This is a genomic window from Bifidobacterium favimelis (assembly GCF_037963085.1).
GTDB classification, from domain to species: Bacteria; Actinomycetota; Actinomycetes; order Actinomycetales; family Bifidobacteriaceae; genus Bombiscardovia; species Bombiscardovia favimelis.
Genome location: NZ_JBANDZ010000001.1, coordinates 1270812 through 1386154 on the forward strand (window position 1 = coordinate 1270812; position 115343 = coordinate 1386154).

Here is a 115343-nt window from a genome sequence, read left to right on the forward strand (position 1 = left end):
GGGGGCCGTCTGCCGGATGATCTGACGGAGGGTCTGGACTCCGTAACGCAGCCCCTCACCATCGCCGCCGACGATCCTCACCGACTCCGGCGAGGCTTCGATGTCCAGACGGTACTCCTGGTCGCCGAGTTCTGGGTCGAGGCCGAGCTCGATGACGGAGGGCCACAGATCGCCCCGTGAAACATCGGGCACCAGACCCGTGGCCGCCGCCAGGTCATCGGAAATCTGCCGGCTCAGCAATCCCCCCAGGTCCGGATCCACGCCACTGCTGGAAATCCTCGTCCTGAGCGGGAGCAGGATCCGTCCGGGGCCCACCTCCATGGAAACGGGCTTGGGCACCAGGGCGAAGCCTGCCGTCCCCCCATTCATCCGGCCTGCCTGCTTTTCTGAAACGTCGTTCATTGGATCGGTCCTTCCGATGGCATCCATACCATTTCCTCGGTTTGTCTTCACTTCATCGTGTGACCCGGCCTGACCCGGGCCTGCGCCGACCGCGGCCACGCTCTGTCCGCGTGGCCGGACGGCACCCATCAGGTTAGCAGCATGCGGGGGCAGTGGGGAGGGTATGCCCCAAGGCGTGTTCCATTCCGCATGGTTCCATCCGCCACCCGGCGGCCTCTCACAGGACCCCGAGCTCGTGGCGGAGCACGCAGGCCACTGCTCCCAAAGCCGCTGCCTGCCTGCCCAGCCGGGCCGGATGAACGTCCACCCTGTTGATGAAGCGCGAATGGACCCTGTCGTTTATCGTGTTCTCGACGGCCTCGAGCATGATCGTGCCCACCAGATCGGATGGGCCGGAAATGGTCAGGTCCTTGATGTTGGTCAAGGCCACCGGCATCGACAGGGCCACGCCCAGGACCTCCCCGGCCTGGGTGAGGATGTCGTCCCGGTTTTCGGGCCTTTCGGCTATCCGCTTTTCAAGCACGGGGGCGGCTATCAGGGTCTCCAGACAGCCCCGCTTACCGCACACGCAGGCCGGCCCGTCCTGGTCGACGACCACGTGTCCTATTTCGCCGGCCACATAATCGCTGCCCCTGACTATATGGTCGGCGATGAGCACGCCGGCGCCGACCCCCCTGGCGATGGCCACGAGGATCATGTTGTCCGTCCCGCCGGCGAAGCACCGCTCCCCGAAAACGGCCGCGTCGGCATCGTTGCTGACCGTGACGGCCACCCCGAGCTGGCCATGCAGGAGGGCGGCCAGGTCCATGTCCGTCCATCCCAGATTCGGTGCGGCCAAGACCCTTCCCCCCCTGTCGACCGTCCCGGGGGTGGCGACCCCCAGACCCAGGACCGGGACGGGCGAGAGCTCCAGCAGACGGCGTGAGAGCTTGACCAGGACGGTCGGCTGGAGGGTGCCCGGTGAGATGGGTTCCTCCTCGGTGGCCGTCACATGGCCCGCCAGATCCGTCACAATGCCCCGCACCAAGCCCGCCTCCGACAGGTCCAAGGCCATGACGGCGCTCCCCTTGACGTTGATGCCCACCAGGACGGCGGGCTTGCCGGGCCTGGACGAACTCTTGTAGCCACCCTCCACCAGGAGGCCGTCGTCGATCAGGTCAGCCACGACGTCCGAAACGGACACCTTGGACAGGCCGGTCAGTTTGGCCAGGTCGGCGCGCGACAACCAGCGGTCTGGATAGAGGGACTTGAGGACCGTCTGCCGGTTCCTTCTGCGGATGTCCGAGGGCAGGGCGCTGCGGAGGCCGCCGGTCCCCCTCGCGGCCCTGCCACGCCTGCCCGGACCCGGTCCTGCTGTCGTCCGCCTGTCCATGCTATTCACACTCCCCATTATCCTGGCCCCGCCCACCCAACGGAAGGCTTCCGCCTCCGGGTCGGCATCCGTTCACTTGACCGAACCGGTGGTGATGCCCTTGGCTATGTTCTTCTGCACCAGCATGAAGAAGATGACGACGGGCAGCGAGAAGATGACCGAAGCCGCCATCTGTCCGCCGAAATCGGTGCCGGCCGGCGTGGTGAAGCTGGCCAGCCAGACCGGCAGGGTGTACTTGGTGTCGTCCTTCATGAAAGTGTAAGCGGTCAGGTAGTCGTTCCACGCGGTGATGAAGGCGAAGACCGAGGTGGAGACGACGCCGGGCGCCACCAGGGGGAAGGTTATCTTCCTCAGTATCTGCCACTCGCTGGCCCCCTCCACCCTGGCTGATTCGAAGATCGATGTCGGCACCGCCAGGAAGAACCCCCGCATGTTCCAGATGGAGAAGGGCAGGACCAGGGCGATGTAGGCCAGGATCAGCCCGGAATACTTGTTGAGCAGCCCGAACTGGTTGAAGACGATGAACTGCGGGATCAGCATGGCCGTCCCGGGGATCATCTGCATGGCCAGGATCATGACCATGATGGTCCTCCTCCCCCTGAACCTGTACAGGGTCAGGGCCGCACAGGCCAGGAAGGCCAGGACGACCGAGACGATGACGGCCACGAAGGTCACGATCACCGAATTCTTGAGGTTGGTGAAGAAATGCCCGCTCTGGAAGATGGCCGAATGGAAGTTCTCCAGGGACCAGTGGGTGGGTATGAAGGCCGGCTTGGTGGTCATCACCTCGTTGCGCGGCTTGAAGGCCGTGATGGTCATCCAGTAGACGGGGAAGAACCAGACGATGCTGAAGACCACGGCGATGACGTTTGTACCGAACCTTCGCCAGTTGAAATGTCTGCGGGCCTTGACCCTGCCGGCCGAGGCCGAGGCCGCCGCCCGGGCCGCGCCCACGCTGGAAGAAGCTTGTCCTGTCATGACGGCACTCATAGATCCTCACCCGATTTCAGGAGGTTACGTACGTAGACACTGGTCAGCAGGAGGAGGATGATCACGGTGATGACCGAAATCCCCGCTCCCTGGCCGATGTCGAAGTTGATGAAGGCCTTCTTGTAGGTGAAGACCCCGATGGTCGATGTGGATCCGGAAGGTCCACCCTGGGAGACCAGCCAGATCTGGTTGAACACGTTGAAGTCCCAGATGATGGAGAGCATCCCGATCACCATGATGCTGGGTGCGATCAGGGGCACCACGATCTGCCAGTACGTGCGGATGGGCCCCGCCCCGTCGATCTGGGCAGCCTCCAGGCTGGAGGGGTCCAGCTGGGTGGTGGCCGCGTAGAGGGTGATGGCTATGTAAGGAACGGCCTGCCAGACCACCAGGAGCCAGATGCAGACGAAGGCCAGGGTGGTGTTGTTGGACCAGGCCAGGTTGGAGAGGTCACCGAAGATGCGCAACCTGGTCAGGAGCCAGTTGATCACCCCGTAACCGGGTTGGAAGAGCCAGTTCCAGACCACGGAGGAGGCCACATTCGGCATGGCCCAGGCGAAGATGAGGACGAAGGTGACTATGTAACGCATGACCGTACCCAGCTTGGTCATCATCTGTGCCACGGCCATCCCGACCAGGAGGCTGCCCACCACCAGGGCCGCCGTGAAGAGGAAGGTCCTCAGTAGGGCGGCCCAGAACTCCTTGTCCTTGAGGACGGAAGAGTACTGGGACAGACCTGCCATGTTGAATTCGCCGGTGAACAGCGAGCGCTGGTTGAAGTCCGTGAAGGAGGTGAAGACGAGAAAGATGATGGGGACGATGACCAGAGCGATCAAGATGATGCCGGTGGGGGTCAGAAGGGCCGCGGCCATGCCCCCATGGCTGTCCGGCCTCCTGCCTCCCCTGCGGATTCCCGAATGACCGGCCGGGCCGCCACCCCCAGGCGACTTGGCGGGCGCTGAAAGAGCGCTGGTGTTTTGTGTCATGACAGCTTCCTTGATTACGGAGGAGGCCGGCCGACGCGAATGATCACGAGGGCCGACCCTTTTCCACTTGTTCAGTGGCCGGTGCCGGACACGTCCCCCCCCTGGGCGGCGCCCGGCACCGGCCGTCAGCCGATCTTCAGGCTCAGCCCTTCTTGGCCAGCACCTCGTCCAGGTGCTTGTCGAACTTCTGCGCGGCCTCCTTGGTGGACATGGAGCCCGTGGCGACGTTCTGGGTGAACTCGTTGATGGACTTGTCGCCTTCGACCGTGGCCCAGTTGGGTGACGCGGGTGTGGACTTGGAATCCTTGGCCGCATCGAAGAAGCCCTTCTGCACCTCAGGGAAGTCGGAGGACTTCATGGCCTGGTCCAGACCCTCCACGGAGTTGGGAAGCCAGCCGTCGTTCTTGAAGACCCAGTTCTGCTGGATCTCATCGCTGGCGGCGATCTTGACCCACTCCTGGGCGAGCTTGGCGTTCTGGCTCTTGGCGGCGATCGCCCAGTCGGAGCCGGCCACCATGGACTTCTGGTTCTTTCCGGACTGGCCGGGCATGGCGAAGGTGCCCAGGTCGGAATCCTTGAGTTCCTTGTTGGCTTCCTTGGCTGCGGGTATGGAGGCGCTGTTGCTCAGAATGGCCCCGGTCTTCCCGTCAGCCAGGAGCTGGTCCATGCTGGGGCTGACCGTGTCCACGGTTTGGGAGGCCTTGCTGGAGTACTTGTTCTGGAAGGCCTTCCACTGGTCCATGCCCTTGACGGATGCATCGCTGGAGGTGGTGGCCTTCCAGGTTCCGCCATTGTTCTCGGCCACGTCACCGCCGGCATCCCAGATGAACTGGAGGGCGGAGTACCAGTACTGGCCGGGCAGGTAGAAGGGGACGAAGTCTGCGTTGCCCTTGTTCTTCTCCTGGATCTTGTCCAGGTCGGCGGTGAATTCGTCCCAGTTCTTCGGCACCTCGGTGATGCCGGCGTCCGACCACACCTTCTTGTTGTAGATGACGGCGCGGGCGGCGGCGAAGGCCGGGATGCCATAGAGCTTGCCGTCGATCGTCGCCGGGTCTTCCAGGCCCTTGACCCAGGTCTTGCCGCCCGACATCTCGCCCTTCAGGCTGGTCAGGTCCATGAGGCCGCCGGAGGCGGCGAAGCCGGCCACCTGCGTGTTGCCCATGTCGATGATGTCGGGAGGGGTGGAGGAGGCCAGGGCCGTGGTCACCTTGGTGGTGATGTTGTCCCAGGGCTGGATCTGGAGCTTGACCTTGGCACCGGTCTTCTTGGTGAAGGCATCGTTGATGGCCGCCAGGGTCTTGTCGGTGTAATCGCCCTTCATGGCCCACACCGTGATGGACTTGTCCTTGTTGTCGCTTCCCGAACTATCACCGGACTTCTTGTTTGAACCTGCGCCCATTGAGCAGCCGCCCAGGGTCAAAGCGATGGCCGTGGCCACGGCCGCTCCGGCGATCAGTGTCTTCTTTCTCATCTCGAACCCTCCAAGGAGTTGACTTCCGTTTATGCTTCTTTGCAGTGGTCTTCCGTCGGAACCCCGCACCCACTGCGTACGGGACCCTGCGTGACGCCGATGGTCTGCGCCGACCAGCGTCAGTTGACAGTTGCCAGTCACTCCGGTGAAGGCAGTGGAAAGCGAGACCGTGTGTCTTCTTCGAACTCCGCTTCTTTATTTAGTTTGCTTTCCTTACTTTCACCAGAAAAACTATTAACAATATATGACACCCTCCTACCGGACGCAATTCGACACGCCCGGAGCCGGGTCAGAAGGTTCAGCAGGCCGTCCTCCGTGACCGATAAGCCCTGACCGCCCTGACGGCTGCCGCCACCGTGCCCGCATCAGTGACCTCCACACTGGCATCCTCGCCCCCGCCGCCGGGCCCAGCCGGAGCCGGCACCAGACGCTTGGCGGAAAGGTGGACGGCGGCCACCCCCAGATCCAGGACCTCGCCTATGGCATCGATCCGGACTCCCCCACCGGCCATGATCTGGATGCGGCCGGCAGCCTGAGAGACCAGGTCGCCGATGGAGTCCATCCCCTCCGGGACCGAGGGAGCTCCCCCGGAGGTCAGAACCCGGTCGAAACCCAGGTCGATCAGCTGGTCCAGGGCCCGTGACCGGTCGACGACCATGTCGAAAGCCCTGTGGAAGGTGACCTCCACCCTCCTGCCCTCCTGGTCGCCTGCGGACCTGGCGGCGGTGACCAGATCCCTGCAAAGGGCAAGGTCGACACGCCCATCGGCGTTCAGGGCGCCGACCACGACACCCCCCGCCCCGGCCTTGACGGCAGACCGGACATCTTCGACCTGCACCCTGCGCTCATCTTCGTTCTCGTATACGAAGGCACCCGCCCGGGGCCTGATCAGGACCTGTGCCCCCAGGGGAAGACCGACCCGGCTGCAACCCGCGATGACCGCCCAGCTTGGCGTCAGACCACCGTAAGCCCCCAGCCCGGCGCAGACCTCTATCCTGTCCGCCCCCGCCTCCAGCGCCGTCCGGGCTCCGGCGACATCCTGCACCGCTATCTCCACGCGGGGTCCATGCATGTCCTTCATACAATCTCCCTTGATCCGTACGCTTCACCTGTCAGATGGCCCCGCCCCTCCGCGGGCTTCGGGCCGACAGGACCAGTCTAGGGCATTTGCGGCCGGGCGGCGTCCACAACCGTGGACGGGCCTGGTCCGAAGGAACCACCAGGGACGAGACAGGGTCGATGGTATACTTAACGCTGTTAATATATAAACATCGTTATGAATGGTGTACGCCTCATCGGATGACGTCAGCACCGCCGGAGGAGACCTGGAGGGGAAGCATGAAGGGATACGGGAGTGCGAGCGCCCCGGCGGCCATGTCCGAGCTCAACCAGTCCCGGATCGTCCAATACCTTCACCGCAACGGGGTCTGCTCCCGGGCCCAGATAGCCAAGGGACTGGGATTGACGGCCCCCGCCATCACAAAACTTGTCGCCCGCCTGATCGAGCCCGGCATCATCAGCGAGACCGGAAACCTGGGGGGCAGGGGCCACCGCCGCTCCATCGGCCTCAGGCTCAACGCCTCCAGCCACCTGGTCATCGGCGTCAAATTCGCCCGCAGCCTGGTCCAGATCGGGGTCTTCGACCTCAGCGGGAACCTGATGGGCATGCAGGAGCTGCCCCCCGTCGGCGACGGAGACGTACAGCAGGCCGTCGAAACGGTGAAGAAAGACGTCAGAGGCCTGATAGATGAGGACCCCCGGATCACCGGGGTCGGCATGGCCGTACCCGGCCCCTACCTGCGCGAGGAGGGCAGCATAGCCCTGGTCACCGGCATGCAGGGTTGGCGGGGGGTCAACTTCAAGAGGGAATTCTCCCAGGCCTTCGAGGTCCCCACCTTCATAGAGCAGGACGCCCGGGCCGGGGCCCTGGCCCAGAGCCTCTTCGACCCCCGCATCGACAAGCCGGACATCGCATACTACCTGGTGGGCGAAGGGGTGGGTCTGGGGGTCCTCGAAGGGGGAAGCCTCCTGAACGGTTCGCAGGGGGCCGCCACCGAAATCGGCCACATCAGCATCAGCCAGGAGGGGCCAACCTGCGAATGCGGCAATGTAGGCTGCCTGGAATGCTACTGTTCGGCCGTGGCCCTCCACCATACCCTGGTCTCCCCAGCTCATGCCGGGCACTACCCGGGATTCCGGGGGCTCACCCACTCCCAGGCCTGTGAGCGCCTTTTCGCCATGGCGGAGGACGGCGACGGGGAATCACGGGCCCTGGTGGCCGACCTGGCCCGGTATGTGGGCTATGGATGCGTGACCATAGTGAACGCCTACAATCCCAGTCAGATAGTAATCGGCGACATCATGGCCCGGGCCGGCAGGCCCCTCCTCGATACCGTCCGGGCCCTGGTCGAGGCCAGGACCATACCCCAGGTGGGGGGCAGGACCCAGATACTCCTCTCCAGCCTCCCCGTGGACGCCACGCTGACAGGGGCCGCCGCCGTGGCCGCCAACCAGTTCCTCCTCCATCCGGCCGCCTTCGTCGGCCGGGCCAGGAGGGAACCGCCCGATACCGGGCGCAGGCCAGCCCCCGTCAGAGCAGACCAGGCCCGGCAGCGACGGGGGCAGGCCGGGGCAGGCCTGCGAACAGGCTTGCAGACGGCCAAAGTCGTCGGGCAGGTTACGGAAAACGACAGCAAACAGAAGGAAGGATAACCATGGCAGACAAGCCGATAGTCCTCAGCATAGGCGAGATTCTCTGGGACATGCTCCCTACGGGGAAACGGGCCGGCGGGGCCCCGGTCAACTTCAGCTACCATGCGGCCAAGAACGGTGCGGAAGGGTATGCCATCAGCGCCGTGGGCGAGGACCAACTGGGTCGGGAACTGGAGGAGGCCGTCCACCAGGCCGGTGTCAACGCCCTCCTCCAGCACAACCAATGGCCGACCAGCACCGTCGAGGTCCAGCTGACCGAGGGCATACCCGAATACATCTTCAAGGAGAACGTGGCCTGGGACCATGTGGAATTGACCGACCGTCTGACCGACCTGGCCTCCAGGGCCGACGCGGTCTGCTACGGCACACTGGGCATGCGCAGCGAACAGTCACGGGCCACCTTCGAGGAACTCCTCAGGCGCACCCGGCCGGACGCCATGCGCTTCTTCGACATCAACCTTCGTGGGGCCTACTATTCCAAGGCATTGATCGAGGAGCTCCTGGGCATGGCCACCATGTTCAAGCTCAACGACGAGGAACTGGTCATCCTGCGTGACATGTTCGACATCAGCGGGGACACCGACGCCGAGGTATGCGACTGGTTCATGAAGCGGTACCACCTGGACACCGTGGTCCTGACAGCCGGAAGCGCCTACAGCACCATCTATCTGTCCGATGGCGAGACCTCCCGCCTGCAGACCCCAAAGGTGACCGTCGCGGACACGGTCGGGGCCGGCGATGCCTTCTCCGGGACCTTCGCCATCAACAGGCTGATGGGGGCCTCGCTGAACCAGGCACATCGCGCCGCCGTCAACACGGCCGCCTTCGTCTGCACCCAGGAGGGGGCATGGCCCCAGTATCCAGCCAGGATGCATGACTATCTGGCCGACCAGGGGCGTTGAGAGGGGGCCTGGGCGGGCCCTCCGGGACGGGGCCGGCGCTCGCGTCGACGGAGGGCCGCTTAAGCCCTGGGAGGCATCATACGGCTTCCAGCCCCGTCAACCGAGGTAAAGTGCCTGCATATGGGGCCTGCAGGCTCCTGGTGCCATATGGCGTAGGATCGTGTCCGGCACAGACATATGAAGGGGATTCGTCATGAGTGCTTTCTACCAGCTCTTGGTGCTCGGCAACGGCTTCGATCTCGAGTGCGGCCTGGCATCCACCTTCAATGACTTCGAAATCCCCCGCCTGCAGGACCTCCCCTCCCGCCTGGGCAGCAAAGGTGTCACGGTGTGGGACCTCGTCCTCCAGGACAGCCGGCGCAACCGGTCCTGGTTCGATGTCGAATCCAGCATGGGCGAGTGGCTGGGACCCTCTTCCCCACACATCGACAAGATCATGACCGCCGCGGCCGGGTACCTGCGCTCCCGGGCGGAGGGGGAGAAGGTCCTGGACTCCCCCGCCGACCCGGACCGATTCCTCCACATGGATGCTGAGGGCCAGGTGGCGGCCATCATCGTGGACCGCTACGGGTGGACCGGAGGGGAGGACAAGCATACCCTCTATGACTGCTTCATGGACCAGCTCCACATCTTCGAACGCGAGTTCTCGGACTACCTGCGAGGCCAGGTGGCATCCGACCCCGAATACAGCCGGCGCTGCCACAAGCTGATCACCGCCCTGATCAACGACCGCCTGCCCGACCCCAACTCCCTGCGACCCTGGGAGGAGAAGCCCGAGCTGATCGAATATGACGGCAATGGAAAGCAGTTCAAGGGCCATCCCGAGAACGTCTCCCTCCTCGACTTCAACTACACGGACCCCTTCGCCGGCCTGCGGGATTGCCCATCCCTGGCCAACATCCACGGAAACCTGACCGATGGGGACATCGTCTTCGGCATCGACGGGTCGAATCTGTCGGCCTCGGACCCCGACTACGCAGACATCGTCAAGTTCACGAAGACCTTCCGCCTCATGGCGCTCCGTCGGGAGAGCAACATCACGGTCATCCATCCATACGTGATGGGCAGACCGGGCAACGAGACGGACATCATCAAGTTCTACGGCCACTCCCTGGGACCCGCGGACTACTCGTACTTCCAGTCCCTCTTCGACACCGTGGACCTGTATGAGAGCCAGACCCGACTGGTTTTCTACTACAACGAAAACCGCAGGAACGGCGGGCCGTCCGCAGGCGGGGGGTCGCCCTCGAACGGCGGCGCCGCCGGTGAGATGTACGAGAAGGTCAACCGTCTGATGACCAGGTACGGGGAGACCCTCGACAACGAAAGCCATGGGAGGAACCTCCTGCACAAGCTCCTTCTCGAGGGCAGGCTGAGCGTGGCCCCGTCACCCAGGTGACCTCCATCAGGCCCTCCCCCGGCGCGGGGCCGCCACCCGGCAGTAGAGGACCATCCCCGACCTCGGCAGGGTCCCTCCCCCGGCGCGGGGTCACCAGGTGGAGGAACCACCGCCTTACTCGGGAATATCGGCCGGTCTGCCTTGTTGTATACTGATGAAGCCGGTCACCAAGACCGGCGGAGCTTGATAATTCAAGATCGGGGCTGATCGGTTTCGACGGTGACCTGTTCGTCGCAGGGAAGCGTGCCGAGAACGCGGGGGTCCGCTCGTTAATGTCCTCCCGCAAAAAACAAGTGCTAAATCTAACCGCACTGAGTTTGCCCTCGCTGCCTGAGCTTCGCGCCAGGATTAAACAGTGAGCAGCAGCTCCGTCCGCTCCCCTTCGCCTTCGGGGGGAAGCCGGGCGTCATTCAGAAGGCTTGCCTGAATCACCGGGCCGCAGGGTGATTCGGGGACTTTTACTGTGACTATGCCCGCCACCGGTTGTCTGCGACACAGGTGGGGGCAGATAAATAGCCATACGGCCAGCAGACTACGCACGTAGAAGACTGAGGGTGCGGTCACCGGACCGGGGTTCAATTCCCCGCAGCTCCACTCGAACACAGCCGCCCGGGTTCGCCCGGGCGGCTTTTTTGTTGTAATTCCGCCATCCACCCGCCTTCCGTCATCCACCGGCCTTCCGTCATCCACCGGCCTTCCGTCATCCACCGGCCTTCCGTCATCCACCGACCTTCCGCCATCCACCGGCCTTCCTGCTGCACAGCGCCTGCCCGACCTCAAACGGTTTGATTTGGGTCCAGACGTTTCAACAGGACGACCCTGCAGGGCAGCGTATGGGAAGAAGCCGGCGGGTATCCCAGCCGTACGGAAGTCGTCCAGGCCCGGCATCGGCAAGAGCTACCCATCCCCAGAGATGGGGGGCGTCTCCATAGGAAGTCGGTTTGCCCGGCTCATGCGCATCATCGGGAGAGAAGGCCGGCCCGCCGGCCAATTGTGCACCTTGGTGTAGAGTCGCAGAAGGAAAAATGAAGGGGTCTTTGGGTGGGCAAGTCTTGCTGACATGATGGACGTGTCAAATGTCGAGCCTCCTGCCACGGGCCATACATATCGAAGAGGAGGTCATTTTATGGCTGTTTTCTATGCTTTCCACTACCGGGAAGATCATCGGCGCGTCCAACAGATCATGGACATCAGCGGCGTTGAAGGGCAACCGCTGCTCAGCACACAGGATTGGGAAAGCATCAAGAGCCGAGGGGATGCGGCGGTCGAGGACTGGATCAATGAAGAGATGAAGGATAAGACCGCTGTGATTGTCTTGAGCGGGCTTTACACGGCAAGCCGGCCCTGGGTGCAATATGAGATACGGCACGCATGGGATATCAGTAAGCCGCTCTTGTCGATTGATATCAGCGGGTTGGAGGACGATAACGGGCAGACGGACCCGATAGGGCCGGATCCGTTCACCTTCCTCGATAATTATGAGACAGTCTGCATCCCGCGTTATATCCCAAGCGGGCCAAGTGCTGATTTCTACAACGAAATCAAGGACAATCTCGCGCAGTGGGCCTCCCAGGGTTACGTGCAACGGTTGTTCTTAGGCAATCAAGAACAGCTAAGACGGCCCTCCGACTATCTTGAGGCGACGGAAGGAAAGGACGGACAGGTGCACACTGATTGATGGCCCTGTTCCAGCCCGTCATATTGCTTTTCACAGGCCTCATTTCTGGAGGTGTCTGCTTGACGGCCTTCTTGCGCGGTTGACTGAGGGCATGCCCAACAGTCGGATATTCCGCTTTCATGAAGCAGAAGATGAAGCAGAAGGCCGAACCAGCCCATGCCGGCCTGTTCTTGCGCACCTGTATGGCGAAACCGTAAGGCCATGCAGGAATCGGCATGAGCCTGGTTTTGAGGCCTGCGCAGGAAGATGCCACCCGATTGACTGCCCCCCCCCTGTAATCAAGGTCAGGTATCGCTGTTGTCCGCCAGGCTGACGGCTTTGCCCTGTCCCGTATACCATCCCTTTGCCGGATGGGCAAAGACCGGCCCGGCTCCTCGCCCGGGAGGGCACAGGCAGGGGCTTTCATACAGGTACCTTGGGCCGTCGGGCAACGTCCGACAGGGGCTTGCCGTCCACATGGGTGCGCCTTCAGGACGGTCCTTGCAGACCGACCGCCAGACCCGATCACGACGGCAACAGATCGGCCTCTCGCATGGCCTGGGCGGCCGGCACCGCCGCGTGGCCCCAGGCCCCGCATACTCATATGGGTCGGGGCGCGGACCCCCGGGGGGGCCGGGGGGCGAGCCCCCGCCCCGAGGGGAAAAGAGAGGGGGGGGGGGGGGGGGCCCCCGGGGGGGGGGGGCGGCCCCCCCCCCCCGGCCCATATGTATATCCTAAGGGGGCGGGAAGAGTCCGGCTGCCCTCAGTCGCTGCAGAGGGTCAGCGGCTGCCAGGGTTGGAGGACGACCGGGTCGGAGGCGAGTGCCTTCAGGGTCTCCTGGTCCAGGAACTCCTTGCGGACGATGGCCTCGGAGACGAACTGGTCGAACCATTCGGCCGAGGCGACATAGTAGCCGTCCACCCCGTTCGCCTTGCCCCAGGAGTTCTCCACCTTCCACCGGTCCGGCCTGCCCTCCTTGTCCAGGTTCACTCCGGTGATGGTCATGGCGTGATTGCTGGGGAAGTCGCCGTACTCCAGGCCGTCGCCCTTCTCGATGGAGAAGTCGGTGCCGAAGAGCTGATCCACCTGGACCGTCCCCCGGTCGAAGATGCCCGCCTTCCGCAGGGAGAACTGATCGCAGTCACAGGCGAACCAGGTGGGGTGCCCGGCGCTGATCTGGTCGGTAACGGCCTTGCGCAGGACCTCCAAGGGGACGTTGACGAAGTTGAGGTTGCCGTCTTCGGCCACGTTGTTCACATAGGCGATCTGGTAGTGGCGGTTGAAGGGGGTGGCCTCCATCGGGGAGTTGCACAGGGTCACATAGTCGTTGACATCCACCGGGACATACTTGCGGTAAAAATCCATGGGGGTGATGCCGAACTCACGGATCTGGACGCGCTCGTCCCTGCCAGACTCACCCTGGGTCTTCCCCGGGGCCGAATCGCCCTCTGCGGCCTTCTTGGAATCGGACCCCTTGGCCCCCTCGTCCTCGTCACCCTTGACACGGGCGGAAAAGTCGAAGGTGGCCGGAGGCTCGCCCAAGGCGATGGCGCAGATGCGGTATACGGTCTCCATGTCCCTTGTCTTGAGCTCCCTGAGCTCATCCATGCCAGCTCCTGCGGCTTTCTTCCTGCGCAGTTCGATGGCGTCCTGGCGGAGCTTCTTGTTCAGGTAGAGGTTGAAGTCACCGGAATCACGGGAGTTGGCGGACTCCGGGTAGGCGGACTTGGGTACCAGACCGTACTTGTTGACCAGGTTGGCGAACATCTCCCACCAGCCTCCGTCGTCGGCCGGGCTCTCATTGAGTATCTGGACCAGCCGGTCGTCCGAGGGCCTGTCCAGCGTGGCCAGGACGTTCTCCAGATAGGCGTTCGCCTTCTCCATCTTGTCCCAGAAGAAGAGATAGGTCTCGGAGAATTCGAAATCCTCCAGCTTCCACCGGTGGATGACCTCATAGCGCAGGACATTGAGAGAGGCGAACATCCAGCAGCGGCCGGAATGCTCCTGGTTGGTCACCGACCCCTGCTTGAGGTCCACGGAGAATTCCCTGAGCAGGGAACGGGCGCCCTCATAGCCGGTGGCCGCTTTCAGCACCCCCTCGGAGACGGCCGCATTGGCCGCCACCCTGTTGGCCCTGTCCGCGCGGAAGGCCTCCCCATAGCGTTGCAGGTCCTCTGCCTGTATGGCTCCAGATGTCGTGTCCTTGTTCAATACCCTTCCCTTTCTGATGGAAGATCGCCCGGATTGCTCATACCCGCCGGGCCCGATCACGGATGAAACCCATCGATGCAGCCGCCCCCCCCCCGAAGCCGGGGGCGGGACCTGCGGCGGACCCACCCGATTCACATGCGTTGTTGGCATTCTATACCCTCAGGGTGGCCGGTGCCCCCTCCGGGTGTTCAGGGGATGGACTTTGGTCAGCCGCCATCGGTGAGATTAGAATGATGACCCATGAGAATCGTCATACAGAGGGTCAGCCGGGCCGACATGGACGTGGTCGATGAGGAGGGGAACCCCGATGCCGGGTTCGCTCCGGTCAGGATGGGCCAGGGGATGGTCATCCTGGTCGGAATAAGTGATGCAGATGGGCCCGGACAGGTGGCCTATGCCGCCAGGAAGCTGTCAGGGATGCGCATCTTCGAAGACGGGGAGGGGAAGATGAACCTCTCCGTCCTCCAGGTCGGGGGCGGCATCATGTCGGTCCCCCAGTTCACCCTCTATGCCGGCCTCAAGCACGGCAACAGGCCCAACTTCCTGGCGGCCGGCAGGCCGGACCACGCGAAACGGATCTGGGAGGACCTCAACAGGGCCCTGGAAGATGAGGGCATCCCCGTGGTGACCGGCAGTTTCGGCGACCACATGCGGGTGGGACTGACCAACGACGGCCCTGTGACCATCCTCATGGACACGGATGAGCTCATGGACTGAAGCCAAGGGCCGGGACTCCACAACCTGCCGGCCCAGGGTGAAGGGCCGGAAGGGCGGCCAGGCCCTGCACGTCCCCCTACTTGATGATGGGGCGGGTCGGGGCCGAGACGTCGACCTGGTGCTTGTCGCCGATCACCTTGGGGTCATGGATGATCTTGTCGACGACCGCCTGCTTCAACTGGAGCTGCGACCCGTCCCCCCAGATGATGACCTGCTTGCCGCCCTCCAGGTCGGTCCTGACCGAGTCCTGGGTGTCGGCCGCCACCTTGGTGACGGAACGGCGCATGTCTTCGGGCATGGAGCGCAGGATCTTCAAGGCCTGGCGGACGGCCTTCCCACTGAGTCCGCTGTCCACCTGGTCCACGTCTATGACCGGAATCCCCTCCACCGGCCCGTCCACCACGTTGAGCACACGGGCGTCACCATCCACGGCGGTGAGCTTCTTCTTGGAATCCTTGAGTATGGCCGTGGGCTCTTCGGCCTTGAAGGTGACCTCCAGGCCGTGGGGGAAACTCTTGCGGACCTCGGCCCGTGTCACCCCGGCAAGGCCGCCCACCGCCGACTCTATCCTGGAGGTCGACACGAGCAGCAGGGACTTCCCCTGCTCTTTCCGGGCTATCGAGAGGACCTTTTCATCAGAGACCCAAGCATTGCCGCCCCTGACGGATATCTGCGCCGGATCCAGGCGGAGGACCGGGGACAGGAAGAGGAGCCAGACCAGGGAGGAGACCAGGATGACTGCGAGGGCCACCAGGGAGACCCTAACGATTACAGCCCGCAGGCCGACCCTTTTCTTCTCACGGACCCTGGCCTGGAAATCGATGACCTTGGGACGGACGAAGACGCCCGTTCCCCCGTCGGCCCCGATCCTTCCGGAGACCGATTGGTCGGGAGAGAGGGAACGGGCATCCACGAACCCCGAGGAGACGCTTCTTCTCTCCCCGCCTCTCCGCCCGGGCAGGCCGCCGCCCCGGACGGCCGCCGAAGCCGAACCGACGATCTCCCGACCTTGTGCCTGTTCCGGCCTGCCGGAGCGGGAGGAAGAGGGTGAGGGCTCCGACTTCACGGAGCGTGCCTGACGGGAGGGTGATTGCGGGTTAGAAGACCCAGGCGTGGGTGAAGCTCCCGTCTGCCCCGATGGAGACTGTTCGGACGGGGTCTTCCCCTCCTGCCGTCCACCTCTTCCCCGGCCCCTGCGATGCCAGGAGCTAACGATCCGTCGAGCGCTCATCAGCGGCCCCCAGTCCATCGGCCGTATCCCGGTTCTTGCCTTGGGCCAGCCTGTCGAGTATGACCTGGGCCATGGCCGTCACATCGCCCGCGCCGACGGTCAGGATCACATCGCCCGCCTGGGCCCTGTCAGCCAGGATCCGGGCCGCCTCCTCCATGTCGTCAACCTCCTGGAAGCGCCTTCGATCCGCGTCGTCCGCCGCCCGGATGATGGTCTGTGGGCCCACGTCCGGGAAGTCCTCCTGCTTCTCCCTGGCAGGGTATATCGCCGTGACCACGACATCGTCGGCACGTGAAAGGGCCTGGGCGAACTGGCGGGCGAAGAATCTTGTGCGCGAGAACAGGTGGGGCTGGAAGAGGATCCTCAGTCGCCGGCCGGGATAGCGGCGGCGGGCGGCATCGATCAGGGCCCGGATCTCAGTGGGATGGTGGGCATAATCATCCACCACGCTGACTGATCCCTGCACCCCCTTCAGGTCGAACCGGCGGGCGGCGCCCTGGAAGTCCTCGGCCGCGCAGGCCGCCCGGCCGGGCTCCATGCCCAGAATCACGGCTGCCGTTATGGCCGCCGCCGCATTGCGCGCGTTGTGCAGACCCGGTATGCTCAGGTGGACCGGCAGGCGGATCCCCTCCCCCTCCCTGCCGCCGGGACCTGAAGGCCGGTTCCCCACCAGACTTGCGGGCAGGCGGAGCACGAAACGCTCCTGCCCACTGCCGGCCGCCTCGGATTCCGACTCGATTCTGACGTAACCGGCTGCGGCCGGGAGGGGCCCGAAGTCCTCTTCCGCCTCGGTGGAATAGACCACCAGACCGGCCCGGCAGTCCTCCCCCAACCTGTCTATGACCTCCCGGGCCCCCGGATCGTCGCCGCAGATGATCACCGACCCCGTGACGTGGCGGGCATGTTCCACAAAGGCACGGCGGAAGGCATCCGGGCTGCCGTAATGGTCCAGGTGGTCGGCCTCCACATTTGTGATGATCCCGATCAGAGGATGATATTTTTCAAAACTCCCGTCGGACTCGTCAGCCTCTGCAACCAGGACATCGCCCCGCCCGAGGTGCCCCCCCTCGACCAGGCCTGATGCCATCCTCAGGGAGCCCCCGATGGCATAGCTGGGATCGGCCAATCCCCCCTGCCCTGATTTGGACAGGATATGTGCCAGAAGGGCGCTGGTGGTGGTCTTCCCATGGGCCCCGGCAACGGTCACGGCCCTGTGGGACGACATGAGGAGGGCCAGTATGTCGCTGCGGTGGACCAGACGGATCCCCCTGGCCCTGGCCTCCACGATCTCGGGGTTGTCCGGTTTGATGGCTGTGGACCAGACCACCGTATCGGCCCCGTCGACGTTGCCTGCTGCCTGCCCTATGCGGACGGGTATCCCCATGGCCTCCAGACGGGCCGTCCTGGCGCTGGCCTGCATGTCGGATCCGCAGACATCGGCCCCACCCTGCTTGAGCATTTCGGCCAGGACGCTCATTCCCGCCCCTCCGATGCCGATGAAGTGCACCCGCCCCAGGTCCCCAGGCGTCACATCCCGCCCCGAGAAGGGGTCCCGGGTCGGGTCCAGGACCTGAGGGTCCTGGACCAAGGCGGGCTTGGATGCAGCAGGCCGACCGGTTTCAGACCCTGCCCCGGCCGGGGTGCCCCCATGCCGGCTGCGGGCGGCCTGCAGCCCCCCTGCCCCCTCTCCGGTGGCCTGGGCGGCCGGGCGGCCGGTCGCGGACTCGATCCTGCTGTCATCACCTGTCAAGGTACATCTCCTCACCTTCAGGGTATCCAAGAAACTCTGCTGGAACCATGGTCTCACACCTGCGGACCGACGGGACAGACCGGGAGACCGCCCGACCGCCCCTGCGGACCCCTGCCCCCTGTGAACCCCGTCATGGTCCGCAGGTCCTGGGCGGACCGGATCCTCAACGGGCCGGGCCGCCGTCCCTGCCGGCCAGGTCGAGGACACGTCCGGCCATGACCTGGGCGGCATCCCGTATGCCGTATCCCCAGGCTGCCCTCCTCATGGATTCCAATTTCCCCTTGTCCGCCATCAGGGGCGGCAGGCTGGAACGGACCCAGTCGGCCGTCATCCGGGCATCCTCGACAAGGAGGCCGCCTCCGGCGTTGACGACGGGGAGGGCATTGTACCTCTGCTCGCCGTTGCCGATCGGGAGGGGGACGTAGATGGCCGGCAGCCCAAGGGCGGTCAGTTCGCTGACCGAGCCGGCCCCGGCCCTGCAGATGACCAGGTCGGCGCAGGCGAAGGCCAGGTCGATCCTCTCCAGATAGGGGACCACGTGGTAATCCCCCTGCCCGGCGTGCCCGGGATCCAGGTCGTTTATCTGATCCCGGCCAACCTGTCCGGCCACATCCTCCACGACCTCTCCATCCTTCCCCTTCCCCGTCAGATGCACCACCTGTGCCAGAGGAAGGACACTGGCCGCCGCCCGGGCCATGGCCCTGTTCAGGTTGAGCGCGCCCAGGGAGCCCCCCGTGACCAGAATGACGGGCCGGTCAGGGTCCAGACCCAGACGGCGGGCGGCCTCCCTCCTGGCCCGGGCGGGGTCCGATTCCATCTTTGTCGCCAGGTCGGCTATGGCCGGGCGCAGGGGCAGGCCCACCCGCTCGATCAGACAGGAGGGACCCACCTTGAGGCCGGTGGAATCATAGGCCGTCCCTACATAGTCGGCCCAGCGGGCACCCAACCTGTTGGCCATGCCGGCCCGGGCGTTCTGCTCATGCACGGCCAGGGGCAGACCCATGGCGTGCGCCGCCCGGTAGGCCGGAGCCGAGGCGTAGCCCCCGAAGCCAACGACGACATCCGCCTTCCTGTCAGCGAGTATGGCCCTGGTCCTGACCACCTCCCTGCGCCATCTGGCGGGGAATCTGACGGCGGCCGCATCCAGCCTTCGCGGGAAGGGGACCTTGTCTATGGTGTCAAGCTCGAATCCGGCCTGGGGGACCAGGTCACGCTCCAGACCGGCGGGGGTGCCGATCACGGTCACCTTGGCCTCAGGCCGCCTGTCCATGATGGCTGCGGCCACACTGAGCAGGGGGTTGACGTGGCCGGCGGTGCCGCCCCCGGCCAGGACGATGTGAGGACCTGCGGAACCGGCCCCCCTTCCACCCTCCTCGTCATGCACGGACTCCTTCGAAGCTCCCGCCGTCATCTTCCTGCTCCTTCCCTGGTCTTTCCACAAGTCTTTCTTCCTCCGGCCCGCCAGGTCCGTTCAGTCTCCTTCGACAGAGGCCCTGACATCGTCCTGGGTCCTCATCATGCGGACGGCCACACCAGCGGCCATCAGGCAGAGTATCAGCGCCGTGCCGCCAGCCGAGACGAAGGGCAGGGGCAGGCCCATGACCGGAAGGATGCCCAGGACCACACAGATGTTGACCAGGGCCTGGCCCACGATCCATACGGCCAGGCAGGTCAGGACCATGGCGGCATAGCGGTCACGGGTGGTCAGGGCCAGACGGACCATGCACCACCCCATGACCACGAAGGCCAGGACGACGAGGGCGGCCCCCAGGAAGCCCAGCTCCTCGCCGATGACGGCGAAGATGAAGTCGTTGTGTGCCTCGGGCAGGTAGTTCCACTTCTCCCGGGAGTTGCCCAGCCCCACCCCGGTCAAACCACCGGAGGCCATGGCGTACATGCCGTGGATGGACTGGTAGCACACGCTCTGCACGTCCTGGCCCGAGCACTGCCCGTAGGTGGCCATGATCCGCTTCATCCTGTTGCTGCTGCCCATGACGGCGAAGGCGATGATGCCGGCCAGGCCCAGCAGGGAGAGGCTGAGGAGCCACTTGAGGGAGAAGCCGCTGACCAGGAAGGCCGCGAAACCGATGATGACCACGATCATGGCCGTGCCCAGATCCTTGCCGGCCATGATGAGGATGAAGCTGATCATGAAACCAGCCACAGGAGTCACGTAAGCCAGCCAGGAGTGCTCCTCCAGCTTGTCATGCCGGCGGCGCGCGTCCATCAGGGCCTTGGGGAGCCAGATGCAGAGGGCCAATTTCAACATCTCGGCCGGCTGCATCGTGACCCCCCTGAAGGAGATCCACCCGGCGTTGCCGTTGGTCGACAGTCCCAGTCTGGTGAAGGTGAGGGCCTGTACGAACTGGCTGAAGATGAGGAAGGCCAGGGAGAACCTGGCATATGTGCCCACTCGTATGTGGGCGGCCACGACGGAGACGACCAGGCCGATCAGGCAGTATATGCCCTGGCGGAGCGCCTGGTTCCACGGGGACTGTCCACGGGCGACCAGATCCACCGAGGAACTGGAAAAGACCATGACCAGGCCGAACACCGTGGTGGCTGTCACCGTGGTCAGGAAACCGTTGTAGCACCACACCGGATTGAGCAGGGCCCGCCAACCCCGGTAGGCCTTGTCCTGCCCGGGCCGGGGGCCCTGCTGTGACCTGCTCCCCCGGCGGTCCGCGACCCGCCCGCCCTCAACCCTGCGACTCATGGCCATCCACCCACTGACGGGCCTGGTCCGCGAACTGCTCACCCCTGTCCGCGTAGGAGGCGAATTGGTCCATTGACGCGCAGGCGGGAGCCAGAAGGACCACCTGCCCGGGGCGGGCATACGAACCGGCGGCCTGGACCGCCCTGCGCATCACGCAATCCGCCGGGTCCGGGTCGATCACGGTGACCGGTATATCCGGTGCCTCCCGTCTCAGGGCCTCCAGCAGGGCCTGCCTGTCCCGGCCGATGACCACTGCTGCCGCGATGGTCTTGGCCTGTGAGGCGACCAGATCTTCGAACCTGCCCCCCTTGGCCAGTCCTCCGGCGATCCAGACCACCGACTTGGGCCCATATGTGGAGAGGGAGGCACGGGCGGCGTGGGCGTTGGTCGCCTTGGAGTCATCGACGAACCTGATGGACCCGCCGGGGCAGTCCAGGCTGGCCACCGTCTGGATCCTGTGGCCGCCGGGGGCGAAGGAGGCCAGGGCCCCGATGGCGTCATTCCTCCCCGCCCCAGCCCCCAGGGCCAGGGCCAGGGCGCACAGGCCATCCGCAAGGAGATGGGGGTATACCCTGCCATCGGGTTCACACAGATGGACCAGGCGGGAGAGCTCGACCAGGCGTTCGGCCTGGGCATGAGACCCCCCGGCCACCCCGCTCCGGTCGACGATCCACCCCTCCTGCACACCGATCTGCCCAGGGGCCGGAGCGCCGAGGGTGAAGCCCACCCTCCGGCAGCCGGGGGCCGGGTGGGCGGCCCCGGCCAGACGGCTGACCCTGGCATCGTCGGCGTTGTAGACCAGGGTGCCGGTGACCCCCTGATAGACCTTGGACTTGTCGGCCGCGTAGTTCTCGAAACCGCCGTGCCAGTCCAGGTGGTCAGCTGCAAGGTTGGTTATGGCGGCGCATTCCAGTTCCAGGGAGCTGGTGAAGTGGAGCTGGAAGGAGCTCAGCTCGACGCAGAGGAAGTCATCGGCCGGGTCCACGGCCGCCTGTGAAAGGGCCCTCCCGATGTTGCCGACGGCCGGTGCCCTGAACCCCGAGGCGGTCATCATGGCCGATGTCATCTCCGTGGTCGAGGTCTTGCCGTTTGTGCCCGTTATGCCTATCCAGGGGGCGGGGGCGCCCGTCCTGTTCGAACCGACCCGCAGACGCCAGGCGATCTCCACCTCGCTGACCACGGGGATCCCTCTCGCCTCGGCCTGCTGGATGAAGGGGGTACGTGGGTTGAAGACCGGGGAGGCCATGACCATGTCCACCCCGTTCCAGTCGATATCGGAGAAGTCGTGCAGGTCGGCCTGGGGGACCCGTTCGTCCACGGTGACCACATCGACCGACCGGTCGCGCAGGACCTGGGCCACGCTCCTGCCTGAAATCCCAAGGCCTGCCACCAGAACCCGCTTCATGCTCGCTCCCATCGAAGAAACCCCGTCTCGGTCCTGACCGGCGGTCCAACCTCTTTCACGGGGCCTCCCGCCGGTCGGCAGGGCCCCTCCAGGTCCGTCAGAAGGGCAGACCCGATCGGATGACCCAGTCCAGATAGAAGAGCATGAGGGCCAGGAGGACGAAGAGGAGGTCGATCATCCAGAAACGGACGACCACCTTGGACTCCTGCCACCCCATCAGTTCGAAGTGGTGATGTATCGGCGCCATCTTGAAGACCCTCTTGTGGGTCAGCTTGAAGGAACCCACCTGTATGACGTCTGAGAGGGTCTCGACCACGAAGAGGCCGCCCAGGATCACCGCCAGGAGCTCCGTGTGGGTGGCTATTGAGAGGGCTGCGAAGAGACCGCCCAAGGCCAGGGAACCCGTGTCGCCCATGAAGATGGAGGCCGGGTTGGTGTTGTACCAGAGGAAGGCGAAGCAGGCCACGGCCGCACAGGAGGCGATGATGGTCAGGTCCAGGGGGTCGGAGACCGCATAGGCGTGGCCGAAGTGGCCGGCCCCCTTCAGGTGGTAGCTCTCCCAGAAGGCGATGATCGAATACCCTGTGAAGGCGATCATGCAGCTGCCAGACGCCAGGCCGTCCAGGCCATCGGTCAGGTTGACCGCGTTGCTCCAGGCCGTCATCAGCAGGTTGACCCACAGGACGAAGAGGATGATGGCCAGGGTGCGTCCGGCGAACTCGAAGTTGATGATGGGCTTCTCCACGAAGGAAATGCCGGCCTGAGCGCTGGAGAAACCGGTCTTGGTGGGCAGTTGGAGGGCCAGGATGGCGTAGATGGTGGCCAGGATGAACTGGCCGGCGAACTTCCCCTTGACCGAGAGGCCGGTGTTCTGCTTCTTGCGTACCTTTGCGAAGTCGTCGATGAATCCCAAGGCCCCCATGGAGAGCATGGCGAAGAGGACCAGCATGGCGGAGAGGGAGAAGCTCTCCCCCCTGGACAGGTAGCGGTAGAGGGCCGAGGCCAGCCATCCCAGGAGGATGGCCAGGTTGATGACCAGGCCGCCCATGGTGGGGGTCCCCCTCTTGACCTGGTGCGACCTGGGGCCGTCCTGGCGGATGTACTGGCCGTAATGCAGCCTGTGGACCACATTGATCAGCAGTGGCGTTCCCGCCATGGTCACCACCAGGGAGACCAGTATTCCTATGATGAGTGCAATCACCGTGCGTACCCCGACTCTCGGTTCACCTGTGCCGACAAACTTCCGGACCGGACGGCCCCCTTGACATCCCTCTCACTCATGGGCAGACCCCAGCCAGGCATCGGCCAGCCCGCCAAGGCCGGATGCGTGCGATCCCTTGAGAAGGACCACGCTGCCGGGGTGGGAGCAGGCCTCACCCTCGACCAGGGACCGGGCCTGATCCACGTCATGGGCCAGGATGACCTTGATCCGGCCCTCTCCCGCATCCTGGTCACGGGCGCCCTGCGCCAGGGCTTCGGCCATCCGCTCGATCTCCCCATCCGTCCGGCTGCCGACAGCGACAAGGAGGTCCACCCCCTCCAGGCAACAGGTAGCACCCACCTGGGCATGGAGTTCCAGGGTCTGCGGACCCAGCTCAAGCATGGCGCCCAGCACGGCGATCCGGTGGGGGGCACGGCCCTCCTGCGGGCCCTTCCAAGCGGCCAGGGCCTTGAGCCCGGCCCGGGTCGAATCGGGGTTGGCGTTGAAGGAGTCGTCTATGAGGGTGAAGGAGGCATCAGGCAGGTCAACCCGGCGCACATCCATCCGGTGGGGGCTGATCCGCCTCGCCTCGCCCAGGACATCGGCGATGTCCCGGGATTCCAACCCGAGATGGCGGGCCACGGCCGAGGCAGCCAGTGCGTTCATGACATTGTGCCCACCGCTGATGGCCAGTCTGACCGGAACCGGGTCCTCCTGCCCGCAGCACAGGTTGAAGCGGGGGCGGTCATCGTCATCCAGGGTCACATCGGTGGCCCGGACATCGACGGGCAGACCGTCGGCCCCTCTCGCCCCCAGTCCGAAGCGGATCACCCTGCCCGGAGCCAACGCCGCCATGGCCTCCACCCTGTCGTCATCGGCATTCAAGACGCTCACCCCGCCGGGCACCAGTCCCCTGACGATCTCGCTCTTGGCCTGGGCCGTGCGCTCGATGGAGCCGAATTCTCCCAGGTGGGCCACCCCCACCTTGAGGACGACCGCCAGGTCGGGGGGGACGATCCGGGTCAGCCCGGCTATCTCCCCCATGTGGTTGGCCCCCATCTCCGCCACCAGGAAACGGGTGTCCCCGTTGACCTTGAGGGCGGTCAGGGGCAGTCCGATCTCGTTGTTGAAGGACCCTACGGGGGCTGCCACGGCCCCCAGGCGGGACAAAAGGAGGATCAGGAGGTCCTTGGTGGTGGTCTTGCCCACCGACCCGGTCACGCCTATCACGGTGAAGGGGGAATCCTGGGCCCGGCGGAGTTCCACATTGTACCTGGCAAGGTCTCCGAGCGCCCGGATGGTGTCGTCCACAAGAATCTGGGGGAGATCCGCCCCATCCACGGGGTGGTCGACGATGGCCGCCACAGCCCCCTTGGCCCCCATCCCGGGGACGAAGTCATGGCCGTCCACCCTCTGCCCCGGTATGGCGACGAAGACGCTGCCAGCCCCCACCTGGCGGGAGTCGCTGACTGTGCAGAGGCCCCTGGCCTCATCCGGTTCCACAGGGTCCGGTCCGGCCTGCAGCAAGCGTCCGGACACCGCCCGGGTGATGTCGGCCAGGGTCATGGGCATCATCCTGGTCTGTGCAGTTTGCGTCATCCTCACCTCTCAGGATATTTCGCGGGAGACGCGCAGGGCGCTCCTGATGTTGTTGCGTTTCACGCCGGCAGCCATGGTCATGGCGATGCAAAGCGAGAGTTCATCCACATTCTCTTCAGCCCCCGCGGGCAGGGACTGGCGGGCCATGCTATCAGATTCCTCGGTCCGCCTGGCCACATTCGTCTGCCCGCCAAGTGTGAAGCCGAAGTGGCGCGCCCTGCCTATCAGCTTGGAATGGCGGACGTTCCTCGTCCTGCCCTCCTCGGCGCCCAGGGCGACCACATCCATGTCGACGGACTGCATGGCATCGGCCTGGAGGGTACGGTCGGAGACGTCGATCACCACGGCGGCGGCCCCGTCCTCAAGGCTGATCGACAGGCACCGCTGCACGTCGAACATGCTCAGCGGGTAGTGGAGGTCCAGCTGACGGTCCAGTGAGTAAGAACCCTTGCAACTCAATATCCCCACGGGGTTGCCAAGGACATGGAGGAAATCGCCCAGCATGTCCACCGCGGACGTCTCGTCCTCCCCGACCAGGCCGAATACGGCCAGGGATCCTGAGGGGTCACCGGCCGCGTTTGAGAGGAGCTGCCCCATCTGCGAGGGGAGCATGGTGCCGAAGAGGACGGGGATACGGGCGTTCTTGACCGTCTTCCTGGCTGACAGGGGAAGGAGGGCTGCATAGGCCCCCCTCCACTCGGCATCGTCCACCATCCCCTCTTCGACCGGGGTCTGGGAGGGCACGTACAGGCAGCCGGGCCGGACCGATGGGAGGTCGTCCGCCAGGGAAGTGATGGTGACGGGTTCCGCGAAGGAGGGCACCAGGGTCAACCCGTACCGTCCTTTAAGATATCCCAGGGTCATCCGGCGGGATATGGACTCACTCAAGGCGCTCATGCCATCACCCCTCTTCCGACCGGGCCGCCGGTTGCGGCGGCATCACGGCTGCTGGTCCGGAAGAACCCCGTGCAACCGCCATTTTGACCCATGAATCTCACCACTCTACCGGGATAGCATCAGTGCGCTGCGGCGAGACCGGCACCTGGTATTTCTGCATAAGGAATTCACCGATTTGGGCGAAGATGGGGCCGGCCACCAGGCCCCCGTAAACACCTGCTCCGTTATGCGGGTTCTTGACCACAACGGTGACGACGAACCGGGGGTTGTCGGCGGGAAGGATGCCGGACCAGTCGCTGATGATCCCCCCCAGGCCGCCGGACCCGTCGGAGACCTCGGCGGTGCCGGTCTTTGCCGCCACACGGTAGCCCTCGACCTTGGCCGTCTTCTCGTACTTCTCGGCCACCGACTCCATGCTGTTCATGACCTCGGCCGCGACCTTCGCATCGACCACCCTGGACGGTTTGCGGTCCTGCCCCTCCCCGTCCTCGCCCAAAATGATGGTCTGGGGCTGATGGACCCCCTTGTTGCCGATTGTGGCTATGGCGTTTGTCAGCTGAAGGGCGTTGGTGGCGTAACCCTGTCCGAAAAGGACGGTGTTGCGGGTGCGCCGGTCCCAGTTTCCTGGCTGGCTGAGCAGACCTTGGGATTCCCCGGGCAGACCCAGTCCGGACTTCTGGCCGATGCCGAACTTTGTCAGGTACTCGTAGCGCTTCTGGTCCGGGTAGCCGTCACCCGCCATGACCATGCCCACATTCGAGGAGTTCTGCACGATCCCCGCCAGGGTCCACTGCTCGGGCTTGTGGTTGGTCGAGTCCTTGTACTGCTGCCTGTCCACCGTGATGTGGTCGGGGACCGTGAACCGGTCATCGATCTTGTGGACCCCCTCCTGGAGCATGCCGGAGACGGAGATCGTCTTGCCGATGGAGCCGGGCTCGAATGTCTGCGAAACCGCCTTCGAGGGGTGGATCTTGGCCTCATCGCTGCCGGCCCTGTAATCGTCCGTGTCGGCCAGGGCCAGGATGCGGGAGGTGCCGACCTCCTGGACCACGGCCACCGCCCAGTCGGCATGGTACTTGTCACGGGCATCGTCCAGGGCCTTCTTCACATACCACTGCACATCCTGGTCGATCGTCAGCTTGACGTCGGCCCCGTTGACGGGCTCCTGGGACTTGGTCTGGGTGCCGGGAATCTGCTGCCCCTGCCTGCCCTGCTGGTAGACCTCGTAGCCGTCTTTTCCGGTCAGCCGCTTGTTCTCCATCTGCTCGATCCCATTGACCCCATTGCCCTCCGCGTCCAGGCCGCCCAGGATAGCACCCATGAGATCCCCCCGGGGGTATGTCCGCTGGCTGCTCAGCTCACAGGATATGACCCCGGCCAGGCCCAGCTTTCCTATGGCCCGCTTGGCTTCGGGGGTCACATCCTTGGCCAGGACGGCATACCGGCCTGGAACGCTGAGCTTGCCCCCCAGCTCCATGGGGTTCATCTGCAGGATGGGGGCCAGGAGGTGTGCCACCCCGGCCGCCCCGCAGTCACCGGTGGACTTGGTCTTGCAGCCGCAGGTGTCCTTGCCGGTGGACTTGCTGATGCAGGAGTCCGGAAGATAGGCGGCTGCGGCCTGCGGGTCGGCGATGATCGTGTACCTTTCCAGGCTCTGCGCCAGGACCAGGCCGTTGGTGTCGACGATCTTCCCCCTCTGGGCCTTCAGCGTGTGGGGGACGGTCCGGCTGGCCGTGGCCGCCTGTGCCACCGTTCCCCCCTGGAAGAGCTGTATGTAGGCCAGTTTGCCCAGGGCGGCCAGTGCCACCAGGGCCAGGACGACGGATACGACAACCGTCCGCCTCACGAAGGAGCGTTGGAGGGAGGTCCTGCTGTCGTTTCCTGTCATCCTCATCACCTGCCGCCCTTCGCGTCACCCTGTGCCGGGGGCTGGTAGCCCTTGAGATCGATTGAGGTCAGGCCCTGCTGGGGGACCATCCCCATCTCCTGCGCCTTGTCGGGCAGGGAGGCCCTGAGTTGGTCCAGGGCGTTCTGGTCGTCCTGGACGTCCTGGGTGAGGTCGCTGATCGAAGTCTGCACCTGGGTCGCCTGGAAGGAGTTCTGGACCATCTCCGTACGCAGGAGGAGTGAGCCGATCAGGCAGACCGAGAGGAAGACGATGGCCACGACCACATGGATGAGGGGGGTTGACCGGGTCCTGGTCCAGGCAATGACCCGGCCCGCCCCCTGTGCGAGGGCGTTGCCCGGATGACGGCCCCCCTCGACCAGGGTGAGCTGGGGGCGTGTGGGCCGTTCCCGGGAATCAGGCCTCCGCCTGTCGGGGGTGGCTCCTGAGCGTGCCGTACGGAGTGGCGAAGCCATGGTTCACGACCTTTCCCTGAGTCTGCGGTGTCCATACCTGTCCCCCCGGGCCCGGCCGGCCAGACTGCGCCTGCGGGTGCCCGGGATCTCCCTGGTCAGCTCCACCGCCCTGAGCCTGACGGAGGCGGAACGGGGATTGGTCTCCTCCTCCGCCCGGTCGGCCTTGAGAGCGCCATGGGTCAGGTCCCGGAAGAAGGGTGCCGCCTCGACGGGGACCGTAGGCAGTCCGTGAGGAAGATGGGCGACCAGCCCTTCTGCCATGAAGCGCTTGACGGTCCTGTCTTCCAGTGAGTGATAGGACTCGACGACCAGGCGGCCTCCCACCCTGAGTTTCAGTGCGGCCTGAGGCAGGGTTCGGGCCAATCTGTCCAGTTCCCCGTTCACCTCGATGCGCAGGGCCTGGAAGACCCGCTTGGCCGGATTGCCCGGAGCCCGGTGGGAACGCGGCACACAGGATTCCACCAGGCTGACCAGTTGGCTGGAGGTGCGTATGGGCTGACGGTCCCTGGTCTCGATGACCGCCCTCGCTATGCGGGAGGCGAACCGCTCCTCGCCATAGTCACGGAAGATCCTGGTCAGGTCCTCCTGGCTGTATGAGGCGAGTATGTCGGCCGCCGTCAGCTCCTGCCCCGTGTCCATCCGCATGTCCAGGGGAGACTCATGGGAGTAGGAGAAACCCCGGTCAACCTCATCTATCTGCAGGCTGGAAAGGCCCAGGTCCATGAAGACCACGTCGGCCTCTTCCACGCCCTCCTGGTCCAACACCTCACCCAGCCTGTCGAAGGGGGCATGAACGGGGATGAACCGGTCGGACAGGCCCAGGCGGTCCATACGTCCGGTGGCCAGGTCCAAGGCCTCCTGGTCCCTGTCGATTCCGATCAGCCGGGCCCGGGGGCAGGCCTGGAGGAAGGCGGTTGCATGGCCGGCCAGGCCCAGGGTGCAGTCCACGACCACAGCCCCATTCCGTGACAGGGCGGGCGTCACCAGATCAAGACAGTCCTGAAGAAGGACCGGCCTGTGGACCCTGTTGCCGTCCACATCGTCTTCTCGCATCGTCTCCGCGGCCCTCATCAGACGTCCACCGCCGGAAGGACGTCGTCGGCGATGTCGGAGTAACCCTCTTCCTTGTCCGCCAGGTATTCCTGCCAGGTCTTGGCATCCCATATCTCGGCCCTGGTGCCCACGCCGATGACGGCCACGTCGCCGTCCAGATGGGCGTACTCCCTGAGCATCGGCGGTATGAGGATGCGACCCTGGCGGTCCGGTTCCTGGTCCACGGCCCCGGAGAGGAAGACCCTCAGGTACTCCCTGGCCGACCGGTCGCCCATGGAGGTGTGCTGGATCTGCACGGCCAGACGACGGAACTCGTTGATGGGCAGGAGGTAGATGCAGCGCTCCTGCCCCCTGGCCATGACAAGGCCGGCCCCCAGCTGGTTCCTGAATTTGGCGGGGAGGGCCATCCGGCCCTTGGCGTCCATCTTGGGCGTATAGGTGCCCAGGAGGAGGGGGGGCAGGCCCTGGGTGGTCGTTTCGTCCATGCTCCCACCTCCTCTTCCGGCATCAGTAAAGAGAAAACCCCATCAACGTTCCCCACTTTACCCCACTTATCACCTCAATTCACCACCACACACCTAAAAAATGCAAAAATTTTGGCCCCTCCCTCCAGTTCCGCTCCGATGACCCCGCAGGCACCCGTCCTCAAGGCCGGAACCCGGCCCCCCGATCACACCCGGCCTCCTCCCTGACCGCCGCCCGATGGAGGACGCCGCCCGGACAGGAACCGGTAGGCCTCATGGGTTGTGGAGGGAGGGAAGCCCGGTCCGCTTCGACCCGGGACGGGAACGCGGCAGTCGTCCCCGCCCAGCCGAGGAAGGCGGAGCGACGGTTCGCTGACCGACGCCCGGTTGGCAGTCGTCCCCGCCCAGACGAGGAAGGCGGCCTGGCTTCGCCCCCGGGAAAGGGACGTGGCAAAGGTTGGGGCGACGGAATATAATGAATTACTCCGTTTTCAAGAAGAGACGCCGCATACAGGAATGGAAGCGAATGTCGAGTTATTCCTCGCAGCTACGAGACGAACAGGGCATGGTCGACCGCGCTTACGGGAGATTGGATGACCTGCGCAAAGAGGCCAAGGACCGCCTGGACGCGGTGAGGGCCGCCGGGTCACACGGGTCGCCCACCCTGCGCACCGAACGGGATTCCTTCGCAACCCTGTATGAGGACAGACTCACCCAGCTCAGGGCCGTTGAAGACCGGCTGGTCTTCGGCCGCCTGGACGACCGGGATGGAGACAGGCGGTACATCGGTCGAATCGGCCTGTCCGACAGGGGGCACGAACCCATCCTGACCGACTGGAGGGCCGATGCCGCCAGACCCTTCTATGAGGCCACACCCGCAGACCACGGGCAGATCGTCCTGCGCCGTCACATCACCCTCAGCTTCCGCACGGTCACCGGGATAGAGGACGAGGTGCTCGACCTGCACTCCCCCCAGGTGGGCCAGGCCGCCGACCGCGGGACCCTGGCCGGCGAGGGGGCGCTGATGGCCTCCCTGGCCAGCAGGAGGACAGGTCGGATGACTGACATCGTCGCCACCATCCAGGCCGAGCAGGACAGGATCATCAGGTCCGACATGGACCAGGCCCTGGTGGTCCAGGGGGGTCCCGGCACCGGCAAGACGGCGGTGGCACTCCACCGGGCCGCATACCTCCTGTACACCCACCGCCGCCTCCTGGAACGCTCCGGCGTCCTCATCGTGGGGCCCAGCCATGCCTTCCTCCACTACATCGACCAGGTCCTCCCCTCCCTGGGTGAGACGGGCGTGCTCAGCCGGACCATAGCCGACCTCATACCCGGTGTCGAAGCCCGGGCAACCGACGAACCGTACACGGCCCGTCTCAAGGGGGATGCGCGTATGGCGGCCCTGGTGGCCAATGCGGTGGCGGGCCGGGAGCGGGTTCCGAAGGATCTGCCCACCATCACCGTTGACGGGGTGGCCCTGCCCATGCTGGGCGTCGACCTCGAACAGGCGATTGCCGATGCCCGCAGGAGCCGCCAGCCCCATAACCAGGCCAGGACGGTCTTCGTCAAGAGTGCCCTGAGGGCCATGACCGACCGCTACTGCCAATCGGTGGACTATGAGCCCGACCAGGAGGAGCTGGCCAGGGTACGGTCCCTCCTGCGCTTGAACGACCGGGTCCGCAAGACGCTGAACCTGGCCTGGCTGCCCATGAAACCGGCCTGGCTCGTCGACAACCTCTGGTCCCGTCCCGACCGTCTCCGCCGCTTCGGCCCCTGGCTGAGCGACCGGGAGGTCTCCATGCTGACCAGGCCCGCCGGCTCCCCCCTGACCGTCTCGGACATCCCGATCCTGGACGAGGCCATGGAACTCCTGGGTCCCGATCCCAAGGATGCCGACCGCAGGACAGCCGAGCAGGCCCGACAGGACGAGGAGCGCCGATTCGCCCAGGAGACCCTGGAACAGAACGGGATAGGCTCCGGCATCGTCACCTCGCAGATGCTGGTCGACGGGATAAACGGGCAGGACGAACAGTTCGCCTCGCAACGGGCCGCCTCCGACCGGGAGTGGACCTTCGGCCATGTTGTCGTCGACGAAGCCCAGGAACTGACGGCCATGGACTGGCGGATGCTGATCCGCCGCTGCCCCTCGCGTTCCTTCACCATCGTGGGTGATGTGGCCCAGACCTCCGCCCTGGGGGGCACCCGATCCTGGCGCAAGACCATGGACCCTCTGTTCGGACAGGACAACTGGAATCTGAAAGAACTGACCATCGACTACCGCAATCCCCGGGAAGTCTCCGACCTGGCTGCGGAGTTCGCCCGTGAAGAAGGCCTGCAGGTCTCCACGGTCAAGGCGGTCCGGGCCGTGCCTGATGCCATCAGGCGGGTCAGGACAGGAGATGGGGATGGATTCGCGACCGCCCTGGGCAGGGAGGTGGTCGACCTGGCCCACACCTTCCTGGGAGAGGACGGGACCGGGCGCCTGGCCGTGATCGCGGACGGCTCCGAGCTGGCCAGGGCCCGTGGAATCGTCAAGCGGGCCCTGCGGGAGGGTATGGCCCCTGACGATTACGAACGGTTGTCCCGCCAGCCGGGGTCGGACAGGCAGGTTTTGGTGACCGGCACCCAGGAGGCGAAGGGGCTGGAGTTCGATGCAGTTGTCCTGGTGAATCCCGGCCGCATCGAGCAGGAGGCCCCCTCCCGCCTGGTGGCCGCCTCGGACATATACGTGGCCATGACACGCCCCACCCAGAGGCTGGTCATCGTGCAGACCGAGGATGACGCCGACCTGCTCTCACTGTGAGGCATCGAACCGGGCCCCGGTCGCGGATGTCCGACTCGGCAATGTGGATGCGGGCTAAAGGTCGGTCCCTCCGGAAAAGCCGGATCCGGCCTCTCATACGGGGTGCGGTTATTCGGCCCTTTCCTGCCCATCGGTGACGGCAGCGGCGTCCACGGCGGGCACGGCATGGCCGTCTTCCTGCCGGAGGGTGTCTATGGCGCGTTGGAAGTCTTCCAGGTCGCTGAAATTCTGATAGACGCTGGCGAACCGCAGGTAGGCAACCTCGTCCAGCTCACGCAGGGGGTTGAGTATGGCCTTGCCCACATCCACCGAGTCGACCTGGGCCAGGCCCCTGGAGCGGAGGTCCTCCTCCACCTGCTGGCCCAACAGTTTGAGGTCCTCTTCCTTGATGGGTCTGCCCTGACAGGCCTTGCGGACACCTGATATGACCTTGTCCCGGTTGAAGGGTTCCGAGTTGCCGGAACGTTTCTTCACCAGAAGGACCGAAGTCTCCACAGTCGTGAAACGGCGGGAGCATACGGGGCATTCGCGTCTGCGCCTGATGGCGTGACCGTCATCGCTGATACGTGTATCCACGACCTTGGTATCGGGATTTTGGCAAAAGGGACAGTGCATGCTGTTCATCATAGCCCCCAACCGGAGGCTGGCAACGCAAGCCGTGGGGTCTGCCCCCAGGTGTCATCGGGTCCGCCGCCCTTCTCCGCACAAGATGGACTTCATCAACTACCGTCCACGGGGACCATGATCCGGTCCCCCGCCTTCAAATCGGCCGAGGACATCTGGTTAAGCTCCTCCAACCGCTCGACGCTGTCGGAGACGTTTCCTCCCTCCGGCGTGATGGCTGAAGCATAGGACCACAGACTTTCCCCCGGCTTGACGATATAGGTGGCCACCTCCTGGGGACCTGCATAGGATTGGGCCCGAAGTGAGGTGAGCCCTACCAGGGCGGACGAGAGCATGACCACCAGGACCAGCACCAGGATGCGCCTCCCCCAGCTGCCCCTGCCATCCAGGGCCCGTCCGATCGCCTCCAGCAGTTTCACACTTCTGGCATCGGCGCATTCAGAAGCCGGGTTCCCCTCTGCCTCCCAATGGACCCCCTCGTCCCTGTCATCGACGGTAGAGTGTACGAGGGCAGGCGCAGAGGCCGAAGCCAGGACCCGGACCGACCTGGGAGAAGCGATACCGGTCATGAGACCACCTCTTTCGAACAAATGTTCTATCGAACAGATGTTCTCATTGTGTCATGCTTCCGACACGAAGGCAAGCCCCATTCGAACATTTGTTTGATTTTCCTGATTCCTGGGGTTAAACTGGCTGAAAAACAACGGAAAGGAGCCCGCCGTGAGCACCATCGCCTTCTCCAGGCCCCACGCAATGAGCCGGCCCGAACGGGAGGATGACGGGACCGAAACGGGTTCCGCCGAACCGGGACCCAGGCTGACGGACCGACAGGAACGGGTGCTGGGGGCTATACGGGATCACCTGCTCCGACGGGGCTACGTTCCTTCATACCGGGAGATAGGTCTCAGTGCCGGATTGAAAAGCACCTCCTCGGTCAAGCACCAGCTCCAGGTCCTCGAGGAACTGGGCTACATCAGGATGAATGCCAACAAGGGCAGGGCCATAGAACTGGTCGGGGACGACCCCCTGGCCGGTGACAAGACCCGGACGGCGACCATACTCCCCCTGCCCACACAGGATGAGGACCAGGCCATCGCACAGTCGCGCGACATACCCCTCCTGGGCAGGATCGCGGCAGGTCAGCCCATCCTTGCCGAACAACATGTCGACGATGTCATGAGGCTGCCGGAAAGACTCACCGGCACCGGCGAACTCTTCATGCTGGAGGTCCACGGGGATTCCATGGTCGATGCCGCAATATGCGACGGTGATTTCGTCGTGGTCCGCAGGCAGAACGAGGCTGAGAACGGGGACATCGTGGCCGCACTCCTCGACGACGAGGCGACGGTGAAGACCCTGCGCAGGGACCGGGGGCACGTCTGGCTGATCCCCCATAACCCCGCATACTCCCCCATAGACGGGAGCGAGGCCAGGATCATGGGCAAGGTGGTCACCGTCCTGCGAAGACTTTGAAGGTGGAGTGACCCGCCCGGGATGCCGGATACTCACATGCCCAGGTTCTCACCGGACTCCCTGCCGAATCCCTCCGGCTCGATTTGGAAGGTCGTATGACGGATGCTGACTGGGAAGTGGTCCCTCAGACACTCCTGCATCTTCGTCAGGATGAGGCAGGCCTGGTCCATGGTGGTCCCATCCCTCACGGTCACATGGGCTGAGAGCTGGGGCATGCCGGTCGAGACCGTGCTGGCGTGAAGGTCGTGCACGGCCAGGACACCGGGGACCTCCTCCAGGTGGGTGCGCACCTGATTCAGGTCCAACCCCTCCGGCGCCTCTTCCAGGAGGACCCGGGCCGAGGTTACCAGGAGCTTCAAGGCCCTGGGAATCATGAGGATGGCGATGAAGCCTCCGGCCAATGCATCGAAGTCCGCCCACCCGGTCGTGATCATGACCAGGGCGGAGACGACCACGGCCACAGACCCCAAGGCGTCGTTCATGACCTCGAGGAAGGCCGCCTTCATGTTGAGGTTGTCGCCGTGGCTGGAGAAAAGCACGAGAAGAGAACCCAGGTTGGCGGCCAGACCCAGTATGCCGAAGAAGAGGAGGAGGCCGATGTCGTTGACCTGACCCCCGCCACCCCCGAAAAGCCGCAGACAGGCCTCAACCAGGGCGCTTATGCCGACTATGAGCAGGACCACGGCACCTCCGGCCGAGGTGATGACCTCCAGCCTGGCCCACCCCCAGGTCCTGGTCGACGTGGGTTTGCGGTGCATGAGGATGGCAGTGACCGTTGAGGCCGTCAGCACGGCCATGTCGGTCATCATGTGGCCGGCATCCACAAAGAGGGCCAGGCTCCCCGTGACGACGGCTCCCACCACCTCGGCCAGGAAGACCGTACCCGTCAGACCAAGAGTGATCAGAAGCTGCCGGCGGTGACGGCCGTCCGCATCCACCAGGCCATCGGAGGCCGACCCCCCGCCCTGCCTGTCTTCCGTCTGCTGGTTCATGTGGCCCATCCTCCCCGACCGGCTCCCGGTCCGGACTGAAACCCTCAGGGCAGGCCGATGACCTCGAAACCCCTTCGGGCAAGGCCAGGGTATCATCGCGCGGTGCGCGCTTGGCTGAAACGATAACGGTTATCGGAACCGTTACCAGGACCACCCCGGGTGTAGACGACGAAAAAGCGCCCGGTCGTTGGACCGGGCGCCTGGAAGCCGTGCAGTGCCGGTTCCCTGTCAGGCGGGAGGGGAGTCCGGCTCATTCAGGCCGTTCCGGATCCTGCCGCCCATAAGCGGGGTTCAGAAACCGAACTGGCCGGCGGTCTCCTTCAGGGTCTCGGCGGAACGCTTCAGGGCCGCCAGCTCGCGGTCGCTCAGCGGGGTGTTGATATGGGTGTTCACACCATCACGGTTGAGCACGCTCGGCACCGACATGCAGACACCGGAAATCCCGTGGAAGTCGTCCAGGAGGGAGCTGACTGGCAGGATGCGGTCCGTGTCGTTGAGGATGGACTCGATGATGTCGACCCCGGACATGGCGATGGCGAAGTTGGTCGCCCCCTTGCCTTCGATGATCTTGTAGGCGGCGTTCTTGACCTCCTGGTGGATCTCCTCGCGCTTGCCCGCATCCAGCGGCTCATGCCCGGGCAGTTCCTTCCAATCGCACATGGGGACCCCGCCGATTGTGGCCGAGCTCCACAGGGGGACTTCCGAGTCCCCGTGCTCGCCGGCGATGTAGGCGTGGACGTTCTTGACGTTGACGCCGGTCTGCTGACCGATCAGGTAACGGAGACGGGCGGAGTCCAGGTTGGTGCCGGAACCGAACATCTGGTTGGAGGGCAGGCCGGAGAGTTCGAGCGACACCCTGGTCACGATGTCGACGGGGTTGGTGATCAGCATGAAGATGGCATTGGGGGCCACATTGACCAGGCTGGGGATGATCGACTTCATGATGTTGACGGTGGCACCCGCCAGGTCCAGCCTTGTCTGGCCCGGCTTCTGACGTGCGCCGGCCGTGATGACGACCATGTCGGCGTCACGGCAGATCTCCGGGTCATCCGAACCGTCGATGGACACGGTCGGGTAGAAGCTGGAGCCGTGTTGCATGTCTCGCACCTCGGCCTCCACGCGCTGCGCGTTGATGTCCTCGAGGACGATCTCCCGCGCCACGCCCCGTTGAGCCGCCGCGAATGCCAGGGTCGAGCCGACGGCGCCGGCACCGACGATCGCGAGCTTAGTTGGCTTAATAGGTGATTTGGCCATGTTCTTTAGGACCTCTCTAACCGAAACCCGAATGGAATCGGGAACACTACTTTCGACAGGAACACCTTAGCTGCACGATGTGACCTTCATGAGCTGCGACAGCACCGTGACCCCACGGCCACCGGACCTCATCCCACCGCCTGTTCAAAGACGGCAGCCGCCAATTCGTCGTCCACGTCGGCCCTTATCCGGACCCCGTCGGCCTGGTAGTCGATACGGTCCACCTGGCCGAACCTCCGGATCCTCTCCAGCAGGGAGCCGCTGGTGTAGGGAAGCGTGGCCTCCACATGGACGTCGGGCTTGGGAAGCATGGACTCGATCCTGCCGAGCAGGTCCCCCACCCCCTCACCCGTCCTGGCTGAGACCAGGAAGGAATCGGGCTCCAGATTCGACAGGCGCCTGCCTGCGGCGGGGGTGGCCCTGTCCATCTTGTTGAAGACCAGGAGGCGGGGTATGTCGGCCGCTCCGGGGATGTCGGCCAGGACCGCGTCGACCGCGCGGATCTGCGAGAAGGGGTCGGGGTGGGAACCGTCGACCACATGGAGGATGAGGTCCGACTGGGCCACCTCCTCCAGGGTGGATTTGAAGGCCTCGACCAGCTGGGTGGGCAGGCGGCGGACGAAACCGACCGTGTCGACGTAGGCGTAGACCCGGCCGTCGGCCGCCCTCGCCCTTCTGACCGCCGTGTCCAGGGTGGCGAAGAGGGCGTTCTCGACCAGCTCGTCCGACCCCGTAAGTCGGTTGGTCAGGGAGGACTTGCCGGCATTGGTGTAGCCGACCACGGCCACGGTGGGCAGGCCGTTGCGGTGGCGGGAGCCCCTTTTGACCTCGCGGGACGGTGCCATCTGGGCTATCTGCCGCTTGAGGCGGGATATCCTGCGGCGGATGACCCTCCTGTCCGTCTCTATCTTGGTCTCGCCCGGGCCCCGGGAACCGATGCCGCCCGCCTGCCCGGCCGCCTGGCCGCCGGCCTGGCGGGAGAGGGACCCGCCCCATCCGCGCAGCCTGGGCAGCATGTACTCCAGCTGGGCCAGCTCCACCTGGGCCTTGCCCTCCCTGCTGGTGGCATGCTGGGCGAAGATGTCCAGGATCAACGCGGTCCGGTCAACCACCTTGACCTTGGTGGCATCCTCCAGTGCCCTGCGCTGGGAGGGGTGAAGGTCGTCGTCCGTGATGATCGTATCGGCTTCCAGACCGGCGACCAGGGCCGCCAGCTCACGTGCCTTCCCGGACCCGACATATGTGGCCGGGTCGGGCTTGGGACGCTGCTGGAGGAGGCCGTCCAGGACCTGCGCACCCGCCGTCCGGGCAAGGGCGGCCAGCTCCCGGAGGGATTCCTCGGCCTGCTCCAGGCTGGTCTGCCCACCGGACCACACGCCGACCAGGACCACCCGCTCCAGACGGACCTTGCGGTATTCCACCTCGGTGACGTCCTGGAGCTCACCCAGACCCTCCACATGGCGGAACTGGTTCCGCCTCTCGCGTTCCTGCCACTCCTGGTCATAGGAGCCGCTTTCCGGATCCGTCACGGCCCCCTGTTCGGAGGGGGTCAGGAGGACCTCGCTGCGGTCGGAGAGCACGCCGGACCCCCGCGGGTGCAGGCCGGTCTGCCCTTCCCTACCGGCTGACCCCCCAACAGGGCCCTTCCCTTCACGCCAAGACCCGTCGGCCGAATCGGCCTTCGGAACCGCGTCGGGACCGTCCTGCACCCCGGTGGGCCGTCGGGGCCGGCCGGGGCGTATGGACCCTGCGGGTTGATGGGACCGGTTCTCTTGCGGGAAATCTTGTTCTCTTCGGGTCAAAGGCACCTCTGCGTTTGTTCGTTGTTCATTCATCGAGATGGCGATGCCGGTGTCGAATCACCGGCGGATTCCGCCCTGGCGAATCCGGCCAGGGCGGAATCGCGACATGCCTCCTATTATCATCGTATTGGCAGACAAGAGCGGGCGGTGCCGCAGGGCCGGAAGGTCCTGACGTCGAGGCGCCCGACCGGCCCCGGAACGACCGGGGCGGCACAGATGGGACAGGTGCATGACGGACGGGATACAGGACAATCCATCGCTTGGGGGCGCTCCGGGCAGGGACGGGGAGCAGTACTTCACCGCCGAACCCGCCTCCCCCGACGAGAGGAGGACGATCAGGGTCCCCCTGGCCGGGCAGACGGTGGCCGTCGAGGTCTCCAACGGGGTTTTCTCCGCCGGCAGGCTGGACCTGGGCACCTCCGTCCTCCTCAGACACACCCCACAGCCCCCGGCTGAGGGGAACCTCCTGGACCTGGGCTGCGGATGGGGCCCCATCGCCCTCAGCCTGGCTTTCTACTCCCCCAAGGCCGATGTCTATGCGGTCGACGTCAACGAGCGAGCCCTGGACCTGACCGGCCGCAACGCCCAGGCCAACGGGCTGACGGGTATCCACACCTGCCGGCCCGAGGACCTGCCGGACACCCTCCGCTTCGACCTGATCTGGTCGAACCCTCCGATCCGTGTCGGCAAGGAGGCCCTCCACGCCCTCCTCATGGACTACCTGCCCCGGTTAAGGGACGAGGGGAAGGCCTACCTGGTCGTCCAGCGCAACCTTGGCGCGGACTCTCTGAGGAAGTGGCTCTCCGAACGTCTGGGCCCTGGTTGGACCGTCGACAAATACGCCTCTTCCAAGGGCTACCGGGTCATCGAGGTGGGCCGGGCATGAGGTTCGACTACCCATCCGACCTGCCGGTCAGCGCCGCCAGGGACGAGATAGCAAGGGCGGTCTCGCACAGCCAGGTGGTCATCGTCTCCGGCCAGACCGGGTCGGGCAAGACCACTCAGATCCCCAAGATCCTGCTTCAGATGGGCAGGGGCACCCATGGCCGTCAGATCGTCCACACCCAACCCAGGAGGATCGCCGCCAGGACCGTGGCCGAGAGGATCGCGTCCGAGACCGGGACCAGACTGGGCGAAGAGGTCGGCTTCCAGGTCCGCTTCACCGACCAGTCCTCGAAGAGGACGCGCCTGAGGGTGGTCACCGACGGCATCCTCCTGGCGCAGATCCAGAGGGACCCCCAGCTCAACGCCTATGACACCATCATCATCGACGAGGCGCACGAGCGCAGTCTGAACATCGACTTCCTCCTGGGCTACCTGACCGCCCTCCTCCCCCGCCGTCACGATCTCAAGCTGATCATCACCTCCGCCACCATCGACTCCGTCAAGTTCCGCGACCACTTCGCCCAGGCCCTGCACACCCAGGTCCCCGTCATCGAAGTGTCCGGTCGGACCTATCCGGTCCAGACGGTCTACGAGCCGGCCGGATCCCACCCGGCCCTCATGCCCTCCGTGCCCGGTTTCGAGGGGGGCGGACGGGCCGGGGGGCGGGAGGCTGACGACGACGATGCGGAAATGGACATCCCCACGGCCGTGGCCCGCGCCTGCACCGAACTGGTCATCCATTCCTCACATGTGACCGGCCCAAGGGACATCCTGGTCTTCGCCGCCGGCGAGCGCGACATACGCGACTACGAGACGGCGATCCGCCGCCACTTCGGCCCCAGGGCCGATGACCTGCGCTGGGCCGACGGCATAGAGATCATGCCCCTCTTCGCCCGCCTCTCAGCCAAGGAACAGCACAGGGTCTTCGAGTCCCACGGCCACCAGCGCATCGTCATCGCCACCAACGTGGCCGAGACCTCCCTGACCGTGCCCGGCATCCGCTACGTGGTTGATCCCGGACTGGCCAGGATCAGCCGGTACTCCAAGTCGGCCAAGGTCCAGCGCCTCCCCATCGAACCCATCTCGCAGGCCAGCGCCGACCAGAGGGCGGGCCGTTGCGGCCGTGTGGCCGACGGCATAGCCATCCGCCTGTACAGCAAGGAGGACTACGACACCCGTCCCCGTTTCACGGACCCTGAGATCCTGCGCACATCACTGGGCTCGGTGGTCCTTCACATGCTCTCGGTGGGCGTGGCCAGGACGGCCGAGGACGTCACGGGGTTCGGCTTCATCGATCCGCCCGACACCAAGGCCGTCTCCGACGGCTTCAATGAGCTGACCGAGCTGCAGGCCGTGGCCCGGCAGGGGAACACGATGACCCTGACCCCCCTGGGCCGCCGGCTGGCCCGGATCCCCATCGACATCAGACTGGGCAGGATGATCATCCAGGCCTCCACGGAGGGGAGCCCGGACACCCTGGCCGCCATCCTCGTGGTGGTCGCCTTCCTCAGCCTCCAGGACCCCAGGGAGCGCCCCGAGGAGGAGCGCGAACAGGCCGACCGGCTGCACGCCCGCTATGATGACGAGACCAGCGACTTCCTCACCGCACTGAACATCTGGCACCGTTTCTTCCCCTCCGACCGGGCCATGTCCAACGGGAGCCTGCGCAGGGCCTGCCGGGATGAGTTCATGAGCTACATCAGGATGAGGCAGTGGCGCGACCTATACCACCAGCTCTCCGACATGTGCCACGGGATGCACATGAAGGTGGGAGAGCCCAAACCGCTCAAGGGGCCGGACAGGGCCGTCCTCTCCCTCCCGATGGCCCAGCAGGCCGCCCACAGCCTGACCTGTTCCTGGGACGGGGAGGGGATACACCGGGCCATGCTCTCCGGCCTCCTGTCCAGCATGGGCATGCAGGTGATCCACGAGCCCAAGGCCTCTGACTTCACCGGTCTGAAAGGGTCGGCACGGGCCAAGGCCCTCAAACGGGCCCAGAAGAGGGCAAAGAACGAATACCAGGGGGCCAGGGGGACCCATTTCGCCATCTTCCCCGGTTCGGCCGTGTCCAAGGGGACGCCCCCCTGGATCATGTCGGCCGAGCTGGTGGAGACATCCCGCCTCTGGGCCCGTTACTGCGCCGCCATCGATCCATCCTGGGCGGAGCCCCTGGCCACGACCCTGACCAGGACCACCTATGCCGAACCCCACTGGTCCGCCTCGCAGGGGGCGGCCGTGGCCTCCTCAAAGGTCCTCCTCTATGGCCTGCCCATCGTCCAGGACCGCACCGTCCAATGGGGCAGGATCAACCCGGCCCAGGCCAGGGACTTCCTGATCAGGCAGGGCCTGGTCGAGGGGGACATCCGCCAGAGGTTCCCCCATGACGGCTTCGTCGTCCGCAACCGGCAGGTCCTGGAAGAGGCGGGTGACCAGACCAACAAGACCAGGCAGGTGTCTGTCAGCGTCAGCGACGAGGACCTCTTCGACTTCTACAACACCCGCCTCCCCCAAGAGGTCACCTCCCTGGCGGCGCTGGGTTCCTGGTGGCGCAGGAACCGCGAGGCCGACCCCCACCTCCTGGACTTCGACCCGTCAAAGGTGGAGCGTCTGCACGATGCGGACGACCAGGTGCGGCCCGGGGACTACCCGGACCGGTGGCAGACGGTCGGTACGGACGGGAGCCCCTTCTCCCTCCCCCTCACATACGTGTACGATCCGGGCAGGGAGGACGACGGTGTGACGGTCCACGTCCCCATCAAGGTCCTCTCCCGCCTGACACCCGAAGAGTTCACATGGAACGTGCCCGGCCTCCTTGACGACCTGATCACCGCCACGATCAAGTCACTGCCCAAGTCGCTCAGGGTCCAGTTCGTGCCCGCGCCCGACACGGCCAGGGCCATCCGCACATGGATAGACGGCCGGTACCCGGTCCTGCCCGGGTCCGATGGACATGACGCCCTGGCCCCGGCCTACGGTTCCTCCGGGGCGCAGGACCAGGCAGGGGCCGAGGCAGGAGGGGGGCCGGGGGCTCCGACCGGGGACGACCCGGACGGTCCGGCCTGGCCGGACTTCGAACACGTCTTCACCGCAGCCGCCATCGACGTGGTCGGCGCCCAGCTCCACCCGGAGGTCTTCAACCGGGAGAGGCTGGAGAGGATGCCGCCCTACCTGCGCATGACATTCAGCGTCGAGGAGTCGGGCGGGCCGTCGCATCCGGGCAGACGGGGACGGGGCAGTGGCAAGGTGGAGGTCCTGGGCCGGTCCAAGTCCTTGGCCGAACTCCAGAAGCGCTTCGCCGACAGGGCCCGTCTCTCGGCCCGCAGCCAGATAAGGAAAGAGGCCACCAAGGCCGCCCGTCAGGGGCAGGTGGTCAGGCAGGCCGACATCCTCCACCAGGCCGGGGCGACCACGGTCTCCAGGGCCGACATGATATGGGGGGCCGCACTGGACAAACTGCGGATGCCGGCGGAGCGCGTATCCTCCCGCTGGCTGAGCCGGGAGGCCCTCATGCTGGCCGCAGCCCCATACCCCGATACCAAGTCACTGGTGGAGGACCTTCAGAAGGCCGCCGTCAAGCGTCTCCTGCCCGACCCCGGAAGGATCGGCGACGACCGTGCCCTGTCCGAGGCGGTCAGCTCGGTCGGGCAGGTCTACGAGGACACCGTGTACAATGTGACCCACGATGTCATAGCCATCCTCCGCCGGGATGCCGAGGTGAGCAAGGCAGTCTCCGGACCCGCCGACCTGCCCATGCTCTCCGTCCTCCAGTGGATCCGGAACCACAGCGCCGCCCTGGTCTGCAAAGGCTTCATCGGCGATGACCCTCCCTACGCCCTGCCCAACGTGGAACGATATCTGGCGGCTGACCTGAAGAGGCTGGAGAAGGCCCGCAAGGACAAGTCCCGGGATGTGCGATGGGCCTGGCAGGCGGAGGAGGCAGCTCAACTGGTCGAGAAGGCCCGGAAGGCCGCGGGAGGCCTTCCGGCCGGGCCGCGGCGGGAGGAGGCCCTGACCAGGGTGGAGAAGGCCCGGTGGATGCTGGAGGAGTACTACGTTTCCATCTGGGCCCAGGAACTGGGCACCTCCCTTCCGGTCAGCCTGCAACGCATCCGCAAGGCCCTGGACGGGGTCTGACCGGTCCGGGAAAACTGAGGAGAGCAGACATGAAGGCAGGAAGCAGGAGGGGAAACCGGCCCGGCGGGGGCAGGAGGGCCTGCGGCCGTCTTCAGAGGTGGCGGGGGCGGGTCGGACGCACCTGGCGGTCCCTGGACCACAGGCAACGGCTGACCGCCCTCGCCGCATCGGCCATGGCGTTGATCCTGGTCGTGGCCCTGAGCGTCACCGCGGTGGACCGACTCTCATACAGCCACCACATCAAACAGGTCCGTGAGGACCAGGAACAGTCTTCGGACCTCTTCTCCTTCGACCCCGGCATGATCATCACCGACGCCCGGTTCCACGACACCACAGGCATGAACACCGAAGACATCCAATCCTTCCTGGAGGAGAAGGGTGCCGCCTGCCAGGGGGACAGGTGCCTGAAGAACCTGAAGGTGGACACCGCCACGAAGGAGGGGGACGACCTGTGCGGACGCTTCCAGGGCGGGAAGGGTCAGACGGCCGCCTCCGTCATCGACGGTGCGGCCCGTGCCTGCGGGGTCAGCCAGAAGGTCCTCCTGACCATCCTTCAGAAGGAGCAGCACCTGGTGACGGCGAAGGACCCCAGCGACTTCCAGCTGAAGGCGGCCATGGGCCTGTCCTGTCCCGACGATGCCTCCTGCGACCCCAAGTATGCCGGATTCTTCAACCAGGTATACGGGTCGGCCCGCCGTTTCCGTTACTACCAGACCCACCGGGACCGGTACCACTTCAGGACCGGCGCCATCAACCAGGTGGCCTTCAGCCCCGACAGGGCCTGCGGCGGGGGTGACGTCTTCATCGAGAACGACGCCACCGCCCTGTTGTACATCTACACCCCCTACCAGCCCAACCGGGCCGCCTTGGAAGCCGGATCGGGCGAGGGGAATTCCTGCTCCGCATACGGGAACAGGAACTTCAGCCTCATCTACAGGGGATGGTTCGGCGACCCGGCCGAATGAGGGCGGCCGGGTTCGGTCCGGTGCACCTAGAGGCGGGGCAGGCAGGATTCCAGCTCATAGGGAGTGACCCTGCGGTTGTACTCCCTCCACTCCCTCCGCTTGTTGCGCAGGAAGTACTCGAAGGCGTGCTCCCCCAAGACCTCAGCCACGAAGTCCGACCGCTCCATCAGTCTGAGGGCAGAGTCCAGGCTGTCCGGCAGGGGCTGTATCCCCATGGCCTGCCGCTCCGCATCCGTCAGCTCCCAGACATCGTCACTGGTCGGATCGCACAGGGTCATCTTCTTCTCCACCCCGTCCAGACCGGCGGCCAGGAGGACCGAGTAGGCCAGATAGGGGTTGACGCCCGGGTCCAGCCCCCTGAACTCCATCCGGGCCGAATTCCCCTTCCCGGGCTTGTACTGGGGTATCCGCAGGAGGGCGGACCGGTTGTTGTGGCCCCAGCAGACGTAGCTGGGGGCCTCGGCCCCGCCCCAGAGCCGTTTGTAGGAGTTCACGTACTGGTCCGTGACGGCGCAGATCTCGGCCGCGTGGGCCAGGATGCCGGCGGCGAACTGCCTGGCCGTCTGCGACATGTTGAACTCCTGGCCCACCTCGTAGAAGGCGTTGGAGTCCCCCTCGAAAAGACTGAGGTGGGTGTGCATGCCGGAACCGGGCTGGTCGGTGAAGGGCTTGGGCATGAAGCTGGCATAGATCCCCCTCTCCAGGGAGATCTCCTTGACCACCGTGCGGAAGGTCATGATGTTGTCGGCCGTGGTCAGGGCATCGGCGTATCGCAGGTCTATCTCGTTCTGTCCAGGTCCCGCCTCGTGGTGGGAGTACTCCACGGATATGCCCATCTGCTCCAGCATGCTCACGCAGGCCCTGCGGAAGTCCATCCCCGGGCTGCGGGGCACATGGTCGAAGTAGCCTCCCTCGTCGATGGGGACCGGGGGCTTGGACCAGTCATCCTGGTTCTCGAAGAGGTAGAACTCGATTTCGGGGTGGGTGTAGAACATGAACCCCTTGTCCTTGGCCTTGGCCAGGGCCCGTTTGAGGACGTGGCGGGGGTCGCCGCTGCTGGGTTCGCCGTCGGGGGTGAGGATGTCGCAGAAGATGCGGGCCGTCCCTTGGGGTCCCCCCCTCCAGGGGAGGATCTGGAAGGTGGAGGGGTCGGGTTTGACGATCATGTCGTCCTCGGAGACCCTGGTCATCCCCTCGATGGCCGACCCGTCGAAGCCCAGGCCCTCCTCGAAGGCGGCCTCAAGCTCAGCAGGGGCGATGGCCACCGATTTCAGCGTCCCCAACACATCCGTGAACCAAAGCCGGATGAAACGGACATCGCGCTCCTCGACGGTGCGCAGCGCGAACTCTTCTTGCTTATCCATACGGCATATGTTCCCATCCCTTTATTTCGTGCGGGGGTGGAAGTCGTTAACATTGGCGGAGATGGGCGCGGACAGGCCAGGACTACCCCACCCGGCCCCGGCCTTGCCCCCCTCCCCTGCCCAGACGGGTGTGGGAGGCTATGACCCCCATGGCCGACTTGCGGTCGTAGTCCCCCGAGTCGTAGACCTTCATGCCCTGGGCCTTGAGACCGTCGACATCCGTGGTTCCTATCATCAGGTCCTCAACGAATCCGGCCGTGGTGGCGAAGAGGATGGGAGGGGCGTAGGACTGGCCTGAGCGCCCATCGATCCAGAGGGTGACCTCCAGCTTGTCGGCCCGGTTGACGGCCAGTATGGCGCTGAGGCCGGAGACCACGGTCGTCAGGTCGCGCACGGCGGCCTCCGGACCGTCCCCCTCCACGTTGCGCAGGACGGCCACGGCCCCCTCCCTGGCATCCAGACAGGCGGCGGAGATATCGGATATCTGGCAGAAGGCGGCCAGGAGCTCGGCCGATGCCAGACGGGTGATGATGGCGGCGCACTTGGCCCGCTCCCCTGTCAGCCCGGCAAGTTCCTGGTCGAAATCGACCCCGTCAAGAGAATCCCCGCCAGGGACCTGTTTCCTGTCGGCATCCTCCTGCCGGGTACCCTCACCTGCCCCTTCGGCATCGCCCTCCTGCTCGGCGAACTCCTTCTCGAACCCCTCAAGGGCCCGTTGGATCTCCTCGTCGCTCAGGTGGCCGTCGTCACCGCCGGGGGCATCCGGATCCTGCATCTTCCCATTCCCTTCGTTCACGCTCGACCCACCTCTTCCCGTTCGAACTTCCGGCTCATGGCTGCCTTGGACCGGCCATGGACCACTGGACACCAGCATAACCGGCGCACCGGTCCGCAGCCGCCCTCCGCTCACACGGCCGGCAGGCAGGAGGGGCCGAAGACCGACTTGATCTCCGCGAACATGGAGGTGTCATGGACGGTCCTGAACCCGTCCCCGAAGGTGAAGACCCGGGCATTGCCCTTGTCGTCGCCCACAACCAGGCGGACCTGGCAGTATCCGGGATGGGTCTTCAGGATTGTGGCCAGACGCTGCATGCGGGGCAGGTCCAGGGCGGCACGGGGCAGGGTGATCGTGACCGGCCGCTCATCGGCGGATTCCAGGGTGGGCACCTCCATGTCGACGGCCCTGAGGTCCACGGACTCGTCGCGTTGCTCCACCTGCCCGCGCACCCGGATGACCGTGTCCAGGGAGAGCTCGTCCGCATGGGAGTCATAGACCTTCCCGAAGAACATGCACTGTATGGAGGACTCCAGGTCCTCGATGGTGACGATGGCCCAGGGGTTCCCCTTCTTGGATACCCTTCGGTCCACCGCCGTGACCAGGCCGGCAAGGGTGACCGCCTGGTTATCCATGGAGGCGGCCCGGTCGATCAGCTGGGCGATGGACATGTCCCTCATACCCGCGAGGACGGAGGTCATGCCGCTGAGGGGGTGGTCGGACACATAGAGCCCAAGCATCTGCCTTTCGAAGTTGAGCTTGGTGGACTTGTCCCACTCGTCGATGTCGGGCACGGTCACCTGGGCGTCGCCCAGGGCATCCGAACCGTCACCCTCGTCGGCCTCGGCGAAGAGGTCGAACTGGCCTTCCGCCTGCTTGCGCTTGATGGGGGCCACCTGGTCGATGGCCTCGTCGTGGATCTGGAAGATGGCCCTCCTGTTGGGCTCGATGGAGTCGAAGGCCCCACCCTTGATCAGAGATTCCACCGTCCTCTTGTTGAGGACCTCCAGGGGGACTCGCTTGACAAAGTCCATAAAGTTGACGTACTTCCCCCTCTTGGACTGACGCTCCTTGACGATCTCCTCGACCGCCTTGTCACCCACGTTGCGGATGGCCCCCAGACCGAAGCGGACCACGTCGCCGACTGCGGAGTACTCGGCCACCGACTCGTTGACGTCGGGGGGGAGGATCCGGATCCCCATCCTCCGCGCCTCACCCAGGTAGAGGGCGGTTTTGTCCTTGTTGGTCTTTTCGTTCTGGAGGAGGGCGGCCATGAATTCCACCGGATAGTGGGTCTTCAGGTAGGCGGTCCAGTATGCGATCAGGGCGTAGGCCGCTGAATGGGCCTTGTTGAAGGCATACCCTGAGAAGGGGACCAGGATGTCCCAAACCGCCTGTGCGGCCTCCTGGGAGTAGCCATGCTCCTTCATCCCCTGGAAGAAGGGGACCTTCTCCTTGGCCAGAACCTCGGGCTTCTTCTTGCCCATGGCCCGTCGGAGCACATCTGCCCTGCCCAGGGAGTATCCGGCCAGGATCCGCGCTGCGGACTGGACCTGCTCCTGATAGACGATCAGGCCGTAGGTCTCGTCCAGGACGGCCTTGAGGGGCTCCGCCACCTCGGGGTGGATCGGCTCGATCTTCTGCAGTCCGTTCTTGCGCTTGGCGTAGTTGATGTGGGAGTTCATATCCATTGGCCCCGGCCTGTACAGGGCGATCAGGGCGGATATGTCGTTGAAGTTGTCGGGCTTGAGCATGCGCAGGAGGGAGCGCATCCCGTCGCCATCGAGCTGGAAGACGCCCAGGGTGTCACCCCGGGCCAGGAGCTCGTAGGTCTCCTTGTCGTCCAGGGGCACCTTCTCGATGCTGATGGGGTCCTTGCCGTTGCGTTCGATGTTGGTGATGGAATCCCTGATGACCGTGAGGTTGGACAGACCCAGGAAATCCATCTTGACCAGGCCCAGGGTCTCGCAGGTGTGGTACTCGAAGGTGGTCGTGACCGTCCCGTCGGTGCGTTCCATGAGTGGTGACGTGTCGGTTATGGGGTTGGAGGCCATGATGGTGGCGCAGGCATGGACCCCGGTCTGTCGGATGATTCCCTCGATTCCCTTGGCCTCCTCGGTGATCCGTTTGACGTCGGGGTTGGAGTCATAGAGGTCCCTGAACTCCCTGGCCTCCGCGTACCGCTTGGAGTTGGGGTCGAAGATCTCCTTGAGGCTCATGTCCTTCCCGTTGACCGAGGGCGGCAGGGCCTTGGTCACCTGGTCGCCCATCGAGTACTCGTAGTCCATGATGCGGGCCGAATCCTTCAGGGCCTGCTTGGTCTTGATGGTGCCGTAAGTGACGCACTGGGCCACCTTGTCGGAGCCGTACTTTTCGGTGACGTACTGGAGGACCTTCGTGCGGCCCTCGGGGTCGAAGTCGATGTCGATATCAGGCAGGGAGACGCGCTCAGGGTTGAGGAAGCGTTCGAAGATGAGGCCGTGCTTCAAGGGGTCCAGCTCGGTGATCCCCATGGCGTATGCCACCATGGAGCCTGCGGCGGAGCCACGTCCGGGCCCCACCATGATCCCGTGCTGCTTGGCCCAATTGATGTAGTCGGATACCACCAGGAAATAGCCCGTGAACTGCATCTGGCAGATGACCCCGCACTCGTAGTCTGCCTGGTGGGAGACCTCAGGCGGGACCCCGTCCGGGTAGCGGTTCTTGAGGCCCTCATCCACCTTCTTCAGGAAGAGGGAGGTCTCATCCCAGCCTTCGGGGCAGTCGAACCGGGGCATGAAGGCCCCGTCCTCATGGTCGTCGAACATGACGTTGCAACGTTCGGCGATTTCGAGGGTGTTGTCGCAGGCCTGGGGGAACTCCTTGAAGAGTTGGCGCATCTCCTGGGCAGAACGGATGTAATAGCCGGACCCGTCGAACTTGAAGCGGCCGGGGTCGGTCAGGCGGGAGCCGGAGTTGATGCAGAGGAGGGCATCCTGGGCGGAGGCGTCCTCCTCACGCACGTAGTGGGAGTCGTTCGTGGCCACCAGGGGGGCGTTCAGACGGCGGGCGATCTCGAGGAGGTCCTTGGTCACCCGCCTCTCGATCTCGAGCCCATGGTCCATCAGCTCTACGTAGTAATTCTCCCTGCCGTAGATGTCCTGGAACTCCCCGGCCGCGCGCAGGGCCTCGTCGAACTGCCCCAGGCGGAGCCGGGTCTGGATGATGCCCGAGGGGCAGCCCGTGGTGGCTATGACCCCCTTGTGGTAGGTGGAGAGCACGTCCTTGTCCATACGGGGCCACTTGCCGACCAGGCCCTCCAGATTGGCCACGGAGGAGGCCTTCATCAGGTTGACCAGGCCCTCGTCGTCGCTTGCCCACATGGTCATGTGGGTGATGAAGCCGCCACCCGACACGTCGTCTGACCGCTGTGAGTCGTTTCCCCAATGCACGCGGCTCTTGTCCTGGCGGGCGGTCTCGGGGGTCACATAGGCCTCGATGCCGATGATGGGTTTGATTCCCTGGTCCACGGCCGTCCGCCAGAGTTCGTAGGCCCCGTGCATGTTCCCGTGGTCGGTTATGGCCACGGCAGGCTGGCCCAGCGCCTTCACCTGGGAGACCAGCTCGGGGATCTTGGAGGCACCGTCCAGTGTGGAGTAGTGGGTGTGGGTGTGCAGGTGGACGAAGTTCCGGTCGGGGGAATCAGAGGAAGACGACATGTAACCCAATGTAACCCCAACGGGCAACCGGATGGGGGCGGGGCCGCGCCGGCACCCGTCAGGCCGCGGCCTTCGCCTTGGACTCGGCCCTCACTTGTTCCAAGGATCGAAGCAGGTCGGCGGGGTAGGAACTGACCACCTTGGTCCAGATGCGGGTACGCGGGTGGCGGAATTCCAGCTGGCGGGCATGGAGCCACTGGCGGTCCAGGCCCAGCCGCCCAGCCAGGACCGGGTTGGCCCCGTACATGTGGTCACCCACCAGGGGGTGGCCTATGGAGGAGAAGTGGACACGGATCTGGTGGGTCCTGCCCGTCTCCAGGTTGACACTGACAAGGGTGGCCAGGCCGAAGCGCTCCAGAACATCCCAGTGGGTCACGGCCGCCTTGCCCACCGGGGTCACCGTGAAACGGAAGTCGGAGACCCTGGCCCGGCCGATGGGGGCCTCGATGGTGGCCCTGTCCTGCAGGAGGTTCCCCTGGACCAGGGCGTGATAGGTCTTGACCACCTCATGCTGGGAGAACTGCCGACGCATCTCCTTGTAGGCCAGGTCCGACTTGCATACCAGCATGAGCCCGCTGGTGCCCACATCAAGCCTGGATACGATTCCCTGCCGTCCGGGTGCACCCATCTGGGTGATCCTGACCCCCCGCTTGAGCAGGCTTCCCAGGACTGTGGGCCCCGTCCAGCCTACGGAGGGGTGGGCGGCGACGCCAACGGGCTTGTCGACCACGACGATGTCCTCGTCCTCATAGACCACAGGCATGTCCTCGGCCACGGGCTCGACCGACCGGGGAGGGTCCGGCTCGTCGAATTCAATCACGTCAGTGTCCATGAGGGGGGAGGACTTGGTCACCTTCCGCCCCAGGACGCGGGCTTCCCCCGTCATGATGAATTCACTCGCCTTGGCCCTGGACACACCGAGCATCTTGGAAAGGGCCAGGTCCATCCGCCTGCCGACAAGGGCATCGGGTGCCGGCATGAGACGGTTCATGCGGCCGCGTCCCCTTCTGCCCCCGTGCCGCCGCCATCGGGCCGCTTCCCAGTTGCGGGCCCGGGGGCGGGGGACCCTTCACGGAAGGGGACCTCGGCCAGGATCATGACCACGACGGCGACCCCGGCCAGGGTGAGGAAGATGTCGGCAATGTTGCCGATGGACCAGCCATAGTCGAGGAAGTCCACGACGGCCCCGTCCAGGAAGCCACCCGCATAGGCGATCCGGTCGGTCAGGTTGCCGGCGGCCCCGGCCAAGGCCAGGGAGAGGACGATGGTCCACCGGTAGGAGGTCGTCCTGATGGCCAGGACGATGAAGATGATGCAGGCGGCCGCCGCCAGGAGGGAGATGATCCAGGTATGGCCCGCACCCAGCCCCAGCGAGGCTCCGGGGTTCCTGACCAGCCTCAGGGAGAGAATCCCCCGGATCACGGTACGGCTCCTGCCGTCGGCCAGACGGAGCTGGGCCAGGGCCTTGGTCACCTGGTCCACCGCCATGGCCAAGGCCGCCAGGCCCACGAAGAGGGCCAGGCGGCCTGCCGACGAAGGGCGGTGTGCTGGTTCAGAAGTCACTGTAACGGCTCAGTTCTGGCCTTCCGGCTTCTTCTCCTCCACGGACTGGTAGGTGTTGGTGTCGGACACCTGGGAGACCAGCTGGTTGAGGAATTCGGTGAGCCTGCTGCGGTATTCCGCCTCGAACTGCTTGAGACCCTGGATGTTGCCTTCGAGGACCTTGGACTGTGCGACCAGCTTGCCCTTCACCTCGGCGGAGTAACGGTCGGCGCTGTCCCTGGTGTTCTTGTCGTATTCCTGAGCCCTGGTCTGCACCTGGCTCTCGTACTCGTCGGCCTGGGAGTGCTTGCGCTTCGAATAGGTCTCGGCATCCTGACGGGTCTTGACGGAGTACTCATCGGCCTCGGAGCGGACCCTCTGGGAGTATCCGTCGGCCTCTCCGTGAATCCTCTTGGAGTACTCATCAGCCTCGCCGTGGGTCCTCTTGGAGTAATCCTCGGCCTTGGCCACGATCTCATCGCGTTGGCTCTGCCCGTCCGCCACGATCTGGGCGGCGTTGGCCTTGCCCTTGTCCACATACTGGTCGTGGAGCTCCATTGCCAGGGTCAACATGGCTGTGGCCCTCTCGGCCTCCGAGCTGGCCTCGGCACCGGCTCCGGCGATGCGGCGCAGGCTGCCGGTCTCCGTGGAGGGTTCCACCTTCGAGACCTGCCTGCGCAGCTGTTCCTCGCGCATGCGGGACTCATCCAGCTGCTTGGTCAGCTGATCGGTCTTCCCGCTCTGCTCCTGCACGGTCTGCTGCATCTGTGCCACCTGCTGACGGGCGGTGGTCAGGTTCTGCTGGGCCGAGGTCAGGTCACGCTTGGCGCTGTTGACCTCCTTGGTCATGGCCTCCACCTGCTGGCGGGCCTCGTCCCGCTCCTTCTGCGTGGCGGAGAGCTGGTCGGTCAGGGCCTGGGTGTTGTTCCCGCTTGCGGCCTGGGCCGTGAGCTGGTCGATCTGGGAGTTGAGCTGATCCACCTGACGCTTGAGCTGGTCGTTCTGGTTGCCAAGCGCCTTGGCGCGTTCCTCGGCCTCAGCCAGCCGCTGCGCCGCCTCGTTCGAAGATGCCTGGGATGTCCCGGCCTGGCTGGCCTGCTTCAGGGACTTGTTTTCGGTCTGCAGGCTCTCGACCTGGGCAGAAAGCTCGGATATCTTGGAATTCAACGAGGCCACGTCCGAGCCCAGGGACTGGGTGGCTGCACCGCCCCCCTGCACGGCCTGCCGGCCGAGCGCCTCTATCGTCTCCGTGACCTGATCCAGGAAGTCATCAACTTCATTGGAGTCGTATCCTTCCCTGAATCTCACAATCGAGAACCTGTGATTCCGAATGTCCTTGGGCGTCAAAAGAGCCATATGAATCTCCAACTCGTTTCAGGCCGCGGCCTGTAAAAAATTCTTCTCCTCATGAATGCTAGCACGTACCCCCCCGCAAGAGTACGCTCATCCCAGCCCGGGAGCAGCTGGTGGCTCCCGTCGGTCTTCCTGCCGCCGACCCGTGGAATCGTCCTGCTGGCCCCGCCCGGGCCGGGCTTCCTCAACCGATCAGGATCTGAACCAGCATGAGGGCGAAAACAAGAACCATGAAGCTCACATCCAACTGGATGTTGCCCAGGGGAAGGGGCTTGATGTACCGCCGGAGCCATCTGAGCGGAGGTTCGGTCAGGATGTATATCACGCTGATGATCGAGGCCGCCACCCCGGTGGGGTACCAACGCGGCGCCAGGACCAGGACCCAGTCGACGACCATTCTGACCAGAAGGACGAAAAGGTATGCATCGATGGCCAGGTTCAGCAGATATCTGATCAGGGTTACAAACATGGCCTACAGTCTAACGCGCCCTTCCTTCCTGCAAGCTGTGCGCAGGCTGGGAACCGTCACCACGGCCGGAACCACCGTCACCGCGGTTCTGATTCCGGGCACCGTCCACGGCCACAGGAGGCGGGTCACCGGGCGAACAGGCCGGAGGCCGCGTTGGGCGCCTGGGCCTCCTCCACCTTGATGTTGACCTGGGCGGGGCTGAGAAGGAAGACCCGGGGGGTCACCCGCTCTATGGACCCACGCACCCCGAAGACGACACCGGCTGAGAAGTCGACGATCCGGTAGGCCACGGCCTCGGCGACACCGGTCAGGTTGAGGACCACCGGAACCCCGTCCCTCAGGGCCCTGCCCACCAACTGGGCATCCTCGTAAGACTTGGGGTGGATGGTGGTGATCCTGTTGATCCTGGACTGGAAGGGGCTGGAATCGTGGTCCTGGCCCGCCGACGACTGCTGCTGGCCCATGGGGGTCACCGAGTGGTCGTTGTCGAAGCCGGCATCGGTGGCGGACTCATCGTCGACCACCGGGTCGTCATCGTCGTCGACGACATCCGCCATCCCCAGGAAGGACATCGCGTTCTTCATCAAACCTGCCATAGTCGCTCCTTCAGCGCGTCACCGGAGGAAGTCCGGTATGTCCAGATAACCTGGGTCGGAAGACTGCGTGTCGTCGGTCGGGGACGGCACCACATCATGTTCCGACGTTTCATCAGAAGGAGCCTCGTCCTTGGCGACGGCCTGGACGGGAACCTCCTTCGGGGGCACCGGGCTGGCCGGTTTCTGTGCATCGGCCTTGACGGGAGCCCCGGCCTCCTCGCCATCCTTCTTCGCATTGGGGTCGAACCCCGCCGCGATGACCGTGACCCGGACCTCGTCCCCGTAGGCGTCGTCCAGGGCCAGACCCCAGATGATCTGCGCCTCCGGGTGGATGGCATCCTGAACCAGCTGGGCCGCCGCCGAGGCCTCCTGCATGGTCAGGTCGGTGGGACCTGCCACATTGATCAGGGCACCGTGGGCCCCCTCGATGCTCTCCTCCAGGAGTGGGGAGCTGATGGCGATCTCGGCCGCCTGGGTGGCCCTGTCCTCCCCCCTTGCGGCGCCGATGCCGAAGAGGGCCGTGCCGGCATCCTTGAGGATGGCCGTCACATCGGAGAAGTCCACGTGTATGTAGGAATTCATCGTTATCAGGTCGGTGATCCCCTGCACACCCGCCAGGAGGGCCGTGTCTGCGGTCTTGAAGGCGTCCATGACCGAGACGGTCCGGTCCGACAGGTCGAGCAGCCTGTCATTGGGGATGACTATCAGGGCATCGACCTCCTTGCGGAGGTTCTCGATGCCTGACTCGGCCGAAGCCGCACGGCGGGGGCCCTCAAAGGTGAAGGGACGTGTGACCACGGCGATGGTCAGAGCACCCTGCTGTCGGGCGGCCCGGGCCACCAGGGGGCTGGCGCCCGTCCCGGTGCCGCCGCCCTCGCCGGCGGTGACGAAGACCATGTCCGACCCCTTGAGGACCTCTTCTATGTCACTCTGGTGGTCCTGGGCGGCCTTGGCCCCTTTTTCGGGGTCGGCACCGGCACCCAGCCCCCGGCTGTTGGCATCGGACAGGGATATCTTGACATCGGCATCGGAGCGCAGGAGATCCTTGGCATCGGTGTTGATGGCGACGAACTCGACGTTCTGCAAGCCCTCGGCAATCATGCGATTCACCGCGTTGCCACCGGCCCCGCCGACACCGACGACCCTGATCTTCGTCTTGTCATTGAAATTGTCAGTCTGGGCAATCTCGCTCACAGTATGCTCCTGTCACTCACGTTACGGTCAACTGTAGCGCAGACCTGATACGCCAACACGCATTTGACCTAAGGCGTTCCTGTTTCCCGCGCGGGGCAGGAGCAGGTCCAGGACCACCCGGCAGTCCCCTGTCGGGGCAACCGTTTCCGGCACGACCCTGTCCGACACCACCACACTCGGCACATACCCCGCCCTCCGGTCCCAACCGACGGTTGGCAGGATATTCACATCTGGAATCATATTCTAAACCCGCTCGCGGCAGGCCGCTCCCCCCAATTCAGCATGTGGCGTTCAGTATGAGGCATCCATGGGATCGGCGCCGAAGAGGGCCTGCCTCTCCTCGTGGGTGGTGGTCCGGGAGTCCAACCAGCCTTGGGGCAGACGGACCTTCCTGGCATAACGGACCCGCCCCCGGGGCTTGTCGGCCACGGCCTGCGGGTAGGGCATGTCCTGGTCCAACTGGTCCACCTGCCCGTCGAACCCGGCCAGGGTCTCGCAATCCATGAAGGCCCTGCGGGTGGCCCCTCCTACGCCGAAACCCTTGAGATACCAGGCCACGTGCTTGCGCATGTCATGGACGGCCATCCTCTCGTCACCGTCGTAGAAGTCGACCAGCATCCTCACATGCTTCTTCATGACCCGGCCCACCTGGCCCAGATTGGGTTCCTCCCGCCGGTCCGAACCCTCGAAGGCATGCCGGATGTCGGCGAAGAGCCAGGGACGCCCCTGGCAGCCTCGGCCGATGGCCACCCCGGCACAGCCGGTCTGCCTGATCATGGCCAGGGCATCCTCGGCGGTCCATATGTCCCCATTGCCGAAGACGGGGATGTCCACCGCCTGGACCAGCTGGGAGATCCGGTCCCAGTCCGAATGGCCGCCGTAGTACTCTGCCGTGGTCCTTGCATGAAGGGTGACCGCGGCGCAGCCCTCCTCCTGGGCTATATGCGCCGCTTCAAGGAAGGTCTCATGCTCCGCGTCGATTCCCACCCTGATCTTGGCGGTGACCGGGATCCCGGCCGGTCCGCAGACACCGACCACCCGGTGGATCAGCTCGGTGAAGAGGTCCAGCTTCCACGGGAGGGCGGACCCTCCCCCGTGACGGGTGACCTTGGGGACCGGACAGCCGAAATTGAGGTCTATGTGATCAGCCCCGTCGTAATCGACCACCATGTGGACGGCCCTCTCCATGATGACCGGGTCCACCCCGTACAGCTGGAGTGAACGGACCCGCTCACCCGGAGCGAACCTGCACAGGCGGAAGGCCTTGGGGTTCCTGGCCACCAGGGCCCTGGCCGTGACCATCTCGGCCACGTACAGCCCCTCGGGGCCGTAACCCTCGCACAGGACCCGGAAGGGCCAGTTGGTCACACCGGCCATGGGAGAGAGGACCACGGGGACGGGGACGTTTATGTTCCCCAGGCGCACCGGCTTGACCGGGGGCACCAGGTCCGAAGTCTCAGTATTCACCGCCGGCCTCGGCCACCTTGACTGGTTCGGTCTCGTCCTGGCCCGCCTCCTGGGCGACATCGGTGTATCCGTCAGCCGCCTTGGCCCCTGTGATAGAGGCCGGACCGGCCGCGTAACGGATTCTCTTCTCCTGGATGCGGCGGCGGACGTAATCCTCGACCTGGTCCAGGGCGACACGCTCCTGCTGCATGCTATCGCGCTCGCGTATGGTGACGGCGTGGTCGTCCAGACTGTCGAAATCCACCGTGACGCACAGGGGGGTCCCGATTTCATCCTGCCGACGGTAGCGGCGGCCGATTGCTCCCGATTCGTCGTAATCGACCATCCACTCGTTCTGGCGCAGGTCGGCGGCCAGGTCATGGGCGATGGTCTGCAGTTCGGGCTTCCGTGACAGGGGGAGGACGGCGGCCTTGACGGGGGCCAGCCTGGGATCCAGGCGCAGGACCGTGCGGCGGTCCACCCCGCCCTTGGTGTTGGGGGCCTCATCCACGTCGTAGGCATCGACCAGGAAGGCCATGAGGGAACGGGTCAGTCCGGCTGCCGGCTCGATCACGTAGGGGATGTAACGCTCCCCTCTGCCCTGGTCGAAGTAGCTCAGGTCCTCGCCCGAATGCTCCGCATGGGCCTTGAGGTCGTAGTCGGTCCTGTTGGCGATGCCCTCCAGCTCCCCCCACTCTGAGCCCTGGAAACCGAAGCGGTACTCGATGTCGACCGTCCGCTTGGAGTAGTGGGCCAGCTTGGCCTTGGGGTGCTCGTAATGGCGGAGGTTCCCGGGGTTCACACCCAGGTCGGTGTACCAGCGGGTCCGGGCGTCGATCCAGTACTGGTGCCATTCCTCATCCGTGCCGGGCTCGACGAAGAACTCCATCTCCATCTGTTCGAATTCGCGGGTGCGGAAGATGAAGTTGCCCGGGGTTATCTCGTTGCGGAAGCTCTTGCCCATGTTGGCTATGCCGAAGGGGGGCTTGGACCGCGATGAGGACATGACGTTCTTGAAGTCCACGAAGATGCCCTGGGCCGTCTCGGGCCGCAGGTAGTGCAGGCTCTTGTCATCCTGCACCGGGCCCAGGTGGGTCTGGAGCATCATGTTGAAATCACGGGGTTCGGTCCACTGGCCCTTGGTCCCGCAGTCGGGGCAGGGGATGTCCTTGAGGCCGTCGGCCGGCTGGTGACCGTGCTTCTCGGCATAGGCCTCCTCCAGGGTGTCGGCCCGGTGGCGCTTGTGGCAGTTCAGGCATTCGATCAGAGGGTCGTTGAAGACGGAGACATGGCCGGAGGCCACCCAGACTTCCGTGGGGAGGATGACCGAGGTGTCAACGCCGACCACGTCATCCCTGGTGACGACCATGGCCCGCCACCATTCGCGCTTGATGTTGTCCTTCAGGGCCACACCGAGGGGGCCATAGTCCCAGGCCGACCTGGTACCGCCGTATATCTCGCCGGCGGGAAAGACGAAACCGCGGCGCTTGGCCAGGGAGACGACTTCATCAAGCTTTGCAACTGACACTGATCACACCTTCTGTCATGAGTACTGCCGCCGATATGGTTAACCGCCGCAGGAGCCTGCCGATACAGGAACCAAGCATACCGTCCCAGGATGACCTGGCTGGGAAGCCCTCCTCCCCCGCCGGCAGGGCCTACTGCACCCCTCCGAATCGGCGGTCCCTGTGGATGTAGTCCCCGATGGCCCTCCAGAGGACCTCCCTGCCACAGTCGGGGAAGAGCTCGGGCACGAAGGCAAGCTCCGCATAAGCCGCCTGCCAGGGGAGGAAGTTGCTGGTCCTGTACTCCCCGGAGGTGCGAATAACCAGGTCGCAGTCAGGGATGTCAGGGTTGTAGAGGTGCTCGGCGATCATCCGCTCGGTCACCCTGTCCCCCTTGATCCTCCCCTGGGCCGCCTGACGGGCTATCTGGGCGGCGGCGTCGGCCAGCTCCGCCCTGCCCCCGTAGTTGATGCAGAAGACCACGTCGATGACCTTGTTGTCACGGGTGCGGTCCATGGCCATCTCCAACTCGTCGATGACCGATTTCCAGAGCCTGGGCCGCCGCCCGGCCCAGCGGACCCGGACCCCCCAATCGTCCATCTGGGCCACACGGCGGTGGATGATGTCCCGCGAGAACCCCATCAGGAACCTGACCTCGGATGGCGACCGCTTCCAGTTCTCGGTGGAGAACGTGTACAGGCTCAGATAGCGGACCCCCGCCTCGATGGCCCCCGCTATGGTGTCGAAGACCACCGGTTCGGCGGCCTGGTGCCCCTGGGTGCGCACCAGCCCCCTCTGCTTGGCCCATCGGCCGTTGCCGTCCATGATGACGCCCACATGGCGGGGCACGGCATCCCTGGGAAAGTCCGGTATGCGGGAGGGGTCCGAGAAGGGGGCCGGCGGGATGTCCAGCGAGGTGTAATCGACGTGCTCGAAACTCATGCTCACGAATCTAATAGGCGGAGGGAACGGATGGGACGCTCCAGGTAATATTCGCCCCATTTCTCGACAAGGCGGGCGGTCAGGGGGTTCAGGGCCCCGCCATCCAGACGCCCCCAATCCCCCGAGCACAAGGCCCGGAACTGGTCCAGGCTGCCCGGATCCACCTTGATGGCATCCGTGGTGTGGTCGCCGCTGCACATGGTCCCTCCCCCGGCCACTGAACAGTAGTCCAGCCGGTCCCGTCTGGCACAGACCAGGCAGGAATCCAACCTGGGCCGCCAGCCGGCCAGGGCCAGCGAACGCATGACATATGAGGCGCTGATTGCATGGGGGTCGTGGGCATGGGAAGCCAGAGAGGCCAGGGCGGAGACCAGGAGGAGGTACTGGGCGCGGGCCGGCTCATGTTCGGTGGCGACCAGCTTGTCCGCGGTCTCCAGAATGACGCCGCCGTTGGAATAAAGGTCATAGTCGGCGCTGATGGCATCGGCGTAGGTGGCGATGGAAGCCGCCTGGGAGACCACATCCAGACTGCGCCCCTGGGCCAGGAGGAGGTCTGCCCTCATGAAGGGCTCCAGGCGGGCACCGAAACGCGACCTGGTCCTCCTGACCCCCTTGGCCACGGCCCTCACCTTCCCGTGGTCCCGGGTGAGCAGGGTGATGATGCGGTCGGCCTCGCCCAGCTTGACCGTCTTGAGGACCACCGCCTCATCCCGGTATATTGCCACCGCAGCTCCTCCCCGATCGTGACACAACATTGTCCCCGCCTGCGGGGACAAGCCCCTCGCGGTCGGTGAAGGACCGTCAGGAGTATATGAACAGGCCCCAGAAGGCGAAGAAGAGGAGGACGCAGAACATGGCCGCCGTGGTGACGATGAAGAGGGCCTGCCCCAGCCGGGTCGACGCCACCACCGGACCTGGCTCGTTCAGCTCCATCTGTTCGCCGATCGTCGGGCCGCCGGTCAGACGCCCCTTGATCTGTGAGGGCAGCTGCGCCACCCCTTTCAGGGAGGCCACCTCAGCCATCCTGGCGAATATCCTGGACCAGGCCCATATGACCAGGGCGCAGACCACCTGTATGACCGGCCAGCTCCAGTCGCTCACGTCGGCGGGCTGTGGGACCCCTCCCCAGCCCAGCTTGACCACGGCCAAGATCACCTGGCTCAGACCCGCCACGAAGAGGGCCAGGGTGGCCAGGGTGGTCCCGGCCACAGAGGCCAGCATGCCGCCAAAGCCGTGCGCAAAGCCCAGGGCCGGCCCCTTGTGCCTGACCATGTGATGGATCTTCGCCCCCACGGCCACCAGGGCCAGGACCAGGGACGACAGGAGGAGGACCGCCATGGCCAGATGGAGGACCACCAGGTAGATCGTCAGGGTGGGTCGGCCCTTCAGATCGAGGGGGACGGCGATGGACTGATGGATCGTGGCCCCTCCCACGCTGGGACTCTTCTGTCGAAGGCCCGCGGCCTGGCCCACGGCCCAGTCCACCATGTCCCTCTGGTAATGGTCCACGAAGGGGGTGCCGGTCTGGGCCTCATCCCCCAGTCGGAGGACATGGTTCGACACGGCATAGGAACGCACGGTGACGTTGTCGTTGCCGACCTCGTGGGCCTGGGCCAGGACCCGTTGGGCCCCCTCCACCTGGGCCGTCATCACGTCCTTGCCCCCATAGGCCAGGAGGGTGGGGATGGAATACGTGTACCGGTCGCTGGGGTCGATGTCGAAGTTTCCCAGGCCGAACAGGTCGGCATCGATGCTGAAGAGCCGCCTGACCACGGCCTGGTACCCCTGATTGGCCCCGGCGATGGCGAAATCCTGGGCCACGAAGAAGCCGGTGGCATGGCGGGGTGAGTAGACCATGGGACTGAGGAGGACCTGGAAGGCCACATCATGGTCCAGCTTGAGCAGGTAGGCGGCTATCCAAGTGCTCTCGCTGGTGGCATAGATGCCGATCTTCCCAGGATCGACATCCCCCATGGACCTCAGATGCTCGATGACCCGTTCATAGATGGCCGCCGAGGCCGGATAGTCCCTGTCCACGTCGGAGGTGGACCAGACGGGCTTGTCGATGACGGCCGTGACGAACCCTGCCGAAGCCAGGCTCTCGGCCACGTCGCCGAAGGAGTTGTCGCAGGTGCCATATCCGGCCCCGTGCATGAAGACGGTCCCGGGCCTCTTTCCGACCGCCCCCCTGGGTTGGCGGATCAGCATGTTGATCTTCTGCTTTTCCCCCGTCGAAGGGCGGACGGCGGTGAAGGTCTCGTGATGGCTGTCAACCTTGTAATCGCCCATCCTGTTCAGGTGCACGTGGTCGGGGTTCTCGAAGGTGACCGCCGTGTCAGGCGTGAGTGTGGCCAGGTTCTGGTCGACCGGTTCATACTTCCAATCCACGGCCGTCAGGTGGGAGACGGAGACCAGGATGCCCATGAGGATGACGAAGATGGGCAGACTCGTCATCAGCCTGCGCATCCTGCTCCACTTGGTCGGCTTCCTGGTCCCTGATTCCTCTTTCGGCATGACGGTCATTCTATCCGCAGCCGGCGATGTGGTTCAGCTGGCCTTTCCCGTCACCGGAACCACGACCGGACCCAGGCCGGGCAGGTCCACGCCCTTTTCAGCGGCCTGACACTCCATGTCGGCCGCGATGGCCCTGGCCCTTTCCAGCAGGGTCGGGACTATCTGGTCCTCGGGGACGGTCTGGACCACCTTCCCCTTGATGAAGATCTGCCCCTTGCCGTTGCCCGAGGCCACGCCCAGGTCAGCCTCCCTGGCCTCTCCCGGACCGTTGACTATGCAGCCCATGACTGCCACCCGGATGGGGGCCTGGATGTCCTTGAGCCCCTCGGTCACCTCCTTGGCCAGCTGGATCACGTCCACCTGGGCCCGCCCGCAGGATGGGCAGGAGATGATGTCGAAATGCCGCTGCCTGAGACCCAGGTACTCCAGGATCTTGCAGCCGACCTTGACCTCCTCCACCGGCGGTGCCGACAGGGAGACCCGGATGGTGTCGCCTATGCCCTCGGCCAGGAGGGCCCCGAAGGCCAGGCAGGACTTGATGGTCCCCTGCCAGGCCGGACCTGCCTCGGTGACCCCCAGATGGAGGGGCCAGTCACCCTTTGAGGCCAGGAGGCGGTAAGTCTGGACCATGGTGATCGGATCGTGGTGCTTGACCGAGATCTTGAAGTCATGAAAACCCACGTCCTCGAACATCCTGGCCTCTTTGACGGCCGATTCGACCAGGGCTTCGGGTGTGGGCCCGCCGTACTTGGCGTAGATGTCCTTGTCCAGGCTTCCGGCGTTGACCCCGATCCGCAGGGAGATGCCTGCATCGGTGGCCGCCTTGCATATGGAGGGGCCGACCTCGTCGAAGTGGCGTATGTTGCCCGGGTTCACCCTGACCGCCGCGCAGCCGGCGTCAATGGCCTGGAAGACGTACTTGCTCTGGAAGTGGATGTCCGCGATGACGGGGATGGGAGATTTCTTCGCAATGACGGGGAGGGCATCGGCATCATCCTGGCTGGGCACGGCGACCCTGACGATGTCGCAGCCGGCGGCGGCAAGCTCGGCTATCTGCTGGAGGGTGGCATTGATGTCGGCGGTGACCGTGTTGGTCATGGACTGCACCGATATGGGGGCCCCTCCCCCGACGGGGACGGGACCTACCATGATTCTGCGTGAACGGCGGCGGGGATGGAGGGGGGATTCGCTGATCCCCTCCTCCCCCGTCTTTCTGAAACCACTGGCCGGGGCTGTCCGCATCTGACGGTCTGCGGACTGCCGGCTTACTGCATGATCATCAATACTCACAGGCCCTTGTCTATCAAACTATCGGCCCTGCTACGCGCCTCTGACTCCACTTGCTCCATTACCTCCACGGATGTGAAAGTTTCTGGCAGGTGGTCCCCCTCCATGATGTCCATGACCTTCTCCACGGTTTCCACGATGCCCAGATAGGGCAGCCGGCGGTCGAGGAAGGCGTGGACGGCCTGCTCGTTGGCCGCGTTGAGGATGGCCGTCATGGGTTCGGCCCCGGCCAGGGCCCGCCTGGCCAATCCCACGGCCGGGAAGACCTTGTCATCCAGGGGCTCGAAGGTCCACTGGGCTGCCGTCGACCAGTCACAGGGCGCCGCAACCTCACCCAGCCGGTCCGGTGCGGACAGGCCGAGGGCGATGGGCAGGTGCATGTCGGGAGGGGATGCCTGGCAGATGGTCGCCCCGTCGGTGAACTCGACCATGGAATGGACGATGGACTGGGGATGGACGGTGACGGTCACCCTCTGGGGCGGGATGTCGAAAAGACGGCTGGCCTCGATGACCTCCAGCCCCTTGTTCATCATCGTGGACGAGTTGATGGTCACCACGGGCCCCATGCTCCAAGTGGGGTGATGAAGGGCCTGTTCGGGGGTGATCGACCCCATCTGCGAGCGTGACCACCCTCGGAAGGGACCTCCGGAGGCGGTCACGACCAGGCGGGCCACCTCGCGGTGGGCTCCGGAGCGCAAGGACTGCCAGATCGCCGAGTGTTCGGAGTCCACTGGGTTGATCTGGCCCGGCCTCACCTGGGAGGCGAAGAGAAGGTGGCCTCCGGCCACGACGGACTCCTTGTTCGCAAGGGCCAGTTGGGACCCTGCCGCCAGGGCCGCCATGGAGGGACGCAGGCCGACTGAGCCGGTGATGCCGTTGAGGACGACATCGGCTCCGGAAGCGGCCATTTCGATGACGGCCTGGGGGCCGGATCCGATCTTCACCCCGTCTGCGCCCATAGACCGCAAGGCTTCACGAAGGGGGGCCAGCGCCCCGGGGTCGGCCACGGCCACCTCACGCACGCCGAAGCGGACGACCTGCCTGGCCAGAAGGTCCACATGGCCCCCGCCCGCAGCGAGGCCCGTGACCTTGAAACGGTCCGGGTGGGCGGCCACGACATCCAGACCCTGCGTGCCGATGGAACCCGTCGAACCCAGGATGACGACCGTCCTGCACCAGTCACCGCCGGTCGATGACCAGTCCCAACCGGTCCTCTCAGGCATCATGCTTGTCATCTGTCCCATCTGACTGGTCGAAACCCGGGAAGGAGAGGTCGGGGATGTCCAGGTCCATCTTGGGCATGTCCACCTTGAGCAGGGAGTCCAGATACTTGTCCGGGTCCTCTTTGGCAGCTTGTTCGGACCCGTCGGCGGCCTGGCCATCACTCTTGCGGACATCCTCACGGCCGGCGGGAGGGGCCGGTTGGGAAGGGGGCATGGGCACGGCCGGCGACGGTGCAGGAGGGAGGGTCGAGGAAACCTGTGTCGGGGGCTGCGAAGGGCCGCGGGAAGCCTCCTGGGAGTCCTGCCCCTGTCCGTACCCGTCGCCGGCAGGGGTGGAGACATCCTGCTGGTTGCGCCCGCGGTTGGCACCGACGGACTGCGCCAGGGCACCCAGGGAGGGGGTCCCGGCCTGGGCGGAATCCGCGGGATAGGCCGGAGACGGGGCCGGGGCCTCGAAGATCGCCGCCTCCTCACGGTGGAGGTTGGCGAAGTCGTCCTGAGGCTGGACGGTCCGGCTGGAGCCTGAATCCGGAGGCAGGGGCGTCGGAGCATAGGCCTGGGTCTCCTGGGAGACCGGCTGATGGGGGCGGTCGTCGATCATGGTCCCCTCCCATTCGCGCTGGGCGGGCGTGGCGAAGAGGGGCTTGATGACCTCGGTTTCGGAAGCGGACGGGTTGCCCAGAGGAGGCAGGACCCCGGTCTGACCTGCCTGTGCGGACATGCCTTGCGAGTCCGCCCCTGCCGAATTCGGGGTGAAGGAGGGGGCGGGGACAGGCCGGTACTGTTCAGTCCCGGCCCCGGCCATATCAGCCAGGCCAAGGCGTGCGCAGGATTCAAGCTGCTGAAGGAGTTCCACCGCCTTGGACAGGTAGTAGTCGACCTGACGCTCGTCGTAGCCGCGAGCCCCCTTGCGCTGGGTGAAGATCACGTTGGCCACCAGGTCGGAGGTGATGTCGACCAGCTTGTCCTCTGGGCCTGCACCGTCCTGCCCCAGTTTCAGCTCAATCGCCGTCCGGTCGATGATCTGGCCCACAAGGCGGTCCACCTGCTTGCGGTCATAGGAGGGCTTGCCAGGCAGGCCCGGGTCGAAGAGGTTCTTCTTCCCCCTGGCTGCGTGGTCTGAAAGGGCCTTCTGCGAGGCCACCGCCCCCGCATACCACCGGGCGCGTCCCAATCGGTTGATCTCCCAGGAGGTCCACTTGTCGCAGACGGCCCTCTGGAGACGGGCCAGGGCGGAGTCCACCTGTGGGATGATGTAACCGTTCTTGCGCATATCAAAGGATGCGTTGGCTATGTCGCCGGGGGTGAGCTTGGGCTCGTCGCTCTCGTAGAGGGAGTGGGCCTTCTCGAGGAACTCATCCACCTGCCGGATGTCATAACCCCACTTGTGCTTGCCTGAACGCGCGATGGTCGCTTCGTTCCGCCTTGATTCAGACTCTGCTGCCATCAGGACATCGACCTCCTGCCCTTTCTTGCCGGTGAACTTCGTTCTGCTGCGCATACGATTCTACTTGAGCGTTGCGACTCGGGCCAACAGATACCCGCAAGACCAGGAGCCGCCCAGGCCGAAGGAACCGCAGGCAGGAGCCGGACGACGGCAGGCGGGGCCTGTCGAAGAGGGCCGAAGCGACCGGGTCGACGGGGACGACGAGGTCCGGCCGCCGATGCGGACGACCAGGTCGGGGAAGTGGTCCTGCCCGGACTCGAACCGGGGACATCCACCGTGTAAAGGTGGCGCTCTAACCAACTGGGCTACAGGACCGAGACATGGCCGCGGCCGGTAACCATGCTAACAGGTGGGAACCCCGGACAGCACGCGGGTGTCCCCCGTCCGGCCTATCCTGGCAGGTCTGCCGACCCCCGGAGACCGGGTGAGGGACCATCACCCCCACCTGCGCCGTCCGTCACAAGACTACGGTATAAACGGGGAGTCACGAGTATCCATTGCTACGAATTTCACGAGGCGAACGAGTGTCATCACAGGAAAAGGGCGGGAAGACCAATGTCACGATGGTGACCATCGCGGTCTTCATCGCCACATTCATGACCGCGATCGAAGGGACGATCGTATCGACGGCCATGCCGACCATCATCAGCGACCTGCACGGCCTGAGCATCATGAACTGGGTCTACTCCATCTACCTGCTCATGTGCGCCGTGACAACCCCCATTTACGGGAAGCTGTCGGACCGCTTCGGCCGCAAGCCCCTCCTGACCATCGGCCTGGTGATCTTCGTGGCCGGGTCCACCCTCTGCGCCCTCTCACAGTCAATGCCCCAACTGATCGTCTGCCGCCTCCTGCAGGGCCTGGGGGCGGGGGCCATCCAACCCCTGACCTACACGGTCCTGGCTGACATCTACCCCCTGGACAAGCGGGCCGGCATGATCGGCCTGAACGGCTCCGCCTGGGGCATCGCCTCCATCATCGCCCCCCTCCTGGGCGGCTTCATCGTGGAACAACTCAGCTGGCACTGGGTCTTCGCCATCAACGTCCCCATCGGCCTGATCACCATTTTCCTCATACAGTTCTTCCTCAAGGAAAGGATCGAGCACAGGAACACATCGGTCGACTACCGGGGCATCGGCCTTCTCAGCCTCTGCCTGGTCGCCCTCATGCTGGGGCTTCAGAGTCTGGGCTCCTCCAGTAAGGTCTGGCTGACGGTGGGCCTCCTGGTGCTGAGCGTCCTGACCTTCGCCGTCCTCCTCCATGTGGAACGGCGGCAGGAGGATCCCATCCTCCCCCTGCGGCTTTTCAACAACCGGACCTTTGTCATCCAGAACGTCTGCATGCTCCTGATCGCCGGGTTCCTCATGGGCTTCGACACGTACATGCCCATCTGGATGCAGTCCGTGCTCGGCCTGAAGCCCTCGCTGGGCGGGTTCGTCGTGACACCGAGCTCCATCCTCTGGCTGCTGGGCGCCTACCTGGCCGGTCCTCTTACCATGAGGCACCCTCCGCACAGGGCCACCATCGTGGCTCTCTGCTTCCTCCTGACCGGCTGCGTCTGCTACATCGCCGTCCCGATTGCCACCCCCTATGCGGTCTTCCTGTTGATTTCCGCAATCGTGGGCTTCGGTTTCGGCCTGGCCATCACGACCTCGACCATCACCGCCCAGAGCGTGGTCTCCCCACGTGATGTGGGAGCCTCGACCAGTTTCAACACCCTGGCCAGGAGCCTGGGGCAGACCCTGATGGTATCCATCTTCGGCATCGTCATGAATGCGGTGATCGCCCGCGAGGTCCCCCGCCATCCTGGCCTGACCGAGGACATGATGAACCGCATGATCAGCCCGGCCACCGCCGGAGACCTGCCCAAGCGGTTCCTGGAGCCGGCCAGGGGGATAGTCTACGACGGTCTGCATTGGATTTTCATCGTCGGTCTGGTCATACTGGTCCTGGCACTCATAGCCGACCTTCTCGACCTGCGCAGCCATGCCCTCCTGGCCGAATACCAGACGGCGGCCGTGGTCAAGGACTGACCCTATGCCCATCCACCTTCCGGGCCCCTCCCCCAGCCGCCTCCCTGTGACTCGCCCCGCCGGCCTGTCCGATACCATGGACCCTGATGACGGCAGGGGCCGACGGGTCCGGATGGAAACGAGGGAGTGATGGAGCCGGAAGAAACGGATGCATCGGAGGTCAGAGGTCAGGCAGGAGACCGGGACCAACCTGACAGGGTTTCAAGGAAGTCCCGGCAGACCGCAGGCCTGCTGGGTCTGATCGGCGGGGGCCTGGGCCTGCATAACTTCTACCTGGGCAGGATGAGGAAGGGGGCCTGCCAGGTCCTCCTGTCTGCGGTCTGCTGGTTCCTGGCGGTTCGGTTCAACCTGGTCTTCAGCCCCTTCATCGCCTACTTCTGGGGGATGATCGAGGGTGTCCTCATCCTGGCCTCCCACAACGGGTCCCCCTGGCACAGGGACGCCCGGGGTCTGGAATTGCTGGACAGCTGACATATGCCGTCTGTCGCCGCCCTGATCCGCAGTGACGACCGCCCACCCGCAAGGGTGGGCGGAAGCGATATCGCCGGAGGGTCTCAGTCCTCCGCTGACCTGCGGCCCTTGCCGAAGGCCCTCAGTTGTATGGCGTTCCAATCGTCGCTCGCCGCCACCGGGACCAGGGCGTTCATGCCGCAGGTCTTGGCCGCGTTGGGAACGGTGCTCGGGGATGGGGCCCCGTCGCGACCGGGCTTGGGGGTCAGCACCCAGAAGGGGGCGCCCTCATCCAGCATGGCGCTGGCGTCCACGATGGTATCGGCCAGGTCGTCTTCGGCATCACCGTCGCGCCACCAGACGATCACCCCATCGACCGTCGAATCATAATCCTCGTCCACCAGATCCTCGCCGGTCAATTCTTCGATTCTGGAACGGATGCCATCATCGACATCGTCGTCCCACAGCCACTCCTGGACGATGCTCCCGGGGTGGAAACCGAACTCTTCCGCTGTATAGGTTGTAGTCTCAGCCACAATCCCAGCATAACAAGACTGGTGAACTAATGGTCCCGGCCGGGCCATCCACCTGTCCGTCGCCTGACCTGGCCCCGACCTGCATCCCGGCCCCTTTCAGTCCCCGGCCGTGCACCGGGGCAGGGAGCCCCCCTCCCCCTTCCCGATGGCCGTCAAGGCGGCGTAGGCCTCATCGAGGGTGGACACCTTCACCTCCCTCAATCCGGAAGGAACATGACCGACCACCTGTTTGCAATTGGATTTCGGTGCCAGGAACCAGCCGGCCCCGTCCCGGCGCGCCCCGAGCATCTTGAGTTGGATGCCGCCTATGGGGCCGACCTTCCCCTCCTGGTCGATGGTCCCCGTCCCTGCGATGGTCCTGCCCCCGGTCTCCTCCTGTGGCGTCAGCTTGTCTATGGCCCCCAGGGTGTACATCAACCCGGCCGAGGGTCCGCCGATATCATCCACATGCATGGACAGGGAGACCCCCTCGACCTGGTGGCCGTGGGAGCGCAGGAAGGCCAGGGCCTGGCGGCTGGCCATATCCTGCGAACCCGTCATGTCCTTCTTGTTCTCCTCCTTGTACTCCTTGACCGTCTGGCCGGGGGGGGACCACGGCCTCACGTGGAAGGACCGTGCTGTCAGGATCCATCCAGCCGACGAGGGCGTCGAAGTTCGAAACCGGGTAGCCGGGTATCCCACGGGCGTTGACGGTGGTCAGCAGGAGGCTGCCCCTGTCCTTGTATGTGCGCCCCCCTGTCACAGTGATGACCTCGGAGGACCCGCTCCTGCCCAGGACATCCTGGGTGGGACCGGGGGTCTCAACGACGTAGGGGGCAGGCAGGCAGAGGATGACCACGACGGTCAGGACGAGCAGGACCGCCCCGGCCAGCCGACGGGTCACCGGCACCCCGGATTCCTGGTGCCCGGGCGACCCCTCCGGCCGGCCGTCTGCGCCTGTGGCGGAGATGTCGTCGCTCCCATGCAGATTCGTCATAGCTCCCATATTATGGAAGGAGCAGACGAGTAGACTGTCATCGCAGGAAACCCCTGTTTACGGTTTCCACAGAACGAGGATCGGGACGGCATATGGACGAGAACGCAATTCACCAGTGGCTCATTGAATGCTTCGGCCCCATACAGGGAGAGTTGGCATGGAGCCAGTTCTCCCAGCTTCCCGATGCCATCCGCAATCAGATGGCCGCACAGGACCCCGGTCAGCTCCCCAAGCCCTCCGACGTGCAGGCCCTCCTTCAGGCCTTTTCGGCCGGCGGCCTCAACACCCCTCTGGACATGGCGGACAAGGCCAAGGAGAGCCCCATCAACGTTCAACTGGCCAAGTCGATAGCCCTGGGCAGGGTCGCCACCAAGCAGTCGGACGCCACCGTCAGCGCCCGGGATGCCGACCTGGTCGCGAAGACCATGAGCGAGGCCAACCTCTGGCTGGATTCGGTCTCTTCCTTCGACCCGGCTCCCGGCAGGGCCGATGCCCTGACCAGGGCCGGATGGGTCGAGGGCACGATGGATGCCTGGGCCCGCTTCGCCTCCCCCGTCGCCCAGTCGATGAACGATGCCCTCAGCTCAGTGCTCAGCGAGCGCCTGGGCGGGTTCGAGGACGGGCAGATATCGGGCATGTTCGCAGGTCCCGTCCCCATCCCTCTTCCGGACAATCTGAGGGACCCGGCGACCCTGATGAAGCTTCTGGGCAATACCTCCTTCTCCATGCAGCTCGGCCGGGGGGCCGGTGAACTCTCCAGCCAGGTAAGGGGCGGGTTCGACCAGGGCATACCCCTTCTGAAGAACCCTGCAGGCGCGCTCATACCGCAGAACATAAAGGAGTATGCCGATTCCCTCCAGATGGAAACGGAGGAGGTCATGGCCTTCCTGGCCCTGCATGAGGCCGCCCATGCCAGGCTCTTCTCCTCGGTCCCCTGGCTCATGCCCCGCTTCGAGGCCCTGACGGGCAAGTATGCCAGGGGGATTTCAATCGACCTGGACGCCATGGAGGAGCAGCTGCGCGAAGCCGCTGAGATCAACCCCGAGTCCATCCAGGGGGCCATCAACCTGAGCAACGTCGGCATAGAAGACACCCCCGAACAGGTGGAGGCCCTGCACAGCCTGGAGAACCTCCTGACCATGGTCGAAGGCTGGGTGGATTGCGTGGTCTGGAGGGCCGGCATGGCACACATCCCCCACATCGAGCAGCTGCGCGAGATGAACAGGCGCGAACGGGCCGTGGGAGGTCCGGCCCAGCAGACCTTCGAATCCCTCCTGGGGCTCCATCTGCATCCCAAGCGTCTGCGGGAGGCCGCCGGCGTCTGGGAGGGCATCACCAATGACGACGGGTACGAGGCCAGAGATTCCAAGTGGGGCCACCCCGACCTTCTTCCTCGGTTGGACGAGGAGGACGGCAAGAGCTCCAAGGGACAGGGGACCGAGAAGGGTTCCTCCGATTCCGACGGCACCGGCCGGGTAACCGGCCAGGGGATCGACTGGGATGCCGAACTGGCGAGGCTCCTGGACGAGACGGCGCAAGATGAGGGCGGGAGGGCGCCCAAGGACGATGCCTCCGACTCCCAACCGGGCCCAGAGGACCAGGACGCCAACGACGGCGCGGGGACCGCAGACGGAAGCGGGACCGGCAAGGGGAGTGGTCGGGGCAAGGCCCCTGAAGGCCCCGAGGACGGCGAAGAAGACCATGGCAGCACCGGTGAAGACGGCGACACCGGCACCTCCGGCGAGAACGGCCCTGTCCGGTAGGGACCGTCGCTCACCCCGCCAGCCGCTCCCTCCCCCTCTCACCGGCCCAGGAAGCGGCTGGCCGTACGGAAGGCCGGGCTGGCGGAATCCTTACGGTCTGCGAAGGAGAGATGAAGGGTGTCACCTGCCCGGGTCACCCCCACATACATGAGCCTGCGTTCCTCCTCCAGGTCCTCCCCTGCCTGGGGGGACCCGAAGGGAATCAATCCCTCAGAGCATCCGACGATGAACACATGTCTGAATTCCAGCCCCTTGGCCGCATGGATGGTGGACACGGTGACCCTGCCCATCTCCCCTGCCGTCTCCTGTCTCCTGGCATCCAGATCCCCGAGGGCCCTTGCCTCCTGGGCGACCAGGTCCGCCGCCCCTGCCTGCCATCCCGTATCGGCCCTGACCCGGTAGCCCAGCCCGGCCCCTTTCAAGGCGGCGCAAATCAAGGCCTGCTGTGAGTTGATCCTTGTCAGGACGGCGAAGTCGGCCGCCCTGGCCCCGGCTTCCACCTGCCTGACGATCCTTCTGACCACACCAGTGGCCTCAGCCCGATCGTCCTCATACCTGGTGGTCGTCACCCTGGTCCCGGCCGGTCTGGCCGAGGTCAGTTTCAGATAGTCCTGCCTGACGGGAGAGCGTGACAGAAGACGGTTGGCGCAATTGACCACCTGGGGTGTGGAGCGGTAATCGGTATCCAGCCGGATGTCTGCGGCCATGTTCCGATGCTCTTGCGGGAAGGCACGGAGGTAGTAGCTGGTGGCCCCGGCGAACGAGTATATGGTCTGGGCAGGGTCGCCGACCACGCAGACCTCCTCATGGCCGTCCATCCACAGTTCGAGCAGTCGGTGCTGGAGGGGGGATACATCCTGGTATTCGTCCACAGTCAGCCACCCTATGCCCGACCTGATGGAGGCAGCCGCCTGCCCGCCCTCCTCCAGGATGTGGCAGACCAGGAGGAGGATGTCGTCGAAGTCCATCTGGTTGTGGGCGGCCTTGTCCTTTTCGAAGGCCTGCATGAGATCCGCCATCCGCTCCGGGTCGAGACCGCCCGGAGGCAGCCTGTGGACGGCCGCGCAGACCCTGGGGTAATCCTGGGGGCTGATGAGTCCGACCTTGGCCCAACCTATTTCCGCCTGGATGTCACGCAGGGTCAGGGGTTCGCAGTCCGCCTGCCCCGTCACCCGCGTGTAGGCGCCGTGCACGAAGGGACGCAGGTCGGTGACCACCTGGGGAGGGTAGGCCGAACTGACATCGGGCCAGACACGACGCAGCTGATGCAGGGCGACCGAGTGGAAGGTGCCTGCCCTGACCTGAGGGGGGACGCCCAGGGAGGTCAGACGGGCACGCATCTCTGCGGCGGCCTTGACGGAGAAGGTCACTGCCAGGGTCTTGGCCGGGTCCCAATCCCCCCTGGCGCATGCGTATGCGATCCGACGGGTGATGGTCCTGGTCTTGCCCGCCCCGGCCCCGGCCACTATCCTGACAGCTCCCCCCAGGCTGGTGGCCGCCTTGAGCTGGGATCCGTCCAGACCCTCCAGGGCATCTTTTCCTTCATTCACACCCCCATTGTGCCAAGCCCCCCTGCCAGGCCGATCCCCTCAACACCCATGTGGTCGAATGTGGCCACCACCGCGGACCGGCCCGAAAAATGCCTGGCCCCACCCCTTGTATTATCCTGGAGGGGTGAGCGAACGAACGAAGTTGACACTGGCCGCCCTGGCCTCTGCGGCCATGCCCGATGTCCCCGTGACAGGTGCTCGGGATTGCGACCAGGTCAGCAGCCAGGACCGCGCCGAAGGAGTGGACTGCGCGGTCATACAGGACTCGTCCGGCAGGCTTTTCGACGTGTGGACGGCTGAGGGCGAGGAGTCCAAGAGGCGGCTGGACATGCGGGTCAAGGCCGCTCAAGCGCTCAAGGATGCCAAGGAGGTGCCGGCCCTGGGATTCAAGGTGGAGCAGGTGGTCGCCTATGAACCCGGGCTGAAGGAGCAGGGACCGACCGGCCTTGTGGCCGTGGCCGTGATGAAACACTGCCCGGGCACCATCCGCCCCCTCCACCTGCTGACCCTGGATGAATGCACGGCGGCGGGCACGGCCATCGGTGCCGTCCACCGGCTGCGTCCCGACTTCCTGCGCACGCACGGCTACCCCACCTACACCACAGAGCAGATAGCCGCGCAGCTGCGCGGCTGGATCGGCCGCCTGCGCAAGGACGGCCACGTCCCCGGCGAAATCACCGACAGCTGGGCCAGGATCATCGAAACCGACGGCCTGTGGTCCTTCCGCACCTGCACGGTCCACGGAGGCCTGCGTGACGGCGACCTCCTCTATTCCGGATCCGGCCTGAGCGCGGTCTACGGATGGCAGGACATGCAGGTGAACGATCCAGCCCGGGACCTGGCCTGGATCTTCGCCAAACTGGATGGTTCCCGCCGCAACGCCGTCATCGCCGCCTACGGGAGGATGATGGGATCGCGCCTGGACGACCTGATAATGCTCAGGGCCAACCTCTGGTTGCAGATGGAACAGGTGGGCGACTTCATCAAGGCCCTGGACAGGGCGGACAACGAACGCATCATCAGCTTCAAAGCCCAGGTGGAGCGGCTGGCCCAGCAGTTGGTCGAGAGCCGGCCCAGCCGGTCCGGCGACAGGCCGAAGGCCTCAGCACAGGCCGCACGCCCCGGGAACACATCCCTCCCACAGGATGGCAGCGGGGACGAGGTCCACGGCGAACCGGCGCCGTCCACCATAACGGTCGGCACCCTCCTTCGTGGCCAGGACCAGCACAGGGCGGGAGGGACCAGAGTGAATGCCGCCGGGGCCGGGGAAACCGGCCGGCAGGACCCCGGGAAGGAAATCGAAGGCACTTCACAGGAAAACGCTCCTGAAACCATGGCCATCAGCAAGTCCGACATGGCCGACCTGGCAAGGACCCAGACCGTCCTCTCCCACATCGAGCGGGACGGGGACCAGACGGACGAAGCGGCAGGGGGCAAAAGCCGGACCGGCGGGCAGCCAGGGGGAGAGCGCCGGACCGAGAACGATTCAGCCGGCAAAGAGGGCAGGGCCGACGACGACATGCCGCCCTCCTTCGCCACGCCCCGAATCACCGAGCCTGACGGGGAGGGGCAGGGCGCGACCCCGGAAGGGGAGGAGACCGGTCAAGACCCACGGCAGGCCGACAGCCAGCCGACGAGGAGGGAGGAAGGGACCGGTCAGGCGGACGGGGATGCCCCCGACCACGAAGGCGGGTCCTCGACCCTTGGTCCTGACGGCGGCGAAGACAAGGCGGGAACGGGCAAAGGAGACGCGGGCGAAGAGGACCTCGGCGTGCGGACAGGGGCCTCTGCGGACGAAAAGACCGTCACCCTTCCACGCGCGACTTCAGCAGACGAGGTGGAGACCGGCCTCTTTGAGGGCCGCAAGCCTGCGCAGGCTGCGGATGCTCAGGGCGTAATCCTCCCCTCGGGCGAATAATAAGACCATCATGACCTTCTTCCGGCCATCGGGACCGGACGGGGGCAGAATCATGCGGAGGCAAGTATGGATATTGAATTCGGGATCAGGAACGTGGCACGCTCCGTCACCTTCACAACGGACGCCACGGCCGATGAGGTGGCCGACAAGGTGAGCCAGGCCCTGAAGGACGGCTCCCCCATCGACCTGGTCGATGACCGCGGCCGCCACATCATCGTCCCCAAGGACGCCCTGGGCTATGCCGTGATCGGTTCCGATACCACACACCCGGTGGGCTTCGGCGCCCTTGGCGGTGCCTGACGGAACCGGTCGAGAAAGGGGCTTTGGGGACTTTATGACCCTGCCCCAGCGGGTCCGGCTTCCTGCCGGGCCCTTTTTCGTCCACCCCTATGGGGCCTCCTGCTCCCGTCCGGCCTTCACCGGCCTCGCAGACCGATGGGCGCCCTTCCCCTTCCCCGGTTGACGATCTCCTCCACGGTCTCCCGCCCCGTCGTGTTCTCACCGATGCGGTTGGGTTTGCCCCTGCCGTGCCAGTCCGATCCCCCGGTGACCAGGAGGCCGTACCGCCTGGCCAGACCCAGGAGACGGGTACGTTCACTCGGCGGGTTGTCCCTGTGCCAGACCTCCAGACCGTCCAGACCTTGACCTGACAGGGCTGCTATCCTCTCATCGGACAGGAGGACGGGGTTGCGGTTGACCGCACCGGGATGGGCTATGACGACCACCCCGCCTGCTTCCTTGACGGCCTTGAGCACCTGGTCCGTGGTCGGAGACGGTGTGGGCAGGTAGTAGGGGCTGTCGGAGGAACAGGCACCTGCGAAAGCCTGGCTGCGATTCTCATAGACCCCGGCGGCCACCAGGGCATCAGCAATGTGGGGCCGGCCGATTGTGGTCCTTCCCCCCTCCTTGACCTGGGCCAGGACCCCCTCCCAGGTGATCGGGTAATCCCTGGCGATCCGGTCCACCATGGTCCTGGTCCTGGTCATCCTCGCCCGGCGGGTCCGCTCGAAGAGGTCCCTCATGGCCCCGTCGTCCGGGTCGTAGAGGTAGGCCAGCATGTGTACGGATACAGGACCGTCCTGGGCGGTGATTTCCGTCCCCTGGATCAGGGGGAGGCCTGACCGGCGGGATGCTTCTTCGGCCTCCTGCCAACCCGCATTCGTGTCATGGTCGGTGATGGCCACACCCTCCAGACCGGCCTGGATGGCCTCCCCGACCATCTGGGAGGGGGTCATGGTCCCGTCTGAGAATACTGTGTGACAGTGCAGGTCCCAGCCGGAGCCGGGGTCCGTATGGCCACCCTCCTGAGCGGAGGGGCGGGAGTCCTCTGATTGGGTCATAGGATCATTTTAGACTTGTCGCTGCGAGAACCGTCGCCACGGGGGTCCAGGACCTGCGGGCGGATCGGTGCGGATGAGGGGGCAGATTGGGCGTTGGGATCGGAAATGGTGAAGCGGAGGTCGAATCCGCAGACCCGGACGGGGAGGCGGCGGCATCCCCGCAGTGGGACGATGAAGGCCTGAAGGGCTTCAGGCACGGCCCCGCATGGACCTACCTGATGGTCCTGCTCTCCTCGGCCGTCGCCCTCTTCGCCTCCTTCGTACTGGCGGCCGAAACCCTCCAGCTTGCCAGGCATCCGGCCAGCCGGCTCAGCTGCGACATCAACGCCCTGGTCTCCTGCTCCACTGTGGCCCAGTCATGGCAGTCCGAACTCGTCCGCCTGGGCACCCTGCCGGTCCCCAATGCCTTCTTCGGCATAGCGGCCGAATCCGTCTTCGTCACCCTGGCCGTGATCGGGATGACAGGGGCCGCCCTCCCCCGCTGGTTCAACGTCTCCTCCTGGGTGGGCGGCCTGTTCGCCCTGATTTTCGCCTACTGGCTTTTCATCCAGTCCATGTTCGTGATCAAGGCCCTGTGCCCCTGGTGCCTTACCCTCATGTTCGCCACGACCATCCAGTTCATGGCACTGACCCACGCCACCGTGACGGTCCGCCGCCTCCCCTCCCCCACGGGCCGTTCCGCCCCCCTTGCCCGCGCCTTGAGACGCTCCTACCGCCTCCATTTCGACCTCATGTTCGACCTGGTATGGCTTGCGGCCCTGGCCGCCCTGATCGTGGTCGTGGAGGGCCCTGACCTCTTCTGAGGTGGAAGGCCACAGCCCGGGGCCCGTACGAGGCCGCCTGCCGGAACCGCCGCCAGGGCCGGCCGACATGCCTTACCACCCGGCCTTCTCCTGCGGCTGCCCGACGGCCTCCGGCGGTAGACTGGGACCGAGTTCAATGGAGGTTCGTTTCTCATGGCATCATCGGCACCGATCGGCATATTCGATTCAGGTCTGGGCGGTCTGAGCGTGGTCAGGAGCGTTCATGCCCTCCTTCCCCATGAGGACATCCTCTACTTCGGTGACAGCGCCCACGCCCCTTACGGGACCAAGGCCCCGGAGGAGGTCCGGGAGCTGAGTCTGGACATCGCCCGGAATTTCGTGGACCGGGGGGCCAAGGCCATCGTGATCGCCTGCAACACGGCCACCAGCGTCTGCGTCAACGACCTGCGCCGGCGATACCCCATCCCGGTCATCGGGATGGAGCCCGCCCTCAAACTGGCCTGCGACCGGGGTCAGGGACGGCCGCAACGGATCATCGTCGCCGCCACGGAACTGACGCTGAAGGAGCAGAAATTCGCCCGCCTGATGGACAGGTTCAAGAGCACCCACACCATATGGCCCCAACCCTGCCCGGACCTGGTGGAGATCGTGGAATCAGGCCGCCTGGACGAGGGGGACCTGGTCAGGTCCACAATCAGCCGCTACCTCTCCCCCTACAACCTTGACCAGGTGGACTCCATCGTCCTGGGTTGCACCCACTTCGTCTTCTTCCGCGACTACTTCCGCTCCATCTGCCCCGGCAATGTGGCGATCCTGGACGGCAACGGGGGAACGGCCCGCCACCTGGCCGACCGCCTCACCGATTCCGACCAGCTCAACGGGAGCCAGGAGGAGGGGGTCATAGAGATAGGCAATTCCGACCCCTCCCCAGCCATGATCGCCTATTCGAAACGACTGCTGGACCGCCCCTGAAACCGTCCACAGGAGAGGGAGGGCGGGAATCCGTCCCTGCCGGTTGGCCCGGCAGCGGCTTGTCCGCCCGATGGACCTATGCTTTTGCCTATATGGGTCCCCCTGGCCCGGTTTCCCCGGGCGGGGGCAGGCGATGAAAAGGGGATGGCCATGGTCACCGGACGAACCGCAATCATAGACGTCGGCGGAGGGTACCGCTCCATCTTCGGGGCCGGCATCCTCGACAGGTGCCTGGAGGACGGCATCGACTTCGACCGCTGCTACGGGGTCTCCGCCGGCAGCGCCAACCTGGCCTCCTTCCTGGCCGGCCAGAAGGGCAGGCTCTACCGTTTCTACCTGGTCTACTCCTCCCGCAAGGCCTATGCGGGAGCAGGCAACTTCTTCACCGACGGCAACTACATCAATCTCGACTACGTCTACGGGACCCTCTCCAAGCATGACGGGGAGTACCCCCTGGACTACCCGGCGCTGGCAGCCAACCCGGCCGGATTCACCATCGTCGCCTGCAATGGGAACGACGGGTCGGCCACCTACTTCGACAAGTCGGACATCCGGCAGGATGACTACGACGTCCTCAAGGCCTCCTCTTCGGTGCCCGTGGCCAACAAGCCCTACATGATCGACGGGGTCCCTTACTTCGACGGGGGGATAGCCGATCCGATCCCGGTGCAGAAGGCCCTGGACGACGGCTGTGAACGGATCGTGCTGGTACTGACCAGGCCCAAGGACTACCAGCGGACCCGGAGCCATGACGCCATACCCGCACGGATACTCTCCCGCTCCTACCCCAAGGCCGGAGAGAGGTTCATGCAACGCTACAAGACCTACAACGACGAGCTTGCCCTGGCCAGACGCCTCGAGAAGGATGGGCGGGTCCTGATCCTGGCCCCAGACCAGCTCTACGGCCTGGACACCCTCCACAAGTCCCGGGAGGGCCTGACCAAGATGTACCGGCGGGGGTACAGGGATGCCAAGGCCATAGCCGGCTACCTCAAGAGCTGACCGTCCCCGGCGGGGAAACGGACGGGGACCCGGCCAGATACCGTCGGTCCGTGCACAGGCAGGGACCAGGCACCGGTCGGGTCCCCGTCCTTTGCTTCATGGGGACCGTCTGCGTCAGTCCTTGGGCTCGCTCTGGGCCGTCAGCATGGCATCGGTCATCTGCCTGAAGAGCTCCTGATATCCCCCAGGTGTGGAGGCCGGCAGGACCAGGGTCTTGGCATTGGCCGACTCCGCCAGGGACCTGGTCACGTCCAGGTACTGGTTGAAGAGGACCACATTGTTGACATCTTCGATGTCCATCCCGACGGCCCTCAGGCTCTTGATCTGGTCGACGATGCCGTTGGCGATCTCACGACGGTAGTTGGCCTGGCCCTCACCCTGGAGCCTGGTCTTTTCGGCATCGGCCTGGGCCTGCGTCTCGATTTCGATCCGGCGGGCGGCGGCGCGCTCACGCGTGGCCTCTTTCTCCCTCTGTGCCGCATTGATGGAATCCATGGCCTGCTTCACCTGTGAGGAGGGATCGATGGCGGTGACCAGGGTCTTGATCACGGAGAAGCCGAACCGCTGCATCTCCATGCCGACCGTCTTCTGCACGTCGGATGCGATGTCATCCTTGCGGGCGAAGGCGTCGTCCAGGCTGAGGGCGGGGATGGCGCTGCGCAGGGCATCCTCAAGGTAGGAACGGAGCTGGCCGGCCGGATCACGCAACTCGTAGTAAGCCGTGGCGACGTTCTTGGGCTCCACACGGAACTGGGTGGACACGACCACCGTCACGAAGACGTTGTCCAGGGTCTTGGTCTCCAGGCTGACATTCAGCTGGCTGACCCTGAGGTTGGTCTTGGTGGCCACGCGATCGACGAGTGGGATCTTGGCATGCAGCCCTGCCTCCGCCACGTAGTGGAACTTGCCGAACCGCTCTACGATGAAGGCCTGCTGCTGCGGCACGACATAAATCGCCGAGCACAGCAAGGCGATGACGATGATCAACACCAGTACGATCATGATGATGTTCCCCAAACCTGTTCCAGCTGCACCTAACACATCAATCTCCCTCAATCCGGCCACCGGAAAACACCGTCGGCGCCACAACGTTTATGATTCCCTTTCAACCCCGCATTCCGTCCGGCGGGCCGGTCACGACGGACAGACCCGCCGCCAAGGCGGAACATGATAAACAGATTAACGCATATCCCTTACTTTCAAGCACCCTCCCCGTCACATTGCAGACGGGACCCAGGCCAGGGGAATGGACCCGGGTGCCGGGTCCATTCCGCGCCGGCGGGACCCCTCACTCCTGCGTCCCCCTCACTCCTGCGTCCCCCTCACTCCTGCGTCCCCCTCATCCTGTTGGGGAGGGGGGCGACTTCCCGGATGGGGGAACAAACCGGCGGGGCGGCCCTCCCGCTATAGACTCGAGGCAGGAAAGGGCTCACCACGATGAAAGGAATCATATGACGAGGTTGCGGACGGTTGACCAGGAGATCTTCCCCCTGGTCCTGGGCGGGAACACTTTCGGGTGGACCAGCGACGAAAGGACCAGCGATCAGGTGCTGGATGCCTATGTGGATGCGGGAGGGAACCTGATCGACACGGCCGACGTCTACTCGGCATGGGCCCCCGGCCACAGCGGGGGCGAGTCGGAAATCGTCCTGGGCCGCTGGCTGGCCCGCAGCGGAAGGCGGGACCAGGTCCTGGTGGCCACCAAGGTCAGTCAGCACCCCCAGTATCCCGGCCTTTCGGCCAAAAACGTCGAAGCCGCCGCGGACGAGTCCCTCCTGCGCCTGGGCCTTGATGTGATCGACCTCTATTACGCCCACTTCGACGACAAGGACACCCCGCTGGAGGAGACGGCCGCAGCCTTCGACCACCTGGTCAAGGAGGGGAAGGTGAGGGCCATAGGCCTGTCGAACTACTCGTCCGACCGGATCCGCGAATGGTTCTCCATCGCCCGCCGCGACGGCCTGGCCCTGCCCGTGGCCCTGGAGCCCCAATACAACCTGGTCTACCGCAGATCCTACGAAAAGGACGGTCTCATGCAGGTGGCGCAGGAGGAGGACCTCTGCGTCTTCCCCTACTTCGCCCTGGCCTCGGGCTTCCTGACCGGCAAGTACAGGACCGAGGACGACCTCAAGGGCCGGCAGCGCGAGGGGATGGTCCGGGACTTCTTCACCCGGGCAGGCCTGGACGTGGTCTCCGCCATGGATTCCATAGCCAAGGCCCATGGGGTCGAACCAGCCACCGTGGCCCTGGCCTGGCTCAACCGTCGCCCCCAGATCGCCGCCCCCATCGCCTCGGCCCGGACCCCAGCCCAGCTGCCCGCCCTCCTGGCTGCAGCCAAGCTGGAGCTTGGCGACGACGAGATGTCCACCTTGGACGAGGTCAGCGCCAGGGTCGGTGCCTGACCACTCGGAAGGGACCGGCCGGGGCGGGGCCCGGAGGGATTACCTCCCTGTCCGCACGGGGCCTTCTTCCACCTGTCTGCCCATATTCCTCAGGGCCTTCCCGGTCACCACCACATGGACAAGGATGAGGACGATGATGACGGTCCCCGTGGCTATCAGATAGTCGGAGTAGATTTCGTTGACCGCCCGGTCCTCGGCCGGCCCCTCGGCAAGGTAGAGGAAGAAGATGAAGCAGGCCGAAAGCAGCGAGGTCATGAAGAGGGAGCACAGGGTCAGCGCCTTGGACCCCCTCGGCATCGCAACCCTGTCGACCCTTGAGGTGCACAGGAGCATGAGTGAATAGACGAGGAGGAAGAAGACCACTCCCGCCAATGGGATGATGTCGATGACAGTTGAATCTTGCATGGTTCCAATCCATATCCGGCGGAGGGCGGATCTCTCCCGCCTTCAGTCTCCGCAAGGATATTGACGTTCGAATCCGCAGGGGCTGCGAATCTGGTCCGCCCTTCCGGACCTTCCCCTCGATGGTATCAGATGGCTTTTCACCGGGAAAAGGCCTGCGCCCCGACCTGTAGGATGGTCGGGGCGCAGGCCTGTCAAGGGGAGGGAGGAAAACCGCTCAGGCCTTCTCCAGGTCCACCTGGGGCTGGGAGACCCCATCCGAGGCCCTGACCTCCACACTGGTGGCCAGGGTCTCCCGGGCTATCAGGTCACGGAACCGTTCGGTCCTCCCGACCTGTGAGGCCGGCATGGTCAGGGTGAGGCAGATCCTGTCGGCTATGTCCAGACCGGCGGCCTTGCGGGCATCCTGGACCTGACGGATGAGGTCGCGGGCATGGCCCTCGGCGATCAGGTCGTCGTCCAGCTCGGTGTCAAGGATGACGAAGCCCCCTGTGGGGAGGGGGGATGATGCACTCCTGTCGGCATCATGCCCGTCCGCCTGCTCTATCCTCTTGTCCAGCTGGTACTCACCCTCTTGGAGGGGCACATCACCGGATGGGGTCGAGACGACCACCTGGCCCTCCTCCTCCCGCCAATGGCCCTCCTTGGAGGACCTGATGACGGCCTGGACCTGCTTGCCCAGCCTGGGGCCGGCCGCCCTGGCGTTGACCTTGAGATCGTTGATGATGCGCAGACCGCGGTCCTGGGCCTGGTCCAGGGTGCAGAACTCCACCTTCTTGATGTTGAGCTCGGATTCGAGTATGTCCACATAGGGCATGGCGGCGGCCGGATCCTCCACGACGACCGTGAGGAGCGAGAGGGGCTGGCGGACGCGGATCTGCTGGTTCTTGCGCAGGGAGAGGGCGGAGGAGACCACCTCACGCACCTTTTCCATGGCGGCGACCAGGGCCGGGTCGTCCTTGAGGACCCCTCCCAGTTCCGTCTCCTGACCGGTGGATTCTTCAGCCACGAAGGGCCAGTCGGTCAGGTGGACCGACTCGCCTCCCGTCAGGCCCCGCCAGATCTCCTCGGCCTCCATCGGGGCCAGGGGTGCCAGGACCCGGGCGAAGACCTCCAGGACGGTGTACAGGGTGTCGAAGGCCTGGTGGTCCTCCTTCCAGAAGCGGTCTCGGTTGTTGCGGATGTACCAGTTGGTCAGCACGTCGATGAAGTCGGCGACCGCATCGCAGGCATCCGAGATGGCGAACCCGTTCAGAGCCTTCTCGACCGCCAGGACCAGGCGGCGCAGCCGGGCCAGGAGGAAGCGGTCCATCCTGGGCAGCCCTTCCACCTGGTCGGGCCGGAGTTGACGGGCCTCGTATCCGGCCCCGCCATTGGCCGCGTTGGCGTAGAGGGTGTAGAAGTAGTAGGAGCTCCAGACGGGCAGCATGACCTGGCGGACCGTGTCGCGGATCCCTTCGGACGTGACTATCAGGTTGCCCCCGCGCAGGATGGATGAGCTCATCAGGAACCAGCGCATGGCATCGGAACCATACCTGTCGAAGACCCCGTTCACATCGGGGTAGTTGCGCAGGTGCTTGCTCATCTTCTGCCCGTCCGAACCCAGGACGATGCCGTGGCAGATCACGTTCTTGAAGGCCGGCCTGTCAAAGAGGGCCGTGGACATGACATGCATGGTGTAGAACCAGCCGCGGGTCTGTCCGATGTACTCCACCACGAAGTCGCAAGGGTCCCTGTCTTCGAAGTACTGCTTGTTCTCGAAGGGGTAGTGGAACTGGGCGAAGGGCATGGAGCCCGACTCGAACCAGCAGTCCAGCACGTCCGAGATCCTGTGCATGGTCGACTTACCCGTGGGGTCGTCGGGGTTGGACCTGGTCAGCCGGTCGATCCAGGGCCGGTGCATGTTGACCTGACCCTTGTCGTCGGTCGGATAACGCCCGAAGTCCCTTTTGAGTTCATCCAGGGAGCCGTAGACATCCACCCGGGGGTACTTGGGGTCGTCCGACACCCAGACCGGGATGGGCGAACCCCAGAACCTGTTGCGGGAGATGGACCAGTCACGGGCGTTGGCCAGCCACTTGCCGAACTGGCCGTCCTTGACGTTCTCGGGGATCCAGTTGATCTCCTGGTTGAGTTCCAGGAGGCGGTCCTTGATCTTGGTGACGGAGACGAACCAGCTGGAGACCGGCTTGTAGATCAGCGGGGTGCCGCAGCGCCAGCAGTGTGGATAGGAGTGGACGTAGCTCTTCTCCTGGAAGAGGATGGCCCGGTGCTCGGCGGGGATCCGGCCCAGGGGGCCGTCGCCGGCACGCAGGTTGCGGATGATGGGCAGGTTGGCATCGAAGGCCTGCATCCCCTCGTAGTCCGGGCACTCGGAGGTGAAGACGGCACCGACGTCCAGGGGGTCAACGGTCCTGATCCCCTTGGCGTTGAGGGTGTTCATATCGTCCTCGCCGTAGGGGGCCTGGTGGACCAGGCCGGTCCCCTCCACGGTGTCCACGTAGTCCGCGGTGTAGATGGTGTAGGCGTTGGGGCCGGGGGTCCCGCCCTCGGCCAGGGCCTTACCGTCGGCGTAGTAGGGGAAGACCGGCCAGTACCGCCAGCCCTCCATCTGGGAGCCTGTGAGGGTCCGCACCACCTGGTAGTCCTCCCCCAGCTGCTTGGCGTAGTCGCCCAGGCGGGCCGTTGCCAGGTAGAATTTCTTCCCGGCGAAGTCCCCGCTGACCGGCCTGACCTCGGAATACTCGATGTCGGGGCCGACCACGATGGCCAGGTTCGTGGGGACGGTCCAGGGGGTCGTCGTCCAGAAGACCGCGTAGGCATCCTCCTCGTCCCGCAGCTTGACTGCCACGGACACCGTGGTGTCCTGGCGGTCCCGGTAGACGTCCGCGTCCATGCGCAGCTCGTGGTTGGACAGGGGGGTCTGGTCCTTCCAGCAGTATGGGAGGACCCGGTAGCCCTTGTAGGCCAGCCCCTTGTCATACAGGGTCTTGAAGGCCCACATGACCGACTCCATGTAGGGGACGTCAAGGGTCTTGTAGCCGTGGTCGAAGTCGACCCACCGGGCCTGACGGTGTACATAGTCCTTCCACTCGCCCGTGTACTTGAGGACGGAGGAACGGCAGGCGTCGTTGAACTTCTCGATGCCCATCCGTTCTATCTGGTCCACGCTGTCGATCCCCAGCTCCCGCTGGGCCTCCAGTTCGGCCGGCAGACCATGGGTGTCCCAGCCGAAGACCCTCTTGACCTTGTGGCCCTTCATGGTCTGGTAACGCGGAATCACATCCTTGACGTAGCCCGTCAGGAGGTGGCCGTAGTGGGGAAGGCCATTGGCGAACGGAGGGCCGTCGAAGAAGACGAACTCGTTGTCGGCATGGTCGCCGGAGGGCCTGCGGTCCACGGACTTGTCGAAGGTGTCATCCCGGTCCCAGTAGTCCAGGACCTCCTCCTCCATGTGGGGGAAACCGGGGTTGGGGGCCACCTTGGCCGTCGAAGGGCCGGTCACCGCCTTGGGGTACACCTTGTGCCCGCCTCGGCCGCCCGCAACCGGGGACCCTCCGCCCATGCCGGAATCGTCGGAAACGATGGAATCACTCACCGCACACCCTCCTCGTCGCTCATCCACACCTTGACGAGGACGACTGGCAGGAAACCCCTGCCGCCGCGGTACCACCTCGCTTGCCGCAGGGCCGGAAGGCCTGCGACCGCTTCATGAGGGCTGTGCGGGCCCACCCGTCGGGTCTAATGGGAAGGGCATGTGGACACCTTCCGTTCTTCCGAGGGCTCCCCGCTGATGACGGATCCTAGCCCATTACGAATGGATACTACCATCGCCCATGGAAAGAGGGCGGCCCTGTTCACCAGGTGGACAGGGCTGACCGGACCGAACGGCCTCTCAGCGGACCGCCGACAGACCGCCGGCAGACCGCCGGACGCCTCCCACGCAGGGGGATCGCCCTTTGAATCACCACCCGGGCAGATCGTGAGGTCAGGATGCCTCCCCAGGCAGGGGATCGCCCGGATGCGTCACCCCCAGCCCCCCTCGCCGTCCGGGCAGTCGGCCGGGGAACCGTTCAGCACGGCGGAGACGAGGATATGCATCGTGAAGGATAGGGTGCGGACCATGTCGATCTGCCCCTCCTCCCCCTCATCCATCAGCCATTGGAGCTGAAGGCCGTCCATGACCGCCAGGATGGATGAACTGACCATCAGGGCATGGTCCCTGTCAAGCTCCTTCCCCTTCTCCCGGGCCATCTCCACCAGCCAGTCCGCCACCTCCCCACGGAGGTTGGCATACCTGTTCCTGAAGAAGGGGTGGCCGGGGTTCCCCTCGGTGATCGACTCGGAGGAAAGCGTGATGAAGGAGCGGGCTATCTCGGGGTTCCGTGCATGCTGGGCTATGGTCCCCAGGAGGTGGTCGAAACCGGCACCCCCCTGGGGCATCTTCCGGTCGGGAAGGTCCGCCACCTCCTCCGCATCGTTGTACTTGAGGACTTCGATCAGGAGCCGTCGCTTGGAACCGAAGTGGTGGAGGATGCCTGCCCTGGTCATCCCCACCTGGTCGGCTATCTCCTCCAGGGTGCCTTTTGCGGCCCCCTTGCGGCCGAAGACATCGAGGGCGGCCTTCAGTATCTCCTCACGCTTGCGCAGGGTGACCGGCCGGTGCCTGGTGGAGGCCTTCCTGTCGGCCTGGACCCCGTCCATCTTCTTCTGGGTCATGCAAACCTCCCTTACATGTCATCGACGCCCGGAGCCTCCCCGCTCTCCCTCGCCGATTCCGTCAGCCCCTCCAGGCCCCCCGGACCGGACCGGCTGGATTCCGCAGGCCCGGCGGAAGAGCCAGGCCTGCGGATAGGCCACAAGGGATCCGGCGAAGAGGAGCCACAGTGGCCAGAGTCTGGGAAGGAAAACCGGCAGTATACAGATTAGGACGATCAGAAGGAACATGCCTCCGAACTCGAGCACATGCCCAAGTCCCAGCCCGAACGAGGCCTTCAGGAGCCTGCCCAGGGAGGGATCGGCCAGAGCGGGGTCCGCAAGGGAGGGATCCGTCGGCTGGGACCCGCCCCCGTCTTCGAGCCCCAATGCCAGAAGAGGAAAGACGGGCATGGCCGCCAGTATGCAAAAGGCCACGAGGACCATGAAGGGCAGGAGGACCAACTGGGACCCCCTGGTCAGGTCGGCCAGGAGGAAGTAGGCCCCGATCAGGGCGGCAAGGACCGCGACGATCAGAAGCCAGGCCTGCGTGGCCCTGGCCAAACGGGACCTGAAGGCCTTCCAAAAGCGGGCTCCCACCTTCACCGTCCCCTCCTCCTGCATGGAGACGACCACCGAGAAGAGGGCGGTCAGACCGGCCCCCACCGTGACCAGGGGGAGGCAGGAAAGGAGGAAGAGGACGTTGAGCTGAAGGAGCTGCCAGACCCTGTCGAGGAACCTGTAGAGCGGGCCATCCAGGGAGAAGATCCTGTTCATGTCTCCTCCTCCGTGTCCGGCTGGCAGACCAGGGTGGCGGCCGTCCCCGGCCAAAGGGTCAGGTCCGCCCCTCCCTCCCGGCGTGCAGGCCCGAAGCGGACACCCAACCTGAGGGATGCCCTCCGGTCGTTGAAGAGGACGGCCACCTGGCTCCCGTCTGTGTTCCTGAAGGCGACGGCGGGCAGACCCTCGGCCTGGTCCATGCCGATCCGCCGTGCCCCCGGGCGGACGAACCGGCTGAAGTGGGCCAGGCCGTAATAATCCAGGTTGTAGTCCACCCTCCCCCGCCTGCCCACAGTGACCAGGCCCCGGCAGGTGCTGGTCCCGAACCCGGGGACGACGGGTCCTCCTTTGGCATCCAGGGCCAGGTTCCATAGGACCAGGCAGCGGGCCCCCTGACGCATGGCAGCGATACCCGTCTTCATCAGATGGGCGAAGGCCGGGCGGAAGGGGGGTATCCACTGGCCGCCCGACCCCTCGGTGACATAGGCCTCGCAGCCAGGTCCCAGACCGCTGACCAGCCCCTGGGTCTCGGGGGATCCGGCATACCAGTGCCAGGCGATGCCGTCCAGACTCCCCCCGGCCCTGTCGATCAGGTCCAGGGGGTAGTCGGGCCGGTCCCAGTTGTGGTCGTATCCCAGGATCCTCGTGTCCAGTCCGGCCCGGTCAAGGGCGGGTCGCAGGTGGTCGCGTATGAAATCGGCCTCCTGGTCGGCGGGCAGGATCATCCCCGGATAGTTGCCCGGTTCGTAGAGGGGCTCGTTCTGGGGGGTCACCGCATATACGGGGACACCCAGACGGGCATACTCACGTATGAATCTGACGAAGTAGTCGGCATAGACAGGCAGGCAGTCCACCCGCAGACGGCCCCCGATCATGGAGCCACTGGTCTTCATCCAGGCGGGCGGGCTCCAGGGGGAGGCGATCAGTCTGAGCTCGGGATTGAGCCTCATGGCCCACCGGGTCAGGGGGAGGATCGCATCCAGGTCATGACGTATCGAGAAGGACCCCAGTCTCCTGTCCTCCCGCCCAGGTGGCTGGTCGTCATAGGTGTAGAAGTCACGGGAGTAGTCACAGGCCCCCATGGGGTTGCGCAGGACGGACAGGCCGATTCCCCGCACCGGGTCGAACAGACGGTCCATGAGGCCGCGGCGGGCGGCCGGTGGGAGACGATGCGCAACCAGGTATGCGGAGGAGTCGGTGAAGGAGGCCCCGAACCCCATCACCTCCTGGTAGGAGACGGCAGGGTCGGTCCTCAGGAGGACCTGTGGGGCCGGAGGCCGGCAGGAGGAGGGCCTGGCATGGCCCCCCTCGGGTCCGGTTCCGGGATCCAACTCCTGCATCATGCGACCCGGCCCGCCGCTGCGGAATATCCTGACCGGCATCTCCCCTCCTCTTCACGCTCCCGTCGTCCCCCTGGCCTCCCGACCTGGCCCCGCCATCGGCTCAGTCCTTGGGAAGGGAACCCTTGACCCGCTCCAGGTTGGCAGCGATCTTCCCGTCCCGGATCGCGTTGATCTCATCGATCCGGTTGTCCTTCTGGAACCGGTGGTACTGGTCCACCAGTTGTCGGAAGTCCTCCTCCGACCCGCTCCTGATCAGGGAGACCAATATCGTGGACCACTTGGTCTCGATCGCCGAGTTGGAACGGGCCTGCAGGGTGCCCTGGTCCGGGGCTATGTTCTCTATCTCGTACTGGGTGGTCAGCCAGGGTTGGCCGAAGGACTGGATCTGCCTGACGGCATCGGTGAAGGACTCCGGGTTGAGCGCCTTGTAGCGGTCGTGGCCGAAAAGGACGAACTCGGCCATGCGGTATTCATTCTGCCACTTCTTGCTGTCGCTCAGTCGGACCTTGTTGGCCTCGGGTGTCCACCGGACCGTCCCGTCAGGGTCCCGGGTGTAGGTCTTGCCCTCGAAGCCGTAGTTGACCAGCATCTGCCCGTAGTCGCTCAGGAGGTAGGTGAAGACCTGGATGGCCTTGGAGGGGTTCCGGCAGCCCTTGCTGATGAAGTTGATGGTCCATCCGCTCAGGCCGGCATCGGTCAGGGTCGGTTTTCGTCCCTGGGTGCTGCGCACCCCGTCGATGGCGATGTACTGCTTGTCGGGGTTGGCGGAGGCCCAGGTCTGCAGCCAAAGCCCATGGTTTACCACACTGGCTATGAACATGCTGGCGTACTTGCCCGACTGGATCTTCTCGTTGAAGGCGTCGCCGTCATCTGCGAAGGAGTCGTCGGATATGCCTCCGGCGGCATGCAGCTGGCGGAAGGTGTCCAGCCAGGTCAGGTAGTCCTTGTCGGACCTCCTGTCATAGAAGCGGTGGACGGCCGAGGTGGTCGGCACCCCCAGCATGTTCTGGAGGGTCACATCCAGAGAGGAGTTGGTCCCGTTGAATTCGTTGAAACCGAAGGGGATCAGGTCGGGGAACTTCTCCTTGATGGCTTTCATCCCCGCCAGGAAGCCCTCCGGGGTCGTGAAGTCCTGCCTGCCGATGGCCGCCAGGACGTCCTTGCGGATGACGAAGCCGCTGGAGGCGTGGACCGTTCCGTCCTTGTAGTCCTCTTCAGTGTTGGAATAGGAAGGGTATCCATAGGTCTTCCCGTCGTCCTGCCGGTACCAGTCAAGCGTCTGCTTGGCGGTGACCTTGTGGAAGTAAGGGTCGTACTTGTCGGCCAGGTCGTCAAGCGGGTAGGCCCAGTTCTTGGCCGCCTTGACCACGCGGGAGTTGGCGTCCAGGACGGTGACCAGGTCCGGCAGGTCGCCGCCGGCGAAGTAGGTGTTGAGCTTGCTGTCGTCTCCCGTGACGAACTCGATGTCCAGGTTCAGGTCCTTTTTGATCTGACTGGTTATCATGTCCTTGCCGAATGACTTGTTCCACCAGTCGGCGTTGACGTACCACAGGAGCTTGTTGTCCTTGCGGTCGTCGGTCTTCCAGGCCGGCTCGTCCGCCGAGGGCTTGTAGGCCGGGGCCGGCAGCTGGGCCACCGTGTTGGATGTGTAGCTGTTGTCGATCCCGCAGGCCGACATGCCCCCCAGGGCCGCCAGGGCCGTGACCGTGGCGCACAGGGCCCTCAGCCTCTTGCACGCAATCGTTTTCCTTGCCATGAAGTGCTCCTTAGCTCTTGTCGCTCGTATGGGTGAGTCCCGGTCAGCCCTTGACCGCGCCGGCCATGGATCCGCTGATGAAATACCTCTGCACGAAGGGGTAAAGGACCAGGATGGGCAGGACGGTGATGATGATCGTCGACAGCCTGACCCCGCGCGAGGTCGTGTCCAGGACCAGGTGACCCATGTTGGCGTTCTGCGTCGCCGCCTGGGATTGGACGATGATGTCGTACAGGCGCATCTGGAGGGGGTAGAGGGCCTCGTTGTTGACATAGAGCTTGGTGGTCATGAAGTCGTTCCACTGGGCCACCCCGTGGAAGAGGCCGATGGTGGCGATTCCAGGCATGGACAGGGGAAGGACCACCGAACGGAAGACCCTCCACTCGCTGGCACCGTCGATCCGGGCCGACTCCATCAGAGAGTCGGGGATCTGCCTGAAGAAGTTCATCAGGATGATGATGTCGTAATAGCTGAAGAGGGCGGGGATTATATAGACCCAGAAGGTGTTGAGCAATCCCAGTGACTTGATCAGGAGGAAGGTGGGGATCATCCCCCCTGAGAAGAACATGGTCACGATTCCCATGGCCGAGTAAAGCTTGCGGCCGGCCAGGTAGGCCTTGCTCATCGGGTAGGCGAAGAGGGCGCAGAAGAGGGTGTGGCAGACCACTCCCACCCCGGTCTTGGCCACCGAGATGAACAGGGCGTTCCACATGGTCTTGTCCTTGAGGACATAGGTGTAATTGTCCAGTGAGAACTCCTTGGGCCAGAAGGCGACCCCCTCGCCCAGGGCCTTGGAGGAGGAGAAGGAGGAGATGACGATGTTCCACACGGGTACGACGATGAGGAGGGTGAAGACCACCAGGAGTGTGCAGTTGATGATGGTGAAGGCGGCCGAGTTGTGTCGTATCCGCCTGGCCGGGGCGATGGAGCCCTTGTCTTGCATGACTGTTGACATGATCCCTCCTCAGAGCACCGACTGGTTGTCGTTGAGCTTCTTGCTCAACAGGTTGGTGGCCACCAGGAGGATGACCGATATGACGGAGACCCCCAGGCCGACGGCCGTGGCGTATGAGAAGTCGCCCTGGGTCAGGCCCATCCGGTAGACGTATGAGTTGATCACCTCGGCCTTGGGCTGGTTCTGCGAGTTCATCAGGACCAGGGTCTGGTCAAGATTGGAATTGAAGAGGCTTGAGACGGACAGGATCAGGTTGAGCGTGATCATCCCGCTGATTTCGGGCAGGGTGATGTGCCATATCCGTTGCATCTTGGAGGCCCCGTCCATCTCTGCGGCCTCGTAGAGGGAGGGGTCGATGTTGGACATCACGGCCAGGTAGAGGATGGTCCCCCAACCGGCCTCCTTCCACACGTCCGACAGGGAGGCTATGCCCCAGTACTTGCCGGCCTCCAGGAGATAGTTCATGTCGGCATGGAAGCCGAACAGCTGCAGGATCTGGTTGAGCAGGCCGTTGGAGGAGAGCCAGCTGATCATCATGCCGCCCAGTATGATCCATGAGAAGAAGTGGGGCAGGTAGGTCAGGGTCTGCACGATCTTCTTGAAGGGCCCCCAGGGGACCTCATAGATCATGATGGCCAGGATGATGGGGAGGATGAAGCCCAGGACCAGTTTGATGGCGCTGATCCCCAGGGTGTTCCACACGGAATCCCAGAAGTACTTGTCCGAAAGGATGATCCGGAAGTTGTCCAGGCCGACCCAGGGGGAGTCACCTATGGTGTCGACGACGGTGTAGTTTTTGAAGGCCAGGACCAGGCCGTAGATCGGTATGAAATTGAAGACCACCATGAAGAGGAGACCGGGGGCGATCATGGCCTGAAGCTGCCACTGGTGCCTGAATCGGGCGAACCAGCGGCTTATGCGCCCCTCCCCCCTGGATGTGGTCATGACAGGTATGGATTCCATTTGCAACCTTGCTCCTTTCGCCTTCACCGCCCTTCAACATCGAGGGGCGGTCCGGGGGGCCGGACCGCTCCTGCGCGGCCTGCCGCCCCATACGAACCTGGTTGGTTTTCCACTTACGGGATTTATCTTACTCATGAGTAAGTAATCAGTCAAAGCCTGACAGCCTCCAACTTGCGCAGATTGCGAGGTGACTCCGGGGGGAGGGTGCGAAGTGGCTGCAAGGTGCGAAGTGGCTGCAAGGTGCGAAGTGGCTGCAAGGTGCGGAAAAGCGCGAAAAGGTGATGGAAGACATGGCGGCAGCCATGGAGGGCAGACCCCTCCATGGCTGCCGCGCCCAGGGGCCGGGATCCCGTGAAGTCAAACGAATCCGGCCCCGGCGGCCCTGTGTGCCGGCCGGAATGCCGACTGCACAGCCCCGCCAGGGCCGGATTCATTGATTGGATGCTATCGCTGTGAAACCCCTCAGATGGTGTCGGCCCCGGTCACACTGAACCGGACCGCCTGGAGGTCCTCCTCCCGGGAGGAATGCCCGATCAGAAGGTCGAACTCCCCATCTTCGACGACTCGCCTGGCGGAGGCATCGACGATGGAACAGGCGGAGACGGGGATGTCCAGGTGGACCTGGACGGTCTGCCCCGGCTTCAACCCGACCCTCCGGTAGGCTTTGAGCTCCCGCTCGGCCCAGGTGACCGAGGTGACCAGATCCTTGACATAGGCCTGGACGACCTCCACACCCGGCCGGTCGCCGGTGTTGGTCAGGGGGACGCTGACATGGATCACCTGATCCGGGGTGAAGGGCCCCGACCCACCATCGATGGTCGGCTGCCCGTATTCGAAGGTGGTGTACGACAGGCCCTGGCCGAAGACGAAGGCGGGATCCTGGGTCAGGTCGGCATAGCGGGACCCATGCTGCCCACGGATCCGGTTGTAATAGACGGGCAGTTGGCCCACATGCCGGGGCATGGATATGGGCAGACGGCCGGAGGGCTCGGTCAGTCCCAGAATCACTTCGGCTATGGCACGGCCACCCTCCATGCCGGGGCTGGGGGCCCAGATCAATGAGTCGGCCAGGTCGGCCTCGGCCGGCAGGACCAAGGGTTTGGAACTCATCAGGACCAGGCAGAGGGGCTTTCCCTCCTCCCGGCAGACCGCGACCAGCGACCTGATCAGGTCCTTCTGACCTCCCATCAGTTCAAGGGTTGCCGTGGACCGGCCCTCCCCCACCAGCTGGACCAGGTCTCCCACCACGGCCACAACGGCGTCCGCCCTCCTCGCCGCCTGGACGGCCTGGTCCAACTGGGCCTGGTCGGTGGGGGCCGATTGGGCGATCTTGGGCCTGGGCTGACCATCGGGGAAGGTGGGGCCGGCCGGATCTTCGACCATGGTGATGATGTCCGCCCCCTTGGCATAGTCCACCTGCCAACCCTCTGGCAGGAGGGAGGCCAGCCCGTCGCGGACCGTGGTGATCATCTCCCTGGGCTGGCCCTGACGCATCCAGGCCACCTGGCCCGAGGCGCCGGCCCAGTCGCCCAGCTGGCCCTGGGCCTCGTCGGCCAGGGGCCCAACGAGGGCCAACCTTCCGGAGGTGGATGTCTTCAGGGGGAGGGAACCGTTGTTCCTCAGGAGTACTACCGATTCACGGGTCAACTCCAGATTGGCCCTCCTGTGCTCCTCGCAGCCGATGACCCTCGCAATCCTCTCCCTGTCGGGCAGGCGGGGGTCTTCAAACAGGCCCAACCGGAATTTGACCGCCAGGATCCTGCCGACGGCCTGGTCCAACTGGCCCTCCTCCAGCAGGCCGGTGCGGACGGCCTCCAGGGCCCCCTCATAGAACTGCGGCGTGGTCATCATCAGGTCGTTGCCGGCCTTGACAGCATCGGCCGCGGCCCGGGTGTAGTCGGGCTCTATGTGCTGCTCCCAGACGGAACGGCCCACGTTGTCCCAGTCGGTCACCAGCATCCCCTTGTAGCCCCACTGCCCACGGAGCACCTCATCCAGGAGCCAGCGGTTGAAGGTGACGGGTGTTCCGTCGATGGCCTCATAACCCAGCATGAAGGATCCACAGCCCTCCCGTGCCACCCGCTCGAAGGGTGGGAGGAACCAGGACATGAGCTTGCGGTGGGAGAGGTCGGCCTCGCTGGCGTCACGGCCGCCCTGGGTCTCGGAGTAGCCTGCGAAATGCTTGGCGCAGGCCATGATGGCATCCTTGGGAAGGGGCTGGCCGGCCCTGGCTCCCCCCTGGTACCCCTTGACCATGGCCGAGGCCAGGTCACCGATCAGGAGGGGGTCCTCACCGAAGGTCTCGTCCACCCGCCCCCACCGTGTGTCCCTGCCGATGCAGAGGACCGGGGAGAAGGTCCAGTGGACCCCGGTGGCCGAGACCTCCTCGGCCGTCACCCTGGCCGCTTGGCGGACCTTCTCCGGATCCCAGGAGACCGCCATGCCCAGCTGGCTGGGGAAGATGGTCGCGCCGGGCCAGAAGGAGTACCCGTGGATGCAGTCGTCGCCCACGATCAGCGGGATGCCCAGACGGGTCTCCTCGACCGCCATCGTCAGGGCCCTGGGCAGGTCATCCGGGCCGGTGTGGAGGATTGACCCCACATGCCTCCCCTGTATCAGTTCGGAAAGGCGGTCGCCCCTCCCCTCAAGCTGCATCATCTGACCGACCTTCTCCTCCAGGGTCATCCTGGACAGAAGGTCCTGGGTGCGCTCCCCCTCAGGTCGCCCCGGATCCTGGTAGGGCATCCCCTTCAGTGGCCTCTGCCCCTCGCCTGCCGCCTTCGTCATCGTCGTTCCTCCTTGAACCTTCACTTGATTGGTCGAATGTCGTCACTTCTCGTTCACCGCGGGGAAGGGCGCCGGCACGGTCAGGAACCGGCCGCCCTCCCCCGCACCGGGGACCTGCCCCCCGGCTCTTCCTTCACTTGGTCCCGGTCTGCCTGGCGTACTCGTCCAGGAGGAAGGAGGTCAGCTTGGTGCCGTCCTTCCCGGCCAGAACGGAGAAGGAGTTGATAGGCATGCCTGCGAGGAAGGAGGCGGGCGAATCGTCACCTTCGTCCACCCGGGGCAGGCGGCCGGCCTCCCCCTCGGCCTTCATCTTGTCGACGATGGGACCTCCCACCGGGTCATCCTCCCACTCGCGCAGGGTGGACCACTCGTCCAGGGGGAGGCGCTTGCCGTCATCGGGCAGGTCAAGGTCCACTTGGGCACTGATGTCACGGCTGGAGGAACCGACCTGGATTCCGTAGGTGCCCCCCTCCACATGCCAGTCCCCATAAGCCTCCGACCAGTACGCGAAGGCACGTGCGTCCAGGTCGATGGCGATTTCGGCGCTGTGCCCGGCCTTGAGGAAGACCCTCTTGAACCCCTTGAGCTCATGTGCCGGCCGGGAGACGCGCCGGGAGTGAGGTGCGACGTAGACCTGGACGACCTCGGCCCCGTCCACGTCGGACAGGTTGCTCACCCGGGCCTTCACCTGCACTCCGCCCTTCCCGTCGGCCTGGGCGCTGACCCCGTCGATCCTGAAATCCGCGTAGCTCAGCCCGAAGCCGAAGGGGTAGGCCACCTGCTTGTGGAAGGTGTCGTAGTATCGGTAGCCCACGTAGATCCCCTCCCCGTAGTCGACATGCCCTTCCTCTCCCGGCCAGTTGACCATGGTGGGGTCGTCGTCCAGGTCCATGGGGATGGTCTGGGCCAGTTTGCCGGACGGGGAGACATCCCCGTAGATCACATCGGCCAGGGCCTGGCCGCCGTCCTGGCCCAGCAGCCAGGACTCCATGATCCCCTTGGCCTGATCCCTCCACGGTGCCAGGGAGACCACGGACCCGTTGGAGAGGATGACGGCCACGTTCGCGTTGACCCCGGCGATCGCCTTGAGGAGGTCGACCTGCTTGGCGGGAAGGTCAAGGGTGGTCCTGTCGAATCCTTCGGATTCGGCCTCCTCCGGCAGACCCATGAAGAGGAGGACCTTGTCGGCCTTGGAGGCCGCCTCGAGGGCCTGGTCGCTCAAGGCCCGGTCCTGGGCGGCATCATCAAGGGTGAAGCCGGGGACGAAGTCGACGGCCTCCCCCCTCTCGCGGACGGCATCGAGGAAGCTGCTCAACCTGGTCGGCGTGATGTGTGAGGAACCGCCGCCCTGGTAGCGGGGGGTGCGGGCGAACTCGCCGATCACGGCCACCTTCTCCCCCTGTCTCACCGGCAGTATCCCGTCCTCGTTCTTGAGCAGGACCATGGATTCGAGAGCGGCCTGGCGGGCCACCTGGTTGTGGGCTTCCACGTCGTAGCGGTAGCCCTCCTTCCCCATGGCCGGCCGGGCCTTCTCCACCAGGTCGATCATCCCCTGGGCCATCCGGTCCAGCTGGTCTTCGGACAGACGGCCCTCACGCACGGCCTTGACCACCTGGTCGTCGGTGAAACTGGGGGGCATCTCCAGGTTGAGGCCGGCGTTGAGGGAGGCCACCCTGTCATGATCGGCCCCCCAATCGCTCATGACGATTCCCTTGAACCCCCACTCGTCCCTCAGGACCTTGGTCAGCAGCCAGCTGTCCTGGGCGGCGTGGACCCCGTTGACCCGGTTGTAGGCGCACATGACCGTCCAGGGCTGAGCGGTCTTGACGATGTGCTCGAAGGCGGGCAGGTAGATTTCACGCAGGGCCCGCTGACCCACCCGGGCCGACACATGCATGCGGTTGGTCTCCTGGTTGTTGACGGCGAAATGCTTGAGGGAGGTCCCTATCCCCTGGGACTGGACTCCGGTGACGATGCCCGCGGCCTCGTGACCTGCCAGGAAGGGGTCCTCCGACCAGAACTCGAAGCAACGTCCTCCCAGGGGGTTGCGCTTGATGTTGACCCCGGGGCCCAGGATGACCGCCACCTTCTCCTGGATGCACTCCTCGGCCATGGCGCGGCCCACCCGGTCGGCCAGTTCGGGGTCCCAGGAGCTGGACATGCCTGCCGCGGGCGGGAAGCAGGTGGCGGGGACGGAATGGTTCACGTCCACATTGCCCGTGGTGCTGTCGGACTTGCGCAGGCCGTGGGGTCCGTCGGTGATCATGTACCCGGGGATCCCCTTGCCCTCCACCGACTGCAGGTGCCAGGCATCCTCGCCGGATGTCAGGCTGGCCTTCTCCTCAAGGGTCAGATCCTTGACGCTGGGGTATTGTGTGTCGCTCATGCCGTTCCCTCCATGCTTCCTTGCCGGGGACATGCCCTCTTGCATGCCCTTTCACCTTATCTTTTGCGGCCAGCGGGCGGGGCCATCCACCGGCCCACGCGACCCTGCCGGCATCCGGTGAGGCGGGCGGTTTTCGAAGGACCACCCCACCCACTGACCAATTGGTAGGTAGACTAGCATTTTCATAGACTCGACACACCACCGACGCGCGGATTCACAGGTAACCATATGGTTGGTAATCTTCATATAAACAGGCTCTCGACCGGGCGGGGGCCGGGCTCCGGGGGCGGAAAGAGGCTGGGATGGCTGGGAACGAGGGAAGGGGCCGCCGGGAGGACGAGTCTTCCGGCGGGCGGGGGCGGGACAGCCGCAAGGCCATCATCGAGGCGGCGGTCGCCTCGTTCGGCATGAGGGGATACTACGGGACCACCCTGCAGGGTATAGCCGACCGGGTCCACATGACCAAGGCCGGCGTCCTCCACCACGTGGGCAGCAAGGAGGGCCTCCTGCGCCTGGTCATGAGCGAAATATACGACTCAGAGACCAACCAGGTGGTGGACCGCCTGATCAGGGGGACCGACCGCCCCCTCCTGGCCGAGATGTGGCGGCAGGTGGTGGCCATCAACGCCCGGCGGCCCGCCCTGGTCCACATGTTCTCCACCCTGAGCGCAGAGGCCCTGGACCCGCGCCACCCCGCGCACGCCTACTTCGAAGACCGCGAGCGCGCCGGCATAGACACGGCGATGAACGTCCGGTGGGCCCTTCCGGAGGGCACGGACCTGCGCCCCCTCCTCCAGGCGGGGTACAGCATGATGGACGGGATACAGCTGCGGTGGCTGCGCACCCCGGGCCGCGACCTGAACAGACTCTGGGCCGAATGCGAGGACGTGATCTTCCCCCTGCCCACCTGGGAAGGCTACCGCTGACGCACCCTGCCGGTCTTCATGGTCGGCCGGACAGCCCCCCTGCGCATCCGGCGGGGTCGGCCCGTCCGGATTTCCTGATGGCAAGGTGCAACGGCAGGCCGGACTCAGACCTGGAAGACGTCGGGATGGGCCGGGTCACCGGGAAGGTCCGCCAGGGTGTCCTCCAGGCCCAGCAGGCTCCCCCACTCATCCAGGGGTCTGCCATAGGGCCTGGCCTGGGACCCCCTGGCCTGGAGGTCGGCCTTGGCGGCGAAGACGTCGGCCTCGCTCAGCCCGGAACAGAAGTCCACCAGCCTGTCGAACCGGCCCCGGTCGTAGAAGTCGTCACCCACCGCCTTGGTCAACCGGGCGGCACGGGCGATGGGGAGGGAGTCCCAGTGCCTGAGTTCGACGATCTTCTTCAGGCGGACGTCGTTGAAGTGGGTGGACAGGATGTGCGCCGCCTCATAGTCGTTCAGGGGACGGTCAGGATAGACTTCGGCGGCGTTGTCCCTGAAGGCCACCCGGGTCTGCCCGCCCACTGCCATGCCGGCCGCCTCGGGCGTATGGGTCAGATCCACGTACATGAGCGGGGTGGACAGGACATCCACCGCGTAGTCCTCCCAGCCGAAGGCTGGATCGAAGAGTCCAGGTATCAGGTTGGTCCTCTGGAAGTCGGTGAAGTCCCAGATCCGCTGCCTCAGGAGGGGGTAGGGGTTGGGGCCCCCCTCAAAGTATGGGGAGTTCTTGAAGAACCATGAGATCACAGGTCCCAACGCCGTCCCCACACGGAGCTTGGCCACGGCATCAGCCTCATCACTGTAGTCGATGCTGACCTGGGTCGAGGCCGAGCACCTCATCATGCACAGGCCGTATTGGCCCAGCCGGCCCAGGTAGTCGGTCATGGCCGCATAACGGGCCTTGGGGACCACGCGGAGGTCGGCATAGCCGGAACGGGGCTGATAGCCGTAGTTGACCAGGCGGAAGCCCAGCCGTTCGGCGATCGGATCCAACTCCTGGCGGAAGGACTGGTAGAGGTCATCCAGCTCCCCCAGGGTGCGGAAGGGGCCTATGGATGACTCGACCTGGCCCCCCGGCTCCACAGAGACCTCCATCAGATCCCTGCCCAGACCAAGGAGGTGGCCCTCCTCCCAGTGCTCGCGCCCGGGCCGGTAGTAGGGCCGCAGTCCCATGAGGAGGGCCTCGACCCCGTCCTGCCCGTAGTAGCCGGCGGCGCTGTCGTCCGCCGTGCGCACCGGAAGGTGTTCGATTTCGACCCCGTAACGGAAGTCGGCGGACGGCTTGCACCCCGAACGGAAGTAGTCGACCAGGCTGGCCACGTGTTTGGGGTTGACCTGTGCACCCAGATGGGCGTAAGAAACTCTGTGCCTCTTCATCACCCCCTCAGTCTACCCAGCCCCCGGGGGAAACGCGGAGATTCCCCCCTGCGGAGCAATCTCCGCCCTGCCGGGGATGCCGGCTCAGCCCTGGGGTCCGCCGGCTATGACGGCCAGGTCCCAGGGGCCGATGTTCAGGGCCTGGCCTTCACCGACCCTTTCGCCCTGACCCGCCTGGCCCCCATGGACAAGGAGTTCGCCTGAACAGGGGGATGGTATGGTGACCCCCTCCGGCCGGTAGTTCAGGAGGTAGGTCAGGTGCTCTCCCTGGTCGTTCTCGCCCTCACGCAGGCATATCCTGCCTGCCAGGCGGCGGCCTGCGCCGTCCAGGCCCGCCCTGTCCGCAGCCTGGCCCAGCAGGTCCTTCATCAGGTCGGACGAGGGGAGGGTGCCGATCCACTCGGCCTCCCCCCTGCCATGGGGGTGGAGGGTCACGGCCGCATACGAGCCCCAGACGGGATGGTCGTATGAGGCCAGCACACGGGTTCCGGCGGCAGGCTTGAGCAGCTCGATCAGGGCCTGGCAGTCGGGGCCCTCCCACCCCTCCCCCCTGGGCTTCACATTGAGGTTGCGGGGACGGGTGAACTGGTTGCAGGTCATTCCGAAGACCCCGGTCAGCAGGTGGGGGGCACGGTCATGCCAGACCTTCAGGTGGCGGTCGGCCACGAAGGAGCGCAGGGTGGCCACCAGATGACCGCCCCCGCGCACGTAGGCTTCAAGGTCGTTGAGGGTCTCCTCTCCAGCGCTGTAGAGGGAGGGGACGATGACCAGGTCATAGGCGGCGAGCAGGTCCCGCCCCGCCGTCTCCTGGATGAAATCGCATTCGATGTTCAGTTCGAAGAGGGCGTCGTAGACCCTGCGTACCACGTCGTTGTATGAGGCCATCCCCTTCTGCCTGGGGAAGCCGGTCTCCAGGGAGAAGCGGTCCAGGGCGGTCAGTGAGTCGTTGCCGACCATCAGGGCCACCCGGTTGTGCTTGGTCATGTGGATGAGCCGGCGGCCCACCCTCCGGTCGGCCACCTGCCTGCCGAAGACCCCGGCCTCATCGTAGGTGGGGTTGGGTTCGAAGTCCTGGGAGAGCAGCCCCTTCCAGTAGGTCTCGAAGGCGTTGTGGGTGGAGTGCCAGTGCCAGTACATGACCCCCTCGGCCCCGCTGGCCAGGTGGCTGTATGCCTGGAGCCTGAGCTGACCGGGGTAGGGCAGCCATCCGTTCTGCCCCTGGGCATCGGTCTCCAGGACCAGGTAGTTGGCTCCCTGCCTGAGCGAGCGGGTCAGGTCCCCGCAGAAGGCGATCTCCTTGCCGGTCAGTCCGTCCTCGCTGGGATGGTAGATGTCCGCCCCCGCCAGGTCCAGGCAGGAGGCGGCCTGGAAGTGGTCCACAACCGGCTGCAGGCCGTATGACCAGCCGGGCGACCAGTCGAAATCGAAGTTGTGGGTGATGAACTGGTCCTCCCGGGCGTACTCACGGACGATCGAGGCCTGCCAGGCCAGGTAGCGGGAGACCTGCCCACGGCGGAAGCGGTCGAACTCGGCCCCCAGGGAGGCGTTGACGGTCCCGGCGACGTCGGGGAAGTCCTCCCAGGCATCCACCCGGTTGGACCAGTAGTCGAGCCCGAACTCCCGGTTCAAGGCGTCCAGGTCGTCGTGGAACTCCTCCCTCAGGTACTTGACGAAAAGGGCCTGCATGTCAGGGCTGACGGAGTCGTAGTACTTGGTCTCGTTGTCCACCTGGTAGCCGATGACCCTGGGCTGGCCGGCCACGTGGGCAACCAGGCGGCGGATGACCCGCTCGGCGTAATAAAGGAAGGTGGGGTTGACTATGTCCATGTTCTGACGGGGGCCGTAGGGCAGTCGGCCGTGGTCGGTCACGGCCAGGACCTCGGGGTGCATCCGGGCCAGCCAGGTGGGAAGGGCGTAGGTGGGGGTCCCGACGATCACGTCGATGCCGAACCGCCCGGCCGCCTTGAGGACCCGGTCGACATGGGTGAAGTCGAAGACGCCGGGTTGGGGCTCCAGGGTCCCCCAGGTGGACTCGGCTATGCGGATGGTGTTGATGCCGGCCGCCTTCATCATCTCCATATCCTGGTCCAGGCGGTCCACGGGCATGTACTCGTCGTAGTAGGCCGCCCCGAAGATCACATGGTCCGTCGCCGGGAACCGCTGTCCTGCCTGGTCTGTCATCTGATCTGCCTCCTGGTGGATGTCGGTCTGCCCCTCACAGGATGAAGGTGTTGAAGGAACGGGGTTGAAGGGTGACGTCGAAGCCGGCGGCCCGCACAGCAGGGTCCGACCGGTCGGCGAAGGCGAAGCGGAGGGGGCGGTCCAGCGGGTTCTGGGCCACGACAACCCGACTCCCGTCGGGGTTGGCGAAGGCCAGGGCCAGGGAACCGAAATGCCCGCCGGTCTCGAGCAGGCGGGCGCCCGGGTGCACATAGTGGGAGAAATGGCGCATGACGTAGTATTCGGGGTTCCTTCTGTAGACCCCGGCCTGGCGGTCCACGGTGAGAAGGGAGTTCTGCCTCCACCCCCAGGTGCTGACGGCCGATTGGTCCAGGGCCATGTTCCAATAGGTGTAGCAGGTGGCACCAGCCGTCAGGTAACGGTTGATCAGACCGAAGATGTATTCGGCATATTCCCAGCTGTTGTCTCCCGTTCCGCACTCGGACTCGGTCTGCTCCAACTCGATTTCGGGCCAGGAGCGGTGGGTCCGTTCTATCTCGTTCCTCCCCTCCCACTGGTAGCCGATGCCTGATATGTACCGGCGGCATTCGTCATCGAAGAGGATGTTGTCGACGTAACGGTTGTAGTTGTCCAGAGCCATGCCGGAGGGGGTGAAGGCCATGTCGGTCGGCCCGTTCAGCGTGCCCAGGAAGATGGCGGTCTGCGGGGCCCGCTCATGGAAGAGCGGACCCAGGTAGTCCCTGATGAAGATGCGCATGTCATCGCTGGACCACAGGCAGGAGGGGAACTTCTGGTCGGCGAAGACCTCGTTCTGCACGTGGAGCTGGTCTATGCGGATGCCCCGCTCCCGGTACCCCTCCACGTACCTGAGCAGGTAACGGGCATAGGTTTCCAGGTTGCGCCGGTCCATGACGATCCTGCCGTAGTTGTATACGGGAGGGTTCTTCATCCAGGTGGGAGGGCTCCAGGGGGAGGCGAAGAGTCCCATGCCGGGCTGGAAGGCCTGTGCCGCCCGGATGTAAGGGATGATTGCCTCCTCGTCACGGGATAGGCTGAAATCGTGCAGGTCCCAATCACCGGGGGTTTCGTCGTAGCTGTACCAGGAGGAGGCGAAGTCGTTGGCCCCCACCGGGGTCCGGTTGAAGCCCAGGTCAAGGCCTTCATGGCTGAAGAGATCGGCCAGGGCCGCCTCCCGGGTCTCCCCGTCAAGCGCACTGAGGGCCATCCAGCCGAGTTCGTTGAAACAGCCGCCGAATCCGCGCAGGCTTTGGAGCATGCGCCCGTCGGCCTCCAGGTCGGCAGGGCCGTCAACGGGCCCGACCGGCAGCGGGTCATGTGACAGGGGGCGGTCGGGTGTTGTCTGAATCCACCTCCGGGACCCTTCGCCCCCCTGTCCGGGCCGACCGGCAGCGGCCCCGTCCCCTTGCCGCCGGCTCGTTTCCCTGTTGCCTCCCATTGCCGATACCGTCATGGTTCCAAGGCCTCCCTCCCGGACATCCTGGTCCGGGCCTGACTCTATCTACCAGCTGTTAGATATAGATATTTAACGTCCGCCGCATCCACCTGTCAAATCCCGGTCCTTCCCCCTGACCGCGCCTGTCAGCCTCCTGTGCAGGAGCCGCGGTCGGCGGTATGAGGATGCGACCCTGGCGGTCCGGCTGTCATCTCCTGCGCGGGGCTGCGGGGCGTCCGCCGCCTGATCCGCATGGGTTCCGACCTCCCGCCGCCACGGCTATTGTGGAGGAAAAGACCGCCCGGCCAGGGCGCAACCGAGGAGGTGACGGATGCCGACCAGGATACGCATGTCGCCGCAGGTCCGCCGACGCCAGATAGTCGAGGCTGCCGCTGAATTGCTGGGGGAAAAGGGATACAAGGGGGTCACCCTCAGGGAGGTGGCAGACCGGGTGGGGATCTCGCAGCCGGGACTCCTGCATTACGTGGGCAACAAGGCCGGCCTGCTCTCCCTCCTGGTCACCGACCTTTACGACGTGGACGGCACACCCGATGTCTTCCTGCGCTCCGGCAGGCGGGGAAGCGATCCCGGGCACCCCCACCTGCCGGCATATTTCAGATTTCTGGTGGAGCACAACGCCGCACAGCCGCAGCTGGTCAAGTTGTACACGGTTCTGCAGACCGAAGCGGTCGACCCCTCCCACCCCCTCCACGACTACTTCGTCACCAGGCCCAGCAGGGTGTGGGAGAGTTATTCCCGCTTCCCCTGGGCCCTTCCGCCCGGCCTGGATTGGGCCGGGGACATGCCCGGGCTTATCCGGATGAGCCTTGAGGCCATGGACGGCATACAGGTCCGCCTCCTGCACCTTCCCCTCATCGACTATGTCGACGAGTGGTCAAGGTTCGAGGCCATCCTCTTCCCCCTCCCCCAGTGGCGGGGTCTGCTTTAGGGGGCCGTTCGGCCCGCCCCGTCCGTCCCTGCCCGGGCAGGGAGACCCTCCTGGGGGGGGGGAGTCACCCCTACTGCTGCGGAAGGTAGGGGATGGCATCGAAGGGGGGCTCGAACCTCCTGTCCTTCCAGAAGTACTCATAATCGTGGGGGCCGATCGGACGCACGACCCTGCAAGGATTCCCAAAGGCCACGACCCCGGCCGGGATGTCCTTGGTCACCAGGGATTGGGCGCCGATGACGCTGTCGTCGCCTATCGTCACCCCGGGCATGACCGTCACGCCGGCACCTATCCAGACGTTCTCCCCCACAGTCACAGGCACCGTGAACTGCGGTGCGCCGGTGGCCCTGACATCGGGGCGTATGGCATGGCCCGTCGTGACTATCGTGACGTTGGGCCCCATGAGGGTGTGGTCGCCGATGGTGATCCGCCCGTCATCGACCAGGACGAGGTTGAAATTGGCATAGCAACCGCTCCCCCAGGAGGTGTTGCATCCCCAATTGGCCTTGATGGGCCCCTCCAGCCAGCTGCCCTGTCCGAAGGTGGCGAAGATGCGCCTGCAGAGGTCCGTCCTGGTTTCCACCTGGCTGGGCCGGCAGGCGTTGAAGTCCCAGATGAGGTCCTGCTGGGCGTTCTGCACCTCCTTCATCTCAGGGGTGTCAGCTATGTACATCCGGCCCGTGTCCAGGAGCCGCATGATCTCCTCGCGTGTGGTCATAATCGGATTCCTTCCATCCTCGCATGGCGACGGTTGCGCAGGCCTGACGGCCGCACGATGCCAACGGTCCTGCCCGGCCCCATCGGGACACAGGCCATCACGACATCCGAAGGCGCTCCGGCACCCTTTCCTCTTCCATGGGATCGGGACCTTCTGCCCCCATGCCCTCGTTGACGCCGGGATGCCCACCCTCGTCAGGTTCCCCCTGAGGAGATGCCGACAGGGGGCTCTCCTTACCTGTCATGGCCCCCCGGGGACCCCCGCCTTCGGTCATGTTCTTCTTGGCGGTGGAGATCATCAGCTTGATCCGGTTGAGCTGGTTCGCCTCGGAGGCACCCGGGTCATAATCGATGGAAACGATGTTGGCCTCGGGGTATTCCCTCCTGATCTTGCCGAACATGCCCCTCCCGGTCACATGGTTGGGCAGGCAGGCGAAGGGTTGGGCGCAGATGATGTTGGGTGCCCCGGATTCTATCAGCTCGATTATCTCGCCGGTGAGCAGCCAGCCCTCGCCGGCCTGGACCCCAAGGGAGGTGACCGAGGCGGCCTTCTCCCTCAGTTCGCTGATGTGCGCTGGGATGTCGAACTTGCCATGGGAGGCCTTGTACCCGGCGATCATAGGCTCCCGATAGGCGTCGGCCGCCTTCAGGACGATCTTCTTGACGCCCACCTGCCCACCGGTGCCCAGCATCTCCTCGTTCCATTCGGCATTGGATATCCCGTTGACCATGAACTCGCAGACCCCCGGCAGGTCCGCCTCGCAACCCTGTTCCTCGATCAGGTCGACCACATGGTTGTTGGCGTCCGGGTGGTACTTGACCAGGATCTCCCCCACCACGCCCACGCGCGGCTTGCGGGGGATGTCGCGCAGGGGGAGCTCGTCGAAGGCCCTTATCATCCGCTTCATCAGGGTCGGGTAAGGAAGGTATCCCCTCCCATAGGTCTTCTTTGCGGTCTTCGAGTAACCGTGATGCTCTATGGTCTCCCGACATATGGTGTCCCAGAGTTTGTAAAGGCGGTTGGCCGACCCGGGTTCCTGCTCATAAGGGCGGACCCTGAGCAGGCACTCGATCATGGCATCGCCCAGATAGAAGGCCTTGACCGCCCTGTGGAGCAGGGCCGGGGTCACCTGCAGGCCGGGGTTGGCCCGGAAGCCCTGGACGCTGAGGGTGATGATGGGGACGTAGCCGTAACCCGCATCGGCCAGGGCCTTGCGCAGGAGGCCGTAGTAGTTCGTGGCCCGGCACATCCCACCCGTCTGGGTCACGATGACCGCGCAGTGGTGGGGGTCGAACCGGCCGGACAGGAAGGCGTTGACCAACTGCCCGACGACGATGATGGCGGGGAAGCAGGCGTCGTTGTTGACATACTTGACCCCGGTGTTGATGTCCTCCGGAGTGGCATGCTTGAGCAGCTCGAAATGGTAGTCTGCGCTGGCGAAGACCGACTCCAGGAGGGAGAAGTGGATGGGCGACATCTGGGGGGCCACCACCGTGTACTTGTGTCCCATCGCCTTGGTGAAAGGATGCTGGCGGGCGTACTTGGACAGGCTGGGCTTGATGTCGGCGGTGTCTGAGGCGTCATTGGCGTTCCCGTGGCCGATGGCCAGGCTCCGGTCCATCCCGCTGACGCCGGCAGGCACATCCGCGCCCTTCCCAGCCCCGCCGGCGGTCGGCCCGGCATCGGTGCCGGCAGGAACGGATGCCGCCTGCCCCTCCCGCCGTGCAGCCTGGACCCTGGCCTCTCTCTGCCCGACAGAGGACATCCCCAGGGGGTGGGCCTGGATCAATCCGCGTCCGCTCATGTCATGCAGGGCAACGAAACGGGCCAATGTGACGATGTCGGCCTTGCGGGCATCCAGGGTTATCTTCCGGGCTGTCGTCGGCTTGAAGCCCTGGTCCCCCTCCCGGGCCGGCTCCTTCTTGGAATCCCGCGGACCGGACCGGCCGGAGTCGCGCCGTTCGTCATCACGCCGTTCGTCATCACGCTGGTGGCGCTCGTCCATGGCCGCCTTCAGGGAACGCAGGCGGATCTTGGCTGCGCCCAGGTTCGACACCTCGTCGATCTTGAGCTGGGTGTAGACGTCTCCCTTGTCGGCCAGGATCTCCTGCACCTGGTCGGTGGTTATGGCATCCACCCCGCAGCCGAAGCTGACCAGCTGGACCAGCTGGAGGTCGGGGTACTCGGAGACGAAACGGGCCGCCGCATAGAGACGGGAGTGGTAGGCCCACTGGTCGGTCACCCTCAGCGGCATCTTCCGGTGGTCGTCGGGGAAGGTGGGGACCGTCTTGCGGAACTCCTTGGCGTTGGGATTGTTGGAGGAGATGGCCCTCTCCCCCGCATCCGATATGACGTAGTCGCTGAGCTTGGGCAGGTCGTGCACGTCCAGCTCACAGATGGAATCCTCCGAAAGCACGACCATGCCCAGGGCGCATATGGTTTCGGGAATGCCATGGTTGATCTCCGGGTCCACGTGGTAAGGCCGCCCGGAGAGGACCACCCCCTTGACCCCGTACTCCTGCATGTAGGCCAGGGCGCGCAGGCCCTCCTGACGGACGTCCTCCTTGAAACGTGCATCCTCCCGGTAGGCCTCCTGGACGGCCACCCGGGCCTCCTCCTCGCTCACGTCGGCCCAGTCGAAGACCTTGACGATCCGCTCGACCATCTTCTCCCTGTTGGAAAGGTTGAAGTAGGGCCGCATGAAGCGGACCCCCTCCTCCTTGAGCTCGGGCATGTTCGCTTCGATGACCACGGGGTAGTTGGCGACGATGGGGCAGTTGTAGTGGTTGTCCGTATCCGGCACCAGCTCCTGCTCATAGGTGACGCAGGGGTAGAAGATGGTCTTGACCCCCTTGTCCAGGAGGGAATGAATGTGGCCGTGGACCAGCTTGGCCGGGTAGCAGATGTTCTCGGAGGCGATCGACTCCATCCCGCTCTCGAAGAGCTCGTGGTCGGAACGCCCGGAGATCATGACCCTGAAGCCCAGGGAGGTCAGGAGGGTGAACCAGAAGGGGTAGTCCTCATACATGTTGAGCACCCGGGGTATGCCTATGTCGCCCCGGGTGGCCTTGTCGGGGGTCAGCCGGCGGTAGGCGAAGGCCCTCTTGTACTTGAAGTCGTAGAGGTTGGGCCGGTCGGAGCGCTTCTTGTTCTTGTCACCGCCCCGCTCGCACCGGTTCCCGGTGACATAGCGGCCCCCATCCTCGAACTCGGTGATGGTCAGCTTGCAGTGGTTCTGGCAGAGCTTGCAGATGTCATGGGAGGTGGTCATGGACAGGTGGTCCAGCTGGTCCCCTGCCAGGATCGAACTGACCACGTGGCCTTTCTCGAAGTGGAGGCCGGGATAGGTGGCCCGGAAGCCGGGATCCTCATGGGCGGCCGGGACGGCCGTGGACCCGCTTGGCCCTCCGGCGCCGCCGGCGCGGTTGGAAGTGACCGGGGTGGCCTTGAGCTTGGGCTGGTCCTTGCCCGCCGGCTTGGCCTCCTGTCCGGCCTCCTGCCTGGCCTCGTCATTCTGAGGGCAGTGCATCCGGGCCGTCAGGGCGGCTCCGTATGCCCCCATGAGGCCGGCGATGTTGGGCCTGGTGACCTGGCGGCCGGTCAGGAGTTCGAAGGCCCTCAAAACGGCGTCGTTGAGGAAGGTGCCCCCCTGGACCACGACGATGGGTCCCAGGGCGTTGGCGTCGCGCAGCTTGATGACCTTGTAAAGGGCATTGCGGACCACCGAGTAACACAGGCCGGCGGCGATGTCCTCCGGGCTGGCCCCCTCCTTCTGGGCCTGCTTGACCGAGGAGTTCATGAAGACCGTGCAGCGCGAGCCAAGGTCCACCGGGGCCTTCGAGGCCAGCGCCTGTCTGGTGAATTCCTGGATGCTGATCCCCATGGACTGGGCGAAGGTCTGCAGGAAGGATCCGCAGCCTGCGGAGCAGGCCTCGTTCACGCAGATGGAGTCGATGACCCCGTCGTTGACGGCTATGTACTTCATGTCCTGACCGCCGATGTCGATCACCGAGGTGACGCCCGGGCTGATCTCCTCGGCGGCCCGGTAATGGGCCATGGTCTCGACCACGCCCTCGTCCACGTGCAGGCCCGCCGTGATCAACCCCTCCCCATAACCGGTGGCGCAACCCCGGGCTATGTAAGCGCCCTCGGGCAGGGCCCGGCGTACCTGGCGGACGATGTCGGCCGCAGCCACCAGGGGGCTGTCCTTGTGGACCCCGTAGGTGGACCAGACGATGGTCTTGTCGTCGTTGATGAGAACGGCCTTTATGGTTGTGCTGCCCGCGTCTATCCCCAGGAAATGGGGCCCGTGGGCACCGGACAGGTCACCGGTCGGGATCGCTTCGGCCCCGTGCCTGGCATCGAAGGCCTCCTTCTCCCCATCATCCAGAAAGAGGGGGCGCAGCGTGCGGGCCGTGGAGGGCATGCCCTCCAGATTATCCAGGGCATCCAATATCCCGGTCAGGGAGGTCAGGTCGAAACCGTCGCCGACCTCCCCTTCCTCCGCGCGGTCGCCTCCTGAGGCCCTGCCGGCACCCTGCGGCCCGCCCGCATCCTTCGAGGCCAGGGTGAGGGTGCTGCGCCCGTCGGTCATGGCATCGCCAAGGGCCATCTTCTCCAGTGGGGTGGCCCGTTCGGACCGGGCCTGCCTGACCTCGTCCTCATCCAGCCCCCAGGCGGGACCGAAGGGATCGTTCACATCCGTGGCGGCCGAGTAGTCGCTCCTGACCTCATGGCCCTCATCGGCGGCCCCGCCCTTCTGACCGGCTATGATGGCGGCCCCATAGGCCACGTAAAGGTGGGCGTTCTCCGGGGTTATGTAGCGACTGACCCGACCCTGGAGGAGGCGTTTGAAGGCCTCCCTCAGCTCGCTCATGAAGAAGAGGGGACCTCCGAGGAAGACCACGTTCCCACGGATGGGGCGGCCGCAGGCCAGGCCGGAAATGGTCTGGGTGGCGACGGCGTTGAAGATGGAAGCCGCCAGGTCCTCCTTGGCGGCCCCGTCGTTGATCAGGGGCTGGAGGTCGGACTTGGCGAAGACCCCGCAGCGGGAGGCGATCGGATAGATCGTCTGGTAGCGGGAGGCCATCTCGTTGAGCCCGGAGGCATCGGTGTTCAGCAGGGTGGCCATCTGATCTATGAAGGCCCCGGTCCCTCCGGCGCAGGAACCGTTCATCCTCTGCTCCGGTGTGGGCTTCAGGTAGGTGATCTTGGCGTCCTCCCCGCCCAGCTCTATGATCACATCCCCCTCGGGGTAGGTGGCGTTGATGGCCTCGGTCTCGGCTATGACCTCCTGTGCGAATTCGGCGCCGAGCTGCTTGGCCAGCTCCAGGCCCCCGGACCCGGTGATGACCATGCTGATGGGGTTGTCTGCCAGGTCCTTGCGGGAGAGGGACAGGCGTATATCGGTGACCAGCTCGGCCACACACTGCCTGACATTGGCGTGGTGGCGGCGGTAGTCGCTGAAAAGTGCCTGGTCCAGATCGTCTGACCTGCCGAGGACGACTGCCTTGACGGTCGTTGACCCTATATCCAGACCCACGCGGAGCATATCACCGGGTTCAGTGCCCTCATGACGACGGCGGCCGTCGACATCCTGCGCCATATACACAACCTCAATCTCGAAACTGCCGGACCGGAGGGCCCCTTCGTTGAGGCGGCCCACAGCGGCCCCGGTTCTTACATGAATGCTACAGCCTCCGGCGGAGGAAACAGGCGGCGGCGACCCCCGACCTGGCAGGGATTGCGGGGATGGCACGGCGGGTCCACAGCCGGCCTGCACGGCCAGCCCGGTGTCTTGTCCGCCCGGAAGAAGTCGGGGAATCCCGCCGCCGCGGGCCCAGAACCCGGCAGGCGATATGCCAGAGGCGAACATGGCCCTCCTGCGGCGGGAAGAAGATCCTGGGACTTTAGGAATGTCCCCGAGTCGGGGGAATCTGGGGTAGTCATGCCGCCCCACCCGATTCCACCCCCAGCCTCCTTCCGAACGGCAGGAAGGCGCGGAGCGGGGAATCACAGACACGGGGACAATCCGGCGGCATAGTTTTCCGGAGGTGGGATATGCGCACAGGGATGGATTCGCCGATGGCCACCGGCGGCGGCCAGGGGGGTCTCATGCCCAGGCCCCTGGACCAGCTGCCCAGATTGGCCAGGGACACCAGGGCCGACGACCCCTGGCCCGTGAGCGTTCTCAGCCAGAAATACCACGATGCCGTGGCCAAGTGGCCAGGAGCCTGGGTGGAGGGCCAGATCGTCGAGATCAACACCCGCAGGGCGGGATCCGCCTACCTGACGGTGCGCGACAACTTTGAAGACATCTCGCTGTCCGTCATGGGCTTCCGCACCTTCGCCACCCAGGCCAGGCAGTTCCGTCAGGGCGACCGGGTCGTGGTCCATGGGCGGCCGGACCTCTGGGTCAAGCAGACCAGACTGAGCTTCATGGCCGACGAGATCCGCCGGGTGGGCACCGGCGATCTGAAGGCGCAGATAGAAGAGCTCAGGCGGCGGCTCAAGGGCGAGGGCCTCTTCGATGCGGAGAACAAGGTGCCCCTGCCCGAGTTCCCCGCAAGGATCGGCCTGGTCTGCGCACCGCAGGCCAGGGCGGAGGGGGATGTGATCACCAACGCCCGCCTGCGCTGGCCCACCATCGAATTCACCGTGGTCCATGCCCACGTTCAGGGGCCGCAGTGCCCGCCGGAGGTGGTGGCGGCCATACAGAAACTGGATGCCGACCCGGACGTGGACGTGATCATCGTGGCCAGGGGCGGGGGGAGTTTCGAAGACCTGCTCGGTTTTTCCGACGAGTCCGTAGTCAGGGCCACGGCCGCCTGCCGCACCCCCATCGTCTCGGCAATCGGCCACGAGGACGACTGGACCCTGATCGACCTGGCCGCCGACCTCAGGGCCTCCACCCCCACGGATGCCGCCAAGCGGGTCGTGCCCGACGTGGTCGAACAGGGTGAGATCATCGAGGAGGCCAGGCACCGGATCGACACCCGGATACGTTCCCTGGTGGAGACGGAAACCCGCCTGGTCGAGGGCTACGCCAACAGGCCCAGCCTGACCAGGCCGGAGACCATGCTGGACAAGCCCCAACGCTTCGTGGACGACGCCAGGGTCCATCTGGACATCGCCCTGAGACGGATAACGGACGATGCCTCCCTGACGGTCGAGAAACTCCAGTCCACCTTGACCGCCCTCTCCCCCCAGTCAACCCTGAACAGGGGATACGCCGTCCTCCAAGCGGCGGACGGAAAGGTGATCAGCCAGGCCGACCAGGTTCAGGCCGGAGACAGGCTCTCGATCACGGTCAGGCGGGGACGGATCGAGGCCGAGGCCCTGGCCTCCGCCGAGTGACCGGAACCCACCGGCCGGAGCCCGATTCAGCCGGGTCCCCGGCACCTGTGAGAAAATAAGCCAAGCGAGCGAAACGGAGAGGATGAAAGATGAGCGAGAAAGCCAAGGAAACCGGATCCGAGAAGAAGACGGATCAGACGGCAGGCGGAGATGACGGACAGACTCCGCAGGAGACGGTTCTGGCTTCGACCCTGAGCGAGAAGGAGAGGGAGACCATCGCCAAGCTCCCCTACGAGCAGGCCCGGGACCAGCTGATCGAAGCCGTGCATGCCCTGGAGGCCGGCGGCCTCGACCTGGATGCCTCCATGCGCCAGTGGGAGATCGGCGAGGCGCTGGCCAAACGTGCCCAGGAGCTGCTCGGACAGGTCAGAGCCAAGCTGGATGCAGCCCGCGAAGAGCAGGCCAGCGCCGGTGCGAGTGCCGGCACCCAGTCAAACCTGGACTGAGCGACAAGGTGGAAAACGGGGGGTAGGCAAGAGCTTCCTGCGAATGGAGCCAGGCCCATGCCATCCCGGCCGAAATGCTGGGCCAGCCCCTGCCGGTCCGATGCCTGCGGGCCTCCCGTCCTTGAAGGCAGCCATGTGCCGCATCTCATTTGATTTCCGAAACAGGGCAGGATGCCGGGCGGTTATCTCATCCTCTCCCCCGGCTTCTTCGTCAATCCACCACCAGGGTGCCCAGCAGGGCGGCGTGATCCGAACCGTCGATCTTCAGTGTCTTCAACTGACCGGCCTGGATTCCTTTGTCCACGACGATGTGGTCTAGGGCCACCAGGCGGGGCACCCCCGTCCGGTCTGCCGGCCAGGTGGGTGTCATTCCATGCCCCGCCTGACGGGCGGCATCCTGAAAACGTTCCCCCAGCAGGTCCCGGAAGGGGGCGTGGTCCCAGGTGGCGTTGAAGTCGCCCAGAAGGACGTATCTCGTGTCCTGGTGGCCCTTCAGGTTTCCCACCTCCCCCAGGCTCCTCTTCCACATGCTCCAGTAGCCTTTGGTCGGCGACGTGGTGTGGACGGAGACGAAGCGCACCCTGGTCCTGCCTCCCGAGAAGGGGATATACCCTGCCGGCATCTGGGAGGCCACCGAATTCACGTCATCCTTGGCGGGCGACTCCATCGGGGCTGCGGTCCACAGACCGTTCCCGTACTTCTTGTCGGCCGAAGCGGTCTGCTCATAAGGCAGGTACTTTAGGATGCCGGCCTGGTGGAGCCTGTCCAGGAAGGGGGCCGTGGTCTCCTGGAGGGCCAGGACCTCCACCCGGTTGTCCCTGACCGCCTTGACGATGGCATCGGCATCCGCCCGGCCCTTGTAGACGTTCATCGTCATCACCCTGGCCGTGTCGTCGGCCCTGTCCGGGGACTCGGCCATGACGGCCTTCAAGGCCCTGTCCGGAAGGTCGCCCTCACCGGAGTAGAAAGGGTACTGCCAGGAGATGTTGACGGCCAGGCAGATGATCATGAGCAGGGCCGTGAACCACTTGGAGGACAGCAGGGCAAGGACCAGGGCCAGGAGGCCGACCAGGATGAACCAGGGGGTGCCCGCCACCAGCACCGACAAATAGGGTATGGAGGAGAAATCGACTGGGACCAGGCAGGCCAGGAGGTCAAGGACGACCAGAAGGGCCAGGACCCTGGCCAGGAGGCCGAATACCGTCCGCACCAGGAAAGATTGCCTGAACCGTGCCATACCGACCTCTCCGATCTGTGTCCCGTCTGGCTTCACATTGTATCTGCAGCAAGGACTCTGCCGGCCTCTTTCGGCCGGGCACCCTCTTATCCCCACAATGTCCCCACTGTCCGGGCCGTCTGAAACGTCCGGTCCTCTGAACCGCCCAGACCATCTCAGGCGGACATCCTCTCCCGGCTGCCCTCTCCCGCGTCCAGGCCCCCTGTCACCGGATTGCGCACCGCCCGGGCCAATCCACCTCTTCCACCCGATGGATCTTCCGATAACACGCCGTCCGCAGCCGGCTGGAACCGGCGGGAACAATGGGAGACAACGCCTCAAACCGTTTCTTGATTCCAGTTGTGGTATAGTTTCATCTGTTGCCCCGGTAGCTCAGGGGATAGAGCACTTCTCTCCTAAAGAAGGTGTCGTGCGTTCGAATCGCATCCGGGGCACTCTGACGATTCAGGCATAAGGAAATACCAGGCTTTGCCGTCCCCCATCCTGTCACCGTCACCCGAGTCTGCGACTTCCGGTTCTTCAAAGTCCAATCATTCATACGGCAGAAGGCACTCATTCTTGGCCTGGGCCTAGGCAAGTTCGTCAACGTCCGCGGGCGTGCGGGCCCTCCGGGTCGTCACCGTCCGGCGCCCTCCTCGGCGCGAGGCCGGCCCGGAGCCATGGTAGCCTCGAATTCTTCCGCGCTGATGGGCCCGGCAGAGGCCGGCCGACTCCTGTGCTTGCCAGACGGTCTGATCTCGCCCAGTTCTGCCATTTTGTCCAGTCTCTTGAACCGTTCACGGTCCCGCTTCCCCAGCTCCATGGGGGTCGGATCCACCTTCAGATCCTTCGTGGGTCATGGGCGATTATTGCATAGAAGATGACAGCCTCACCGTTGGATGCCCAGCCCCTCGGAGAAGCATACCTTTCAGATCCTGAGCGCCGGTCGGCTTAGCCCTTCATGATTGCCTGTTCCTTGGCAGCGATTCGCCAACTCACCCGATTCTCCCTCCTTCGCACCCGTCGTGGGTTCCTGACTGTAATTGGCCTTGGCCAGACTCATCACTTCCTCGATGCTGATCTGTCCTTCAACCCACCTCTACATGGTCTGCCACATCCAAGGAGTGACGGAACCGTCATTCAGTTCGACGGAGTGAATGGC

The 115343-nt window shown here is 65.0% G+C and carries 84 protein-coding genes, 2 tRNA genes, 1 other RNA gene and 1 pseudogene (1 of these 88 only partly in view); 25 read left to right on the plus strand and 63 right to left on the minus strand.

The genetic code is table 11. The features are described 5' to 3' along the window. The 6 genes from V6584_RS05165 to V6584_RS05190 all read right to left on the minus strand — a co-directional run. Positions 1-402: the beginning of a beta-N-acetylhexosaminidase gene (locus V6584_RS05165; RefSeq protein ID WP_340469408.1), read on the minus strand. The gene continues 1590 nt to the left of window position 1, outside the view; only the first 402 of its 1992 coding nucleotides appear in the window; the start codon lies at positions 400-402; the stop codon falls past the left edge of the window. A 217-nt stretch (positions 403-619) separates the two neighbouring features. Continuing rightward, on the minus strand, positions 620-1774 hold the full coding sequence (locus V6584_RS05170) for an ROK family protein (protein WP_340469767.1): 1155 nt from the start codon (positions 1772-1774) through the stop codon (positions 620-622). Positions 1775-1846: 72 nt separating this feature from the next. After that, complete coding sequence (locus tag V6584_RS05175) at positions 1847-2752, minus strand: carbohydrate ABC transporter permease (protein ID WP_340469409.1); 906 nt, start codon at positions 2750-2752, stop codon at positions 1847-1849. 8 nt (positions 2753-2760) lie between these two features. Continuing rightward, positions 2761-3750, minus strand: coding sequence for a carbohydrate ABC transporter permease (locus V6584_RS05180; protein ID WP_340469410.1), 990 nt, complete (start codon positions 3748-3750; stop codon positions 2761-2763). A gap of 142 nt (positions 3751-3892) precedes the next feature. Next, entirely contained in the window at positions 3893-5221 is a 1329-nt protein-coding gene (locus V6584_RS05185; protein ID WP_340469413.1) for a sugar ABC transporter substrate-binding protein, read from the minus strand. 298 nt (positions 5222-5519) lie between these two features. Continuing rightward, positions 5520-6302, minus strand: a complete 783-nt coding sequence (locus V6584_RS05190) for a copper homeostasis protein CutC (RefSeq protein WP_340469415.1) — start codon at positions 6300-6302, stop codon at positions 5520-5522. 257 nt (positions 6303-6559) lie between these two features. On the opposite strand from V6584_RS05190, the gene V6584_RS05195 reads away from it, so the two are divergent. From V6584_RS05195 to V6584_RS05215, 5 genes are all read left to right on the plus strand, one after another. Next, on the plus strand, positions 6560-7933 hold the full coding sequence (locus V6584_RS05195) for an ROK family transcriptional regulator (protein WP_340469416.1): 1374 nt from the start codon (positions 6560-6562) through the stop codon (positions 7931-7933). Positions 7934-7935: 2 nt separating this feature from the next. Continuing rightward, positions 7936-8835, plus strand: coding sequence for a carbohydrate kinase family protein (locus V6584_RS05200; RefSeq protein ID WP_340469417.1), 900 nt, complete (start codon positions 7936-7938; stop codon positions 8833-8835). Between the two features lie 193 nt (positions 8836-9028). Continuing rightward, the gene (locus tag V6584_RS05205) at positions 9029-10234 is read left to right on the plus strand and encodes an AbiH family protein (protein WP_340469418.1); all 1206 of its coding nucleotides are present in this window, start codon (positions 9029-9031) and stop codon (positions 10232-10234) included. A 199-nt stretch (positions 10235-10433) separates the two neighbouring features. Further along, positions 10434-10831, plus strand: a transfer-messenger RNA (tmRNA) gene (ssrA, locus tag V6584_RS05210). A gap of 529 nt (positions 10832-11360) precedes the next feature. Next, on the plus strand, positions 11361-11912 hold the full coding sequence (locus V6584_RS05215; RefSeq protein WP_340469420.1) for a TIR domain-containing protein: 552 nt from the start codon (positions 11361-11363) through the stop codon (positions 11910-11912). Between the two features lie 742 nt (positions 11913-12654). Here the strand turns inward: V6584_RS05215 and V6584_RS05220 are convergent. Beyond that, positions 12655-14103 carry a C1 family peptidase gene (locus V6584_RS05220; protein ID WP_340469421.1) on the minus strand — a complete coding sequence of 483 codons (1449 nt, stop codon included), beginning with the start codon at positions 14101-14103 and terminating at the stop codon, positions 12655-12657. 240 nt (positions 14104-14343) lie between these two features. On the opposite strand from V6584_RS05220, the gene dtd reads away from it, so the two are divergent. Then, the gene (gene dtd, locus V6584_RS05225; protein WP_340469423.1) at positions 14344-14820 is read left to right on the plus strand and encodes a D-aminoacyl-tRNA deacylase; all 477 of its coding nucleotides are present in this window, start codon (positions 14344-14346) and stop codon (positions 14818-14820) included. A 76-nt stretch (positions 14821-14896) separates the two neighbouring features. Here dtd and V6584_RS05230 read toward each other — a convergent pair whose 3' ends face one another. The 12 genes from V6584_RS05230 to mraZ form a co-directional block, all read right to left on the minus strand. After that, positions 14897-15886 carry a cell division protein FtsQ/DivIB gene (locus tag V6584_RS05230; protein ID WP_340469424.1) on the minus strand — a complete coding sequence of 330 codons (990 nt, stop codon included), beginning with the start codon at positions 15884-15886 and terminating at the stop codon, positions 14897-14899. Positions 15887-16028: 142 nt separating this feature from the next. After that, entirely contained in the window at positions 16029-17639 is a 1611-nt protein-coding gene (gene murC, locus V6584_RS05235) for a UDP-N-acetylmuramate--L-alanine ligase (protein WP_404802633.1), read from the minus strand. A 325-nt stretch (positions 17640-17964) separates the two neighbouring features. Beyond that, positions 17965-19212 (minus strand): UDP-N-acetylglucosamine--N-acetylmuramyl-(pentapeptide) pyrophosphoryl-undecaprenol N-acetylglucosamine transferase, encoded by a 1248-nt coding sequence (locus tag V6584_RS05240; protein ID WP_340469426.1) that lies wholly within the window; start codon positions 19210-19212, stop codon positions 17965-17967. A 60-nt stretch (positions 19213-19272) separates the two neighbouring features. Further along, positions 19273-20517, minus strand: a complete 1245-nt coding sequence (locus V6584_RS05245) for a peptidoglycan glycosyltransferase FtsW (protein WP_340469428.1) — start codon at positions 20515-20517, stop codon at positions 19273-19275. Continuing rightward, complete coding sequence (gene murD, locus V6584_RS05250) at positions 20501-21934, minus strand: UDP-N-acetylmuramoyl-L-alanine--D-glutamate ligase (RefSeq protein ID WP_340469429.1); 1434 nt, start codon at positions 21932-21934, stop codon at positions 20501-20503. The genes V6584_RS05245 and murD overlap by 17 nt, the downstream gene beginning before the upstream one ends. A gap of 85 nt (positions 21935-22019) precedes the next feature. Then, positions 22020-23123 (minus strand): phospho-N-acetylmuramoyl-pentapeptide-transferase, encoded by a 1104-nt coding sequence (gene mraY / locus V6584_RS05255; RefSeq protein WP_340469430.1) that lies wholly within the window; start codon positions 23121-23123, stop codon positions 22020-22022. Between the two features lie 72 nt (positions 23124-23195). After that, positions 23196-24698 (minus strand): UDP-N-acetylmuramoyl-tripeptide--D-alanyl-D-alanine ligase, encoded by a 1503-nt coding sequence (locus V6584_RS05260; RefSeq protein WP_340469769.1) that lies wholly within the window; start codon positions 24696-24698, stop codon positions 23196-23198. Between the two features lie 33 nt (positions 24699-24731). Beyond that, positions 24732-25619 carry a UDP-N-acetylmuramyl peptide synthase gene (locus V6584_RS05265; RefSeq protein WP_340469431.1) on the minus strand — a complete coding sequence of 296 codons (888 nt, stop codon included), beginning with the start codon at positions 25617-25619 and terminating at the stop codon, positions 24732-24734. A 97-nt stretch (positions 25620-25716) separates the two neighbouring features. Beyond that, positions 25717-27507 (minus strand): peptidoglycan D,D-transpeptidase FtsI family protein, encoded by a 1791-nt coding sequence (locus V6584_RS05270; protein WP_340469770.1) that lies wholly within the window; start codon positions 27505-27507, stop codon positions 25717-25719. Positions 27508-27512: 5 nt separating this feature from the next. Then, positions 27513-27980 carry a cell division protein FtsL gene (gene ftsL / locus V6584_RS05275; RefSeq protein ID WP_340469433.1) on the minus strand — a complete coding sequence of 156 codons (468 nt, stop codon included), beginning with the start codon at positions 27978-27980 and terminating at the stop codon, positions 27513-27515. A gap of 3 nt (positions 27981-27983) precedes the next feature. After that, a complete protein-coding gene (gene rsmH / locus V6584_RS05280) occupies positions 27984-29033 on the minus strand; it encodes a 16S rRNA (cytosine(1402)-N(4))-methyltransferase RsmH (protein ID WP_340469435.1) in 1050 nt (349 codons plus the stop codon). A gap of 17 nt (positions 29034-29050) precedes the next feature. After that, positions 29051-29518: a division/cell wall cluster transcriptional repressor MraZ gene (gene mraZ, locus V6584_RS05285; RefSeq protein ID WP_340469437.1), complete on the minus strand. Its 468-nt coding sequence runs from the start codon at positions 29516-29518 to the stop codon at positions 29051-29053. Positions 29519-30023: 505 nt separating this feature from the next. Between mraZ and V6584_RS05290 the strand changes: the two genes are divergently transcribed. After that, complete coding sequence (locus tag V6584_RS05290; RefSeq protein ID WP_340469439.1) at positions 30024-32303, plus strand: HelD family protein; 2280 nt, start codon at positions 30024-30026, stop codon at positions 32301-32303. Between the two features lie 108 nt (positions 32304-32411). Here V6584_RS05290 and nrdR read toward each other — a convergent pair whose 3' ends face one another. Together nrdR and V6584_RS05300 are read right to left on the minus strand one after the other, a co-directional pair. Beyond that, a complete protein-coding gene (gene nrdR / locus V6584_RS05295; RefSeq protein ID WP_340469440.1) occupies positions 32412-32918 on the minus strand; it encodes a transcriptional regulator NrdR in 507 nt (168 codons plus the stop codon). Positions 32919-33022: 104 nt separating this feature from the next. Then, complete coding sequence (locus tag V6584_RS05300; RefSeq protein WP_340469441.1) at positions 33023-33496, minus strand: LysM peptidoglycan-binding domain-containing protein; 474 nt, start codon at positions 33494-33496, stop codon at positions 33023-33025. A 151-nt stretch (positions 33497-33647) separates the two neighbouring features. Between V6584_RS05300 and lexA the strand changes: the two genes are divergently transcribed. Then, complete coding sequence (gene lexA, locus V6584_RS05305; protein ID WP_340469442.1) at positions 33648-34400, plus strand: transcriptional repressor LexA; 753 nt, start codon at positions 33648-33650, stop codon at positions 34398-34400. 32 nt (positions 34401-34432) lie between these two features. On the opposite strand, the gene V6584_RS05310 is transcribed toward lexA, so the two are convergent. The 3 genes from V6584_RS05310 to hflX form a co-directional block, all read right to left on the minus strand. Beyond that, complete coding sequence (locus V6584_RS05310) at positions 34433-35392, minus strand: cation diffusion facilitator family transporter (RefSeq protein ID WP_340469443.1); 960 nt, start codon at positions 35390-35392, stop codon at positions 34433-34435. A gap of 291 nt (positions 35393-35683) precedes the next feature. Further along, on the minus strand, positions 35684-36646 hold the full coding sequence (locus V6584_RS05315) for an L-lactate dehydrogenase (RefSeq protein ID WP_340469444.1): 963 nt from the start codon (positions 36644-36646) through the stop codon (positions 35684-35686). Between the two features lie 128 nt (positions 36647-36774). Beyond that, a complete protein-coding gene (hflX, locus tag V6584_RS05320) occupies positions 36775-38247 on the minus strand; it encodes a GTPase HflX (RefSeq protein WP_340469771.1) in 1473 nt (490 codons plus the stop codon). 430 nt (positions 38248-38677) lie between these two features. On the opposite strand from hflX, the gene V6584_RS05325 reads away from it, so the two are divergent. Genes V6584_RS05325 through V6584_RS05335 form a run of 3 tightly spaced genes read left to right on the plus strand, consistent with a single transcriptional unit; the run spans position 38678 to position 44432 of the window. Next, a complete protein-coding gene (locus V6584_RS05325) occupies positions 38678-39334 on the plus strand; it encodes a class I SAM-dependent methyltransferase (RefSeq protein WP_340469446.1) in 657 nt (218 codons plus the stop codon). Next, the gene (gene hrpA / locus V6584_RS05330; protein WP_340469447.1) at positions 39331-43467 is read left to right on the plus strand and encodes an ATP-dependent RNA helicase HrpA; all 4137 of its coding nucleotides are present in this window, start codon (positions 39331-39333) and stop codon (positions 43465-43467) included. The genes V6584_RS05325 and hrpA overlap by 4 nt, the downstream gene beginning before the upstream one ends. A gap of 29 nt (positions 43468-43496) precedes the next feature. After that, a complete protein-coding gene (locus V6584_RS05335; protein WP_340469449.1) occupies positions 43497-44432 on the plus strand; it encodes a hemagglutinin in 936 nt (311 codons plus the stop codon). Positions 44433-44458: 26 nt separating this feature from the next. Here V6584_RS05335 and glnA read toward each other — a convergent pair whose 3' ends face one another. From glnA to V6584_RS05425, 18 genes are all read right to left on the minus strand, one after another. Then, entirely contained in the window at positions 44459-45796 is a 1338-nt protein-coding gene (glnA, locus tag V6584_RS05340) for a type I glutamate--ammonia ligase (RefSeq protein WP_340469450.1), read from the minus strand. 82 nt (positions 45797-45878) lie between these two features. Beyond that, positions 45879-46571, minus strand: a complete 693-nt coding sequence (locus tag V6584_RS05345; protein ID WP_340469772.1) for a hypothetical protein — start codon at positions 46569-46571, stop codon at positions 45879-45881. A 131-nt stretch (positions 46572-46702) separates the two neighbouring features. Further along, positions 46703-50269 (minus strand): DNA polymerase III subunit alpha, encoded by a 3567-nt coding sequence (gene dnaE, locus V6584_RS05350; protein WP_340469451.1) that lies wholly within the window; start codon positions 50267-50269, stop codon positions 46703-46705. A 58-nt stretch (positions 50270-50327) separates the two neighbouring features. Beyond that, positions 50328-51260, minus strand: coding sequence for an RluA family pseudouridine synthase (locus tag V6584_RS05355; protein WP_340469452.1), 933 nt, complete (start codon positions 51258-51260; stop codon positions 50328-50330). Further along, positions 51257-51832: a signal peptidase II gene (locus V6584_RS05360; RefSeq protein WP_479688741.1), complete on the minus strand. Its 576-nt coding sequence runs from the start codon at positions 51830-51832 to the stop codon at positions 51257-51259. Before V6584_RS05360 ends, V6584_RS05355 begins: the two co-directional genes overlap by 4 nt. 9 nt (positions 51833-51841) lie before the next feature. Further along, positions 51842-53167, minus strand: coding sequence for a DivIVA domain-containing protein (locus V6584_RS05365; protein WP_340469453.1), 1326 nt, complete (start codon positions 53165-53167; stop codon positions 51842-51844). A 181-nt stretch (positions 53168-53348) separates the two neighbouring features. Next, positions 53349-53633 carry a YggT family protein gene (locus V6584_RS05370; protein ID WP_340469455.1) on the minus strand — a complete coding sequence of 95 codons (285 nt, stop codon included), beginning with the start codon at positions 53631-53633 and terminating at the stop codon, positions 53349-53351. A 125-nt stretch (positions 53634-53758) separates the two neighbouring features. Then, the gene (locus tag V6584_RS05375; RefSeq protein ID WP_340469456.1) at positions 53759-54229 is read right to left on the minus strand and encodes a cell division protein SepF; all 471 of its coding nucleotides are present in this window, start codon (positions 54227-54229) and stop codon (positions 53759-53761) included. Positions 54230-54247: 18 nt separating this feature from the next. Then, complete coding sequence (ftsZ, locus tag V6584_RS05380) at positions 54248-55423, minus strand: cell division protein FtsZ (RefSeq protein ID WP_340469457.1); 1176 nt, start codon at positions 55421-55423, stop codon at positions 54248-54250. A 291-nt stretch (positions 55424-55714) separates the two neighbouring features. After that, positions 55715-56950, minus strand: coding sequence for a tRNA dihydrouridine synthase DusB (dusB, locus tag V6584_RS05385; protein WP_404802602.1), 1236 nt, complete (start codon positions 56948-56950; stop codon positions 55715-55717). After that, positions 56880-58397 carry a glycine--tRNA ligase gene (locus tag V6584_RS05390; RefSeq protein WP_340469458.1) on the minus strand — a complete coding sequence of 506 codons (1518 nt, stop codon included), beginning with the start codon at positions 58395-58397 and terminating at the stop codon, positions 56880-56882. Before V6584_RS05390 ends, dusB begins: the two co-directional genes overlap by 71 nt. Positions 58398-58527: 130 nt before the next feature. Beyond that, positions 58528-59316: an isoprenyl transferase gene (locus V6584_RS05395; protein WP_340469460.1), complete on the minus strand. Its 789-nt coding sequence runs from the start codon at positions 59314-59316 to the stop codon at positions 58528-58530. 2 nt (positions 59317-59318) lie between these two features. Further along, the gene (gene recO / locus V6584_RS05400) at positions 59319-60041 is read right to left on the minus strand and encodes a DNA repair protein RecO (protein ID WP_340469461.1); all 723 of its coding nucleotides are present in this window, start codon (positions 60039-60041) and stop codon (positions 59319-59321) included. A 76-nt stretch (positions 60042-60117) separates the two neighbouring features. Further along, the gene (locus V6584_RS05405) at positions 60118-61830 is read right to left on the minus strand and encodes an alpha/beta hydrolase family protein (RefSeq protein ID WP_340469462.1); all 1713 of its coding nucleotides are present in this window, start codon (positions 61828-61830) and stop codon (positions 60118-60120) included. Positions 61831-61863: 33 nt separating this feature from the next. Continuing rightward, on the minus strand, positions 61864-63072 hold the full coding sequence (ispG, locus tag V6584_RS05410) for a flavodoxin-dependent (E)-4-hydroxy-3-methylbut-2-enyl-diphosphate synthase (protein WP_340469776.1): 1209 nt from the start codon (positions 63070-63072) through the stop codon (positions 61864-61866). A gap of 44 nt (positions 63073-63116) precedes the next feature. Beyond that, the gene (gene dxr, locus V6584_RS05415; protein WP_340469777.1) at positions 63117-64343 is read right to left on the minus strand and encodes a 1-deoxy-D-xylulose-5-phosphate reductoisomerase; all 1227 of its coding nucleotides are present in this window, start codon (positions 64341-64343) and stop codon (positions 63117-63119) included. Next, on the minus strand, positions 64333-65841 hold the full coding sequence (locus V6584_RS05420; RefSeq protein ID WP_340469463.1) for a DivIVA domain-containing protein: 1509 nt from the start codon (positions 65839-65841) through the stop codon (positions 64333-64335). Before V6584_RS05420 ends, dxr begins: the two co-directional genes overlap by 11 nt. 187 nt (positions 65842-66028) lie before the next feature. Further along, positions 66029-66102: transfer RNA gene (locus tag V6584_RS05425), tRNA-Val, on the minus strand. 209 nt (positions 66103-66311) lie between these two features. On the opposite strand from V6584_RS05425, the gene V6584_RS05430 reads away from it, so the two are divergent. Together V6584_RS05430 and V6584_RS05435 are read left to right on the plus strand one after the other, a co-directional pair. Next, positions 66312-67820 carry an MDR family MFS transporter gene (locus V6584_RS05430; protein ID WP_340469465.1) on the plus strand — a complete coding sequence of 503 codons (1509 nt, stop codon included), beginning with the start codon at positions 66312-66314 and terminating at the stop codon, positions 67818-67820. A 129-nt stretch (positions 67821-67949) separates the two neighbouring features. Continuing rightward, positions 67950-68291, plus strand: a complete 342-nt coding sequence (locus V6584_RS05435) for an NINE protein (RefSeq protein ID WP_340469466.1) — start codon at positions 67950-67952, stop codon at positions 68289-68291. An 83-nt stretch (positions 68292-68374) separates the two neighbouring features. Here the strand turns inward: V6584_RS05435 and V6584_RS05440 are convergent, their stop codons facing one another. Beyond that, on the minus strand, positions 68375-68806 hold the full coding sequence (locus V6584_RS05440; protein WP_340469467.1) for a DUF3052 domain-containing protein: 432 nt from the start codon (positions 68804-68806) through the stop codon (positions 68375-68377). 96 nt (positions 68807-68902) lie between these two features. Further along, a pseudogene (locus V6584_RS05445) lies at positions 68903-69782 on the minus strand (YlbL family protein). Between the two features lie 92 nt (positions 69783-69874). On the opposite strand from V6584_RS05445, the gene V6584_RS05450 reads away from it, so the two are divergent. Then, positions 69875-71545: a zinc-dependent metalloprotease gene (locus V6584_RS05450; RefSeq protein ID WP_340469468.1), complete on the plus strand. Its 1671-nt coding sequence runs from the start codon at positions 69875-69877 to the stop codon at positions 71543-71545. Between the two features lie 38 nt (positions 71546-71583). Here the strand turns inward: V6584_RS05450 and V6584_RS05455 are convergent, their stop codons facing one another. Next, a complete protein-coding gene (locus V6584_RS05455; RefSeq protein WP_340469469.1) occupies positions 71584-73095 on the minus strand; it encodes an ATP-dependent helicase in 1512 nt (503 codons plus the stop codon). A 124-nt stretch (positions 73096-73219) separates the two neighbouring features. On the opposite strand from V6584_RS05455, the gene V6584_RS05460 reads away from it, so the two are divergent. Together V6584_RS05460 and V6584_RS05465 are read left to right on the plus strand one after the other, a co-directional pair. Then, positions 73220-75013, plus strand: coding sequence for a phosphotransferase (locus V6584_RS05460; RefSeq protein ID WP_404802603.1), 1794 nt, complete (start codon positions 73220-73222; stop codon positions 75011-75013). Positions 75014-75079: 66 nt separating this feature from the next. Further along, positions 75080-75313: a DUF3107 domain-containing protein gene (locus V6584_RS05465; protein ID WP_340469470.1), complete on the plus strand. Its 234-nt coding sequence runs from the start codon at positions 75080-75082 to the stop codon at positions 75311-75313. 116 nt (positions 75314-75429) lie between these two features. Here V6584_RS05465 and V6584_RS05470 read toward each other — a convergent pair whose 3' ends face one another. Then, positions 75430-76353: a PHP domain-containing protein gene (locus V6584_RS05470; RefSeq protein WP_340469471.1), complete on the minus strand. Its 924-nt coding sequence runs from the start codon at positions 76351-76353 to the stop codon at positions 75430-75432. A 218-nt stretch (positions 76354-76571) separates the two neighbouring features. Between V6584_RS05470 and V6584_RS05475 the strand changes: the two genes are divergently transcribed. The 3 genes from V6584_RS05475 to V6584_RS05485 all read left to right on the plus strand — a co-directional run bounded on the left by V6584_RS05475 (position 76572) and on the right by V6584_RS05485 (position 79091). Further along, on the plus strand, positions 76572-77156 hold the full coding sequence (locus V6584_RS05475; protein WP_340469780.1) for a vitamin K epoxide reductase family protein: 585 nt from the start codon (positions 76572-76574) through the stop codon (positions 77154-77156). 153 nt (positions 77157-77309) lie between these two features. Further along, positions 77310-78089, plus strand: coding sequence for a glutamate racemase (murI, locus tag V6584_RS05480; protein ID WP_340469472.1), 780 nt, complete (start codon positions 77310-77312; stop codon positions 78087-78089). Between the two features lie 144 nt (positions 78090-78233). Further along, the gene (locus V6584_RS05485) at positions 78234-79091 is read left to right on the plus strand and encodes a patatin-like phospholipase family protein (RefSeq protein WP_404802635.1); all 858 of its coding nucleotides are present in this window, start codon (positions 78234-78236) and stop codon (positions 79089-79091) included. Between the two features lie 114 nt (positions 79092-79205). Here V6584_RS05485 and V6584_RS05490 read toward each other — a convergent pair whose 3' ends face one another. Next, complete coding sequence (locus tag V6584_RS05490) at positions 79206-80093, minus strand: SPFH domain-containing protein (protein WP_340469781.1); 888 nt, start codon at positions 80091-80093, stop codon at positions 79206-79208. A gap of 449 nt (positions 80094-80542) precedes the next feature. Between V6584_RS05490 and V6584_RS05495 the strand changes: the two genes are divergently transcribed. Then, complete coding sequence (locus tag V6584_RS05495) at positions 80543-81493, plus strand: aldo/keto reductase (protein ID WP_340469474.1); 951 nt, start codon at positions 80543-80545, stop codon at positions 81491-81493. Positions 81494-81532: 39 nt separating this feature from the next. Here the strand turns inward: V6584_RS05495 and V6584_RS05500 are convergent, their stop codons facing one another. The 10 genes from V6584_RS05500 to V6584_RS05545 all read right to left on the minus strand — a co-directional run bounded on the left by V6584_RS05500 (position 81533) and on the right by V6584_RS05545 (position 97560). After that, a complete protein-coding gene (locus V6584_RS05500) occupies positions 81533-81898 on the minus strand; it encodes a hypothetical protein (protein ID WP_340469475.1) in 366 nt (121 codons plus the stop codon). Positions 81899-82112: 214 nt separating this feature from the next. Next, positions 82113-85460: a mupirocin-resistant isoleucine--tRNA ligase gene (gene ileS, locus V6584_RS05505; RefSeq protein ID WP_340469782.1), complete on the minus strand. Its 3348-nt coding sequence runs from the start codon at positions 85458-85460 to the stop codon at positions 82113-82115. 461 nt (positions 85461-85921) lie between these two features. Then, positions 85922-86614, minus strand: a complete 693-nt coding sequence (locus V6584_RS05510) for a TetR/AcrR family transcriptional regulator (RefSeq protein ID WP_340469476.1) — start codon at positions 86612-86614, stop codon at positions 85922-85924. Between the two features lie 18 nt (positions 86615-86632). Next, positions 86633-87367, minus strand: coding sequence for a DUF624 domain-containing protein (locus V6584_RS05515; protein WP_340469477.1), 735 nt, complete (start codon positions 87365-87367; stop codon positions 86633-86635). Next, positions 87364-88752: a glycoside hydrolase family 30 protein gene (locus tag V6584_RS05520; RefSeq protein WP_340469478.1), complete on the minus strand. Its 1389-nt coding sequence runs from the start codon at positions 88750-88752 to the stop codon at positions 87364-87366. The genes V6584_RS05515 and V6584_RS05520 overlap by 4 nt, the downstream gene beginning before the upstream one ends. Before the next feature lie 61 nt (positions 88753-88813). After that, a complete protein-coding gene (locus V6584_RS05525) occupies positions 88814-90469 on the minus strand; it encodes a type 2 periplasmic-binding domain-containing protein (protein WP_340469479.1) in 1656 nt (551 codons plus the stop codon). Positions 90470-90512: 43 nt separating this feature from the next. Beyond that, positions 90513-91424: a carbohydrate ABC transporter permease gene (locus V6584_RS05530; RefSeq protein WP_340469480.1), complete on the minus strand. Its 912-nt coding sequence runs from the start codon at positions 91422-91424 to the stop codon at positions 90513-90515. A gap of 9 nt (positions 91425-91433) precedes the next feature. Next, entirely contained in the window at positions 91434-92387 is a 954-nt protein-coding gene (locus V6584_RS05535) for an ABC transporter permease (RefSeq protein ID WP_340469481.1), read from the minus strand. A 462-nt stretch (positions 92388-92849) separates the two neighbouring features. Continuing rightward, a complete protein-coding gene (locus tag V6584_RS05540; protein WP_404802604.1) occupies positions 92850-95174 on the minus strand; it encodes a glycoside hydrolase family 3 N-terminal domain-containing protein in 2325 nt (774 codons plus the stop codon). Positions 95175-95307: 133 nt separating this feature from the next. Beyond that, on the minus strand, positions 95308-97560 hold the full coding sequence (locus tag V6584_RS05545) for an exo-alpha-(1->6)-L-arabinopyranosidase (RefSeq protein ID WP_340469482.1): 2253 nt from the start codon (positions 97558-97560) through the stop codon (positions 95308-95310). A gap of 302 nt (positions 97561-97862) precedes the next feature. Here V6584_RS05545 and V6584_RS05550 point away from each other — a divergent pair, with 302 nt between their 5' ends. Then, entirely contained in the window at positions 97863-98486 is a 624-nt protein-coding gene (locus V6584_RS05550) for a TetR/AcrR family transcriptional regulator (RefSeq protein ID WP_340469484.1), read from the plus strand. Positions 98487-98590: 104 nt separating this feature from the next. Here V6584_RS05550 and V6584_RS05555 read toward each other — a convergent pair whose 3' ends face one another. From V6584_RS05555 to V6584_RS05565, 3 genes are all read right to left on the minus strand, one after another. Further along, complete coding sequence (locus V6584_RS05555) at positions 98591-99862, minus strand: glutamate-cysteine ligase family protein (protein WP_340469485.1); 1272 nt, start codon at positions 99860-99862, stop codon at positions 98591-98593. An 84-nt stretch (positions 99863-99946) separates the two neighbouring features. Beyond that, a complete protein-coding gene (locus tag V6584_RS05560; RefSeq protein WP_340469486.1) occupies positions 99947-102043 on the minus strand; it encodes a beta-galactosidase in 2097 nt (698 codons plus the stop codon). 34 nt (positions 102044-102077) lie between these two features. Continuing rightward, entirely contained in the window at positions 102078-103514 is a 1437-nt protein-coding gene (locus V6584_RS05565; RefSeq protein WP_340469487.1) for a glycoside hydrolase family 30 protein, read from the minus strand. Between the two features lie 313 nt (positions 103515-103827). On the opposite strand from V6584_RS05565, the gene V6584_RS05570 reads away from it, so the two are divergent. Further along, positions 103828-104445, plus strand: coding sequence for a TetR/AcrR family transcriptional regulator (locus V6584_RS05570; RefSeq protein WP_340469488.1), 618 nt, complete (start codon positions 103828-103830; stop codon positions 104443-104445). Between the two features lie 70 nt (positions 104446-104515). Here V6584_RS05570 and V6584_RS05575 read toward each other — a convergent pair whose 3' ends face one another. Then, positions 104516-105163 carry a sugar O-acetyltransferase gene (locus V6584_RS05575; RefSeq protein WP_340469489.1) on the minus strand — a complete coding sequence of 216 codons (648 nt, stop codon included), beginning with the start codon at positions 105161-105163 and terminating at the stop codon, positions 104516-104518. Between the two features lie 97 nt (positions 105164-105260). Beyond that, on the minus strand, positions 105261-110768 hold the full coding sequence (locus V6584_RS05580; protein WP_340469490.1) for an acyl-CoA dehydratase activase-related protein: 5508 nt from the start codon (positions 110766-110768) through the stop codon (positions 105261-105263). A gap of 455 nt (positions 110769-111223) precedes the next feature. Here V6584_RS05580 and xseA point away from each other — a divergent pair, with 455 nt between their 5' ends. After that, positions 111224-112519 carry an exodeoxyribonuclease VII large subunit gene (gene xseA / locus V6584_RS05585; RefSeq protein WP_340469491.1) on the plus strand — a complete coding sequence of 432 codons (1296 nt, stop codon included), beginning with the start codon at positions 111224-111226 and terminating at the stop codon, positions 112517-112519. Positions 112520-112608: 89 nt separating this feature from the next. Next, a complete protein-coding gene (locus V6584_RS05590) occupies positions 112609-112965 on the plus strand; it encodes an exodeoxyribonuclease VII small subunit (protein WP_340469492.1) in 357 nt (118 codons plus the stop codon). Positions 112966-113176: 211 nt separating this feature from the next. On the opposite strand, the gene V6584_RS05595 is transcribed toward V6584_RS05590, so the two are convergent. Then, complete coding sequence (locus tag V6584_RS05595) at positions 113177-114202, minus strand: endonuclease/exonuclease/phosphatase family protein (protein WP_340469494.1); 1026 nt, start codon at positions 114200-114202, stop codon at positions 113177-113179. Positions 114203-114563: 361 nt separating this feature from the next. On the opposite strand from V6584_RS05595, the gene V6584_RS05600 reads away from it, so the two are divergent. Continuing rightward, positions 114564-114636 (plus strand) — tRNA-Arg (locus tag V6584_RS05600). The last annotated feature ends 707 nt before the right edge of the window (positions 114637-115343 follow it).

Excerpts from the sequence above, each read along its gene's own strand:
- V6584_RS05325 (WP_340469446.1), top strand. The coding sequence starts at position 38,678 with ATGACGGACGGGATACAGGACAATCCATCGCTTGGGGGCGCTCCGGGC.
- V6584_RS05540 (WP_404802604.1), bottom strand. The coding sequence starts at position 95,174 with ATGACGAAGGCGGCAGGCGAGGGGCAGAGGCCACTGAAGGGGATGCCC.
- murD (WP_340469429.1), bottom strand. The coding sequence starts at position 21,934 with ATGGGAGCGAGCATGAAGCGGGTTCTGGTGGCAGGCCTTGGGATTTCA.
- V6584_RS05435 (WP_340469466.1), top strand. The coding sequence starts at position 67,950 with ATGGAGCCGGAAGAAACGGATGCATCGGAGGTCAGAGGTCAGGCAGGA.
- dxr (WP_340469777.1), bottom strand. The coding sequence starts at position 64,343 with ATGATGCCTGAGAGGACCGGTTGGGACTGGTCATCGACCGGCGGTGAC.
- V6584_RS05470 (WP_340469471.1), bottom strand. The coding sequence starts at position 76,353 with ATGACCCAATCAGAGGACTCCCGCCCCTCCGCTCAGGAGGGTGGCCAT.
- V6584_RS05420 (WP_340469463.1), bottom strand. The coding sequence starts at position 65,841 with ATGCGCAGCAGAACGAAGTTCACCGGCAAGAAAGGGCAGGAGGTCGAT.
- V6584_RS05580 (WP_340469490.1), bottom strand. The coding sequence starts at position 110,768 with ATGGCGCAGGATGTCGACGGCCGCCGTCGTCATGAGGGCACTGAACCC.
- V6584_RS05450 (WP_340469468.1), top strand. The coding sequence starts at position 69,875 with ATGGACGAGAACGCAATTCACCAGTGGCTCATTGAATGCTTCGGCCCC.
- V6584_RS05575 (WP_340469489.1), bottom strand. The coding sequence starts at position 105,163 with ATGACCACACGCGAGGAGATCATGCGGCTCCTGGACACGGGCCGGATG.
- V6584_RS05545 (WP_340469482.1), bottom strand. The coding sequence starts at position 97,560 with ATGAGCGACACACAATACCCCAGCGTCAAGGATCTGACCCTTGAGGAG.
- ileS (WP_340469782.1), bottom strand. The coding sequence starts at position 85,460 with ATGGGCGGAGGGTCCCCGGTTGCGGGCGGCCGAGGCGGGCACAAGGTG.
- V6584_RS05395 (WP_340469460.1), bottom strand. The coding sequence starts at position 59,316 with ATGAGTTTCGAGCACGTCGATTACACCTCGCTGGACATCCCGCCGGCC.
- glnA (WP_340469450.1), bottom strand. The coding sequence starts at position 45,796 with ATGGATAAGCAAGAAGAGTTCGCGCTGCGCACCGTCGAGGAGCGCGAT.
- V6584_RS05535 (WP_340469481.1), bottom strand. The coding sequence starts at position 92,387 with ATGGAATCCATACCTGTCATGACCACATCCAGGGGGGAGGGGCGCATA.
- V6584_RS05405 (WP_340469462.1), bottom strand. The coding sequence starts at position 61,830 with ATGCCGAAAGAGGAATCAGGGACCAGGAAGCCGACCAAGTGGAGCAGG.
- V6584_RS05375 (WP_340469456.1), bottom strand. The coding sequence starts at position 54,229 with ATGGCAGGTTTGATGAAGAACGCGATGTCCTTCCTGGGGATGGCGGAT.
- V6584_RS05265 (WP_340469431.1), bottom strand. The coding sequence starts at position 25,619 with ATGAGCGCCTTGAGTGAGTCCATATCCCGCCGGATGACCCTGGGATAT.
- V6584_RS05290 (WP_340469439.1), top strand. The coding sequence starts at position 30,024 with ATGTCGAGTTATTCCTCGCAGCTACGAGACGAACAGGGCATGGTCGAC.
- V6584_RS05240 (WP_340469426.1), bottom strand. The coding sequence starts at position 19,212 with ATGACGGCGGGAGCTTCGAAGGAGTCCGTGCATGACGAGGAGGGTGGA.
- murI (WP_340469472.1), top strand. The coding sequence starts at position 77,310 with ATGGCATCATCGGCACCGATCGGCATATTCGATTCAGGTCTGGGCGGT.
- V6584_RS05195 (WP_340469416.1), top strand. The coding sequence starts at position 6,560 with ATGAAGGGATACGGGAGTGCGAGCGCCCCGGCGGCCATGTCCGAGCTC.
- V6584_RS05315 (WP_340469444.1), bottom strand. The coding sequence starts at position 36,646 with ATGGCCAAATCACCTATTAAGCCAACTAAGCTCGCGATCGTCGGTGCC.
- V6584_RS05490 (WP_340469781.1), bottom strand. The coding sequence starts at position 80,093 with ATGATCGTACTGGTGTTGATCATCGTCATCGCCTTGCTGTGCTCGGCG.
- V6584_RS05260 (WP_340469769.1), bottom strand. The coding sequence starts at position 24,698 with ATGATGCCCATGACCCTGGCCGACATCACCCGGGCGGTGTCCGGACGC.
- V6584_RS05345 (WP_340469772.1), bottom strand. The coding sequence starts at position 46,571 with ATGCAGGATCCGGATGCCCCCGGCGGTGACGACGGCCACCTGAGCGAC.
- V6584_RS05555 (WP_340469485.1), bottom strand. The coding sequence starts at position 99,862 with ATGAAGAGGCACAGAGTTTCTTACGCCCATCTGGGTGCACAGGTCAAC.
- V6584_RS05245 (WP_340469428.1), bottom strand. The coding sequence starts at position 20,517 with ATGAGTCGCAGGGTTGAGGGCGGGCGGGTCGCGGACCGCCGGGGGAGC.
- V6584_RS05465 (WP_340469470.1), top strand. The coding sequence starts at position 75,080 with ATGGATATTGAATTCGGGATCAGGAACGTGGCACGCTCCGTCACCTTC.
- dusB (WP_404802602.1), bottom strand. The coding sequence starts at position 56,950 with ATGTCGCCCAGGAGGCGGGCCAGGACGAGACCGAACCAGTCAAGGTGG.
- V6584_RS05370 (WP_340469455.1), bottom strand. The coding sequence starts at position 53,633 with ATGTTTGTAACCCTGATCAGATATCTGCTGAACCTGGCCATCGATGCA.
- hrpA (WP_340469447.1), top strand. The coding sequence starts at position 39,331 with ATGAGGTTCGACTACCCATCCGACCTGCCGGTCAGCGCCGCCAGGGAC.
- V6584_RS05595 (WP_340469494.1), bottom strand. The coding sequence starts at position 114,202 with ATGGCACGGTTCAGGCAATCTTTCCTGGTGCGGACGGTATTCGGCCTC.
- V6584_RS05200 (WP_340469417.1), top strand. The coding sequence starts at position 7,936 with ATGGCAGACAAGCCGATAGTCCTCAGCATAGGCGAGATTCTCTGGGAC.
- V6584_RS05485 (WP_404802635.1), top strand. The coding sequence starts at position 78,234 with ATGGCCATGGTCACCGGACGAACCGCAATCATAGACGTCGGCGGAGGG.
- V6584_RS05185 (WP_340469413.1), bottom strand. The coding sequence starts at position 5,221 with ATGAGAAAGAAGACACTGATCGCCGGAGCGGCCGTGGCCACGGCCATC.
- V6584_RS05520 (WP_340469478.1), bottom strand. The coding sequence starts at position 88,752 with ATGCCGGTCAGGATATTCCGCAGCGGCGGGCCGGGTCGCATGATGCAG.
- V6584_RS05365 (WP_340469453.1), bottom strand. The coding sequence starts at position 53,167 with ATGGCTCTTTTGACGCCCAAGGACATTCGGAATCACAGGTTCTCGATT.
- V6584_RS05355 (WP_340469452.1), bottom strand. The coding sequence starts at position 51,260 with ATGAACCGTCTCATGCCGGCACCCGATGCCCTTGTCGGCAGGCGGATG.
- V6584_RS05590 (WP_340469492.1), top strand. The coding sequence starts at position 112,609 with ATGAGCGAGAAAGCCAAGGAAACCGGATCCGAGAAGAAGACGGATCAG.
- V6584_RS05180 (WP_340469410.1), bottom strand. The coding sequence starts at position 3,750 with ATGACACAAAACACCAGCGCTCTTTCAGCGCCCGCCAAGTCGCCTGGG.
- V6584_RS05515 (WP_340469477.1), bottom strand. The coding sequence starts at position 87,367 with ATGAACAGGATCTTCTCCCTGGATGGCCCGCTCTACAGGTTCCTCGAC.
- V6584_RS05565 (WP_340469487.1), bottom strand. The coding sequence starts at position 103,514 with ATGACGGTATCGGCAATGGGAGGCAACAGGGAAACGAGCCGGCGGCAA.
- dtd (WP_340469423.1), top strand. The coding sequence starts at position 14,344 with ATGAGAATCGTCATACAGAGGGTCAGCCGGGCCGACATGGACGTGGTC.
- V6584_RS05525 (WP_340469479.1), bottom strand. The coding sequence starts at position 90,469 with ATGGCAAGGAAAACGATTGCGTGCAAGAGGCTGAGGGCCCTGTGCGCC.
- ftsL (WP_340469433.1), bottom strand. The coding sequence starts at position 27,980 with ATGGCTTCGCCACTCCGTACGGCACGCTCAGGAGCCACCCCCGACAGG.
- V6584_RS05190 (WP_340469415.1), bottom strand. The coding sequence starts at position 6,302 with ATGAAGGACATGCATGGACCCCGCGTGGAGATAGCGGTGCAGGATGTC.
- V6584_RS05550 (WP_340469484.1), top strand. The coding sequence starts at position 97,863 with ATGGCTGGGAACGAGGGAAGGGGCCGCCGGGAGGACGAGTCTTCCGGC.
- V6584_RS05500 (WP_340469475.1), bottom strand. The coding sequence starts at position 81,898 with ATGCAAGATTCAACTGTCATCGACATCATCCCATTGGCGGGAGTGGTC.
- V6584_RS05270 (WP_340469770.1), bottom strand. The coding sequence starts at position 27,507 with ATGACAGGAAACGACAGCAGGACCTCCCTCCAACGCTCCTTCGTGAGG.
- V6584_RS05495 (WP_340469474.1), top strand. The coding sequence starts at position 80,543 with ATGACGAGGTTGCGGACGGTTGACCAGGAGATCTTCCCCCTGGTCCTG.
- nrdR (WP_340469440.1), bottom strand. The coding sequence starts at position 32,918 with ATGCACTGTCCCTTTTGCCAAAATCCCGATACCAAGGTCGTGGATACA.
- V6584_RS05310 (WP_340469443.1), bottom strand. The coding sequence starts at position 35,392 with ATGAACCAGCAGACGGAAGACAGGCAGGGCGGGGGGTCGGCCTCCGAT.
- V6584_RS05475 (WP_340469780.1), top strand. The coding sequence starts at position 76,572 with ATGGTCCTGCTCTCCTCGGCCGTCGCCCTCTTCGCCTCCTTCGTACTG.
- mraZ (WP_340469437.1), bottom strand. The coding sequence starts at position 29,518 with ATGGACGAAACGACCACCCAGGGCCTGCCCCCCCTCCTCCTGGGCACC.
- V6584_RS05335 (WP_340469449.1), top strand. The coding sequence starts at position 43,497 with ATGAAGGCAGGAAGCAGGAGGGGAAACCGGCCCGGCGGGGGCAGGAGG.
- V6584_RS05175 (WP_340469409.1), bottom strand. The coding sequence starts at position 2,752 with ATGACAGGACAAGCTTCTTCCAGCGTGGGCGCGGCCCGGGCGGCGGCC.
- V6584_RS05170 (WP_340469767.1), bottom strand. The coding sequence starts at position 1,774 with ATGGACAGGCGGACGACAGCAGGACCGGGTCCGGGCAGGCGTGGCAGG.
- V6584_RS05510 (WP_340469476.1), bottom strand. The coding sequence starts at position 86,614 with ATGACCCAGAAGAAGATGGACGGGGTCCAGGCCGACAGGAAGGCCTCC.
- V6584_RS05570 (WP_340469488.1), top strand. The coding sequence starts at position 103,828 with ATGCCGACCAGGATACGCATGTCGCCGCAGGTCCGCCGACGCCAGATA.
- rsmH (WP_340469435.1), bottom strand. The coding sequence starts at position 29,033 with ATGCGAGAAGACGATGTGGACGGCAACAGGGTCCACAGGCCGGTCCTT.
- dnaE (WP_340469451.1), bottom strand. The coding sequence starts at position 50,269 with ATGTCGTCTTCCTCTGATTCCCCCGACCGGAACTTCGTCCACCTGCAC.
- V6584_RS05205 (WP_340469418.1), top strand. The coding sequence starts at position 9,029 with ATGAGTGCTTTCTACCAGCTCTTGGTGCTCGGCAACGGCTTCGATCTC.
- V6584_RS05560 (WP_340469486.1), bottom strand. The coding sequence starts at position 102,043 with ATGACAGACCAGGCAGGACAGCGGTTCCCGGCGACGGACCATGTGATC.
- V6584_RS05215 (WP_340469420.1), top strand. The coding sequence starts at position 11,361 with ATGGCTGTTTTCTATGCTTTCCACTACCGGGAAGATCATCGGCGCGTC.
- xseA (WP_340469491.1), top strand. The coding sequence starts at position 111,224 with ATGCGCACAGGGATGGATTCGCCGATGGCCACCGGCGGCGGCCAGGGG.
- V6584_RS05530 (WP_340469480.1), bottom strand. The coding sequence starts at position 91,424 with ATGTCAACAGTCATGCAAGACAAGGGCTCCATCGCCCCGGCCAGGCGG.
- ispG (WP_340469776.1), bottom strand. The coding sequence starts at position 63,072 with ATGCGGACAGCCCCGGCCAGTGGTTTCAGAAAGACGGGGGAGGAGGGG.
- V6584_RS05300 (WP_340469441.1), bottom strand. The coding sequence starts at position 33,496 with ATGACCGGTATCGCTTCTCCCAGGTCGGTCCGGGTCCTGGCTTCGGCC.